This window comes from Escherichia sp. S10b, from assembly GCF_028421345.1.
In the GTDB taxonomy this organism is placed as follows: Bacteria; Pseudomonadota; Gammaproteobacteria; order Enterobacterales; family Enterobacteriaceae; genus ECMA0423.
This window is the reverse complement of the sequence record NZ_JAHZSO010000166.1, coordinates 1-115,343: the sequence shown is the minus strand read 5'-3', so window position 1 is coordinate 115,343 and position 115,343 is coordinate 1. Positions and strand designations below refer to the sequence as shown.

Genomic DNA, 115,343 nt, shown 5'->3' with positions numbered 1-115,343 from the left:
CGCATAACGCCCCGTCAGTGGGAACACCTGACGCGCGCTCTCAACCTTGCATAAGCCCAGGCGATTATCAAAAGCGATATTTAACGCGCGATTAAATTCATCTTCACTTGCCTGCTGCATCCGCTGCGCTTCCTCTGGCGACAGTGACCAGACAATTGAGCAAAGATGCGGATCGCTAAGCGGTAAAAAGGCCAGAATGCCTTCGCCATGGAAAACCTGCCGCGCCACCGCATCATGCGGTTCTTCCGTGCGAATGGTCGCTACCAGCGCGTGATGCTGATAATCCCAGAAAGTCAGCGGAATATCTGCTTTGTTGCGCAACCAGGAATTAGCACCGTCCGCGCCAATCACCAGACGCGCCGTTAACATGCTGCCATCTTTCAGCGTCAGGAAAGTTTCATTTTCTCCCCAGGCGACCTGCTGTAATTCTGCGGGGGCCAACAGAGTGATATCTGACGACTGCTGCGCTTTGTTCCACAGCGCGTAGTGAATCACTGAGTTTTCAACGATATGCCCAAGATGGCTATAGCCCATGCTTTGATCGTCAAACGAAATGTGACCAAAACTGTCTTTGTCCCACACTTCCATACCGTGATAACAACTGGCCCTACGAGAGAGAATGTCCTGCCAGACGCCAAGACGGGTGAGTAATTTTTCGCTGGCGGCATTGATAGCCGAAACGCGCAGTTGTGGTGGTGCATCCGCCGCCAGAGGTTCCGGTACGCGCTGCTCCAGTACGGCAACGCGTAAGCCGCTCCCCTGTAAGCCGCAGGCAACCGCCAGCCCCACCATGCCGCCACCAACAATGGCTACATCAACACTTTGCATTGTTTATTCCTTAAAACCGCCTTCAACGCGCCACCCAACCGAGGGTGCGCTGCGCCAGCACATCGCGTGCCGGGGTGAATAATTCCATCGTCATCAGTCCGATGTTGCGCCCGACAACCAGCGGTGCCCAACGGTTGGCAAAAAGATGTACCAGGCTGTCCGTGACGCCGATGGTTGCTTCGCGATCGCTCTGTCGACGCTGTTGATAGCGGCACAATATGCCGTAATCACCGATGTCTTCTCCGCGCTCATGCGCCTGAGTTAGGGTTTCCGCAAGGCTCATGACATCTCGCATACCGAGGTTAAACCCTTGCCCGGCAATCGGGTGCAGAGTTTGCGCCGCATTGCCCACCAGCACGGTACGATGGGTAATAGCTCTGGCGGCGCGGGTTAACGCCAACGGATAAGCACTGCGTTTACCGGCGTGGGTAATTTTTCCAAGTCGCCAGCCAAAGGCCGACTGGAGTTCACGGCAAAACTTCTCGTCGCTCCACGACAGCACCTCTTCGCGCCGTTCCAGTGGATGACACCAGACCAGCGAACAGCGTCCGTCAGACATCGGCAACATCGCCAGCGGGCCATGTTGCGTGAAGCGTTCAAAAGCGCGGCCTTCGTGCGCAACGGAAGTCGCAACGTTGGCAATCACGGCCAGTTGTTCGTAAGGCTCCTGCTGCCAATCAACGCCGCACGCGGTGGCTAACGCTGAATGGGTGCCATCAGCGGCTATCAGCACGCGGCCCGTCAGCATCTCGCCGCTCTCCAGCGTCACTTCAACGTGACTCTGAGTACGGGCAACGTTAGCTACGCGATCGGGGCAATGCAGCATTACGCCAGGTGCTTTTCGCAGCAATGCAAACAGCCGTTGCCCGACATTATGCAATTCGACAACCTGCCCCAGCGCCGCCAGTTGGTAATCTTCTGCGGCGAGGGTGACGAATCCAGCATGACCACGATCGCTGACATGCACGGTAGTGATGGCGGTTGCGCAATCAGCCAGAGATTGCCAGACGCCGATGCGCGCCAGTTGCTGACAGGTCCCCGCCGCTAGCGCAATAGCTCGTCCATCAAAGCCCGGATGAGCATGTGACTCTGGCGCGGTCGCTTCAATCAAATGTACCGGCAGCGCCCCGTGACTTAACCGGGAAATAGCCAGCGCCAGCGTCGCGCCCGCCATGCCGCCACCGACGATGATTACGCTCATTGCTTTCTCGCAGCTGCCATCAACGCTTCGATTTCTTCCGGCTTTTTCACCACGCTGGCGGTGAGGTTTTCGTTACCGGTTTCGGTAATCACAATGTCGTCTTCAATACGAATGCCGATACCGCGATATTGTTCTGGCACTTCTGCATCCGGCGCAATATACAGCCCTGGCTCTACGGTCAGTACCATGCCCGGTTCCAGAATGCGCGAGCGATCCTGACCATAAACGCCAACGTCATGGACATCTAGCCCTAACCAGTGGCTAAGGCCATGCATAAAGAAAGGACGATGGGCGTTCTGAGCGATCAGTTCATCAACATCACCTTTCAGAATGCCGAGTTTTACCAGGCCGCTAACCATGATGCGCACCACTTCACCGGTGACTTCCTGCATGGAAGTTCCCGGACGATACAGGCGCAAGCTGGTTTCGAGAGACTCCAGCACAATGTCGTAGATTTCACGCTGGGCCTGAGTGAATTTGCCGTTGACCGGGAAGGTGCGGGTAATATCGCCAGCGTAACCTTTGTATTCACAACCCGCGTCAATCAACACCAGGTCACCGTCACGCAGTTCACACTCGTTTTCGGTGTAGTGCAAAATGCAGCCGTTTTCACCGCTGCCGACAATGGTGTTATAGGAAGGATAGCGCGCGCCGTGGCGGTTAAATTCGTGGTGAATTTCGCCTTCCAGGTGGTACTCGAACATTCCCGGACGGCATTTTTCCATCGCCCGGGTATGCGCCAGGGCGGTGATTTCACCCGCGCGGCGAAGTACGGCAATCTCTTCTGGCGATTTGAACAGGCGCATTTCATGAACAATGGGACGCCAGTCGATCATCGTTGCCGGCGCGGTGAGATTTTGTCGCGAACCTTTACGCAGCTTTTCCAGCGCGCTGTTCACGATTTCATCAGCATAGGTATATTCGCCCTGGGCGTGGTAAACCACATCCAGACCATTAAGTAATTGATAAAGTTGCTGATTAATTTCGCTGAATGCCAGTGCGCGGTCAACGCCCAGTTTCTCTGGCGCGGCATCCTGACCTAAACGACGGCCAAACCAGATCTCCGCCGTCAGGTCGCGAACGCGGTTAAACAGAACGCTGTGGTTATGAGTGTCATCGCTTTTAATCAGCACCAGCACCGCTTCCGGTTCGTTAAAGCCGGTGAAGTACCAGAAGTCACTGTTCTGACGATAGGGGTATTCGCTGTCGGCGCTACGTGTTACTTCTGGTGCAGCAAAAATCAGCGCGGCGCTGCCGGGTTGCATTTGCTCCACCAGGGCCTGACGGCGACGCTGAAACTCTTGCCGGGATATCTCACTCATAACACTCTCCTTACGTTTTTTGTTTTTAGTGTAGAGTCGGTTTTTGTACTTCTGGCGCGGTCGGTTGCGGATGAGTAAAGGTGTCGTGGCATAACAGCGCGGCAACACGAACGTATTCGATGATCTCTTCAAGCGACATTTCAAGCTCTTCCTGATCTTCGTCTTCGTCGTAACCCAGTTGCGCAATGTTACGCAGATCGTCGATAGCTTCACCGGTTTCGCCGGTCACTTTATCCAGCTTCGGTTGCGTAACGCCAAGACCAAGCAGGAAGTGATTGACCCAACCTGCCAATGCATCAGCCCGATCGAAAACGCTGACATCATCGCCATCAGGCAGATAAAGCTGAAAAAGGAAGCCGTCATCCTGCAGGGCATCGCTGGTGGCAGAGTGCATTTTACGCAGTGCCTGTGCCAGCTCATGACCGAAAGCCATGCCTTCGTTCGTCAGGTCGTGAAGTAGCGGTAGCCATGAGCTGTCATCGTTACCGCCACATATCATCCCACTGATTAAACCATGCATCTCAGCAGGGGTCAGACCCGTCCCTTGTTGGTTCAGATACTGGTTCATTTCGTTGTAACCAGGCATTTCGTTCTGTATAGACATAAGCATTCGTCGTCAAAGGGAGGAATATTCATGATATGCTACCACTTTGGGCCCTGGTGGACCAGAAAAGGGCTTGTCTCTTCTCATCAGGGTAGCTATAGTGTCGCCCCTTCGCAGACCATGGGTCTAAAGACGAAGGCAGCGCAGTCAATCAGCAGGAAGGTGGCATGTCTGCACAACCCGTCGATATCCAAATTTTTGGCCGTTCACTGCGTGTGAACTGCCCGCCTGACCAAAGGGATGCGTTGAATCAGGCAGCGGACGATCTGAACCAACGGTTGCAAGATCTGAAAGAACGCACTAGAGTCACAAATACTGAACAGTTGGTCTTCATTGCCGCATTGAATATCAGCTATGAGTTAGCGCAAGAAAAAGCGAAGACTCGTGACTACGCGGCAAGTATGGAACAGCGTATTCGGATGCTGCAGCAGACCATAGAACAAGCGTTACTTGAACAAGGTCGCATCACCGAAAAAACTAACCAAAACTTTGAATGACACTTTTCGGTTTACTGTGGTAGAGTAACCGTGAAGACAAAATTTCTCTGAGATGTTCGCAAGCGGGCCAGTCCCCTGAGCCGATATTTCATACCACAAGAATGTGGCGCTCCGCGGTTGGTGAGCATGCTCGGTCCGTCCGAGAAGCCTTAAAACTGCGACGACACATTCACCTTGAACCAAGGGTTCAAGGGTTACAGCCTGCGGCGGCATCTCGGAGATTCCCTTCTTATCTGGCACCAGCCATGACGCAACTACCAGAACTCCCACTGACATTATCCCGACAAGAAATCCGCAAAATGATTCGGCAACGTCGTCGTGCGTTAACGCCGGAACAACAGCAGGAAATGGGTCAACAAGCCGCTACCCGGATGATGACTTATCCCCCGGTGGTGATGGCGCATACGGTCGCTGTATTCCTCTCTTTTGATGGTGAACTCGACACCCAGCCGCTAATAGAACAACTCTGGCGCGCCGGTAAGCGCGTATATCTTCCAGTTTTGCATCCCTTTAGTGCCGGTAATTTGCTGTTCCTGAATTACCATCCGCAAAGCGAACTGGTGATGAACAGGTTGAAGATCCATGAGCCAAAACTGGATGTGCGTGACGTGCTACCCCTTTCCCGATTAGACGTGCTGATCACACCGCTGGTCGCCTTTGATGAGTACGGTCAGCGCCTGGGAATGGGCGGTGGTTTTTATGATCGGACCTTACAAAACTGGCAGCACTATAAAACGCAACCGGTGGGTTATGCGCATGATTGTCAGTTGGTGGAAAAACTCCCCGTTGAAGAGTGGGATATCCCTCTTCCTGCGGTGGTTACACCGTCGAAAGTCTGGGAGTGGTAAGGGCGATACACCTGCATCGCCCTGATTGACATCGTTGATTCTTTAACCTAATTTAGTGAGTAAGGGTAAGGGAGGATTGCTCCTCCCCTGTGACTGACTGTTAATAAGCTGGGAAACTTATGAGTAACAGTACAATCAGTATGATGGCAAGTCGCATCATAACCCTTCTCCTTCAAGCCCTCGCTTCGGTGAGGGCTTTACCGTTACAGCCCCATGCTGCCCAGCTATCGTAAGCTCTCTTTAAATAACCACAACGCATTGATCTACCTTTAAATCTTTTCTTCGAGCGTGCTCGAAAAACCCCATGCAAAACAGAGATAATTTTTGGGAAAAAGGATCTATTACGGCAGTAAACGTGGGCGATGAAGTGGCTATCAAAAAGTTCGGTTCAGGGCGATGCACCCCGCATCGCCCTGATTGACATCGTTGATTCTTTGACCTAATTTAGTGAGTAAGGGTAAGGGAGGATGACTCCTCCCCTGAGACTGACTGTTAATAAGCTCCGAAACTTATCAGTAACAGTACAATCAGTATGATGACAAGTCGCATCATAACCCTTCTCCTTTAAGCCCTCGCTTCGGTGAGGGCTTTACCGTTACAGCCCCATGCTGTCCCGCCATCGTAAATCCCCATTAAATAAACACAACGCATTGATCTGACTTTGATTTATTTTCTGGAGCAGACTCGCAAAGTAGAATGCGCAACGCGGCAACGGTGTGGAGAAGGGATAAAAAAACGGGCAAGTCAGTGACCTGCCCGTTAATTTTCAGAGAAGGGGAATTAGTACAGCAGACGGGCGCGAATGGTACCCGGAATAGCTTTCATTGCCTGCAGCGCTTTTTCGGCAACGTCTTCGTCAGCTTCAATATCAATAACCACATAACCCATCTGGGCGGAAGTTTGTAGATATTGCGCGGCGATGTTGACGCCCTGCTCGGCGAAGATTTTGTTCAGCGCAGTTAGCACGCCCGGACGGTTTTCGTGGATGTGCATCAGACGACGCCCACCGTGCAGTGGCAGCGAGACTTCCGGGAAGTTCACCGCAGAGAGCGTTGAGCCATTGTCAGAATACTTGATCAATTTACCCGCAACTTCCAGGCCAATATTCTCCTGCGCTTCCTGAGTCGAACCGCCAATGTGTGGCGTCAGAAGGACGTTGTCGAATTCACACAGCGGAGAGGTAAATGGATCGCTATTGGTCGCCGGTTCCGTCGGGAATACGTCGATTGCCGCCCCCGCCAGATGTTTGCTCGCCAGCGCATCACACAGCGCCGGAATATCCACCACAGTACCGCGCGAAGCATTAATCAGCAGCGAGCCGGGCTTCATTAGTGAAATTTCTTTCGCGCCCATCATATTTTTGGTGGACGGATTCTCTGGTACATGCAGACTCACCACATCGCTCATATTCAGCAGGTCAGAAAGATGCTGTACCTGAGTGGCGTTGCCCAGCGGCAGTTTGTTTTCAATATCATAAAAGTAAACATACATTCCCAGCGATTCAGCCAGAATGCCCAATTGCGTACCAATATGACCGTAGCCGATGATACCCAGCTTTTTGCCGCGCGCTTCAAAAGAACCCGCCGCCAGTTTGTTCCACACGCCACGGTGCGCTTTAGCATTGGCTTCCGGCACGCCGCGCAATAGCAGCAGCAGTTCGCCAATCACCAGCTCCGCAACAGAGCGCGTATTTGAGAACGGTGCGTTAAATACCGGGATCCCGCGCTTTGCCGCCGCATCCAGATCAACCTGGTTTGTTCCTATACAGAAACAGCCAATAGCGACCAGCTTTTCTGCGGCGTTGATCACGTCTTCAGTCAGATGGGTACGGGATCGCAGGCCGATGAAGTGGGCATCGCGGATGGATTCTTTTAATTGTTCATCATCCAGCGCGCCTTTGTGAAATTCGATGTTGGTGTAACCAGCTGCACGAAGGCTTTCCAGCGCCTTTTGGTGCACGCCTTCTACCAGCAGAAACTTAATCTTGTCTTTCTCCAGCGATACCTTTGCCATTTACCCAATCCTGTCTTTGAAATGTTGTGTGCGGATTTGCATCCGCCTTTCAACATATCAAAAAATAATATTGCGGCAATATGAACGTTTGCGTCGCGATGTTGAGGAAATATCACGCAAAGGTATTTCTTGGTTGAATATGCTGGTTTAGAGGATTTATTTAGAGCAATCGACAATAGCCAGGTAAAAACGTGACACATGTCACCAAATTTAATGAAGAGAATTTTTTTAACGGGGGAGGTTCCCCCGTCAGATCATTTCACAATGGTTTTGACACCGTCAGGTGTGCCAATCAGCGCAACGTCCGCGCCACGGTTAGCAAACAAGCCAACAGTCACCACGCCAGGAATCGCATTTATGGCGTTTTCCATCGCTATCGGGTCAAGGATTTCCATGCCGTGGACGTCGAGGATCACGTTGCCGTTATCGGTCACTACGCCCTGACGGTATTCCGGACGACCGCCCAGTTTCACCAGCTGGCGCGCCACTGCACTACGTGCCATCGGGATAACTTCTACTGGCAGCGGGAATTTACCCAGAATATCAACCTGCTTGGAAGCGTCTGCAATACAGATAAATTTTTCTGCAACCGAAGCAATGATTTTTTCACGGGTCAGCGCCGCGCCGCCGCCTTTGATCATTTGCATGTGGCCGTTGATTTCATCTGCGCCATCAACGTAGATGCCAAGGCTGTCGACTTCGTTGAGATCAAAAACGTGAATGCCGAGGCTTTTCAGTTTTTCAGTGGAAGCATCTGAACTGGAAACGGCCCCTTCAATCTGGCCTTTCATTGTACCGAGCGCGTCAATAAAGTGTGCGGCGGTGGAACCTGTACCTACACCAACAATGGTGCCGGGCTGAACATACTGAAGTGCCGCCCATCCTACTGCTTTTTTCAATTCATCCTGCGTCATGATCGTTTCGCCTGTGGTATGAAATTTCACACGCATTATATACAAAAAAAGCGATTCAGACCCCGTTGGCAAGCCGCGTGGTTAACTCATCCATAAAATATCGCGCAATGGCAGGCATCCCCTTTCGCCCCGCAAATAAGGCATGCAACAATCTGGGTATGCCGCTCCACGGTGCAAACAGGCGCACCAGTTCACCGGTCGCAAGCCCCTGTTTACAGGCAAATTGAAGCAATAACGCCACCCCATTCAACACAACCAGGGCGCGAACTCGCTGAGCGAAATGCATTAGCGCAAATCCCTGATCTTTTAAGCTGCGCGTTTAACCACGAATACAAATGTTACCCGCCGACGGCTTCGGTATATGCAACCTGACACAAAATTGTGTCATAGTGCAGGAAAAAGCATTTACCAGGAGCAGACAACAGCAATGAAACGCCCGGACTACAGAACATTACAGGCACTGGATGCGGTGATACGTGAACGAGGATTTGAGCGCGCGGCACAAAAGCTGTGCATTACACAATCAGCCGTCTCACAGCGCATTAAGCAACTGGAAAATATGTTCGGGCAGCCGCTGTTGGTGCGTACCGTACCGCCGCGCCCGACGGAACAAGGGCAAAAACTGCTGGCACTGCTGCGCCAGGTGGAGTTGCTGGAAGAAGAGTGGCTGGGCGATGAACAAACCGGTTCGACTCCGCTGCTGCTTTCACTGGCGGTCAACGCCGACAGTCTGGCGACGTGGTTGCTTCCTGCACTGGCTCCTGTGTTGGCTGATTCGCCTATCCGCCTCAACTTGCAGGTAGAAGATGAAACCCGCACTCAGGAACGTCTGCGCCGCGGCGAAGTGGTCGGCGCGGTGAGTATTCAACATCAGGCGCTGCCGAGCTGTCTTGTCGATAAACTTGGTGCGCTCGACTATCTGTTCGTCAGCTCAAAACCCTTTGCCGAAAAATATTTCCCTAACGGCGTAACGCGTTCGGCATTACTGAAAGCGCCAGTGGTCGCGTTTGACCATCTTGACGATATGCACCAGGCCTTTTTGCAGCAAAACTTCGATCTGCCTCCAGGCAGCGTGCCCTGCCATATCGTTAATTCTTCAGAAGCGTTCGTACAACTTGCTCGCCAGGGCACCACCTGCTGTATGATCCCGCACCTGCAAATCGAGAAAGAACTGGCCAGCGGTGAACTGATTGACTTAACGCCGGGGCTATTTCAACGCCGGATGCTCTACTGGCACCGCTTTGCTCCTGAAAGCCGCATGATGCGTAAAGTCACTGATGCGTTGCTCGATTATGGTCACAAAGTCCTTCGTCAGGATTAATCCATCAAATAATGCCTGATAGCACATATCAGGCGTTATCCTCACTTCTTTTTGTATTCCTTGAATCACATCACAAAATAGACAAATCTCAGGCGGCAAAAAACGACGTCTGAATGCATTTTTTTTGCTGGCGACAAACCCACGTAAAAAGCTCACCGTAAGCGCAAATACCCTCATTTTGATTGCGTTTTACGGAGCAAATAATGTCTAACGAGCAGGAGTGGCAACAGCTTGCCAACAAGGAATTGAGCCGTCGGGAGAAAACTGTCGACTCGCTGGTTCAGCAAACCGCGGAAGGGATCGCCATCAAGCCGCTGTATACCGAAGCCGATCTCGATAATCTGGAGGTGACAGGTACCCTTCCTGGTTTGCCGCCCTACGTTCGTGGCCCGCGTGCCACTATGTATACCGCCCAACCGTGGACCATCCGTCAGTATGCTGGTTTTTCAACAGCAAAAGAGTCCAACGCTTTTTATCGCCGTAACCTGGCCGCCGGGCAAAAAGGTCTTTCCGTTGCGTTTGACCTTGCCACCCACCGTGGCTACGACTCCGATAACCCACGCGTGGCGGGTGACGTCGGCAAAGCGGGCGTCGCTATCGACACCGTGGAAGATATGAAAGTCCTGTTCGACCAGATCCCGCTGGATAAAATGTCGGTTTCGATGACCATGAATGGCGCAGTGCTACCAGTACTGGCGTTTTATATCGTCGCCGCGGAAGAGCAAGGTGTTACACCTGATAAACTGACCGGCACCATTCAGAACGATATCCTCAAAGAGTACCTCTGCCGCAACACCTATATTTACCCGCCAAAACCGTCAATGCGCATTATCGCCGACATCATCGCCTGGTGTTCCGGCAACATGCCGCGATTTAATACCATCAGTATCAGCGGTTACCACATGGGTGAAGCGGGTGCCAACTGCGTGCAGCAGGTAGCATTTACGCTCGCTGATGGGATTGAGTACATCAAAGCAGCAATCTCTGCCGGACTGAAAATTGATGACTTCGCTCCTCGCCTGTCGTTCTTCTTCGGCATCGGCATGGATCTGTTTATGAACGTCGCCATGTTGCGTGCGGCACGTTATTTATGGAGCGAAGCGGTCAGTGGATTTGGCGCACAGGACCCGAAATCACTGGCGCTGCGTACCCACTGCCAGACCTCAGGCTGGAGCCTGACTGAACAGGATCCGTATAACAACGTTATCCGCACCACCATTGAAGCACTGGCTGCGACGCTGGGCGGTACTCAGTCACTGCATACCAACGCCTTTGACGAAGCGCTTGGTTTGCCTACCGATTTCTCAGCACGCATTGCCCGCAACACCCAGATCATCATCCAGGAAGAATCAGAACTCTGCCGCACCGTCGATCCACTGGCCGGATCCTATTACATTGAGTCGCTGACCGATCAAATCGTCAAACAAGCCAGAGCCATTATCCAACAGATCGACGAAGCCGGTGGCATGGCGAAAGCGATCGAAGCAGGTCTGCCAAAACGAATGATCGAAGAGGCCTCAGCGCGCGAACAGTCGCTGATCGACCAGGGCAAGCGTGTCATCGTTGGTGTCAACAAGTACAAACTGGATCACGAAGACGAAACCGATGTACTTGAGATCGACAACGTGATGGTGCGTAACGAGCAAATTGCTTCGCTGGAACGCATTCGCGCCACCCGTGATGATGCCGCCGTAACCGCCGCGTTGAACGCCCTGACTCACGCCGCACAGCATAACGAAAACCTGCTGGCTGCCGCTGTTAATGCCGCTCGCGTTCGCGCCACCCTGGGTGAAATTTCCGATGCGCTGGAAGCCGCTTTCGACCGTTATCTGGTGCCAAGCCAGTGTGTTACCGGCGTGATTGCGCAAAGCTATCATCAATCTGAGAAATCAGCCTCCGAGTTCGATGCCATTGTTGCGCAAACGGAGCAGTTCCTTGCCGACAATGGTCGTCGCCCGCGCATTCTGATCGCCAAAATGGGCCAGGATGGACACGATCGCGGCGCGAAAGTGATCGCCAGCGCCTATTCCGATCTCGGTTTCGACGTAGATTTAAGCCCGATGTTCTCTACACCTGAAGAGATCGCCCGCCTGGCCGTAGAAAACGACGTTCACGTAGTGGGCGCATCCTCACTGGCTGCCGGTCATAAAACGCTGATCCCGGAACTGGTCGAAGCGCTGAAAAAATGGGGACGCGAAGATATCTGCGTGGTCGCGGGTGGCGTCATTCCGCCGCAGGATTACGCCTTCCTGCAAGAGCGCGGCGTGGCGGCGATTTATGGTCCAGGTACACCTATGCTCGACAGTGTGCGCGACGTACTGAATCTGATAAGCCAGCATCATGATTAATGAAGCCACGCTGGCAGAAAGTATTCGCCGCTTACGTCAGGGTGAGCGTGCCACACTCGCCCAGGCCATGACGCTGGTGGAAAGCCGTCACCCGCGTCATCAGGCACTAAGTACGCAGCTGCTTGATGCCATTATGCCGTACTGCGGTAACACCCTGCGACTGGGCGTTACCGGCACCCCCGGCGCGGGGAAAAGTACCTTTCTTGAGGCCTTTGGCATGTTGTTGATTCGAGAGGGATTAAAGGTCGCGGTTATTGCGGTCGATCCCAGCAGCCCGGTCACTGGCGGTAGCATTCTCGGGGATAAAACCCGCATGAATGACCTGGCGCGTGCCGAAGCGGCGTTTATTCGCCCGGTACCATCCTCCGGTCATCTGGGCGGTGCCAGTCAGCGAGCGCGGGAATTAATGCTGTTATGCGAAGCGGCGGGTTATGACGTAGTGATTGTCGAAACGGTTGGCGTCGGGCAGTCGGAAACGGAAGTCGCCCGCATGGTGGACTGTTTTATCTCGTTGCAAATTGCCGGTGGCGGCGATGATCTGCAGGGCATTAAAAAAGGGCTGATGGAAGTGGCTGATCTGCTCGTTATCAACAAAGACGATGGCGATAACCATACCAATGTCGCCATTGCCCGGCATATGTACGAGAGTGCCCTGCATATTCTGCGACGTAAATACGACGAATGGCAGCCACGGGTTCTGACTTGTAGCGCACTGGAAAAACGTGGAATCGATGAGATCTGGCACGCCATCATCGACTTCAAAACCGCGCTAACTGCCAGTGGTCGTTTACAACAAGTGCGGCAACAACAATCGGTGGAATGGCTGCGTAAGCAGACCGAAGAAGAAGTACTGAATCACCTGTTCGCGAATGAAGATTTCGATCGCTATTACCGCCAGACGCTTTTAGCGGTCAAAAACAATACGCTCTCACCGCGCACCGGCCTGCGGCAGCTCAGTGAATTTATCCAGACGCAATATTTTGATTAAAGGAATTTTTATGTCTTATCAGTATGTTAACGTTGTCACTATCAACAAAGTGGCGGTCATTGAGTTTAACTATGGCCGCAAACTTAATGCCTTAAGTAAAGTCTTTATTGATGATCTTATGCAGGCATTAAGCGATCTCAACCGGCCGGAAATTCGCTGTATCATTTTGCGCGCGCCGAGTGGATCCAAAGTCTTCTCCGCAGGCCACGATATTCACGAACTGCCGTCTGGCGGTCGCGATCCGCTCTCCTATGATGATCCATTGCGTCAAATCACCCGCATGATCCAAAAATTCCCGAAACCGATCATTTCGATGGTGGAAGGTAGTGTTTGGGGTGGCGCATTTGAAATGATCATGAGTTCCGATCTGATTATCGCCGCCAGTACCTCAACCTTCTCAATGACGCCTGTAAACCTCGGCGTCCCGTATAACCTGGTCGGCATTCACAACCTGACCCGCGACGCGGGCTTCCACATTGTCAAAGAACTGATTTTTACCGCTTCGCCAATCACCGCCCAGCGCGCGTTGGCTGTCGGCATCCTCAACCATGTTGTGGAAGTGGAAGAACTGGAAGATTTCACCTTACAAATGGCGCACCACATCTCTGAGAAAGCGCCGTTAGCCATTGCTGTTATCAAAGAAGAGCTGCGTGTACTGGGCGAAGCGCACACCATGAACTCCGATGAATTTGAACGTATTCAGGGGATGCGCCGCGCGGTTTATGACAGCGAAGATTACCAGGAAGGGATGAACGCTTTCCTCGAAAAACGTAAACCTAATTTCGTTGGTCATTAATCCCTGCGAACGAAGGAGTAAAAATGGAAACTCAGTGGACAAGGATGACCGCCGATGAAGCGGCAGAAATTATCCAGCATAACGACATGGTGGCATTTAGCGGCTTTACCCCAGCGGGTTCGCCGAAAGCCTTACCGACCGCGATTGCCCGCAGAGCTAACGAACAGCATGAGGCCAAAAAACCGTATCAAATTCGCCTGCTGACGGGGGCGTCAATCAGCGCCGCCGCTGACGATGTACTTTCTGACGCCGATGCTGTTTCCTGGCGTGCGCCATATCAAACATCGTCCGGTTTACGTAAAAAGATCAATCAGGGCGCGGTGAGTTTCGTTGACCTGCATTTGAGCGAAGTGGCGCAAATGGTCAATTACGGTTTCTTCGGCGACATTGATGTTGCCGTCATCGAAGCATCGGCACTGGCACCGGATGGTCGAGTCTGGTTAACCAGCGGGATCGGTAATGCGCCGACATGGCTGCTGCGGGCGAAGAAAGTGATCATTGAACTTAATCACTATCACGATCCGCGCGTTGCAGAACTGGCGGATATTGTGATTCCTGGCGCGCCACCGCGGCGCAATAGCGTGTCGATCTTCCATGCAATGGATCGCGTCGGTACCCGCTATGTGCAAATCGATCCGAAAAAGATTGTCGCCGTCGTGGAAACCAACTTGCCCGACGCCGGTAATATGCTGGATAAGCAAAATCCCATGTGCCAGCAGATTGCCGATAACGTGGTCACGTTCTTATTGCAGGAAATGGCGCATGGGCGTATTCCGCCGGAATTTCTGCCGCTGCAAAGTGGCGTGGGCAATATCAATAATGCGGTAATGGCGCGTCTGGGGGAAAACCCGGAAATTCCTCCGTTTATGATGTATTCGGAAGTGCTACAGGAATCGGTGGTGCATTTACTGGAAACCGGCAAAATCAGCGGGGCCAGCGCCTCCAGCCTGACAATCTCGGCCGATTCCCTGCGCAAGATTTACGACAATATGGATTACTTTGCCAGCCGCATTGTGTTGCGTCCGCAGGAGATTTCCAATAACCCGGAAATCATCCGTCGTCTGGGCGTCATCGCTCTGAACGTCGGCCTGGAGTTTGATATTTACGGGCATGCCAACTCAACGCACGTAGCCGGGGTCGATCTGATGAACGGCATCGGCGGCAGCGGTGATTTTGAACGCAACGCGTATCTGTCGATCTTTATGGCTCCGTCGATTGCTAAAGAAGGCAAGATCTCAACCGTCGTGCCAATGTGCAGCCATGTTGATCACAGCGAACACAGCGTCAAAGTGATCATCACCGAACAAGGGATCGCCGATCTGCGCGGTCTTTCCCCGCTTCAACGCGCCCGCACTATCATTGATAATTGTGCACATCCTATGTATCGGGATTATCTGCATCGCTATCTGGAAAATGCGCCTGGCGGACATATTCACCACGATCTTAGCCACGTCTTCGACTTACACCGTAATTTAATTGCAACCGGCTCGATGCTGGGTTAATGACTCGTCCCGTCACGATCTTCAGCAATATGCTGAAGCATCGTGGCGGTATAACGATGATTTCTGATTGAATAAAGATATTCCTGCATATACATCGGCCTGTGCGGCGCATCAAAATATTTCAGCGTTGCCGGATTCACCAGTCGCCAGGCAAAATGCGGGATCACCGTCAGAAAATGTCCGCGCTCCACGGCGCTGATTTTGGCCATAAAACTGTAGGGACGATAAATAATGGTTGGATTGATCCCACAAGGTCGCATATTCGCATCAATCATTGCTTCGAAGTTGGCCCGGTTCTGAAAGCGCATTTGTAGCCAGGGCAGCTCCTGAAGCAGCTCTTGCTCTTGACGCTCTTCATAACGGCGAGAAACGAGAAAGCCTAATCGCAGCGGTGGTAGTTCACTGATAGTCAGGTTTTCCAGTTCCTGAACTCGTGCAGATACATGCTGTGGGGAGATAATAAAATCTAACTGGCGGTCAAAAAGATTATCGATAACGCCGTTTTCGCTGAACTCAACTGGCTGGGCGGTCACGCCTTCATACTTATCTCCGAGACTAATCAACTGATCGAAAATAATTGTCGGATAAGTATTATCTATGCCAATCACAATTTCTCGTGAACGACGTCCTGAGTTATGGATTTCATTATCAATCGCAGAAAGCCGTTGATAAACCGGGAACAGTTTTTGATACAGTTCCTGTCCGGCTTTATTGAGGCTGATATTATTATCTTTGCGGGTAAATAGCGTATAGCCAATTTGTTCTTCCAGCGCGGCAATGCTTTTACCAAATGGCGAAGCCGTCATATGGATTTTTTCTGCCGCCCGGGCAATATTATTGGTTTGCGCTAATAAAATGAAATTGCGCATCTTTTTCGAAATAAAAATGTCCATCCCCCTCCCCCGCATCCTTGTCCGCTTAACCGTTTCAGTCAGCCTATCCTTGATGAAACCGCGAGCAAAGATAGGTGATTACGTCATGGTTTTACAGAAAATTACAGAAAAAGGAGGCAATATCGGGTAAAGGCATTAGCCCGACGAATACGTCGGGCTACAAGTATTATTGTGCTGCAGGTGTTTTAGCGGGTTGTTGATCCACAGGTTCTAACTGGAAGACCACATCGACCTGATCATCAAACTGAATAGCGGCCTGCTCGTAAGTTTCCTGGGCGGACACCGGCGCGGCATCGGCTTTCATCATCCGCACCATTGGGCTGGGCTGATAGTTGGAAACATGGTAGCGCACGCTATATACCGGCCCCAGTTTACGATGAAAGCCGTTCGCCAGTTCCTGCGCCTGATGAATCGCGTTATCAATCGCTGCCTTACGCGCTTTGTCTTTATAGGCATCCGGCTGCGCCACGCCCAGCGACACAGAACGAATTTCGTTAAGACCCGCCTTCAGCGCGCCATCCAGCAAGGAATTCAGTTTGTCTAACTGACGGAGCGTGACTTCCACCGTTCTCACAGCGCGGTAGCCTTTCAGGATACTTTTACCATCCTGATAATCATAATCTGGCTGGGTGCGTAAGTTCGCTGAGCTGATATCTTTTTTCGCGATCTGATTGAGTTCAAGGAAGGAAATGTATTGTGCGACGCGCTCATCTGCCTGTTTCTTGGCAGTAGCGGCATCCTTCGCGGCCACGTTAACTTCAATCGCAAGAGTGGCAATGTCTGGCACCGCATCCACGCTTGCCGTACCGGAGGTGACAATATGCGGTCCATCCGGCAATTCGTTAGCCTGCGCTGCCATCCCGCTAATACCCATTAATGCCGCCAGGGCGATAACTTTGAACTTCACGTTAGTCTCTCCGTGTTAATTGACTTGCCCAAAATTCAGGACCTCTGGAGGCAAGCTTAGCGCCTCTGTTTTATTTTTCCATCAGATAGCGCCTAACTGAACAAGGCTTGTGCATGAGCAATACCGTCTCTCGCCAGCTGCAAGGCTATAAACCACATGACACATCCCACTACCAGATTGATAATGCGCTGTGATTTTGCCGTGCGCAGGCGCGGTGCCAGCCAGGCTGCGAGAATAGCCAGACCAAAGAACCACAGGAAAGAGGCGCTAATTGTCCCGAGCGCAAACCAACGTTTTGGTTCGACGTCAAGCTGCCCGCCAAGGCTGCCCAGTACAACAAAAGTATCCAGGTAAACATGCGGATTCAGCCAGGTCACTGCCAACATGGTGGCGATAATTTTCCATCTGCCTTGCTTCAGGACTTCGGCACTGGCTAACTCAATATTACTGCTCATTGCGGTTTTAAAAGCGCCAAAACCATACCACAGCAAGAAGGCTACGCCGCCCCAGGTGACCAGCGCCAGCAACCACGGCGACTGCATCAATAACGCGCTGCCACCAAAAATCCCGGCGCAAATCAGGACCAAATCGCTGATAGCACAAAGTAAGGCAATCATAATGTGGTACTGACGACGAATGCCCTGATTCATCACAAAAGCATTTTGTGGACCGAGCGGTAGGATCATAGCTGCGCCAAGCGCAAGACCTTGAAAGTAATAAGAAAACACGTTGGATATTCCGAATTAAGTATCTGATGCAGAGACTATATCGCGGGATTGTTATTAGCGGAAATTGATAATATTAATTGGCAATCAGAAAAACTAATAAGAGAGAGGCCAGAGAGTATTATCTGGCCTCAGCGTTGATTACGCAGCTTTGTCTTCTTTCACCCGCTTAAAGTTCACATCCATTTGCGGGTACGGGAAGCTGATACCGGCGGCATCAAATTCACGTTTAATACGCTCCAGCACATCCCAGTACACGTTTTGCAGATCGCCGCTGTTGCTCCAGACGCGGACCACGAAATTAATCGACGATGCACCAAGTTCGTTCAGGCGCACAGTCATTTCGCGATCTTTCAAAATGCGATCTTCAGACTGGATAATATTGGTCAGGATCTGCTTAACCTGATCGATATCGGAATCATACGCCACGCCAATAATAAATTCGTTACGGCGAACTGGCTCGCGGGAGAAGTTAATAATATTTCCGGCAATAATTTTACCGTTCGGAATAACGATAATTTTACCGTCTGCAGTACGCATGGTGGTGGAGAAAATCTGCACACTCAGCACAGTACCGGCTACGCCGCCGAGGTCAACATATTCTCCGGCACGGAACGGGCGGAACATGACAAGTAACACGCCAGCGGCCAGGTTAGACAGTGACCCCTGCAAAGCCAGACCAACAGCTAAGCCTGCGGCACCGAGTACAGCAATGACGGACGCGGTTTGTACACCCACGCGTCCCAGTGCAGCGATTAGAGTAAAGGCGATAATACCGTAACGGACTAATGCAGAAAGAAAATCAGCAACAGTGGCATCGATTTTACGGGAGATCATCAGGCGATTCACCGCGTTGGAAATCATCCGCGCGATAATCAAACCAACGATGATGATCGCGAGTGCCGCCACGATGTTTACTGCATAACTTAGCAGCAGCGCCTGGTTAGCTACCAGCCAGCTTCCCGCGCCGTTTATGCTATCGACAACATTCAAATCTTCCATTCAATATTCCTTTTCAACTGACTCAAAATGGAGAAATACACTCCGCCGCCTTATGACGGGCAGTCTGACAAGGGTAAACAATAAAGCATAATTTTGCCAAATAGATCACAGATTTCTCATCTGAATCACCTTGCTTTTGGCGAAAAAATCCCCGCAGAGCGGGGCTCAGACAGATATCAATGTGCGCTTTGTCATGCCGGATGCGGCGTGAACGCCTTATCCGGCCTACAAAAACCTGCAAATTCAATATATTGCAGGATACGTGTAGGCCTGATAAGCGTAGCGCATCAGGCAATTTTGCTTTTGGCGAAAAAAAGACCCGCAGAGCGGGCCTTGAGATAAGCAGAAAGGAATATCTTACAGAACGTCGATCGCGTTCAGTTCCTGGAATGCTTTTTCCAGACGAGCAATCATCGAAGTCTGACCGGCACGCAGCCATACGCGCGGATCGTAGTATTTCTTGTTCGGCTGATCTTCGCCTTTCGGGTTACCCAGCTGACCCTGCAGATAAGCTTCGTTCGCTTTGTAGTAGTTCAGAACGCCTTCCCAGGTTGCCCATTGGGTATCGGTATCGATGTTCATTTTTACTACGCCGTAGCTTACGGAGTCTTTGATTTCCTGAGCAGTAGAACCGGAACCACCGTGGAATACGAAGTTCAGGCTGTTGTGCGGCAGGTTGTGTTTCTTGGAAACATATTCCTGAGAATCACGCAGGATGGTCGGAGTCAGAACCACGTTACCCGGCTTGTAAACACCGTGTACGTTACCGAAGGACGCTGCGATGGTGAAACGCGGGCTGATTTTGCTCAGTTCGGTGTATGCGTAATCAACGTCTTCCGGCTGGGTGTACAGTGCAGAAGCGTCCATGTGGCTGTTGTCCACGCCGTCTTCTTCACCACCGGTGCAACCCAGTTCGATTTCCAGAGTCATGCCGATTTTGGACATACGCTCCAGGTATTTAGAGCAGATTTCGATGTTCTCTTGCAGAGATTCTTCAGACAGGTCGATCATGTGAGAAGAGAACAGCGGCTTGCCGGTAGCTGCGAAGTGTTTTTCACCCGCGTCCAGCAGACCGTCGATCCACGGCAGCAGTTTCTTCGCGCAGTGGTCAGTGTGCAGGATAACCGGAACACCATAATGTTCAGCCATCTGGTGAACGTGATGCGCACCAGAGATCGCGCCCAGGATAGCAGCACCCTGCGGAACGTCAGATTTCACGCCTTTACCAGCGATAAAGGAAGCACCACCGTTGGAGAACTGAACGATAACCGGCGCTTTAACTTTAGCAGCAGTTTCCAGTACGGCGTTGATGGAGTCAGTACCGACGCAGTTTACTGCTGGCAGTGCGAAGTTGTTTTCTTTTGCTACCTGGAAAACTTTCTGTACGTCATCACCAGTGATTACGCCAGGTTTTACGAAATCAAAAATCTTAGACATGTCTCTTGTCCTGTATCGTCGGGCCTTATACTCATCATACTTCAAGTTGCATGTGCTGCGTCTGCGTTCGCTCACCCCAGTCACTTACTTATGTAAGCTCCTGGGGATTCACTCTCTTGTCGCCTTCCTGCAACTCGAATTATTTAGAGTATGAAAAAATGCGTGCTCTAAAAGCGCGCTGAAACAAGGGCAGGTTTCCCTGCCCTGTGATTTTTTACTTCTTAGCGCGCTCTTCGAGCATCGCTACTGCAGGCAGTACTTTACCTTCCACGAATTCGAGGAATGCGCCGCCGCCAGTGGAGATGTAGGAGATTTTGTCAGCAATGCCGAACAGGTCAATTGCTGCCAGAGTGTCGCCGCCGCCAGCGATGGAGAACGCTTCGCTGTCTGCGATAGCGTTAGCCACGATTTCAGTACCTTTGCGGAAGTTCGGGAATTCGAACACGCCAACCGGACCGTTCCACAGAATGGTTTTCGCATTCTTCAGGATTTCAGCCAGTTCCTGAGCGGAAGCATCACCGATATCCAGGATCTGCTCGTCAGCTTTCACATCGTTAACAGATTTCAGGGTAGCCGGTGCAGTTTCAGAGAACTCGGTTGCTACGCGAACATCAGACGGAACCGGGATGTTGCAGGTGGTCAGCAGACGTTTAGCTTCGTCAACCAGGTCAGCTTCGTACAGGGATTTACCCACATCGTGGCCTTGTGCCGCGATAAAGGTGTTAGCGATACCACCACCAACAATCAGCTGGTCAGCGATTTTAGACAGGGAGTCCAGAACGGTCAGTTTGGTAGATACTTTAGAACCACCAACGATAGCCACCATCGGGCGAGCAGGTTCTTTCAGTGCTTTACCCAGCGCGTCCAGTTCAGCTGCCAGCAGCGGGCCTGCGCACGCAACGTCAGCGAATTTACCGATACCGTGAGTAGAAGCCTGCGCGCGGTGAGCAGTACCGAATGCGTCCATTACGAACACGTCACACAGTGCAGCGTATTTTTTGGACAGGGTTTCGTCGTCTTTCTTCTCGCCTTTGTTGAAGCGAACGTTTTCCAGAACAACCAGTTCACCTTCAGCAACGTCAACGCCGTCGAGGTAATCTTTAACCAGACGAACCGGGTTAGACAGTTTGTCTTTCAGGTAGTTAACAACCGGCAGCAGAGAGAATTCTTCGTTGTACTCGCCTTCGGTAGGACGACCCAGGTGGGAAGTTACCATCACTTTTGCGCCTTGTTTCAGGGCCAGTTCGATGGTCGGCAGAGAAGCACGGATACGCGCGTCGCTGGTTACTTTCCCGTCTTTTACTGGTACGTTCAGATCCGCACGGATAAATACACGTTTCCCAGCAAGATCCAGATCGGTCATCTTAATTACAGACATGGTGAATCCTCTCGTTGATTCTAAAAGTTTTGCAGACGCTGCTTGCGTCTTACCTGAAAGCAACAGTAGCCATAGCTAACGTCGTGTCGAGCATTCGGTTAGCAAAGCCCCATTCGTTATCGCACCAGACCAACGTTTTGATCAGGTGTGCGCCACTGACCCGGGTTTGGGTGCCATCGACAATGGCACTGTGCGGATCGTGGTTAAAATCTACAGAGACCAACGGCAATTCCGTATAGTCAACTATACCATGAAATGCACCTTGTGCTGCTTTTTGCAGCAACAGGTTGACTTCATTGGCTTTTACAGGTTTCTTCACCGTCACGCTTAAATCGATTGCCGTCACATTTATGGTTGGCACACGTACCGCAATCGCTTCAAAGCGATCGTTAAATTGCGGAAAAAATCGTGTGATACCGGCGGCCAGTTTAGTATCGACCGGAATGATCGACTGGCTGGCTGCCCGGGTGCGACGCAGGTCAGGATGGTATGCATCAATAACCTGTTGATCGTGCATGGCGGAGTGAATTGTGGTCACAGTGCCGGACTCAATACCGTACGCATCATCTAACAATTTGATGACGGGAATTATGCAATTCGTGGTACAGGAAGCGTTAGAAACGATGCGGTGTTCCGCACGAAGTTGATCCTGATTGACGCCGTAAACAACGGTCGCGTCGAGATCGTTACTGCCAGGATGTGAAAAGAGCACTTTTTTGGCCCCGGCGGCAATATGCGCTTCGCCATGCTCGCGGGAGCCATATACGCCGGTGCAGTCGAGGACTACATCAACGCCAAGTTCACGCCAGGGGAGCGATTGCAGTGAACGTTCATGCAATACGCGGATGGCGTCATCACCAACAAAAAGTTGATCGCGTTCCTGTCGTACTTCCCATGCAAAACGGCCATGGCTGGTGTCATATTTCAACAAATGCGCCATGCCCGCAGCATCCGCCAGTTCGTTGATTGCCACCACGGTAATTTCCGCCCGGCGTCCGGATTCATACAAAGCACGAACCACATTACGCCCGATGCGACCGAAGCCATTTATCGCTACGCGTACGGTCATAGATCTCCTGCAAGGTTTTCCCTGAGCAAATTTGCCAGACAGAGTAATCCAGCAAATCGTCCGGGGAAACCTTACCTGTCGCAAACTGCGACTGATTGGTTAATTGTCGAACATTTAATCGACTGAAACGCTTCAGCTAGGATAAGCGAAACGTGGAATAAAAGGAATGATTGTCCAGTCAAAGAAAGCAATTATCTGACTTACGTCACGTTTTCAGCCCCGCCCCTGTGGAATTTATTCCACTTTGCAGAATCACGAATAAGCGTAGCAAAATCTTTTCGTTGTGCCGTCACAAACCCTGACTTATATCAGAATATGACTGATGCAGCGTCGATATTATCCGCAATACGTCCGAGTTTCGGAGTACTCCAATGATGACATTGCCCTACCCATATTCTTCCTCCGCACGCTTTTACGCACTGCGCCTCCTCCCCGGGCAGGAAGTTTTTTCCCAGCTACACGCTTTTGCACAGCAGCATCAACTTCATGCCGCCTGGATTGCAGGCTGTACCGGTAGCCTGACTGACGTCGCCTTGCGCTATGCCGGGCAAGAAGGCACCACGCTCCTGAACGGTACATTCGAAGTGATCTCACTAAACGGCACGCTGGAACAGAGTGGTGAGCATCTTCATCTCTGCGTTTCCGATCCACACGGCACGATGCTTGGCGGTCATATGATGCCCGGCTGTACCGTGCGGACCACGCTTGAACTGGTGATCGGTAGCCTTGAGGAACTGGCGTTTAGCCGCCAACCTTGCGCGCTTTCTGGTTACGACGAGTTGCATATTTCCCCCGTTAAATAACTACTTTCAAAGAGGTTTTCTTATGGCGCGTAGCCACTTTTCCAGTCAGGCACTGGTGTTGATCGTTATATCTATCGCCATCAATATGATCGGCGGGCAACTGGCCAGCATGGTCAAATTACCTATATTTCTCGACTCCATCGGCACACTTATTAGCGCGGTACTGCTTGGTCCGGTGATCGGAATGCTGACCGGCTTACTGACCAATTTACTCTGGGGATTGCTGACCAACCCGATCGCCGCCGCATTTGCACCCGTCGCGATGGTCATCGGCCTGGTCGCCGGTTGCCTGGCGCGAGCGGGTTGGTTTCGCACCCTGCCAAAAGTCGTTGTCAGCGGCGTGATTATTACGCTTGCGGTAACGGTCGTCGCTGTACCGCTGCGTACTGCGCTGTTCGGCGGTGTCACCGGTAGCGGAGCCGATTTGTTCGTTGCCTGGATGCACTCGATGGGGCAAAACCTGGTGGAGTCGGTGGCGATTACGGTGATAGGCGCGAACCTGGTCGATAAAATTCTTACAGCGGTGATTGTCTGGCTTTTACTGCGCCAGCTGCCGATTCGCACCACGCGCCATTTTCCGGCAATGGCTGCCGTGCGCTAAATGCATCCATTTACCTCATTAACACTGTGGGCATTGGCGGCCTGCACCACGCTTATCCTGCCCGCGCAGACCATTTTGCCAATCTATAGCGCGGCGACCTTTTTCTGCCTTATTGCGCTAAAGGCCACGCGGCGGCGGGCAAAATATGTCGTCTGGCTGATGTTCTCGCTGGGAGCCGGGCTGTGGCTGGTACACGGTGGCTGGCTACCAGAATGGCTAAGCGGCACGCCACGCTCGCCAGAACGGTGGTCGCATGCTATTACGCTCTGGTTGCGGATTCTGGCGATTGTTTCAACCTCACAGTTGTGGATGCAGTACGTCCCCGTGCAATGTTTTATTCGCGCTCTGTTTGCTTCTCGCCTGCCGCCAGGCGTCGCTTATCTGTTTGCCGGGCCGTTATTGGTCGTTGAGCAGTTAAAACGGCAATTAGCGATTATTCATGAAGCGCAGCGTGCCCGCGGCGTGCCGCTGGATGAGGGCTGGTATCAGCGTTTACGTGCGATGCCCGCGTTAATTATTCCGCTAACACACAATGCGCTTAACGATCTGGCTGTCCGTGGTGCGGCGCTGGATATGCGGGCATTTCGGATCCACAACCGACGAACAACGTTGTGGGCACCAGCCGATAGCACCCTACAACGCGTAGCGCGTTACACCATGATCTTGCTGATGCTGACAGAATTCGGAGCGTGGATATGGTTACGTTAGAACAGTTCCGTTATTGCCCGACACACTCAACGCATCCTCCGTTCTGTTATGACTTTCACTATGTCAAACCGGGGATGGTCGCCATCTTTGGTGACAACGGCAGTGGCAAAAGTACGCTGGCACAGCTGATGGCGGGCTGGTATCCGGACTTTCTGCCAGGAGAGATAACAGGCACGGGGACGCTCCTCGGTACGCCCATTGGGCATCTCCCGCTTAATGAACAATCCGCCACCATCCAGCTCGTCCAGCAATCGCCCTATTTGCAGCTCTCCGGCTGTACCTTTAGCGTGGAAGAAGAAGTTGCCTTTGGGCCAGAAAATCTGTGTCTTGCTGAAGCAGAGATTATGGCGCGGATTGATGCCGCCCTGACTCTGACCGAGTGCCAGCCGTTGCGCCATCGTCACCCGGCAACACTCTCCGGTGGAGAGACACAGCGCGTGGTCATCGCCTGCGCCATCGCGATGCAGCCAAAGCTCTTAATTCTTGATGAAGCCTTTAGCCGCCTGACTCCGCAGGCCAGCGAAATGCTGTTGCAGCGCTTACAACACTGGGCGTTTGAACGTGGTTCGCTGATTATTCTTTTTGAACGTCATCGCACACCTTTCCTGAACTACTGCCAGCAAGCGTGGCAATTGCAAAACGGAGCGCTCCAGCCACTATGTTAACGTTAAATAAGATATCTTATCGCTGGCCTGGCGCGGCAACGGATTGTCTTTGCGACATTTCTCTGCAACTCAAACAAGGTGAATGGTTGGCGCTGACCGGCGACAATGGCGCAGGGAAATCGACGCTGTTACGAGTAATGGCAGGTCTTCTTACGCCCACAGCCGGTACGGTTATGCTGCAACAACAGGCGATGAAAAACCTGAAAAACCGCCAGCGCGCGGCAAAGATTGGCGTACTGTTTCAGGAAGCGGAAAACCAACTTTTTCACAGCACCGTCGCTGACGAGATCGCATTTGGTTTGAAACTGCAAAAATGCCCGGCGGATGAAATCACTCAACGTACCCATGCTGCCCTGCAATGTTGTCAGTTAGCAGACACTGCCAACGCGCACCCGTTGGATCTGCATAGTGCGCAGCGACGGATGGTCGCCGTCGCCTGCCTGGAAGCACTCTCTCCGCCACTATTGCTGCTGGACGAGCCGAGTCGGGATTTTGACGAAAATTGGTTGAGCGTGTTTGAAAGCTGGCTGGAGAAGTGCCGCCAGCGAGGCACGAGCGTCGTAGCAATCAGTCATGACGCCGCATTTACCCGGCGTCATTTCTCTCGTGTGGTGCGACTGGAAGATGGTCTAATCAGGAACGTTAATCCACCAGACGATATTCACCCGTAGCGGTCATCATTAAGGTCAAATTTGCAGGCAGACTCTCTTCCAGCACCCGGCGAACATTCGGCCCGTCGGTACGGTCATAAAAAGCTTCTGCGTCTGCCAGCGATACCCCTCCCGCCAGCTTGCGCCCTACCAGTCGTTCCCGCAACGCAGTAGCTGGCGCGTTGATAAAGATCGAGAAATCACAAAATTGCGCAAGCTGGCACCACTTCTCGTCGTCCAGCAACAACCAGTTTCCTTCGACGATGACGAGTGGTGCGGTAACGTGCAACGCATCTTCAACAGGATCATGCTTTTGTCGATCGTACTGCGGCCACGTACAATCTCCTTCCACGACCTGGCGCAGATTTTCCGCCAGTTTCACAACGTCAAATGTCTCTGGTGCGCCTTTGAAGGGGCGCAATTGATGCGCGTCCAGCCAGCTATTGTAATGGTGAAAACCATCCATCGGGAGCGTCTGAATAGCGGGCAGTTCCGGGTCTTGTTGCGCGAGATATTCCCAGAAGGTAGTTAAGGTAGATTTACCCGTCCCCGGCGGAGCGCAAAGAAAAACCACCGTACGTCGCTGCGAACTTACCGCCTGTAAGGCCGCCAGCATACGCAGTAGCGGTTTATGAACATTCTCAATTTCATCATCAGAGTACTGAGCCTGTACCTTTAGTCCATTCACCGTCAGTTCGATATTCACGGCGTTAATTCCTTTAAAGTTGTCGTTACTGCCAGCGTCAGCGCCGTTTTGACCATTCCGCTAAAACGCGCCTCTGACCAGACGGCGAAATCGGCGAACTTCATCGCTTTCAACGCGTCATAGAGCGTCGCATTGCAGGTTATGCTATTGACGTTGCTGATAAAATCCCAGGTCATGTCATCGGCAAATCCGGGCGTTTCATCCTGTTCGTTCAGGTAATGCCAGAACTGGGAAAAATGCGTGATATCGGCGTACAGCCATTTATCCATTTTCCCCAGCGCATAAATCAAACGCAGTGCAACATCAATATCGTCAAGCGGGCCGCTTTGGGCGAGTAACGGCTTCACTGCATATTCGACGATCTCTTCATCGTTATCGACAAACAGCGACGGCAGAAACTGGCGTATCCCCTGGAGCAAAATAGAATGCGCAGTTTTCATAAATGAAAATAAATTGTCCTGTGCATCCAGTTGCTCAAGCACATCATCTTCTGTCAGCGTCGCCATTGGTCTTCCGATAGATCACCATCAATGCAGGGAGTCTATTATATTACACGTTTGGTCCGCGCCGCCGATCAGTAATGTCTGCGTCCGCACCCCATTCGCCGTCTGTTGGATACCGTTCACCAACTCGCCGCCCGTCACGCCCGTAGCGCTAAAGAGGATATCGTTCCCCCTCACCAGTTCATCGAGCGAGTACACACGGTTAACGTCAACGCCCATTGCCTTACAACGCTTGCGCTCCTGCTCTGCAATCTGCCGATTTTCCGTGTAATCCCCTTTAGCCTGACAAAAGTCAATCAGCTCGGCCTGCATATCCCCACCTAATGCTTTAACGGCACAGGCAGAAATCACGCCTTCTGGCGCACCGCCGATGGTGTACATCACGTCGTAAGGATTATCCTGCCAGCAGGTCAGCACGCTGGCGGCGACATCGCCATCCGGCAGAGCGAAAACCTTCACGCCCAGCTGTGTTGCTTCTTCAATCGCGGCACTCAGGCGCGGTTTATCCAGCGTAACCATGCGCAGCTTGTCCAGCGGTTTGCCTAACGCCCGCGCCACGTTGCGCAAGTTGTCCGCCAGAGGCAAAGACAGATCAATCGCCCCGGCAGCCAGTCGATTAACAACCAGCTTTTTCATATACATATCGGGCGCATGTAACAGGCTATCTCGAGGGGCGAAAGCCATGACCGCCAGCACATTGCTCTGCCCCATCGCTACCATCCGCGTGCCTTCAATCGGGTCAACCGCGATATCGACTTCTGGCCCATCGCCTTTGCCCACCTCTTCGCCAATCCACAGCATCGGCGCATGGTCAATTTCTCCTTCGCCGATAACCACTCGTCCACGAAAAGCGACGTCGTTTAATGCCTGGCGCATCGCGGTGACCGCCAGGCCATCAATTTTATTTTTGTCGCCACATCCGGTTTGCGGCCAGGCAGCCAACGCTGCCTGTTCCGTAACGCGAAATAATGGCCACGCCAGGGACATCATTGCGCGGCCTCCCCAATATCAACGCCAAATTGCGCCAGCAGATATTTCTCGGCCTGCTCATTCCAGATGCCGTGCGTTTCCTCAACCAGCCGCGCCAGCTCTTTAAACAGCGGATCGGTTTTGCCTTTTTCGGCAAAATCGGCAATGGCAGTGAGCGGCATGGTCACGCCGTTATAAATGAGTTTTTTACCGCCAGGGATATCCGGCAGATTGAGCACGGTATCTGGCACCGCATCCAGCCCACCGATATGCGTGACCATAAAGGACGGCTGCAACTGCCCCGTGGCGCTTAACGCAATCGCCTCTTTCATGTCGTCCGTTGAACCGCCGGATGTACCGACGACGTGCGTGCTGTTGTAATGGACGTTGTAGAAATTAAACGGCACTTTGAAGTTTTTATCCGTCGGCCCGGCAAAGAAGTTCAGACAGCCATCTTCCGCCAGTAATTCGTCAGCCATCTCAACGACAGCAGGCACCGCCGCATAAACAAAAATGTCATCGAACCCGACATCTCCTGTCAGCGCCCGCAGCGTCTGGACCGGATCGCTCATCCCTTTGGTATTCACATACACCAGCTCAATGCCTTTACTGGCCGCCAGATCCACCGGCAGCAGCTTCTGCACCTGCGCCAGGCGTTTGTCGTCGATATCGACCACCACCACCCGTGACGGTTGTATGCCACCGTTAATGGCGTAATCGATAGCGCCAATGCCCATCGGACCCGCACACGCCAGCAGTGCAATATTGCCGCCAGGTTTGACGCCCATGCGATGCTCATAAACATATTGCGTGGTGTGATAATTGGCATGATAAGCACCAATAATGCAGCACATAGGCTCTGCCAGCGACGCCGCAGCAAAATAAGAGCCGTGATACGGTAATACGCAGCCCAAATTAATGGCGATTTCGGGAATAATCATATAGGTGGCGTTACCGCCAAAATATTCGTAGCTGTAGCCTGCTGAATATCCGCTTGGTAACCCCATCGCCGGTTGCAATACAAAACGCTGGCCTTTTTTATATTTGCCAGTGAGATTTTTACCCACTTCGACAATAACCCCGGCACATTCATGCCCGGTAATGACCGGATGATTTTCTAAATCGTCGGGTACGCGTTTATGTTCACTACCGAGTAACGCCGCTTTCCAGGTCGATAAACAGACGCTGTCAGAAATTACACTCTCTAACAGTTCATTATCGGTAATTTCTGGCAGTTCAAATTCGCGCAGACGGACATCCCGCTTGCCATAAATAGCAGCAACTTTGGTTTTCATTTTTACCTCTGTAATCAGTGTTTATGTTCGGCGGTTAATTGATTAAATAAAGTGTCGAGTTTTGGATCGCCAATATAGTTATTAATCAATATCAGCGGTTTATCCGTAACACGTTTCACGCGCCCTTCCAGACTGGCATGAGTAACGACGATATCGGCATCCGCAGGCACGTTTTCTATCGCGTAATGTTTTACTTCTATTGCCAGCCCCGCTTTTTCCAGGCGTTTACGGAAGGTGGTCGCGCCCATCGCACTGGAGCCCATCCCCGCATCGCAAACAAAGGCGATACGCTTAACCCTGCTTAACGAGAATGCACCCTCTTGTTTCATCGCCTTAACCGCATTGGCTGACTGAGCAAACTCATCTTCGCTCTCCGTTTCCACCGTTTTTTCCATCTTCAGTATCAGCGAAGTAATAGCAAAGGACACCAGGGTACCTACCGTAACACCGGCAATTGTCGCCAGGAACGAGCCTTTCGGCGTCAGTGCCAGGTAAGCAAAGATAGACCCCGGACTTGGGCCAGCCACCAGACCACCGTCCAGTAAGTTAAACATCCAGGTACCAGACATACCGCCCGCAATCATGGCAATAATAGTCAGCGGCTTCATCAGCACATATGGGAAATACAGTTCGTGGATCCCACCGAGGAAGTGAATAATCATCGCCCCGGGCGCAGAACGTTTACTCATCCCTTTACCAAACAAGGTAAACGCCAGCAGCAGCCCCAGGCCCGGACCTGGGTTAGAGGCCACCATAAAGAAGATGGATTTACCGTTAACCGAAGCCTGTTGCATTCCCAGCGGATAATAGACGCCCTGATCGATCGCATTATTAAGGAAAAGCACTTTCGCCGGTTCATTGATGACTGACAGCAGAGGCAGATAACCCGCATGTACCAGCGCCTCGATACACTCTTTGACGAAAGTATTGGCAATTAACACCGCCGGGCCGATCACTTCAAAACCCAGCAGACAAAGGAGCATCCCCGCGATACCTAATGAGAAGTTATTGATAACCATCTCAAAACCGGCAGGTATGCGTTTTTCCAGTGCCTTATCGACATATTTTATGACCAACCCACCGAGCGGCCCCATGATCATTGAGCCAAGGAACATCGGGATCTCTGCGCCAACGATCACACCAATAGTACCTATTCCGCCCATGACCGCCCCGCGTTTACCGCCGACCAGATGACCACCTGTAGAACCAATCATCACGGGCAATAAATAGGTAATCATCGGGCCGACAATTTTGGCGAAATGTTCGTTAGGCAGCCAACCGGTGGGAATAAATAACGCAGTAATAAAACCCCAGGCAATAAAAGCACCAATATTGGGGATGACCATTGCAGTCAAAAAGCCCCCAAAAGCCTGGACCTTTGCACGAGCAGACTTGTTTTCCATAATATTATCCTGTAGAGGAGAGAGTAATTATCCGCGGCTGATAATGTCCGCTAATTGTTTTTCTGATGATGCTGTTAAGAGTTGTTCGAGTATTTCTTCTTCGCACAGTAATTCACTTAACGCCTGAATAGCGCCAATGTGCGAATCGGCATCGGCAGCAGAGAGTCCGATGAGTAATTTAATTGGTTCGTCATTCCCCGGAAAATAAACACCTTGTTCAAGTAATGTCAAAGACATCCCGGTTTTAAGCGCCCCACATTCCGGTCGCGCATGAGGCATTGCCACGCCTGGTGCGAGAATATAATAAGGGCCATTGTTAATGGTGGAATCTTTAATTGCCTGAATGTAATTCTCGCTGATATAGTTTTTATCCAGCAATGATACCATCGAGAAATCGATAGCTTCCTGCCAATCTTTTGCTGAATGTATAACTGAGATTGATGATTCTGGAAAAATAATCACTAAGCCGCATAAATTATCCTTATTTTATTTTTAGGGTACCGTCCGGCGGTAAAAATAAAATACTCGTGCGGTTTAATGAAAGCAATTGAGCAGGGAAACCGATGTTTTGAAAACAGTGAATTATTAATTTCTTATATAACATTGAGTTATAGATATAACAACAAATGTCAATACGCATATCGTGATGCATATTACATAATTGATATTTATTGCATATAAATATTTGTGATCTACAACACGCTTTATCTATTGCTTGTCCGCAAACGGACATATCAAGGTAATAAAAAAGGTCGCCGAAGCGACCTTTTTACCCGAAATGCTAATTACAGCAGTTCTTTTGCTTTCGCAACAACGTTATCAACAGTGAAGCCGAACTCTTCAAACAGCAGCTCTGCCGGAGCAGATTCACCGAAGGTGGTCATACCGACGATAGCACCGTTCAGGCCAACATACTTGTACCAGTAGTCAGCAATACCCGCTTCTACAGCAACGCGTGCAGTAACCGCTTTCGGCAGTACGGATTCACGGTAAGCAGCATCCTGCTTGTCAAATGCGTCGGTAGACGGCATGGACACCACGCGCGCTTTCACGCCTTCGGCAGTCAGTTTTTCGTAGGCAGCAACAGCCAGTTCAACTTCTGAACCGGTAGCGATGAAAATCAGTTCCGGCTGACCGGCGCAGTCTTTCAGCACATAACCACCGCGCGCGATGTTTGCCAGTTGCTCTTCAGTTCGTTCCTGCTGCGCCAGGTTCTGACGGGAGAGGATCAGTGCGGTCGGGCCGTCCTGACGCTCAACACCGTATTTCCACGCGACCGCGGATTCAACCTGGTCACACGGACGCCATGTAGACATGTTCGGGGTTACGCGCAGAGAAGCGACCTGCTCTACCGGCTGGTGAGTCGGGCCATCTTCGCCCAGACCGATGGAGTCGTGGGTGTAAACCATCACCTGACGCTGTTTCATCAGCGCAGCCATACGTACGGCGTTACGTGCGTATTCCACGAACATCAGGAAGGTGGAGGTGTACGGCAGGAAACCACCGTGCAGGGAGATACCGTTAGCAATCGCGGTCATACCGAACTCGCGAACACCGTAGTGGATGTAGTTACCCGCAGCATCTTCGTTGATTGCTTTAGAACCAGACCACAGGGTCAGGTTAGACGGTGCCAGGTCAGCAGAACCGCCGAGGAATTCCGGCAACAGCGGACCGAAAGCTTCGATAGCATTCTGAGACGCTTTACGGCTGGCGATTTTCGCCGGGTTAGCCTGCAGTTTAGCAATGAACTCTTTTGCTTTCGCGTCGAAGTCAGACGGCATTTCGCCTTTCATACGGCGGGTAAATTCAGCGGCTTCCTGCGGATAAGCTTTCGCGTAAGCAGCGAATTTCTCGTTCCATGCGGATTCTTTCGCCTGGCCTGCTTCTTTCGCATCCCACTGAGCATAGATTTCAGACGGGATTTCGAACGGTGCATATTTCCAGCCCAGCTGTTCGCGGGTCAGGGCAATTTCAGCGTCGCCCAGCGGCGCACCGTGGGAGTCGTGAGTACCGGCTTTGTTCGGGGAACCGAAACCGATGATGGTTTTGCACATCAGCAGGGACGGTTTGTCAGTCACTGCGCGCGCTTCTTCTACTGCGCGTTTGATGGATGCCGCGTCATGACCGTCGATGTCGCGAATAACGTGCCAGCCGTAAGCTTCGAAACGCATTGCGGTGTCGTCGGTGAACCAGCCTTCAACGTGACCATCAATAGAGATACCGTTGTCATCGTAGAACGCAATCAGTTTACCCAGCTTCAGCGTACCCGCCAGAGAGCAAACTTCGTGGGAGATGCCTTCCATCATGCAGCCGTCGCCCATGAAGGCATAGGTGTAGTGGTCGACAATGTCGTGGCCCGGACGGTTAAACTGCGCCGCCAGCGTTTTTTCTGCAATCGCCATACCGACTGCGTTGGCAATACCCTGACCCAGCGGACCGGTGGTGGTTTCCACACCAGCGGTGTAACCCACTTCCGGGTGACCCGGAGTTTTAGAGTGCAGCTGACGGAAGTTTTTCAGTTCTTCCATCGGCAGATCGTAACCGGTGAGGTGCAGCAGGCTGTAGATCAGCATGGAGCCGTGGCCGTTGGACAGCACGAAGCGGTCACGGTCAGCCCAGGACGGATTCTGCGGGTTGTGTTTCAGGAAATCACGCCACAGGACTTCGGCAATGTCAGCCATACCCATAGGGGCACCCGGGTGACCGGATTTGGCTTTCTGTACTGCGTCCATGCTCAGCGCACGAATAGCATTGGCAAGCTCTTTACGTGAGGACATTTTGACTCCAGATCGGATGATGAAGGGCACGCCCTTAACGACTTGACGACAGCGCGTTTTGGGCTACGCCGGAAAATTTGCCAACAATTTACCGCAAGCCGCGCGTCATGTACATGGAACATCCTTTTGCCGCTTCAGAAATCTCTGGATCATGCTCGCATGTTGCGCAATCTACTCGCCCGTCCGCTGCGCTTTTCCTTATACTGAGACTGAGCGTCGATTCACCTGCAAACGGCGCATTTTTAGAATAATCCTGACCTTGTGCGGAAGAGAAAACATGAAAATTCGCGCCTTATTGGTAGCAATGAGCGTGGCAACGGTACTGACTGGTTGCCAGAATATGGACTCCAACGGACTGCTCTCATCAGGAGCGGAAGCTTTTCAGGCTTACAGTTTGAGTGATGCGCAGGTGAAAACCCTGAGCGATCAGGCATGTCAGGAGATGGACAGCAAGGCGACGATTGCGCCAGCCAATAGCGAATACGCTAAACGTCTGACAACTATTGCCAATGCGCTAGGCAACAATATCAACGGTCAGCCGGTGAATTACAAAGTGTATATGGCGAAGGATGTGAACGCCTTTGCAATGGCTAACGGCTGTATCCGCGTCTATAGCGGGCTGATGGATATGATGACGGATAACGAAGTCGAAGCGGTGATCGGTCACGAGATGGGGCACGTGGCGTTAGGCCATGTGAAGAAAGGGATGCAGGTGGCGCTTGGTACAAATGCCGTGCGAGTAGCTGCGGCCTCTGCGGGCGGGATTGTCGGCAGTTTATCTCAATCACAACTTGGTGATCTGGGCGAGAAATTAGTCAATTCGCAATTCTCCCAGCGCCAGGAAGCAGAAGCCGATGATTATTCTTACGATCTTCTGCGCCAACGCGGCATCAGCCCGGCAGGTCTTGCCACCAGCTTTGAAAAACTGGCAAAACTGGAAGAAGGTCGCCAAAGCTCAATGTTTGACGACCATCCTGCATCCGCCGAACGCGCCCAGCATATTCGCGATCGTATGAGCGCGGATGGGGTTAAGTAAGTCAGACATACCGATCTACAACATAATTGTAGGTCGGTAACGCCTGAATCCCCGATCAGAGTAGTGATTTCACTTTATTTAGCAAAACGGCTACATCATCCGGTCGGGTATATCCCGTATCAGGGTCTATAATCGAGCTGTAAACATGTGGCATAATGCGCGGCACCCCCGCCTCCAGACAAGTTTTCAGAATCACACTGAAGTTATCCAAATCAATCCCGCCAGTCGGCTCAATCAGCGTCATACCATTGCGCGCCGCCGTGGTCGCCAGCGCGTATAGCTCCGGAAGCGACCTCTCGCCGCCCATCGGAAAGAACTTCGCCGCGTGTGCGCCCATATCTAGCATCATTCGCACCGCCGTATCGCAGGAGACGCGGGCAGGCGTACCCTGGCTGCTGCTAACGCCGGTGGAAATCAGCACTTCGCCCGGCGTCCCCGTCGGGCTAACCAGCGCGTTGACATGGGTCTGCTCACCGCCCGTAGCCGCAAGCGCGCCTGCCGCGAAACCACAACCGGTAAAGGTCTGGTTAACGTGTGCTGGATGAATCTGCGCCGCAATCATCGCAGCTTTGTAATACTGCGCCGGGTCACCCGCCCCCAGACCTACTGAAATGGACGGTATTTCCGCCATCCAACGTTTAACTTCCTGGATCCCCTCATCCACCGAGGAGAACTGCGCGGAAAGCACGCCAATCACTGCGTGGCCTTCGGCGGCGTCAAAGATTTCACGGGCATTGGCGATATCTTTCGCCAGCACATTAATTGCCACGCGATTACGATAGAAATTAATCTTTTGCATGATCTGCAATCTCCTTCAGTCGCGCCACGATAAGTGCCATTTCCCCTTCCGCCACCGTACGCGGATCAAGGCTAAAAACGCCCTGGTGGAGGTTATACCGCCGTGCATAAATCGCGATATCGCCACCACGCAGTTGCGCTTCGACGACGCGAGCGTCAACTCCCAATTCCTGCGCATTTACTCGAATACGAATACGCCAGATTGCACGCCCGGCTTCATCCTGCTCAATATCAGCCGTTAACCCGTGAATCGCAGAAATCGCTTCAACCACTGGCTGGAGCTGTTCCGCGGTGATGACTGCCTGCCCCTGGTGATAATTCTCCAGCGCGTAAACCAGCCCAACCATGTTCTCCTTGCCGATTTTCATCGCCCTGGCAATGCCGTGATGCTGCGCTTTGCAGGCTGCAATCCAGATTTTTTTACCAGTGATAAACCCGGAGGTCGGCGCGTTAAAGGCTTTTGCGCCGCTGTAGACCACCATATCCGCTCCGCTCACCACCCAGGCACGTAAATCCTCTTCGGCGGCGGCATCGACAATCAGCGGCAGGTTGTACATCTGCGCGACATGTGCGAAGTCCTCGATGTTCAACATTCCCTTCTGCACGCAGTGATGCGACTTCACATACAGCAGCGCGACGGTCGCGTCGGTAATGGCACTCTCCAGCTGCCAGAGAGCCGCCAGGTTACTTGAACCCACCTCCACAACGCGCCCGCCACCTAAGCGGATCGCGCTGAGGATCGATGCACCGTAATCGACGTTATGGCCGCGCAGCATCACCACTTCATTGGCCATGCCGGAGCTATCCGGCATGAGCGCCACCCGGGCCTTGTCGCCGCGTGTAATGGCGGCGGCGACAGCGATGGCGATCCCTGCTGAGGCACAGGAGGTAACGTAGCTATCCTCCGCCCCGGTAAAGCGAGAGACCAGCTCGCCGGTTTTGTCCACCAGCTGGTCAATCTCCACGAAAGAGGATGCCGCGCGCGCGGTGGCCTGCATCACCTCCGGCGCGACGCTGGAGACGCCGAGAATCGTCATCTTGCCGCAGGCGTTAATCACCTGTTTCAGTCCCAGTTGTTGATAGATATTCTGCGTCATGGCTTACAGCACTCCCAGCAGCGAGCAGACCACGCTCAACGCCACAATCGACAGCAGAATCGTGGTGTAACGCGGACCCTTTTTCACCAAATAGAAGTAGATGGCGAACACTGCCGCCAGCGGCAGCAGGCCGGGCGCGATGGAGTCCAGAATCTGCTGTACCACCACTTCAGAGCCTTTCAGTGCGCTAATTTTTAAAGGTGAGGTTATCTTGACAAAGCTCGCGGATAGCGCGCCCATCATGATAAGCCCCAGTACGTTAGCGCCGTAGATAAGCTCCTTGATGCGCCCTCCCTGCAGCAGACTGATAATCGAATCGCGCCCCAGCGTATAGCCCTTGTGCACCATGCCGTAGCTGATTGCCAGCGTAATCGCCGGGTAGAGAATCAGCGGCAAAATACCGCCCATCGCGCTGCCATTGGCGGCGAACGGGATAAAAATAGCAATCAACAGCGGCATCACCGCCGCCCAGATGATGGAGTCGCCCATCCCGGCCAGCGGCCCCATCAGGCCGGTTTTAATCCCGGTGATAGAGGCATCGTTAATCGCCTCGCCGCGGGTCTTTTGCTCTTCCATGGCGATGGAGATCCCCTGGATCACCGCGCCAAACGTCTGCTCTGAGTTGAAGAAGTTCAGATGGCGTTTTAACGCCTCCACCTGCTCCTCCTTTTGCGGATAGAGCTTTTTGATAATCGGCGTCATCGAGGCGCAGAAAATCAGGCTCTGTAAACGCTCATAGGAGCTGGAAACTTCCGCGCCCAGCCAGTAGATAAACCACGCTTTGGTGATATCCGCTTTGGTCAGCGTCCCGGACTCCCGCGCGCGCTCAACCAGTTCATGCTGCATTACGTCGTCGCTCATTATGCCGCTCCTTCATTTTTCGCCAGGCCTTTAATCAGGAAGGCCACGCAGGTGCCGAAAATCGCCATCGCCATGATGTCCACCTTGAGGTACAGCACCGCGAAGAATCCGCCGATAAACCACGGCAGCAGGCTCTTTTTACCAATCACCATAATGGTGATGGCGAAGCCCAGCGCCGGGAGAATCCCGCCCATGATTTCAAACGAGTGGGTCAGCCAGTGCGGCATCAGCTTGAGGAAACTTTCCACTACGTTCTGGCCGAAGTAGTTGGCGGCGAACACCACTGGGAAACGTAGTACCAGCCCCAGCAGCGCCGGGTAGAGAAAGGCGCAGCGCATAATGGCTGACATATTGGCCGTTTCCGCGTGTTTATCGGCCATATGCACCCAGGCCGCATTTAGCGTGCGACGCAACTGGTCGAGGAATACGCCGATAACGCCAAATGGAATCGCCAGTGCAATCGCCAGGTTCGGGTCCATATTGGCCTTAACGGCGATAGGAATGGCGATACAGGCCGCCAGCGCCGGGTCTGACGGCACATTGCCGCCTGGCGTTGAGGTCACACCCAGATAGACCAACTGCATCCCCGCGCCGATAATCATCGCCGCAGGCATATTGCCGAGCAGCAGGCCGACAAAGACCGCCACCACCACTGGCTGTAACAGCATGGCGGAGAAGGTATAGCCAAGGCGCAACCGGGCAAACCAGTAATACAGCCCCATCAGGCTTGCAAAAAGTAAGGTATCCATAATTTGTTATCCCATGTTCAGAGGGTCAGAATTTTTTCAGGATATCGTCCAGCGACTGCGGTTTATCTTCCGGGATGGTCTGGAAAACAGCCTTAATGCCGCGACTTTTCAAATCGTTAAGAATGCCAACGTCTTTTTCATCCAGCGTTATGTTCTGGAACACCGCTTTACGGTTTGGCCCGCCGCCTAAACCGCCAACCTGAATATCAGCCACGTCAAAGCCCTGCTGCACCGCTTCCTGAATCGCCGCCAGCGACGGGAACAGCACCAGCACGTTGCCGTCGCCCAGCTGGTTCTCTTTCCACGCGGCCGCGAAGCTCTGGTTGCTAAAGCAGTCCACTTTGATATTCGGCGGCGCGGCCATCAGGTAGATATTTTTCATAAACGGATCGGCGTCCAGCTCGTCGCTGACCACCGCAATACGGTTGGCCTGAGACTGCCCTACCCACTTCGTCACCACCTGTCCGTGGATAAGACGGCTGTCAATGCGACATAACACGATGTTTGCCATACGATTTTCCTTACTGTTGTAATTGACGAATATGGGAGACGACGTCCAGGCAACTGTTGCGCCCAGCTTCCACCAGATCGGCCACGCAGGCGGTCAGTGGGCCATGTTCGCGCTTGTCCAGCGCCTCCAGCAGCAGCGAGGCATTAAGCCCGGAGATCACCGCCACCGGATAATCGGCGCTCAGCCGCGCCGCCACGTTAGAGGTGGTGCCGCCGATAAAATCGGTCACGATAAGCGAACCTTCCGGCATGGTTTTCACCACGGCTTCGACGCGCTGGTAAAACTCGCCCAGCGTATCGACGGGCATCAGCGCGATTTCCGTCACGCCTTCGATTTCGCCCATCACCATGCGCAGACTGTTGCAGAGCTGCAGCCCCCAGCCGCCGTGAGTTAGCAGCAGAATTTCAGGTAACGGATGAATAGGTACAGTTGTGGTCAAAATAGCCTCCTTTGCTCCAGTGTTTACATTTCATCAGGAGCAAAGGACGTGCCAGAATTTGTGTCACGCACAGAGGAAATGAGATTGGATGGGGCGTTAAGCCCCGTAAACCAGGGGATCAGCTGTAGAGCAGTTCGTAGATATAAAAATATTCTGCGTCCGATAAACGGATAGCGTAAGCCTCTTCAATCGGCAAAAAGGAGGATTTGATGACGCTAAAGGCACGAGCGTCCAGATCAAGCCGGTTTTCTAGCGCCATCTGTAACGGTTTGCGGTTAATCACGATACGCTCGACCATGCAGCAGCAGTGGATCAGAAAACGTAGTGTCACCTGGCGGCTCGGTTTCAGGGAGAGCGTGTTGGTTAAGTAGTTCAGAACATCCTCGATCTCTTTCAGAATTCGCTGCGGGTTGAGCACCGAAATATGGTTGATGATGCTCTCCATGGTCAGCGCGCTGATAAAGCGCATGGCGCTGCGCTCCATCTCCAGTCGGCGCTCGCTGCTTGAGAGATCCGGCGTCAGCAGGCTGAGCACCAGCTCCGGCCCTTGCTCGGAAAACAGTTCCTCCAGCGAGATAAACGGTATATCCGGCAGTCCCGGCTGGAAGGTGCCGACGATCCCTGCCAGCCGTTCACTGGCATTAAGCGCCTGCTGAATACGCTCCAGGCTGCGCACCTCGTTATAGTCGAGAATCACCATACGCGTGTCCTGCGACATCAGCTCGCCAAAGCTCTCCTCCAGCACCTTTTTGATCTTTTCCGCCGTCCCCATTCCGGTTATACATGAGATAACCAGCACTTTGCCACCGCTCTCTTGCTGCGGCGTGCAGAGCCGACAAGGGATATTTTTACTCTGCATAAGCACAGCCAATTGCGATAGATCGCCAGTTTCGTAGCTTAAATCCAGCCCAACCTCCAGCAGGCTGGTCAGAGTGATATTTGGCAACAACAGAACGTCAATCTGGAACAGCTTGCTGATGGTGCTGCCAAAATGGACCAGCGATCCGATATCCACCATCAGTATCAGCCGCTGCCAGCACCGGTCCTGAATCATCCGGGTCAGGGTTTCCAGGGTGTCATGCACCGACTGCTCAAATGGCATATCAATTGCGTAGAACAGATCGCGCTCCAGCACCCGGTTCACATATTGCGCCTGGCTCGTTGCGGTGGTCGCACCGTGAGCGATTAGAATCACGCCGCAATCCGGGCTGGTGTCGATGCGCTGGCGGTAGTGGCGACACTCTTTCAGGAACAGGCACAGCCAGACCACCTCCGTCGCCGGGCACTGAATATGCAACAACTCATTGATTTTGCGGCACAGAAGCGTGGCATTGTCATACTCATCTTTACAGCGATCCAGAATCAGGCTGGATGAATAGAGTTGAGGTATAAGCCCTCGCCGCACATAGCCAATCAGCGCAAGAAAGTGTTTACGTAACGGGTTCGCCAGGTTTTCTGGCAATGTAAATCCTAATACCTGCTCCACGTAACCGATCAGCAGCGTCACACGCTCCTCAATTTGATCGCCATAGCGCGGTGGATGCGCCGCACTATGGCGGCTATAAAGACCATATTCAAAAATCGAACTGAGTTTGTTTTTCAGGATAGCCAGCGTTTCTGCGGGCGGCACGTTACTGTTGCGCAGATTGACATATTCACGAGTCAGGAAACTGTAAAACAGGTCGCTCTCTTCTATTTCCGCGCTGGTCGCCAACGAATTTTTTAACGCGGGCAACGTACGCGCATCCACGTTCAGACGATCTTTACCGCCAAACAACGCATCGACCAGCAGACGCTGCTCTGGCGTGGTATTAAACGACATCTCCGCCAGTCGTTTATCTAACTCTAGCGTATCATTACGCTCGGTCATTCCCGACGCCCACGCCTGCGCGCACAAGAACTGAATATCACTTTTAAGCTGGCCGATATTGCCTTCCAGGGGGTTACTTAACAACCAATGCAAGAGCGTTTTATCAAGGCTTATGGTACGTTCAATTTTACGACTTTCACGCTGAAAGAAGCTTACAATCAATTCGAGCTGCTCCTCGACCGAACGCTGGCGAATACCCGGTAAGTCAATACATACCTGGATACGCCGCTGGAAGGTACGCAATAGTGCCGAGTTGACCGACTCTGTAGTGGCGCAAATAAGGCGCACCGAAATTGAATATGTTGGCCCACTTGAACCAAGTGGGCGGTATTCACCTTTATCGAGAATAGAAAAGAGCTTCTCTTGTCCTTCGTACGGGAGGCGATGCACTTCATCCAGAAGTAAATAACCTCCGTCAGCTTGCTCCACCAATCCCGTTTTATTCTCACTTGCCCCGGTAAATGCCCCCTTATGGTGACCAAACAGATGTGAGGAAAGCAACTCCGGATTATGAGCATATTCGGCACAGTTAAAGTAAACCAACGGAGGTGGCGAACCTATGGTGTGCTTGCAAGCGAAGCAATGCATTAACTCAGCAAAGAATGTTTTGCCAACACCAGATGCACCGGTTAACAGCACATGTAGTCCGTGGGGATAAAGCACCGCTGCGCGGCCTTTTTCTACCGCATCACGGAGACTACGGTCGTATCCGATAAGTCCGGAAAACGGATCATCATCTGTATATTTTTCTTTCTTTGGCAATAAACTAGCCACTGAATGAACTATGCATTCGCAATCATCCAGTTTTCGATTAATGAGCAATTCTAGTGCGTGACGATGTAGAAAAAAAACAGGACGTCCCTGACTTTTTACCACCAGGCCTTCATTCCATAATTGATTAAGATCTTTACTAACCGAGTTGCGTGCCAGCCCAAGGTTAAAACCAATCGCCTCAGCAGTAAATGCTTTCTCCTTCGCTAAATCAGACAGTTCCAGCCCATACGTCAGCCGCTCCAGCTCCTTGTGAATAACATCAATCCGTCTCATTTCTTTACCGCTTAAAAAACAATAGTTGTTCAGAACATACACTATTTGTAAACGTAAGAATGAGAACTATCGGGAAGAATTAATGTTCCTTGTGGCAATCTGGTTTCTGAATATTCGTGTTTTAAATATTACTTATGGTCTGAAACAACCAGGCAGGTGAACAGAGCTAAGAAAAAGTAGCGTAGAAATATAAAAACATATATCGCACTGATGAATGTTTCCCGGCATGACTATGCACACCGGGAAATATTTAGTAAATTACTCGCCCTTTTTCGCCGCCTGAATATACAGCATCTCCAGCGCCAGCGTCGCCGCAGCCAGAGCAGTGATTTCCGACTGATCGTATGCCGGAGCCACTTCCACTACGTCCATCCCAACGATGTTGAGATCTTTCAGGCCGCGTACCAGTTTAATGGCGCGATCGGAGGTCAGACCGCCAATTACCGGCGTACCGGTTCCCGGCGCAAATGCAGGATCCAGGCAGTCGATATCAAAGGTCAGGTAAACCGGCATATCACCCACAATTTGTTTCACCTGGGCGATAACGTCATCCACGCTGCGATCGTTCACCTGGCAGGCGTCCAGCACGGTAAAGCCGTTGTCTTTATCAAATTCGGTACGAATACCAATCTGCACGGAATGATTCGGATCGATCAGACCTTCTTTCGGCGCGGTATAGAACATGGTGCCGTGGTCAAATTCACAACCGTTCGCGTAGGTATCGGTGTGGGCGTCAAAGTGTACCAGCGCCATTTTACCGAAATGCTTCGCATGAGCACGCAGCAGCGGCAGCGTAACAAAGTGGTCACCACCGAAGGAGAGCATACGCTTACCGGCAGCCAGCAGCTTCTCGGCGTGCGCCTGCAGCTTCTCGCTCATCTCACGGGCATCGCCGAAAGCATATACCAGATCACCGCAGTCCACGACGTTCAGACGCTCACGCATGTCGAAATTCCACGGGAAGCGATTGTGTTCCCAGGCCAGATTCGTCGAAACCTGACGGATCGCTGCCGGACCGTGGCGACCACCGGCACGGCCAGAGGTGGCCATGTCGAACGGCACACCAGTAATCACCCAGTCAGCATCGCTGTCATACGGCTGGAAGTTCATCGGCAGGCGTAAAAAACCAAAGGCGTTGGAAACCAGTGAGTTATCGTATTGATGACCTAAGGTGCTCATGGATGGACTCCTATTACAAAGTCGATATAAAAAAACCCTTCCGCGTCGTTAGGCCCGACGAGGAAGGGTTGGATTTGCGAAACACAAGTTTGTGCTAATTATCGCCTTAAATGGGCGAGGCATCAAGCGAGGTTGCTATTTCCGACACGGTGGCGGCGCATAGCCATTGTTATCTGCCGGAAAGGCTTGTCCAGAGCACGGCGGCAGCGCGTTTTGCGCCGGGCCTTGTAATTCAAAGGCGGCAAAGCCGATTACCCCGGTATTACGCACATCGCCTTGCGCCGAATTGGCTGCGTAGGAATCAGCAACGTTGGCGAACTGAAAAGCCGCTTCGGTATGTTTATCTTTGCGGAATCCTTTAATCGCTAACGAATCTCCGGCATTCACAATATAGCCGTTGTTATTCAGCGAACCTTGCTTGCCGTTCAGCACATCCATGCCATCAACCGTAGCAACGATCTCGTAGTTGGTGTTACGACTGTAATTACGGACATATAATTGATAATTCATTCCGACTCTGGCATGGACAATATAGCGTGGTTCATTATTGGATGAATCATAAACACGCGTAATAGGTAGAGAATTAAAATTACCATCGCGAATAGCATATTCCAGTTCGTTAATACGAATGCTATAAACGCGGTCATAGCCGGAAGGAACATTAGTCGAATAACTAATAACGATCATCTCTGCAGGATCGCGCCAGGCTCGTTCAGCAGATACGCCCTGGACCGATGAGTGCACATCCCCACCCCAGGCGGTGCCGACATTGCCCGATGCACTGCTATTATACTGCGCATTACTGGAACAACCGGCCAGCAGCACGATTAATGCCACCAACGCGCTACGTACTTTCCATTTTTTCATAACCGTTCCCTCTGCATTTAATTAATGCAGCGATTGTAGGGAGATTATTTAATAAGAAAAGCAGCCAGATTATTTTTAAGAATATATAAAAAGAAAGCGGGCCGATTTACGTAAATAAATCGACCCGCCAGCGGAATAATCTTAATTATTCATCTTCAAGATAAGTATAACCGTACAAACCTGCCTCGAACTCTTCAAGGAACTGTTGTTGCAGTACAGCATCAAGATCGGTTTTCTTCACTTGATCGCGGAACTGGGTTAACAGCGTTTTCGGATCGAGCTGTACATATTGCAGCATGTCCGCCACGGTATCGCCTTCGTCAGACAGTTCTACTTCTACGCTACCGTCAGGGAACACGAACACGTCAACCGCTTCGGTATCACCGAACAGGTTGTGCATATTGCCAAGGATCTCCTGATATGCGCCGACCATAAAGAAACCGAGCATCGGCGGATTCTCTGGATCGTACTCCGGCATTGGCATTGTCGTGGCAATACCATCACCATCAATATAGTGGTCGATAGCACCGTCAGAGTCACAGGTAATATCCAGCAGCACAGCGCGGCGTTCCGGCACTTGATCCAGCCCTTCCAGCGGCAGAACCGGGAACAACTGGTCGATCCCCCACGCATCCGGCATCGACTGGAACAGCGAGAAGTTGACGTACATTTTGTCTGCCATACGTTCCTGCAGCTCGTCGATAATCGGACGATGAGCACGGTTTTGCGGATCCAGTTGCTTCTGCACTTCATGGCACATGCTCAGATAGAGTTGTTCTGCCCATGCACGTTCTTGCAGGCTAAAGGTGCCGGAAGAGTAGCCGATATGAATGTCGTGCAGATCCATCTGACTGTCGTGTAACCATTCACGCAGAGAACGGCGAGTTCCCGGTTCGTGCATCTCCTGCCAGGTTTCCCACATGCTTTGCAGCGCACGCGGCGCATCTTCTGCAGGCGCGGTCGGCACCGTGTATTCGTTACGTTCCACGCCGATGATATTAGACACCAGCACGGTGTGATGCGCAGTCACTGCACGACCCGATTCAGTGATTACCGTCGGATGTGGCAGACCGTTTTCTTCACATGCATCACCAATCGCCCAGATGATGTTGTTGGCATATTCATTGAGGCCGTAGTTCACCGAACAGTCGGACTGCGAACGAGTACCTTCATAATCCACGCCCAGACCGCCGCCGACGTCGAAGCACTGAATATTGACGCCCAGCTTGTGCAGTTCCACATAGAAACGCGCCGATTCACGAACGCCCGTGGCGATATCGCGAATATTCGCCATCTGCGAACCGAGGTGGAAGTGCAGTAGTTGCAGGCTGTCGAGACGCCCGGCTTCACGCAGGGTTTCAACCAGTTGCAGTACCTGAGTCGCAGCCAGGCCGAACTTCGATTTTTCCCCGCCGGAGGACTGCCATTTACCCGAGCCCTGCGAAGCCAGACGTGCACGCACGCCCAGACGAGGAACGACATTCAGACGTTCTGCTTCATCCAGCACAATGGCGATTTCTGACATCTTCTCAATGACCAGATAGACCTTGTGGCCCATCTTCTCGCCAATTAATGCCAGGCGGATATATTCGCGGTCTTTATAACCGTTGCAGACGATGACGCTACGGGTCATGCCAGCATGCGCCAGCACCGCCATCAACTCTGCTTTCGAGCCTGCTTCCAGCCCCAACGGTTCGCCAGAATGAATCAGGGACTCAATCACGCGGCGGTGCTGGTTAACTTTGATCGGATAAACAAGGAAGTAATCGCCGTTATAGCCGTAGGATTCCCGCGCACGTTTGAACGCGGCGTTAATGGAACGCAAACGGTGCTGCAGGATCTGTGGGAAACAGAACAGTGCAGGCAGACGCTGACCCTGTGCTTCACGAGTTTTCACTAACTGCGCGAGATCGACGCGAGCTTCCGGGACGTCCGGGTCCGGGCACACGCTGATGTGGCCCAGCTCGTTAACGTCATAGTAGTTATTGCCCCACCAGGCAATATTGTAAGTACGCAGCATCTTGCTGGCTTCCTGGGAGCTCATTGCAACCTCCTGCATGGAGCGTAGTACACCGTGTTCGCCCGCTGACGAAGGCAAACCCATAGACATGTCGTCAGACATAGCGAACCTCAAATTATTTTATTAAGTGTAAAACAGTTAACGACTATCGCAGCCTGGAACTGCGATAACAACCCATAAGCACATGGATTTTCCAGCAGTGAATGCTGACGCTCCAACTGCGCAACCGGTTTCTTTTTCATAACATTATTAAGCACATAACCGAACGTAAGTGTGACAGTTCGGCGAAACCACGAGAAAACTCTTGTTTTTACAAGAGCGCCCTTGTTCAGTCCTCAGTAACTGTAACCAGCTCTTGAATCCTGAGAAGCGCCGAGATGGGTATAACATCGGCAGGTATGCAAAGCAGAGATGCAGAGTGCGGGGAACGAATCTTCACCAGAACGGTGAGACAGGTTAAGCAGCAGACAACGGTTCATTATTTCGTATCACCTCCACGGCCGCCTGTTAAGACGAACCCACAAGCCAAAACTCTGATTTCAACCCGGCTGGAAGTGGCAACACGAAAGAAACGTCGTGTGCTTTTTATTTAAGCCGCGCGCCGCGTTTTATACCCCACAATGGCAGAAAATTGCAAAAGATAAATACGCAGAATGCCGGCATTGTCAGGAAAAATTTCCAGCCACGTTTTTAACAGAATGAGACACGATTCAAAAAAAAGTGGAAATCGGGTGAAGAATTGACCTAAAATAGCCATCCAGATGTTAATCCATCCATACCGATTAACACTCAGACTGCCAGTGTTTTTAACCTGCAGAGTCGTGGTAGGATCCGCTACCACAGAAAATCCACACAACAGTTTGAGCTAACCAAATTCTCTTTAGGTGATATTAAATATGGCAAAACACCTTTTTACGTCCGAGTCCGTCTCTGAAGGGCATCCTGACAAAATTGCTGACCAAATCTCTGATGCCGTTTTAGACGCGATCCTCGAACAGGATCCGAAAGCACGCGTTGCTTGCGAAACCTACGTAAAAACCGGCATGGTTTTAGTTGGCGGCGAAATCACCACCAGCGCCTGGGTAGACATCGAAGAGATCACCCGTAACACCGTTCGCGAAATTGGCTATGTGCATTCCGACATGGGCTTTGACGCTAACTCCTGTGCGGTTCTGAGCGCTATCGGCAAACAGTCTCCTGACATCAACCAGGGCGTTGACCGTGCCGATCCGCTGGAACAGGGCGCGGGTGACCAGGGTCTGATGTTTGGCTACGCAACTAATGAAACCGACGTGCTGATGCCAGCACCTATCACCTATGCACACCGTCTGGTACAGCGTCAGGCTGAAGTGCGTAAAAACGGCACTCTGCCGTGGCTGCGCCCGGACGCGAAAAGCCAGGTGACTTTCCAGTATGACGACGGCAAAATCGTTGGTATCGATGCTGTCGTGCTTTCCACTCAGCACTCTGAAGAGATCGACCAGAAATCGCTGCAAGAAGCGGTAATGGAAGAGATCATCAAGCCGATTCTGCCCGCTGAATGGCTGACTTCTGCCACCAAATTCTTCATCAACCCGACCGGTCGTTTTGTTATCGGTGGCCCGATGGGTGACTGCGGTCTGACTGGTCGTAAAATTATCGTTGATACCTACGGCGGCATGGCACGTCACGGTGGCGGAGCATTCTCTGGTAAAGATCCATCAAAAGTGGACCGTTCCGCTGCGTACGCAGCACGTTATGTTGCAAAAAACATCGTTGCTGCTGGCCTGGCCGATCGTTGTGAAATTCAGGTTTCCTACGCAATCGGCGTGGCTGAACCGACCTCCATCATGGTAGAAACTTTCGGTACCGAGAAAGTGCCTTCTGAACAACTGACTCTGCTGGTACGTGAGTTCTTCGACCTGCGCCCATACGGTCTGATTCAGATGCTGGATCTGCTGCACCCGATCTACAAAGAAACCGCAGCATACGGTCACTTTGGTCGTGAACATTTCCCGTGGGAAAAAACCGACAAAGCGCAGCTGCTGCGCGATGCTGCCGGTCTGAAGTAATCTTTCTTCACCTGCTTTCAAAGGCCAGCCTCGCGCTGGCCTTTTTCTTTTACCTCACCGCGGTGGATAGGCATTCACGCCGCATCCGGCAAAAAGCTGCCCGCACAATAACATCATTCTTCCTCAACACGTTTTATCGCAAATTATCATCACTACTGAAACCGATTACACCAATAACACCAGCCAAATATTTGTAATATTTTCATATTATTATTCAGTTTTCACAGTTGTTACATTTCTTTTCAGTAAAGTCTTAATTGCAGATAACAGCGTTTAATCTATGATGATATAACTCAATTATTTTCATGCACTTAAACCATAACTAAGATAAATGTTAGTGTAAGCGATTACACTGATGTGATTTGCTTCACATCTTTTTACGTCGTACTCACCTATCTTAATTCACAATAAAAAATAACCATATTGGAGGGCATCATGCCTGACGCTAAAAAACAGGGGCGGTCAAACAAGGCAATGACTTTTTTCGTCTGCTTCCTTGCCGCTCTGGCGGGATTACTCTTTGGCCTGGATATCGGTGTAATTGCTGGCGCACTGCCGTTTATTGCAGATGAATTCCAGATTACTTCGCACACGCAAGAATGGGTCGTAAGCTCCATGATGTTCGGTGCGGCAGTCGGTGCGGTGGGCAGCGGCTGGCTCTCCTTTAAACTCGGGCGCAAAAAGAGCCTGATGATCGGCGCAATTTTGTTTGTTGCCGGTTCGCTGTTCTCTGCGGCTGCGCCAAACGTTGAAGTACTGATTCTTTCCCGCGTTCTGCTGGGGCTGGCGGTGGGTGTGGCCTCTTATACCGCACCACTGTACCTGTCAGAAATTGCGCCGGAAAAAATTCGCGGCAGTATGATCTCGATGTATCAGTTGATGATCACTATCGGGATCCTCGGTGCTTATCTTTCTGATACCGCCTTCAGCTACACCGGTGCATGGCGCTGGATGCTGGGTGTGATTATCATCCCGGCAATTTTGCTGCTGATTGGTGTCTTCTTCCTGCCAGACAGCCCACGTTGGTTTGCCGCCAAGCGCCGTTTTGTTGATGCCGAACGCGTGCTGCTACGCCTGCGTGACACCAGCGCGGAAGCGAAACGCGAACTGGATGAAATCCGTGAAAGTTTGCAGGTTAAACAGAGTGGCTGGGCGCTGTTTAAAGAGAACAGCAACTTCCGCCGCGCGGTGTTCCTTGGCGTACTGTTGCAGGTAATGCAGCAATTCACCGGGATGAACGTCATCATGTATTACGCGCCGAAAATCTTCGAACTGGCGGGTTATACCAACACTACCGAGCAAATGTGGGGGACCGTGATTGTCGGCCTGACCAACGTACTTGCCACCTTTATCGCAATCGGCCTTGTTGACCGCTGGGGACGTAAACCAACGCTAACGCTGGGCTTCCTGGTGATGGCTGCTGGCATGGGCGTACTCGGTACAATGATGCATATCGGTATTCACTCTCCGTCAGCGCAGTATTTCGCCATCGCCATGCTGCTGATGTTTATTGTCGGTTTTGCCATGAGTGCCGGTCCGCTGATTTGGGTACTGTGCTCCGAAATTCAGCCGCTGAAAGGCCGCGATTTTGGCATCACCTGCTCCACCGCCACCAACTGGATTGCCAACATGATCGTTGGCGCAACGTTCCTGACCATGCTCAACACGCTGGGTAACGCCAACACCTTCTGGGTGTATGCGGCTCTGAACGTACTGTTTATCCTGCTGACATTGTGGCTGGTACCGGAAACCAAACACGTTTCGCTGGAACATATTGAACGTAATCTGATGAAAGGTCGTAAACTGCGCGAAATCGGCGCTCACGATTAATCTCCTCAGGCTTCCTCCCATCGCGGAGGAAGCCACCTCTTGCAGTCATCTTTTCTTCGCTCTATCCTCTGCCGCTATGAAAACATCCCGTCTCCCTATCGCCATCCAGCAGGCCGTTATGCGCCGCCTGCGGGAAAAACTCGCCCAGGCCAACCTGAAGCTAGGGCGTAACTACCCGGAGCCAAAACTCTCTTACACCCAGCGCGGAACCTCCGCCGGAACAGCCTGGCTGGAAAGCTATGAAATCCGCCTCAATCCCGTTTTGCTGTTGGAAAACAGTGAAGCTTTTATTGAAGAAGTGGTACCGCACGAACTGGCACATTTGCTGGTATGGAAACATTTCGGCCGCGTAGCGCCACATGGCAAAGAGTGGAAGTGGATGATGGAAAGCGTGCTGGGCGTTCCCGCCCGTCGTACGCATCAGTTCGAACTGCAATCCGTGCGTCGCAACACCTTCCCCTACCGCTGCAAGTGCCAGGAGCATCAGCTTACCGTACGCCGCCATAATCGCGTAGTTCGTGGCGAGGCCGTCTATCGCTGTGTTCACTGCGGTGAACAGCTGGTTGCGAAATAACCATCTGAACTATCAGGAACTTTCCTGATCTGGCTGATTGCATACCAAAACAACTTTCGCTACGTTGCTGGCTCGTTTTAACACGGAGTAAGTGATGTACCGTTATTTGTCTATTGCTGCGGTGGTACTGAGCGCAGCATTTTCCGGCCCGGCGTTGGCCGAAGGTATCAATAGTTTTTCTCAGGCGAAAGCCGCGGCGGTAAAAGTCCACGCTGACGCGCCCGGTACGTTTTATTGCGGATGTAAAATTAACTGGCAGGGCAAAAAAGGCGTTGTTGATCTGCAATCGTGCGGCTATCAGGTGCGCAAAAATGAAAACCGAGCCAGCCGCGTAGAGTGGGAACACGTCGTTCCCGCCTGGCAGTTCGGTCACCAGCGCCAGTGCTGGCAGGACGGTGGACGTAAAAACTGCGCTAAAGATCCGGTCTATCGCAAGATGGAAAGCGATATGCATAACCTGCAGCCGTCAGTCGGTGAGGTGAATGGCGATCGCGGCAACTTTATGTACAGCCAGTGGAATGGCGGCGAAGGCCAGTACGGTCAATGCGCCATGAAGGTCGATTTCAAAGAAAAAGCTGCCGAACCACCAGCGCGTGCACGCGGTGCCATTGCGCGCACCTACTTCTATATGCGCGACCAATACAACCTGACACTCTCTCGCCAGCAAACGCAGCTGTTCAACGCATGGAACAAGATGTATCCGGTTACCGACTGGGAGTGCGAGCGCGATGAACGCATCGCGAAGGTGCAAGGCAATCATAACCCGTATGTGCAACGCGCTTGCCAGGCGCGAAAGAGCTAACCTACACTAGCGGGATTCTTTTTGTTAACCCCTACCCCACGCGTACAACCGCGTGGGGAGACGACGCGGATTTTTAACTATGCGTATCCCCCGCATTTATCATCCTGAACCACTGACCAGCCATTCTCACATCGCGCTTTGCGAAGATGCCGCCAACCATATCGGGCGCGTACTGCGCATGGGGCCGGGGCAGGCGTTGCAATTGTTTGACGGTAGCAACCAGGTCTTTGACGCCGAAATTACCAGCGCCAGCAAAAAAAGCGTGGAAGTGAAGGTGCTGGAAGGCAAGATCGACGATCGCGAATCTCCGCTGCATATTCACCTCGGTCAGGTGATGTCGCGTGGTGAAAAAATGGAATTTACGATCCAGAAATCGATCGAACTCGGTGTAAGCCTCATTACGCCACTTTTTTCTGAGCGCTGCGGCGTTAAACTGGATAGTGAACGTCTGAACAAGAAGCTCCAGCAGTGGCAGAAGATTGCAATTGCTGCCTGTGAGCAGTGTGGTCGTAACCGGGTGCCGGAAATCCGCCCAGCGATGGATCTGGAAGCCTGGTGTGCAGAGCAGGATGAAGGACTGAAACTGAATCTTCACCCGCGCGCCAGTAACAGCATCAATACGTTGCCGTTACCGGTTGAACGCGTCCGCCTGCTGATTGGCCCGGAAGGCGGTTTATCGGCAGATGAAATTGCCATGACTGCCCGCTATCAATTTACTGATATCCTGTTGGGACCTCGCGTTTTGCGTACAGAGACAACTGCGCTCACCGCCATTACCGCGCTACAAGTACGATTTGGCGATTTGGGCTAACGGAGAAGAATAATGATCAAGCTCGGCATCGTGATGGACCCCATCGCAAACATCAACATCAAGAAAGATTCCAGTTTCGCTATGTTGCTGGAAGCACAGCGTCGTGGTTACGAACTTCACTATATGGAGATGGGCGATCTGTATCTGATCAATGGCGAAGCCCGCGCCCATACCCGCACGCTGAACGTGAAGCAGAACTACGAAGAGTGGTTTTCGTTCGTCGGTGAACAGGATCTGCCGCTGGTCGATCTCGATGTGATCCTGATGCGTAAAGACCCGCCGTTTGATACCGAGTTTATCTACGCGACCTATATTCTGGAACGTGCCGAAGAGAAAGGGACGCTGATCGTTAACAAGCCGCAGAGCCTGCGCGACTGTAACGAGAAACTGTTTACCGCCTGGTTCTCTGACTTAACGCCAGAAACGCTGGTTACGCGCAATAAAGCGCAGCTAAAAGCGTTCTGGGAGAAACACAGCGACATCATTCTTAAGCCGCTGGACGGTATGGGCGGCGCGTCGATTTTCCGCGTGAAAGAAGGCGATCCAAACCTCGGCGTGATTGCCGAAACCCTGACTGAGCATGGCACTCGCTACTGCATGGCGCAAAATTACCTGCCAGCCATTAAAGATGGCGACAAACGCGTGCTGGTGGTGGATGGCGAGCCGGTACCGTACTGCCTGGCGCGTATTCCGCAGGGGGGCGAAACCCGTGGCAATCTGGCTGCCGGTGGTCGCGGTGAACCTCGTCCGCTGACGGAAAGTGACTGGAAAATCGCCCGTCAGATCGGGCCGACGCTGAAAGAAAAAGGGCTGATTTTTGTTGGTCTGGATATCATCGGCGACCGTCTGACTGAAATTAACGTCACCAGCCCAACCTGTATTCGTGAGATTGAAGCAGAGTTTCCGGTGTCGATCACCGGAATGTTAATGGATGCCATCGAAGCACGTTTACAGCAGCAGTAACCCACCTTAGCGAGAAGGATCTCGTTGAGACTCTGAGTGACAGCGCCCTTCTTTCCACGCATACTGGGCGCTGTTGCTTTTTTGAACCAGGAAACAGAACCTCTGACAATGAATTTACAGCATCACTTTCTTATTGCCATGCCTGCTCTCCAGGATCCGATTTTCCGTCGTTCCGTGGTCTACATTTGCGAACATAATACCAATGGTGCAATGGGGATCATCGTCAACAAGCCGCTGGAAAATCTCAAAATTGAAGGGATTCTGGAAAAGCTGAAGATCACGCCGGAGCCGCGTGATGAATCAATCCGTCTGGATAAACCGGTTATGCTCGGCGGTCCGCTGGCTGAAGATCGCGGGTTTATTTTGCATACTCCGCCCTCCAATTTTGCTTCCAGCATTCGCATTTCAGACAACACAGTGATGACCACTTCCCGCGATGTGCTGGAAACGCTCGGCACCGATAAACAACCGTCTGACGTATTGGTGGCTCTGGGTTATGCCTCCTGGGAAAAAGGTCAACTGGAACAAGAAATTCTCGATAACGCGTGGCTAACGGCCCCGGCGGATCTGAATATTCTGTTCAAAACGCCGATTGCCGACCGCTGGCGCGAGGCGGCAAAACTGATTGGTGTGGATATTCTCACCATGCCTGGTGTGGCAGGGCACGCCTGATGAGTGGAACCTTACTCGCCTTCGACTTCGGCACCAAAAGCATTGGCGTAGCGGTCGGCCAACGCATTACCGGCACTGCTCGCCCTTTGCCTGCAATTAAAGCACAGGACGGTACGCCGGACTGGAACCTCATCGAACGTTTACTGAAAGAGTGGCAGCCGGACGAAATCATCGTCGGTTTGCCGCTGAATATGGACGGCACCGAGCAACCATTGACTGCCAGAGCGCGTAAATTTGCCAACCGTATTCATGGTCGTTTCGGTGTTGAAGTAAAGCTCCATGACGAACGTCTTAGCACCGTGGAAGCCCGTTCCGGTCTGTTTGAACAGGGCGGCTATCGGGCGCTCAACAAAGGCAAAGTCGACTCTGCCTCTGCGGTTATTATTCTCGAAAGCTATTTCGAGCAGGGATATTAAGGCGATCTAAAAGCCTGGCGGATAGTCGTTACCGCCATCTTGCCGGATGCGGCGTGAACGCCTTATCCAGCACACATCTGGCAGCGGCTGTAGGTCTGATAAGACGCGTTAGCGTCGCATCAGACATTTATTGCCTTTATAGGCCCTATAAACTTGCGCATCGGGCATGGCAACGTCACAAACGCCCTTCCCCCACCCGCTGCTGATAACTCTGCTGAAACGTTAACATCCCCACCTGCTGCCCGGTTTGAATAACATGCGGTAACTGGTGGGTTTTCCCTTCGCGAATCAAATTCCCCACCGCGGGAGTGTTAATCAATAATTCAAACAGCGCCACGCGTCCTTCCTGTTTATCCACTTCCAGCTTTTGTGACAACACGGCCCGTAAACTACCTGCCAGTTGATTACGTACGGGATCTTTTTCCTGCGCCGGAAATGAATCCACCAGTCGCTCAACTGCCTGCGCGGCACCACGCGTATGTAATGTTGCCAGCACCAAATGCCCGGTTTCTGCCGCCGTCAGTGCCAGACGGATTGTCTCGCTGTCACGCAGCTCTCCGAGCAAAATCACATCAGGATCTTCCCGCAATGCGGCCCGCAATCCCGATGCGAACGTCATACAGTGCAAACCAATTTCCCGCTGCTGGATCAAACATCGCTGGCTGGCATAGATATATTCAACAGGATCTTCCAGCGTCAGAATATGCGCATCGGCATGTTGATTGAGATAGCCAACCATCGCCGCCAGCGTGGTAGATTTGCCGCTCCCCGTCGCCCCCGTCACCAGAATCAGGCCATTCTCGCTCTTGAGTAATTCCGGCAATACCGTTGGTGCGCCAAGCTGTTCGAGCTGTGGACAGTGCGAAGGTAACAACCGTAATGCCAGAGAAATACCTTGCCGTTGCGCGAACGCACTGCCACGCAACCGCTGGTTTTCCGCCAGCGACACGGCAAAATCCAGCTGGCCATTTTCCAGCAATATTGCCCGCTGATCGTCATCCAGCCACTCCCGCAGTAGCTCTTCGACGTCCGGCGCATCAAACGGCGCAGCTTCCATTAGCCCGCGAATGCGCCATCGTGCGGGCCAGGCGCTGCACAGGTGTAGATCCGAGACGTTATGCTTTACACTAAGGGCCACAATTTCTTCCATATTCATACTAAGATCCTCGGAAAATGAACGATATTGCGCATAACCTGGCACAGGTCCGGGACAAAATCTCAGCGGCTGCAACGCGTTGCGGCCGTTCTCCAGAAGAAATTACGCTGCTTGCAGTCAGTAAAACAAAACCTGCGAGCGCCATCGCAGAAGCCATTGATGCCGGGCAGCGTCAATTTGGTGAAAACTACGTTCAGGAAGGGGTAGATAAAATTCGCCACTTTCAGGAACTGGGCGTAACAGGATTAGAATGGCATTTTATTGGCCCGTTGCAGTCTAATAAAAGCCGCCTGGTGGCAGAGCATTTCGACTGGTGTCATACCATCGACCGTTTGCGCATTGCTACCCGCCTCAACGATCAGCGCCCGGCAGAACTTCCCCCTCTTAACGTACTGATTCAAATTAATATTAGTGACGAAAACAGTAAGTCCGGGATTCAACTGGCAGAACTGGACGAGCTGGCAGCGGCGGTCGCTGAACTACCGCGTTTACGTCTGCGCGGGCTGATGGCAATCCCTGCGCCTGAGTCAGAATATGTAAGGCAGTTTGAAGTTGCACGCCAAATGGCTGTAGCATTTGCCGGACTGAAAACGCGCTACCCGCATATCGACACGCTCTCTCTGGGAATGTCGGACGATATGGAAGCCGCCATTGCGGCAGGTAGCACGATGGTTCGTATCGGCACTGCAATTTTTGGTGCGCGTGATTACTCTAAAAAATAAGGAATTAAAGGAACGCCATGAATACGTTGACTTTCCTGCTTTCAACGGTCATTGAGCTGTATACCATGGTGCTGTTATTACGCATCTGGATGCAGTGGGCTCATTGTGATTTTTACAACCCCTTCTCACAGTTTGTAGTGAAGGTAATGCAGCCGATTATCGGGCCACTGCGCCGCGTTATTCCGGCAATGGGTCCCATTGATAGCGCCTCGCTGCTGGTTGCGTACATTCTCAGTTTTATCAAAGCCATCGTGCTGTTTAAAGTGGTGACCTTCCTGCCAATCATCTGGATTGCCGGTTTACTGATTCTGCTGAAAACCATCGGCCTGCTGATTTTCTGGGTCCTGCTGGTGATGGCGATTATGAGCTGGGTAAGCCAGGGTCGTAGCCCGATTGAATACGTGCTGATTCAGCTGGCCGATCCGCTGCTGCGCCCGATTCGCCGCCTGCTACCGGCAATGGGTGGGATTGATTTCTCGCCGATGATCCTCGTTCTGCTGCTGTATGTCATCAATATGGGTGTCGCAGAAGTATTACAGGCAACCGGAAACATGCTGCTGCCGGGGCTGTGGATGGCGTTATGAGTGCCGTAACAGTTAATGATGACGGTCTGGTTTTACGGCTCTATATTCAGCCGAAAGCCAGCCGTGATTCTATTGTCGGTTTACATGGCGACGAAGTTAAAGTCGCCATTACCGCGCCGCCGGTTGACGGCCAGGCCAACAGTCATCTGGTGAAGTTTCTCGGTAAGCAATTCCGGGTTGCCAAAAGCCAGGTGGTGATTGAAAAAGGCGAACTTGGCCGCCACAAACAAATTAAAATCATTAATCCGCAACAAATCCCGCCAGAAATCGCGGCGTTAATTAATTAGGTATCCTATGCAAAAAGTTGTCCTCGCAACCGGCAATGCCGGTAAAGTGCGTGAGCTGGCGTCGCTGCTTAGCGACTTCGGTCTTGATATCGTGGCCCAAACAGACCTCGGCGTAGATTCCGCTGAAGAAACTGGCCTGACCTTTATCGAAAACGCGATTCTGAAAGCGCGCCATGCGGCAAAAGTGACCGGTTTACCGGCAATTGCCGACGACTCTGGTCTGGCGGTAGATGTGCTTGGCGGCGCGCCGGGCATTTACTCCGCGCGTTATTCCGGTGAAGACGCGACCGATCTAAAGAATCTGCAAAAACTACTGGAAACACTGAAAGACGTACCGGACGACCAACGTCAGGCGCGTTTCCACTGCGTGCTGGTATATCTGCGTCACGCGGAAGATCCGACTCCGCTGGTGTGCCACGGTAGCTGGCCGGGCGTGATTACTCGTGAACCAGCGGGCACTGGTGGCTTTGGTTATGATCCAATCTTCTTCGTACCTTCCGAAGGGAAAACCGCTGCCGAACTGACCCGCGAAGAAAAGAGCGCCATTTCCCACCGTGGTCAGGCATTGAAACTGCTGTTGGACGCTTTACGTAATGGTTAAATTACCGCCGCTGAGTCTCTACATTCACATCCCGTGGTGCGTGCAGAAATGCCCGTACTGCGATTTCAACTCTCACGCGTTGAAAGGAGAAGTGCCGCACGACGATTACGTTCAGCATCTGCTTTGCGATCTGGACAACGATGTGGCTTACGCTCAGGGCCGTGAAGTAAAGACTATCTTTATTGGCGGTGGTACGCCGAGCCTGCTTTCCGGCCCGGCGATGCAAACGCTGCTGGACGGCGTGCGTGCGCGTTTGCCGCTGGCAGCGGATGCAGAAATTACTATGGAAGCGAACCCTGGTACGGTAGAAGCCGATCGCTTTGTCGATTATCAGCGTGCTGGTGTGAACCGCATCTCTATTGGTGTGCAGAGTTTTAGCGAAGAAAAGCTGAAACGACTTGGGCGCATTCATGGCCCGCAAGAAGCGAAACGAGCGGCAAAGCTGGCGAGCGGTTTAGGGTTACGTAGCTTTAACCTTGATTTGATGCATGGACTACCGGATCAATCACTGGAAGAGGCGCTTGGCGATCTACGCCAGGCCATTGAACTGAATCCGCCGCATCTTTCCTGGTATCAACTGACCATCGAACCCAATACGCTGTTTGGTTCGCGACCACCGGTGCTGCCGGACGACGATGCGTTGTGGGATATTTTCGAACAGGGGCATCAGTTATTAACCGCAGCGGGTTATCAGCAATATGAAACTTCCGCTTACGCCAAACCCGGTTATCAGTGCCAGCACAATCTCAACTACTGGCGCTTTGGCGACTACATCGGTATTGGCTGTGGCGCGCACGGCAAAGTGACCTTCCCGGATGGGCGCATTCTGCGTACCACCAAAACGCGTCATCCGCGTGGTTTTATGCAGGGAAGGTATCTGGAAAGCCAGCGTGATGTCGAAGCTGCAGATAAGCCGTTTGAGTTCTTTATGAACCGCTTTCGCTTGCTGGAGGCCGCGCCACGCGCAGAGTTTAGTGCGTATACCGGGCTTTGCGAAGATGTGATTCGCCCACAGTTAGACGAGGCAATTGCCCAGGGTTATCTCACCGAATGTGCGGATTACTGGCAGATTACGGAACATGGGAAGCTGTTTTTAAATTCGCTGCTGGAGCTTTTTCTGGCTGAGTAAACTTGTATTGCCGGATGCGGCGTGAACGCCTTATCCAGCCTACATGTGGCAACGGTTGTAGGTCTGATAAGACGCGCAAGCGTCGCATCAGACGTTGATTGCCGGATGCGGCGTGAGCGCCTCAGCTGACATGTGGCAGCGGTTGTAGGTCTGATAAGACGCGCAAGCGTCGCATCAGACGTTGATTGCCGGATGCGGGGTCAACGCCGCATCCTGCTACAAATCGTGCACTATATCAAACTTACTTAATCACCCCATTGCGCCGCAGTTGTTCGGTATCTTTTTTCCAGCGTTCATTAGCTTGGTTGATATCGTCAATTTTCATCAAAATCGCGACTTTTTTACTGTTTATTTCTGAAACTTTCATCGTTAACGGATATTGCCCTTTTTCAAGCGTTACCCAGTCATCCTGCAATTTACGGCTGAGTTTTTGTGATTGCAGAAAAGTCTGTCGCCGTTGTTCGTTGATATCGAAATCTCGTTTCTGCTGAATCGGCACTTCATAACACTCTTCACTCTGTTTATGACATGCCGCAATCGCCGGTTGATAAACCTCTTTGTCATATTTAACCGCGAACGCCTCGCTATCGTTCTGTTTATTAAACTCATCACGCTGTTGGTGAATTTTTTTAAAGGCTTCTTCGCGGGTCATTTGCTTACCGTTTGCATCTTTTCCCCAATATGCATCCGCTGCTTTCTGCGCCGCCACCATTTGCTTATCAAGCGCTTTCACTTCCTTTTCCAGCGCAGGAATCGAGTTCTTCTGGGTATTCAACGCAGATTCAAGCTGACTAAAGCGATAATTGAAATCTTCGCTATTCACGATCAGATATTTATTATTCGTTTTGATATCGTCGACCACCCGCCCACGATCGCTGGCTGCCGCCTGAAAAGAGTAAAAGTTCACCGACCAGCCAGACGCGGGCGTTCCTTTACTGGTTAACATCGCCGAGAATTTTACCGGTTTATCTTTCGTCCAGGTCTGTTCGAGCAGTTCGTAATCTGCCAACTGACCGACCCAGGTATAGAGATCGTCACTGGAAGAGACATCGCCTTCCGCTGACCAGGTGGCCTGATTACCCTTAGCATCAAGATTTTTTAAGGTGATAGCATCAAGCTTGAGAATGCCGTGATACTGCTTTTTGAATTGATCTTTTAAGATATTTTCAGTTGGCGGTTCGCCATCTGCCCAGGCATTACCAGTCATCAACATAAGCAGTGCCGTGCCAACAATCCATTGCTTTTTCACCCGAAAAACCTCACGCGGAATAATTTATTCCGGTGATTATCATTAGGGTAATGAAAATTGGCAATGGACGTGAGTCTGAAGTGAAAAAGCCCCGGCACGATACCGGGGCGAGGCGATTAGTACTGATTGAAGATCTGCTGGATCTGCTGCGGATCTTTGGTTTGCGTCAGAGCCAGTTGCAGCAGAACGCGCGCTTTTTGCGGGTTCAGCGTGCCAGAGGCGACGAAGCCGTATTTCGCATCATCCACTTCGGCATCCTGAGTGGTAGCGCCCGTCGGTACGCGGGAAGAACGCACGACTGCAGTACCGTTTTTCGCGGCGGTCGCCAGCGTGTCGAACACAGATTTATACAGGTTGCCGTTACCCACACCAGCGCTAACGATGCCATCATAGCCCGCATCTACCAGTGCTTTAGCCGGAAGATCGGATGCGTTAGCGTAGTTATAAACAATGCCGACTTTCGGCAGTTCATTCAGCTTAGAGACATCGAATGGCGTGTCGCTGGTATGCTTACGTGCCGGGGTACGCTGGTAGTCAATCTTACCGTTGTGAATGTAACCCAGAGGACCGTAGTTAACAGACTTGAAGGTCGCTACGTCGGTGGTGTTGGTTTTGGTGACGTCACGGCCATCAAGCACGGTGTCATTCATCACTACCAGCACGCCACGGTTGGCGGAGGCTTTATCAGCTGCGGTCACTACCGCGTTATACAGGTTGAATGGACCGTCTGCGCTCATAGACGTGGACGGACGCATTGCGCCGACCATCACCACCGGTTTGTCGCATTTCACCGTCAGGTCGAGGAAGTAAGCAGTTTCTTCCATCGTGTCGGTACCGTGGGTAATGACGAAGCCGTCGGTCTTATCGCAGTCGGTGTTAATTTTTTTCGCCAGTGTCAGCCAGACATTATCGTTCATGTCCTGGGAGCCGATATTCACTACCTGCTCGCCTTTAACGTTCGCAATGTCCTTCAGTTGCGGCACCGCATTAACCAGATTTTCTACGCCAACTTTACCCGCTGTGTAGTTAGATTTGGTTGCGGAGTCACCACCACCGGCAATGGTCCCGCCGGTTGCTAAAATGGTGATATTGGGTAATGCCAATGCTGCACCACTAAAACCCATAACCAGTGCGGCAAGTGCCGTCTTTTTGAAAAACTCCATTTCATTCCTCCAGTTACGTGAACGCTACGCATTATCCCTTAGCTTTGTATGGGAAATTTGACGTTAAACAATTTACAACGTGAATATATTTTGGAGATCTACAAAGTTAGAGGCAGGTAACAAAACGAAGAATTAAACGGCATAAAAAAGTATTATGCCGTCTTAAAATAGAGGATTATTTTAAATTCCCGACCAGGGCTTTGCGGCTATCTTCCAGAGTCACAACACGGCTACAAACATCTTTGCCAAACTGCTGGAAATCTTTTTCCTGCTTTTTCCACTCGGTTTGGATTGAGGATTGCAGCCCCCCCAGGCTTCCCAGCACATTCTGTAATGGGTTACCGCCGCTTTTCAACACCGCTTTCGCGCCCATTTCATTAATGCTGTCCTGTAAAATTCCACCCATTGCCTGATTCACTAATTGCTGGCCTTCGGCGCGAACCTGATCAATGGCTTTATAGTGAAACGTCAGGCCATCGCTGCGCGTTTCGATAATGCGGTTCATCTGCTCTTTCAGCTGCGCATCAAGTTTGGTCAGACGGCTGCGCATTTTGCTGCTTTCGCCCATCTCCTGAACGATAATTTTATCCAGCGCAATACGGGCTTTTTCGACGCGGCTTTTCGCGCCTTCATCAATCCACGGCAGCGTGCTGCGTAGTTCAGCCTGATAATCCTTCGCCTGCTCGCGCTGGGCGGCATTCAGGGAATATTGCTTACCGTTATACATCACGTTGCCGTCTGGCGTGATCACCAGATTGCCGTTTTCGCCCTTCACCTGCACGGTTTGCGGGCTGACAATCACATCGTCACGCGGCGTGACGCTGCACTGGTAGTCGGCGTGAGCGGTCATTGCCGTCACTGAAAGTGCTGCCGCCAGCAGCATTTTGCGCATCATAGTCTTCCCTCAAGAAAAAATCAGGCCAGCATTTGCTGGCCCCAGATTGATAACAAAGTACGCGTTTTCCATGCCGGATGCGGCGTAAACACCTTATCCCGCCTACTCGATCGTGCATCTTTCCAGGCCTGATAAGCGTAGCGCATCAGGCAGTTTTGCATTTGTCATCGCCCGTATGCTTTCTTAGTCCCACCAAACGTCGAAAAGTTCGCTGGTGCGTACCTCATCCAGTTTGCGCTCTTCCAGCCACTTACGCACAATCGCCTGATGTTCTTCGGTGCATTTGCCGATTTCCTGCATGCAGATCAGACCTTCCCAGGCCAGATAACCGCTGCCGTCAAAGGCCAGTTTGTTCGGTTCGATAACCTCGTTAATAAAATCATCAACGGTTTTATCAATCTGTTCTTCCGATGTACCTTCCGGGAATCGCCATGCCACCGAAAATCCTAATTCCTGGAATTCGTCGATGTGCATTTTTTTACGCAGACGACGGCTACGGTTCTTTGCCATTATTTCACCCTCTCGAACATTAAGTCCCATACTCCGTGACCAAGACGATGACCACGTTGTTCAAATTTCGTCACCGGACGTGATGCCGGACGCGGTACGTAATCATTGCTCTCTGACAGGTTTTTATAACCGTCAATAGAAGACATCACTTCAAGCATATGTTCCGCATAAGGTTCCCAGTCGGTCGCCATATGGAATACGCCCCCCAGCTGCAGTTTGCTTTTTACCAGTTCGGCAAACGGCACCTGTACGATACGGCGTTTATTATGGCGCGCTTTGTGCCACGGGTCAGGGAAAAAGAGCTGCACCATGCGCAATGAATTGTCAGGAATCATTTTATGCAGCACTTCAACCGCATCGTGACACATCACGCGCAGGTTGCTTAAACCTTCTTCATGCGCAGAAGCCAGGCACGCACCAACGCCCGGTGAATGCACTTCAATGCCGAGGAAGTCCTGCTCAGGGCGATCTTTAGCCATTGCCACCAGCGACGCCCCCATGCCAAAACCAATCTCAAGCGTCACCGGCGCTTCACGGCCAAAAAGCGCGGGGAAATCCAGCATATCTTCGCTGAACTCAACGCCCATCACCGGCCAGTAGTTTTCCAGCGCATGTTCCTGGCCTTTGGTCAGTCGCCCCTGGCGGCGCACAAAACTACGGATACGGCGCAGTGGGCGGCCGTTTTCATCAAATTCCGGTGAAATGACGTCGTTTTTCATAAAGATTTAGTCGCTTGTGAAAGTGTTCTGAAAACGGGCATTATCCAAAGTTAGTTGCCGGATGCAAGCATGATAAGGCCGTGGCTGCGGAAAGTTCCGGTTTACACCCTGCCGTCGCTGTGCTGCAATCTTGCCCCCAACAACAGTGAATTCGGTGACCATGCAAGCGTCGCAATTTTCAGCCCAGGTTCTGGACTGGTACGATAAATACGGGCGGAAAACGCTGCCCTGGCAAATTGACAAGACGCCCTACAAAGTATGGCTCTCAGAAGTGATGTTGCAACAAACTCAGGTTGCGACCGTTATCCCCTATTTTGAACGCTTTATGGCGCGCTTCCCGACGGTGACCGATCTCGCCAATGCGCCGCTCGACGAAGTTCTCCACTTGTGGACCGGGCTTGGCTATTACGCCCGCGCGCGCAACCTGCATAAAGCGGCACAACAAGTGGCGACCTTACACGGCGGTAAATTCCCGGAAACCTTTGAAGAAGTCGCGGCGTTACCGGGCGTCGGGCGTTCCACCGCAGGCGCGATTCTCTCGCTTTCTCTGGGTAAGCACTTTCCGATTCTCGACGGTAACGTCAAACGCGTGCTGGCGCGCTGCTATGCTGTAAGCGGCTGGCCTGGGAAAAAAGAGGTCGAGAATAAATTATGGAGTTTAAGCGAGCAGGTGACGCCCGCGGTCGGCGTGGAACGGTTTAATCAGGCGATGATGGATTTGGGCGCGATGATTTGTACGCGCTCGAAACCGAAATGTTCGCTCTGTCCGCTACAAAACGGATGTATTGCCGCCGCCAACAATAGCTGGTCGCTTTATCCGGGCAAAAAACCGAAACAGACGCTGCCGGAGCGCACCGGCTACTTTTTGCTATTACAGCACGAAGATGAAGTATTGCTGGCGCAGCGTCCGCCGAGCGGATTGTGGGGCGGTTTATACTGTTTCCCGCAGTTTGCCGACGAAGAAAGTTTGCGGCATTGGCTGGCGCAACGGCAGATTGCTGCCGATAACCTGACGCAGCTGACCGCGTTTCGCCATACTTTCAGCCATTTCCACTTAGATATTGTGCCTATGTGGCTTCCCGTGTCGTCATTCACCGGCTGCATGGATGAAGGCAATGCGCTCTGGTATAACTTAGCGCAACCGCCGTCAGTTGGCCTGGCGGCTCCCGTGGAGCGTTTGTTACAGCAGTTACGCACTGGCGCGCCGGTTTAGCGCGTGAGTCGATAAAGAGGATGATTTATGAGCAGAACGATTTTTTGTACTTTCCTGCAACGTGAAGCAGAAGGTCAGGATTTTCAGCTGTACCCCGGCGAGCTGGGAAAACGCATCTATAACGAGATCTCCAAAGAAGCCTGGGCGCAGTGGCAGCACAAACAAACCATGCTGATTAATGAAAAGAAACTCAACATGATGAATGCCGAGCACCGCAAGCTGCTGGAGCAGGAGATGGTCAACTTCCTGTTCGAGGGTAAAGAGGTGCATATCGAGGGCTATACGCCGGAAGATAAAAAATAAAAACAGTGCCGGAGCACGCCTCCGGCAACTTGCATAAAAACAAACACAACACGCACCCGGAATGATGAAAAAATATCTCGCGCTGGCTTTGATTGCGCCGTTGCTCATCTCCTGTTCGACGACCAAAAAAGGCGATACCTATAACGAAGCCTGGGTCAAAGATACCAACGGTTTTGATATTCTGATGGGGCAATTTGCCCACAATATTGAGAACATCTGGGGATTCAAAGAGGTGGTGATCGCCGGTCCTAAGGACTACGTGAAATACACCGATCAATATCAGACCCGCAGCCACATCAACTTCGATGACGGTACGATTACTATCGAAACTATCGCCGGGACAGAACCTGCCGCGCATTTGCGCCGGGCAATTATCAAAACGTTGCTGATGGGTGACGATCCGAGTTCGGTCGATCTCTATTCCGACGTTGATGATATTACGATTTCGAAAGAACCTTTCCTTTACGGTCAGGTGGTGGACAACACCGGGCAGCCGATTCGCTGGGAAGGTCGCGCGAGCAACTTCGCGGATTATCTGCTGAAAAACCGTCTGAAGAGCCGCAGCAACGGGCTGCGTATCATCTACAGCGTTACCATTAACATGGTGCCGAACCACCTTGATAAACGTGCGCACAAATATCTCGGCATGGTCCGCCAGGCGTCACGGAAATATGGCGTTGATGAGTCGCTGATTCTGGCGATTATGCAGACCGAATCTTCCTTTAACCCATATGCGGTCAGCCGTTCCGATGCGCTGGGATTAATGCAGGTGGTACAACATACTGCCGGGAAAGATGTGTTCCGCTCGCAGGGGAAATCCGGCACGCCGAGCCGCAGTTTCTTGTTTGATCCTGCCAGCAATATTGATACCGGCACCGCGTATCTGGCGATGCTGAACAATGTTTATCTCGGCGGAATTGATAACCCAACATCGCGGCGTTATGCCGTCATCACCGCCTATAACGGCGGCGCAGGCAGCGTGCTGCGAGTCTTTTCGAATGATAAGATTCAGGCTGCCAATATTATTAACACCATGACGCCGGGCGATGTTTATCAGACGCTGACGACCCGCCATCCCTCTGCGGAATCTCGCCGTTATCTTTATAAAGTGAATACCGCGCAAAAATCCTACCGCCGCCGATAATTCCATTAACCGCCCCTGACGATGCTCAGGGGCAAAAATGTTACCCACATCACAATTTCGTTTTGCAAATTGGGAATGTTTGCAATTATTTGCCACAGGTAACAAAAAACCAGTCCGCGAAGTTGATAGAATCCCATCATCTCGCACGGTCAAATGTGCTTTTTCAAACACTCATCCGCATCACGATGTGAGGAAATTAACATGAATCTTAAGCTGCAGCTGAAAATCCTCTCTTTTCTGCAGTTCTGTCTGTGGGGAAGTTGGCTGACGACCCTCGGCTCCTATATGTTTGTTACCCTGAAGTTTGACGGTGCTTCTATTGGCGCAGTTTATAGCTCACTGGGTATCGCCGCGGTCTTTATGCCTGCGCTGCTGGGGATTGTGGCCGACAAATGGTTAAGTGCGAAATGGGTATATGCCATTTGCCACACCATTGGCGCTATCACGCTGTTCATGGCGGCACAGGTCACGACACCGGAGGCGATGTTCCTTGTGATATTGATTAACTCGTTTGCTTATATGCCAACGCTTGGGTTAATCAACACCATCTCTTACTATCGCCTGCAAAATGCCGGGATGGATATCGTTACTGACTTCCCGCCAATCCGTATCTGGGGCACCATCGGCTTTATCATGGCAATGTGGGTGGTGAGCCTGTCTGGCTTCGAATTAAGCCACATGCAGCTGTATATTGGCGCAGCACTTTCCGCCATTCTGGTTCTGTTTACCCTGACTCTGCCGCATATTCCGGTTGCTAAACAGCAAGCGAATCAGAGCTGGACAACCCTGCTGGGCCTCGATGCATTCGCGCTGTTTAAAAACAAGCGTATGGCAATCTTCTTTATCTTCTCAATGCTGCTGGGCGCGGAACTGCAGATTACCAACATGTTCGGTAATACCTTCCTGCACAGCTTCGACAAAGATCCGATGTTTGCCAGCAGCTTTATTGTGCAGCATGCGTCAATCATCATGTCGATTTCGCAGATCTCTGAAACCCTGTTCATTCTGACCATCCCGTTCTTCTTAAGCCGCTACGGTATTAAGAACGTAATGATGATCAGTATTGTGGCGTGGATCCTGCGTTTTGCGCTGTTTGCTTACGGCGACCCGACTCCGTTCGGTACTGTACTGCTGGTACTGTCGATGATCGTTTACGGTTGCGCATTCGACTTCTTCAACATCTCTGGTTCGGTGTTTGTCGAAAAAGAAGTTAGCCCGGCAATTCGCGCCAGTGCACAAGGGATGTTCCTGATGATGACTAACGGCTTCGGCTGTATCCTCGGCGGCATCGTGAGCGGTAAAGTTGTTGAGATGTACACCCAAAACGGCATTACCGACTGGCAGACCGTATGGTTGATTTTCGCTGGTTACTCCGTGGTTCTGGCCTTCGCGTTCATGGCGATGTTCAAATATAAACACGTTCGTGTCCCGACAGGCACACAGACGGTTAGCCACTAATTACGCAAAGAAAAACGGGTCGCCAGAAGGTGACCCGTTTTTTTTATTCTTACTTCAACACATAACCGTACAACCGTTTCATGCCATCCGCATCGGTTTCGCTATAAACACCTTGCAGCTCCGGCGAAAATCCCGGCAACAAATTCACCCCTTCTTCCAGTGCAAGGAAATAACGTTGAACCGCCCCACCCCAGACTTCCCCGGGTACCACGCAAAGCACGCCAGGTGGATAAGGCAACGCCCCTTCTGCCGCAATTCGCCCTTCGGCATCACGAATCCGCACCAACTCCACTTCACCGCGAATATAAGCGCTATGCGCATCCTGGGGGTTCATCACCACTGACGGGAAACTCTGCTGGCGGAACATCGCTTTTTGTAGGTCTTTGACGTCGAAACTGACATACAGATCGTGCATCTCCTGACACAACTGGCGCAGGGTGTAGTCGCGATAGCGCACCGGATATTTGTTATAAACGCTCGGCAACACCTCAGCCAGCGGCGAGTCATCCTCAATATGCTGTTCAAATTGCGCCAGCATCGCCACCAGTTGTGCCAGCTTCTCGTGGCTTTCCGCCGGAGTTAATAAGAACAGAATGGAGTTGAGATCGCACTTCTCCGGCACAATGCCGTTCTCACGCAGATAGTGCGCCAGAATCGTCGCCGGAACGCCAAAGTCGCTATATTCGCCAGTTTCGGCATTGATACCTGGTGTAGTGAGTAACAGCTTGCACGGATCAACAAAATACTGATCCGCGGCATATCCTTCAAAGCCGTGCCACTTCGCCCCCGGCTCAAAACTGAAAAAACGGCGGTCGCTGGCTAACACAGATGTCGGATAATCCTGCCACAATTTGCCATCAACAACGGGCGGGATAAACGGGCGGAACAGCTTACAGCGCGCAAGAATAGCCTTGCGCGACTCAATACCCAACTCAACGCACTCAGCCCACAGCCGACGCCCACTCTCCCCTTCATGAATTTTGGCGTTAACATCCAGTGCAGCAAACAGCGGATAGAAAGGGCTGGTAGAAGCATGGAGCATAAAGGCGTTATTCAACCGCTTATGCGGGCAAAAACGCGCCTGTCCGCGGATATGGTTATCTTTTTTATGGATCTGCGACGTCTGTGAGAATCCAGCCTGCTGTTTGTGCACCGACTGGGTCACAAAAATCCCCGGATCGTTTTCGTTAAGTTCTAACAGCAGCGGCGAGCTATCCGCCATCATCGGGATAAATTGTTCGTAACCGACCCACGCGGAATCAAACAGAATGTAATCACACAGATGCCCAACGGTATCGATCACCTGACGGGCGTTATAGACAGTTCCGTCATAGGTTCCCAGCTGAATAATCGCCAGGCGAAACGGGCGCGGCAGCTCGGCTTTTTCTGGCGCAACGTCGCGAATTTGCTGGCGCAGATACTCTTCATTAAAACAGTGCGCATCAATACCGCCAATGAAACCAAACGGGTTGCGTGAAGCTTCCAGATAGACCGGCGTCGCCCCCGCCTGAATCAGCGCGCCGTGATGATTCGACTTATGGTTGTTACGGTCGAAGAGCACCAGATCGCCACGCGTTAACAGCGCATTCGTCACCACTTTATTCGCTGCCGATGTGCCGTTCAGCACAAAATAGGTTTTATCGGCATGAAAGACTTTGGCTGCGAATTTCTGCGCATCTTTCGCCGATCCTTCATGAATAAGCAGATCGCCCAATTTTACGTCAGCGTTACACATATCGGCGCGAAAGACGTTCTCACCAAAGAAATCGTAAAAATGGCGTCCGGCAGGATGCTTTTTAAAAAACGCACCATGTTGATGTCCAGGGCAAGCAAAGGTGCTGTTGCCCATCTCAACGTACTGCGTCAGCGTGTCATAAAACGGTGGCAGCAAATTCTCTTCATACTGACAGGCTGCGGATTCCAGCTCCAGCCACTGCTGCTCGTTGCCGTTGATTACCGCCGTAACGCCCGCAGGTAATTCAACAGCATGTTCGGAATACAAAAACACCGGTAGATGAAAACCGGTGCGCTTAAGCAACGCAAGAATGCCACTGCGACTATCCGCAGCGGTAATGACGACTGCCGCGACGTCCGTAAAATCAGTATCTCCCAACGCCACCACGCGACGATGAGAAGAAAGTCGGGATACCAGTTCACTACTGGCGGCAATATTCATTGATTTCATAAGCGCAAACCCGTTTCGGGGAAGTAAGAATACCGGACAAGGTGGAAAACCCTGCCCCATGAGATATGGGTCAAACTGGTCACCAGCTCCGACCGCCAGACATCAGTAAAAGCAGAAACGCTCTGATTTTACTGTTGTCCTGCAGTGAGCGTGCGTTAACTTCACCGCATGAGCAGTAACATAGAAAGGGAAACGTTTCGCGCGAAACGGCGATAAGCGAGAGAATGTAAGGAGATGGCGTGCATCGGGCAAACTCCGTACAGAGAGGAGAAAATTCGCGCAATCATGGCACCTTTCGCTAAAGCGTGCAAGCCAGGACTTTGCGACCAGACAAGCCATCAACAAGGCAAAAAGTTCATAATAAGAAAATCAAACAATACAGCTAACAGGAACTCTTGTGGTCATCGGCCCTTTTATCAACGCTAGTGCAGTCTTACTGGGTGGCGTTCTCGGCGCACTGCTCAGCCAACGCTTACCGGAACGTATCCGCGTCTCCATGACATCTATTTTTGGTCTGGCATCGCTGGGGATTGGTATTTTACTGGTTGTGAAATGCGCCAACCTTCCAGCGATGGTTTTAGCTACGCTACTTGGCGCTCTAATTGGCGAAATTTGTTTGCTGGAGAAAGGTGTCAATACAGCAGTCGCCAAAGCACAAAATCTGTTTCGTCACTCACGTAAGAAGCCAGCGCATGAATCTTTTATTCAGAATTATGTCGCGATTATTGTCCTGTTTTGCGCCAGCGGCACCGGGATCTTCGGGGCGATGAACGAAGGGATGACCGGCGATCCGAGTATTTTAATCGCCAAGTCATTTCTTGATTTCTTTACGGCGATGATCTTCGCCTGCTCGCTGGGTATTGCGGTGTCGGTAATTAGTATCCCATTACTGATCATCCAGTTAACGCTGGCGTGGGCTGCCGCGCTGATATTACCGCTGACCACACCGTCGATGATGGCAGACTTCAGCGCCGTAGGCGGTTTATTGCTGCTGGCAACCGGATTACGCATCTGTGGCATTAAAATGTTCCCGGTGGTCAACATGCTTCCAGCACTCCTTCTGGCAATGCCGCTTTCCGCCGCCTGGACCGCCTGGTTTGCCTGACAATGCGTGCAATAGCGGCAAAGTGATGATAGATTGTGCAGTCTGCAGTAAATTGAAGAAATTTGATTGACGAGACGAGGCGAATCAGGTTTAATGCGCCCCGTTGCCCGGATAGCTCAGTCGGTAGAGCAGGGGATTGAAAATCCCCGTGTCCTTGGTTCGATTCCGAGTCCGGGCACCACTAATTCTTAAGAACCCGCCCACAAGGCGGGTTTTTGCTTTTGGATCTGACAATAACCTTCACGAAAAAAGTTTGCTTATAAAGTCTGGGGGAATTACTCTCGCCACGTTAACGAGAGTAATTTTATTGATACTAATCTCCTGATACTTTACCCCCGTCCAAACTCCAGCCGCTGCACATTCACCATCCCAGTCTTCTCAGCAGCACTGGCATCAATTTGTGTCACCCGCAGCGCATACTTTTCATCCAGCGCGTTTAACCAGTTCAGCAGGTCATTAAACACCACCGGATCTATCCAGACCTGAATATTCTCCCCACGCTCGGCTATCCGCTTGATGACTACCGAGTGCGCGGAAGCGCTGTCACTGATAACCCGCGATACCTGCGCAGGCGTTGTTGTGGCGGATTTTCGCGCCGCCATAATATCCGGCGCGGCGCTCCTCAGTCTGGTGTTCATCGCCACCAGTTGCTGCAACATTGTCTCCTGTTGTTCTATCCGTTCGCTCAACGGCTGCCAGATGAGGACGTAATATCCGACGCTAAACAGGAACACCACCGCTGCCAGTAACATGCCCTTTTCACGCGGAGAACGCCCCGCCAGGTGTTGTGCCAGCCAGTGTTCGCCACGGCTTAACTGGCGTTCACGCCATTGCTGAAAATAGTGAATAAATTTATCGCGTAACATGTTATTTCCTCCGCAACGTTACGCCGCCGGAAACCGCATCACCCTCTTTCTGTAACGCGTCCTGTTGCACAACATAATCGGTTGCCAGTGCACTACGCAGTTTGTCGAAACTGGCAAAGTTCGCGGCCCGTAGCTGGAGGTGAAGTATCTGGCGTTTTTGATCAAAGGTAAAACCACGCATTTCGATGTCGGAAAGTGACGCTGATTTCAGGGTGCTGGCTATCGCTGACAACTCGGCGAGCAGCCGGGTATCGTCGGCCTGTGGGCGATATTTTTTCAGCGCCATCGTCACCTGAGAGCGTAAATTCACAATCCGCTTCTGCTCCGGGAACAACGTTAAGAACTGTTCCTCCGCCTGGGTGCGGCTTTGCGCCACCTGTTCGCTGACGCTCCATAACGTCACGCCCCGCTCCACTGCCAGCGCAACCAGAATCAGCAATATCGGCAGAATCATCACCCGCCAGCGCGCCCACTGTTTTCGGTAGCTGACGCGAGGCTGCCACGGCCCTGTCAGCAGGTTCCCTTCCGGTTCGCCATAAGTGGTAATGGCGGGCAGAGCTGTAACGGTCAGGCGTTCAGCGTCTGCGCCAGCCCATGCTGATAGCTTTTCCGGTGCAATGCCGACTACGGTTAGCGAAAGCGGTAAATCCTGCTCATTGAGCTGGGCGCGGAACATGACCGGAGCCAGCGCCAGCCCGGCGCTCCATCCCCGGCATTCATCGATGCGGCAGATAACCCGTTGCGCATCGCAAGCCATAAACCCACAAGGAATGGACATCCAGTCCGGCGCGACGGTAGCGCGGGTGATGCCGTTTTCCTGCAACCACTGCGCAATGTTGCGCATATGCTGTTGGTGAATCACTGCTACGGTTGCCAGTTGCTGGTCGATATTCAACGGGGCGAAATGCAGTTCATCGATATCCTGGTTCAGCTCTTCTTCCAGTAAGGCGGGCAGAATGGTCGGTATCTGCTTACGGGCGACATCAGGCAGTTCAACCTGCCAGACGCTGATCCATTCGCCGGGAATGTAGAGTCGAATCGCATCAGTTTGCAGCCATTGCTGGAGCTGTTCGTTAGCAACGTCAGACCAGATACCGTGCTCCACATCGGGTGTACGGCGCTGCCAATGGATGGGATCAGCGGCGCAAAGCGGGAAAAAAATCTCAAGGATGGAACTCACTCACTTTCTCCTGTCTGATGCCAGAGAACCGAAAAGTGTTGTGGGCCCATGCGGACAATTAACGAGTTCATCGTCAGTTCAATCTCATTCACGGTGATATCTGAACGCAGCCAGAAGTAATTGCTGTCCACGCTCAGGACGGTTTTTAGCTGTTTTTTAGTACGCTCATCGACGTCAGCAAGTAGCGGCTGTGCAAGAAACTGATCGACATCTTCCCAGCCCTTCGCCGGACGTTGTTGTAATAACGCCCGCGCCTGAACAGGGCTTAACCACGGGTCAAACAGCGCCTCAAGAATCACACTTTGCGTGACGTCTAAAGTATTGATGTTGATTTGCTGGCGGGTCATCGGCAGCGCACAGACCAGCGGTTTCAGTTTTTGATAAAGCCCGGCGTCCATTCCCTGCACCACGCGCATCTCGCTGATATCGGCCAGCGGTTGATTGGCGGCGTAGAAAGGCACCGAGCGGGCGAGATATTCGCTGTCTTCACGGCCCAGACGCGTCTGCACGCTGCGGTCTTCATCAATAAACTCCCACAGGCTTTCGGCTATCAGTTCGGCCCGATAAGCAGGCACATCCAGGCGCGTGATCAGGGCAATCAGTTGTTGTACCGCGAGCGGACGCGACGCCGTTGTGGGCTGAGCGAGGGCATTCAGGTTAAAGCAGGCCTGTGCGTCACGCAGAGTGACGGCGATTTGCCCCTGCGGCAGTGGGAAAAAACGAGGGCCGGAAGCCCACGGCTGTTCCAGATGCACGCGCTTTTCATTTTTCAGGCTCAGACTGAGCGCGCTCAGCGCCAGGCTTTCTGCACTGGCGCTGTACCACAGCGCCTGCTGGTACTCCTGCTGGCTGCGCGTTCTTCCCAGTTGCTGCTGCATCCGCCCGGAAAGCGTGATGGTTACCAGCATCATAACTGCCAGCAATACCAGCACCACGACCAGTGCCATTCCGCGTTTTGGTGGTGAGGTGATCATGATTATTGCGGCCCGCGTAACAACCAGATGCGTTCAATCTCGCCCCATTGCGGCGAATGCAGGGTCATGCGTACCGCCACAGGGATCGCCTGTACTGACGACCAGCTCTCCTGCCAGCGCGTGCCGTCGTAGAACTGCAAACGGAGCGAATCGGCCGGAATCAACTTTTGCATTGTCGGCTTCACGCTGCCTGCGGCATCGGTCAGCGGCCAGGCTAACCGTTCGAGATAACCGTCATGAATGCGGTAACCGACGGTGAGCAGATTACTGCGCGGCAGACGCATCAACGGGTTAACCACACCGCCGCGCACAAAACGCATTCCTTCACTCTCAGACGCCAGCACGCCAGCGCCAGCCAGTAACGCTGGTTCACGCTGGCCCTGATCGCCTCTTACCGGACGCGGCATCATTTGGGTCAGATCGTGGGTCAGAAAACTCATCGTTTGCTGCATGAGGTTTAGTTTTTGATCGTGTCCGGCGACGGCGCTATTCACGCGCGTGACGCCGTTAGTCACCTGCTGCGCCATCAGTGCCAGCGAGGCAAAAATGGCAATTGCCACCAACATTTCCAGTAACGTGAAACCAGCGCGAGTCCTTCTCACTGTTGGCCTCCCACGGCGCTAAACCAGGCGCGTCGTGACTGAATCACCGACGAAAAGTCTTCGTGAAGGCTGACTTCAATATCCACCGCCTGGAGCAGCGCGTTGCCTGTACTCAGCGGTGTGGTTCGCCAGTACCAGCGGCTTCCTGCCATATCGCTCTCGCCCTGCTGCCTGACCGCCCGCTGCTCGCGGGTCATCAGGTAGAGCAGCGCGGTCTGGTTTTCAGCCACCCAGCCCGCTACCGTTTTTTCCTCAAGAATTTGCTGATTACTCAGCGCACCGCTGGCAATCTGTAACACCGCCGTGGCAGCCAGCGCAAAAATCGCCAGCGCGAGCATCACTTCCAGCAAGGTAAATCCGCGCTTCATGGCATCCTCTCATCACATTGATTGAGGGATAACGCGCCATCGTGTGCCAGCTTTACCGCCCAACATGCGTTTTGCGCCGCCGAGTAGAAGCGCAGCGTAAACGGCGTGGCGGGTTCAAAAGGCGAAAAACGGATCTGCGGCGTCTTCTTTTTCGCCTCTTTTTGCAGCTCAAGTTCAATATCGTGCAGCGTCAGTCGACGACGTTGCAGCTCCAGCGCATATTCCTTCTGCCAGATATCACTTCCGGGTTGTAACAGCATCTGCACCTGTTTCGGCACCGTAACCTGTGCCGATAACCGGGTCGAGGAAACGGGCGACCACTGCCCCTGACGACGCTGCATAAACTGGTAGCCAGGCGGGTCGATTAGCACACCGAGTGTTTTCCCTTCGATCACTGCCCTGTCCTTAAACTGCGCAAAGCGAGTCAGAAAATCCTGCGCCGCTTTTTTCGCGGGCGATTCAGAATCGGTCGCAAAAGTCTGTACCACGCCCGCACTGGCAAGGCCGATAAGAAAAATCACCAGCATGATTTCCAGAAGTGTGAATCCGCGTTCAGGCACTGCTTACTGAAACTCCTGCAAATTCCAGTTACCGATATCTGCGCCAGCGCCTTCCCCGTTTTCCTGACCATCCGCCCCCAGGGTATAAACATCAAACAGCCCTTTTTCACCCGGACTGAGATACTGATAATCATTGCCCCACGGATCCTTTGGCAGTCGTTTAATGTATCCACCAGTACGGTAGTTGCGGGAGTCCGCCATATTGGCTGGCTGCTGGATCAGCGCCTCAAGCCCCTGTTCTGTGGTCGGATAACGCCCGTTATCCAGTCGGTACATATCCAGTGCGTTTTCCAGCGCCACGATATCGCTGATGGCTTTTTGCCGATCGGCTTTCTCTTTGTTGCCCAACAGGTTAGGCACCACCAGACTTGCCAGGACGCCAAGAATAACAATCACCACCATCACTTCCAGCAGGGTAAAACCTGCCCGTGGTTTTTGTGTGCGGGATAACGAATTCATGTGATAACTCCGTAAATTACATTCCAACCATATTATTCAGTTGCAGCATCGGCTCGAGGATGGCGATGACAATAAACAGCACCACGCCCGCCATCATCACCACCAGCGCCGGTTCAAACAGCCCTAACGCCAGCCCCACCTGGGTATCAAATTCCCGTTCCTGGTTGACTGCGGCCTGCTCAAGCATGGTTTCCAGTTCGCCGCTCTGTTCGCCGGAGGCGATCATGTACAGCATCATCGGCGGGAACAGGCGCAACTCCGCCAGCGCGGCGCGCAGACTGCTTCCTTCGCGGACGCGATCTGCCGCCAGCAGTAGTTGTTGTTCGACATAGCGATTTGCCGACACGGCGGCAGCAGTCTGAATACCTTCCAGTAGCGGAACACTGCTGGCGGTGAGGATGCTTAAGGTGCGGGAAAAACGCGCCGTATTCAGCCCGCGCGCAACACGCCCCGTCACAGGCAGGCGCAGCACGGTTTGATCCCAGCGCAGGCGCATAGCAGGATTTTTAAGTAGCCGTTGCCCCAGCACCAGAAGCCCCAGCAAACCCGCCAGCCAGTAAACGCCGCTGGCCTGTAACGCGTCGCTCATGGCAATAAGCGTGCGGGTTGAGGCGGGTAGCGCGTGTCCGAGATGATCAAACTGTTCGATGATTTTCGGCACCACTGCCGTCAGCAAAATAGTGACTACGCCCGTTGCCACCACCAGCAGAACCAGCGGATAGAGCATGGCCTGCAATAGACGTGATTTCAGGCGCTGTCGCTGTTCGGTGTAATCTGCCAGGCGATTAAGCACCACGTCGAGATGCCCGGATTTTTCTCCGGCAGCAACCATCGAACAAAACAGAGAATCAAAGACGCGGGGATGTTCGCGCAGGCTGTCCGACAGGGTGTAACCTTCCTGAATCCGGCTGCGCAGCGCCATTCCGAGGCTTTTTACATGCAGTTTTTCACTTTGCTCACTGACCGCCTGTAAGCAGGTTTCCAGCGGCATTGCTGCCTGTACCAGCGTTGCCAGTTGGCGCGTGAACAGCGCAAGATCTGCCGCCGCCACGCGACGATGTGCGTGCCGCCGACGCTGCAACATCCCCCCTGACGAAGTATTCATCCGGGCTTCAATATGCACGGGGATAAGCTCTTTACCGCGCAACAACTGGCGGGCATGACGCGCGGAATCCGCCTCAATCATACCTTTGGTTTTGCGACCATTACGCTCCAGCGCCTGATAGTAAAACAGTGCCATTACGCCTCCATGGTTACCCGCAGAACTTCATCGAGAGAGGTTTCTCCGGCGAGCACTTTCTCAATGCCGTTGCTGCGGATACCCGCAGAGTGTTGTCGGACATAACGTTCCAGCTCCAGCTCCCCGGCCTGACGGTGGATCAAATCACGCAATGTGGCATCCACCACGATCAGCTCATGGATGGCAGTCCGTCCGCGAAAACCTTTGTGATTACAGGCGGGACAGCCCTGTGGATGGTACAGAGTGACGGTACGGGCGTCGGTAATTCCCAGCAGGCGTTTTTCTTCGTCAGTGGCTGGTGCGGGCTGGCGGCAGTCGGGACACAGCGTGCGAACCAGTCGCTGCGCCATCACGCCCGTCAGACTGGAAGAGAGCAGGAAAGGCTCCACGCCCATATCCTGCAAACGTGTGATCGCCCCCACCGCTGTGTTGGTATGCAGCGTGGAAAGGACCAGGTGTCCGGTAAGTGAAGCCTGGACGGCGATTTCTGCGGTTTCGGTATCGCGGATTTCACCGACCATCACCACATCCGGGTCCTGACGCAAAATCGCGCGCAGCCCACGGGCAAAGGTCATGCCGACGCGGGTGTTAACCTGCGTCTGACCGATCCCTTCAATCATGTATTCGATGGGATCTTCAACCGTGAGAATGTTGCGCGAATGGTTGTTCAGCTCCTGCAATCCGGCGTACAGCGTGGTGCTTTTGCCGGAACCCGTCGGCCCCGTCACCAGAAAGATGCCGTGCGGTTTGTGTAACAGCTGGCGCAACTGCGCGGTCAGTTGCTGGCTAAGCCCCAGACGCTCCAGCGTCAGGCGGGCCTGGTTTTTGTCCAGCAGTCGCAGCACCACGCGCTCGCCCCAGGCAGAAGGCATGGTGGAGACACGCACGTCAATCGCCCGGCCGCCCAGCAACAGCGCAATACGTCCATCCTGCGGCACGCGCTTTTCGGCAATGTCCAGCCGCGCCATCACCTTGATACGCGACACCAGCAGCGAGGCCAGTTTGCGCCCCGGACGCAGCATTTCATGTAATGTGCCGTCAACACGAAAACGGATCACCAGACTCTTTTCAAACGTCTCAATGTGGATATCCGAAGCGCCTTCTTTGATTGCCTCTGCCAGCATGGCGTTGATCAGTTTGATGATCGGCGCATCGTCGTCGCTTTCCAGCAGATCTTCCGTTTCCGGCAGTTCTTCCGCGAGGGTAAAAAAGTCCTCGGCAGAACCGAGATCTTCCATCAGTTGGCGAGCCTCGGAAGAGTCCCGCTGCCAGACCGCATTCAGCCGCTGTTCAAATTCGGCTTCGTCGATTTGCCGCAGCGTAAAGGGCGCGTTCAGCCCCCGCTGCAGCTCCTGCAAAACAGAGAGCGACAACGGATGAACATGGAGGATCTCCAGCGACGCTTCGCACCATGCCACCAGGCTAAACCGACGGCTGAAACTGTAGGGCAGACGCACGGTGTTAGCGGTGGTTTCCTGTGCTACAGGCACCATTAACGCGTTCTCCCGGCATTAAGGAACGCACGAACTTCCGGCGGTAGAGCCTGATTTTGCGCTGGCAGTACCGGCTGCGCGGTGTGCGGCATCAGGCTTAAACCTTGCTCATCGCGATAGATCTGCTCGGCGCGCATGTAGTTATATTTGCGCTGCGACACGCCGTCTGCCGCCATACCGTCACGCAGAATGGTCGGGCGGATAAACACCATCAGGTTACGTTTTTCTTTTTTATCCGCCGTCGATTTAAACAGGTTACCAATCAATGGGATATCGCCCAGCAGCGGCACTTTCGCCACGCTTTCTCCCGCCTGATCGTCCATCAGACCACCAAGCACAATCAGCTCACCATCGTTAGCCAGCACGGTGGTTTTCAGTTTGCGCTCACCAAACACCACGTCGAGGCTGGTCTGTCCTTCCACCTTCGAGACTTCCTGCTCAATCACCATCTGTACCGCGTTACCTTCGTTAATCTGCGGCGTGACTTTCAGCATGATGCCGACTTTTTTCCTTTCTACTGTATTGAAAGGATTGCTGTTATTGGAGCCAACGGTAGAGCCGGTTAATACCGGAACGTCCTGGCCCACCATGAAGAAGGCTTCCTGGTTGTCCAGCGTGGTGATGCTCGGCGTGGAGAGCACGTTCGAGCTGGAGTCGTTTTTAACCGCCTGCACCAGCGCCATCCAGTCGCCTTTCACCACACCAACCGCCGTACCGCTAAAGCCGGAAAGAAGCTGGGCGAGCGTGGAGAGATCGCCGTTGGTATCCGGATTAATGGTGGTAGCGCCGTTTTCACTGATCACCGTCGAGCCTTTCTGCGGTTTCGCCTGAGAAATGGCTGCCCCCAGCGTACCGATAGGGATCTGCGTACCATTAGCAAACTGCATTAATCCGGCATCTTTCGACGCCCACTGCACGCCGAAGTTGATATTGCTACCTTCGGCAACTTCCACGATCAACGCCTCGACGTGCACCTGAGCACGGCGAATATCCAGTTGTTCAATCACGCTTTGCAGCGACTGCATGATGTCCTGCGGTGCGGTTACAATCAGGGCATTACTGTGTTTGCTGGCGGCGATGGATACAATCTCACGCCCGCTACCGACCGTGCCTTCCGCCTCTTCTTTAGCCGCCGTGAGCGTACCGCTGACCTGCTTCAGCACATCGACCAGATCTTCGGCTTTGCTGTATTTGAGATAGAAAACCTGGCTGTTGCCGCTGCGTTCCATTTCTGAGTCCAGCCGACGGATCAGGCGGCGCATTTTGTCCCGCGTGGCCGGGTCACCACTGACAATCACACTGTTGGTGCGTTCGTCGGCGACAATTTGAGATTTCAGCGTCGCTGGCTGGTTCTCGCCGCTGTTTTTCGTCAGGCTTTCCAGCACGCGGGCGATTTCCGAAGCCGAGGCGTTATCCAGCGGGATCACCTCTTCGGTGCGATTACCCGCGTGATCCACGCGCTGGATCACTTCTGTCAGGCGCTCCACAACGGAGGCGCGTCCGGTGAGCATAATCACGTTGGAGGGATCGTAATTAACAACGTTGCCTGAGCCTGCGCTGTCGATCATCTGGCGCAGAATCGGTGCCAACTCGCGTACCGACACATTACGTACCGGCACTACTTTGGTGACCATTTCATCGCCCGCGTAGTTGTCGCTGCCTTCACCGACCAGCGGCAGCGGCTCGACTTTCGCAGCGCTGGATTTCACCACCTTCAGCACGTCGTTTTCCATCGGTACGACGGCATACCCCTGTGCTTCCAGCAGGTTAAGGAATAGCTGGTAATACTGGCGTTCATTGAGCGGGGTCATGGTGCGAATACTCACTTTCCCCTGTACGCCCGGCCCCATAATGATGGTTTTATTAAGGTTAGCGCCGACGGTTTCGATGAACGATTTCAGGTCGGTATCTTTAAAATTAGCGGTGAAAGTGGCTTCTTCCGCCCAGACCGGTGAACTGCATAATGCCGCTGCCAGCACCAGCGGCAGTAAACGCTTTTTTGTTTTGAGGCCAGTTGTCTTCTTACGCCAGACCGACAACGTAATATCACGCCAAAACACGATGAATGATTCTCCTGGATTAAATGCGGTTAGCGCAGCGCGATGGAAATGTCGTGGCGCGCACCCTTGCGTAAAACCGTAAGTTGAATGGAATCCATTGAAGGTAACTGCCGCATCAGAGCAATCATTGCTCGTGGATCAGTGAAATCCTGCTGATTTAGCGCAATGGCGATATCGCCTTCCTTGAAACCGCTGGCATCGAACAGAGAACGATCTGCCCCCGGCTTCACTGCATAACCGACAATTCCCTCCTTACGCACAGGCGTAAGCTGGATATAGTTAAAAATTTTCTGCGGATCTTTCGCCAGTGCCTGACGCACGGCAGTCGGGATCTCCACTGGCGCACTGACAGCAGGTTCAGCAACAGCTTGCTTTGCTTCGTCACTGACAGCTTTTTTGTTGGTCGCGGCAACGGTGGAACGCTCCTCTTCAGCCAGGCTCAGGCGCTCTATTTTTCCCTGATAGCGCAGCATCACATGGTCGCGATTGATTTCCTCAATCACCGCATTGTGCGAGCCAAGCGTTTCACCCTGCAAATAGACCTGCTGTTTACCGCCTTCTTCAATAACCGCGCCGGGTCTGGCACCAAAGGCAATCCCGCGCAGCACCACATTAAGACGCGTTTCTGCCACAGGCACAGGTTCGGGTTGTTTTACCGGCGTGGCGACGGGCTGATATTTGCCAAACCAGTTTTGCTGGCTGATTAATTGCACGTCATTTTTATCGAACGTTTTTGCATCCGCACGGGGCGGTTTATTCGCCGATGGGGAAACATCCGTATATTCCGCAGAAAAGGAGAAATAGCGCCAGAGTGAATGCGCCACTTTTGCAGAAATAATAAGCAGCATCAGCCAGAACATCCCGCGTACAATTTTTCGCAGATGCTCTTTGTCTGTATTAAAAGATTGTCTCTGGTTAAGAGTGTGACGAATTTTTGTCAGCCATTGAATGAGATAAATTCGTGCGTCACGAAAAACAACCCGCGCCAATTTATATCTACCCGACGTTATGCTTTGACTATTCCACAGGTGGTACGATCCAGTTTCCGCTGATACTGGTTACCTGTACGTGTATCATTAATCGTTATGCTGTAATTAATTCCCTCGGTAATCATTAATTTCACCGTTGGGTCAGCGCACATTTGTCGTTGATAGCTGGTTAAAAAGGCGTCAGGCGTCTGCGTGGTCTGAGTCCCCGCTTCGCTGATAATGGTCATTTTTACCGTCGTGCCGCTACTTTGTGCCAGCACTAAGGTATATCCCGCAGATTTAATCGGCAGGTTTTGGCTGATATTTTGCGCCTGTTTTTTCGCCAGTAAACTGGCATTTTCATTATGGCTGGCACAGCCACTTAATAATCCTGTAACGCTCAACAATAGCGATATTAATACCCTCCCTGGCATTTGTTTTATCGACATGGTAAATAATCTCTAAGGTTATTAATAAGAGTTAAAATGTCACTTTGATAATGACGTTGTTATCATTAAAACAATGCCTGTAGATAAATTGTTGCTATACCGCCCAGACTTAAACACGGTCCAAAAGGCAGTGTGGTTGATCCTCTTTTTGTAATAACGGCATATATCAGGCCGCAGCATGATGCGATTAAAGCAACATTGGGTAGCGACAACGGCCCCACCCAACTACCTAACGCAGCGAACAATAATACATCGCCCATGCCTAATGCTTCTTTACGCAGAACTACTCCGGCTATCCAGCGCAGGGAGTAAAAAGCGATAAACCCCACCAGGACGCCGGTAACTGCATCTTGTAGCGTGAGCGGGCTCTGCTGCGCCCATGCCGCAATCAGTCCCGTCCACAATACGCCCTGAGTAAAAACATCGGGCAGCCATTGGTGATCGAGGTCAATGACGCTCGCGGCAATCAGCCAGGCGGATAATATCATCACCGCCAGCGCCCATCCACTTTCCGGCCAGACCAGACTCGCCAGCAAAAAAGCGAGTGCCGTCAATAACTCCACCAGCGGATAACGCTTGCTGATTTTCGCCTGACAATCACGGCAGCGCCCTTTGAGCATCAGCCAGGAGAGCAGCGGAATATTGTCACGTATCCGGATGGTCTGCTGACAATGTGGGCAGTGGGAACGCGGTAGCGCAAGGCTTATTTTTGACTGCGCACTCGGCATTTCACCATGAAACTCCGCCATTTGTTGGCGCAGCATGATGGGGTAACGCCAAATCACCACATTCAAAAAACTGCCGATGATCAATCCTCCGACGGTTGCCAGTATGGGCATCGCCGCGGGGTATTGCTGAAAAACATCAAAAAGCATGGTTAAAGGTTGTTTGTTGTAACTTGCCGGATGCGGGCCTGCAAGTGTATGCCATACGGCTTTCCTCCAGGCCCGATAAGCTGGCGCAACCCGGTGCGCCTTATTTCATGCCGGATGCGGCGTGAACGCCTTATCCGGCATACAGGATTACTCGACAGACATCTTATGCTCGGTAACCTTGTTAATGGTTTCCGGTCCCTGTTCCGGTTTCGGCAGCTTGAGTGACGCCAGCGTGTTGTACGCCGACTGGCTCACACCGCCCTCGAAGCTCATCTCGCTCGCCCCCGGCAGCTGGTAAGCATTCGCACCCGGATTCCATTTCTTAAAGAACTCCGAAAGATCCGTCTGGGCGACCCAGGAGGCACACAGCATCAGCGTGTCCGCTGCGTTACCGTTGGATTCAGCACAGTAATTCTTGCCGCCAAACTTGTCATTGCTGACCTCATCGCCGCGTGCTTTACGATGCATCAACTGGAACAGGTTCCAGCCTTTCATCCCTTCACGCTCGCTGTAAAACTCTGGCAGAGGAGTGCCATCTGGATACCATTTCTTGATATCAAAGTTTTTCTCTGCCCATTCCTTCAGCTGTGCGTACATCAGCAGACGGTCACCCGCACCGCCGCGCGCCCATGCCTGACCGTTGCTTTCCTCCAGATATTCCGGTGCGACGGTAATATCGTCAGCGACACGGTTCATCTTGCCGAGATAACGATCCTGCATGTACAGCGCCAGCACGTTGTTAGCGACTTCAGTTGCACCCGGTACAGTCAACGGCGTTTCTGCGGCGTTATGACCGACTTCATGCCAGATCAGCCAGTCGTTCAGCGGCGTCGTCGGCAGCGTGGTGCTGTTCGGCGAGAAGCTGCTGTTCATTACCGGATAACCCGAATGCGCATCACCGATGGAGATCTGCACATCGTTGGCGAAACGATGTTTGTGGCCCGGCAAGTTTTTATAGGTAAACATCCGGTGCTTACCGTCTTCGCTATCACGGCCGTAGAAGTCATTCATCGAGCTGGCAAAGGTATCCAGATCGTTAGCGAATTGCTCCAGTCCGCCAGTGTAATTGCTGGCATTCAGGTTCTTCTTCGGTGTGGTATAGACGAAAGCGTCTGATTCCAGCTCACCCAGCGGAGCCGGTGAGTTCAGATCGTTTTTCCATGCGCCGTCTTTATAGAACGGTGCTTTTACCACGCCAGTAAAGGTGAAGCTGGCAGATTCATTGGTAGAGCTATTGCCCTTGATATAAATCAGGCCACCGTAAGGCACCTTGAACTTCACCGTACCGCTAGCGTCCAGAGAGTACGTTTTAGTCACTCTTGGCGGACGGTTCAGCGCAACTTCATGCTTCTCACGTCCGGTCAGGTCGTCAGCCAGCGCCACGGTGACGGTCACAGGAACGTTCGCATTGGACTTAATGGTGACCTCTTTCTGAGCCGGTGCCCACAGGCCAGTTGACTGCATGTTACCTGCAAACCATTTGGTCGGATTCGAGTACAGGCTGATGGTTTCAGTAACGTTCTGTCCCTCTTCCGATACTGCTCCCGGATACTTCTCGACATCAACTTTGATGTTCAGATCCCACCAGGAACGGCCCAGCATCAGGCGTGTCAGCGGTTTTTCCATATAGTTGAGCGGGTAGCTCGGGTTCATCATGCCCGCTTTGCTGCTACCGTCACCGTAGATCATGTTGTTATCGACCAGCGATTTTTTCAGATCTGCAGAACACTTGGTGCCGCCTGCATAGGCATCATTGGCGTAGCAGTTCAGGAACTCGGTGAACGTTTTAAAGCCCAGCTCGTCATTTTTGCCTTCTTCATAACGATAGCTCGTATCGTTCCACAGCCAGACCGACATGTTCTGGTACAGACGTTCCAGATCGACGCAGCTCAGACGCTCACCTTTGCGACCATTGGTCCGGAAGTAGAGCTCATGCTGATACAGACGCTGAATGTTGGTGCCTAAATCCGCAGCCTGCACCATCGCTTTTGCAGTGTCGGCGTTAAGGCTTAGTTGCGTATACTGTGGAACATACATGCCACCAGTAACCGGAACCCCCGTGCCAGGACGATATTCCAGGCAGTTGACCTCATAGTGATATGCCGGATTAGTACACTCTTTCAGCCCCGGGAACGCGGCGAAAATTTTCTCCTTCGCAGCCTTCAGAGAATCCTCTGTTTTATGATCGGCCTCATCAATAAAGGCATAACGCGTTTCCTGTTTGCCATCTACATCTTCCAGCCAGCTGGCAACTTCCAGCTTCGGTTTGTCATCAGGTTTGTTTTCTACCTGATATTTCCACTTAACTTCCCCTGTCTTACTATCGATGGTGTACGGCAGCGCACCATCTACGGCAGGATAACGTTCATAGACCCAAATGCCCGTTGCGCGCTGCTGACGAACGCGGTTCGGATACCCTTGCGGATCGTTATTTACTACCGACTTGTTAAGCGCCATCGACAAACCTGCGGCATCAAGCAGACGTACAAAGCCAGATGCGCTCTCTTCCTTAAGATTGCTCATCACGTTTTCCATGATCAGCACCGATCCACCTTTGTTCAGATAGGCGATCAGATCGGTCACATCCTGCTGAGTCAGCTTCGGTTTGCTGGTATCTGCACGCAGCGGGATTGCATAAGGATCGTTACCCACCTGAGTCACATATTCAAAGCCGTTAAGGATCAGCAGCGGCATTTCCTGCGGATCGAGATCGCCATAGCTACTTAAATGCTCAACAGAGATGCCCGCAAAATCCGGATGGAAGTCGAACGCAGCGCTGTTTCCTGTAACCTGACCATGACGTTTAAAATAGACAGTATCCAGGTTGGTGCCTACGGTCATGCTGGCTTTCGCGTCCGGCGTCCATTTATCGTCGGACAGATAGCGCAGCACGTTCTCCATGAAGTTCTTCATGTCATCCGGGTCGCTGTTGAGCGTACACTGCCCATCTTTATTAACGCCCCCGTTCCAGCTGTAACCGTTCGGGCAACGCAAAATGCTGTTGTAGTGTGGGTTACCGATAACCATCAGTTTGCCCTCACCGACTTGCCCCAGCGAAATAAACGGCAGGTTGAAAGTGGCGGTATCGCGCGTAACGTTTTCCGGCTCAACAAGAGAAGGCGCTTCCGTAATGTACGCCAGCTCGTTTTTATCCCAGGCGCGTTTTTCGCCAAACGCCAGCCAGTAGTTTTTATCATTACGCGCCATCAGAATCGGGAAGGCCGCGTTGGAGATATTCACCACCGCCTGACCGCGCGCATTACCCGTGCTGCCATAGAAGTTAGTAGAGTCATGGAATACATGGAACTTGCTGACAGATTTGTAGTTCGTATCCACGCCCCACAGCTTGTTGATAACGCCCTGAATCTGGCCGTCATTAACATTGCGCGTCGTCAGCGAGAACCAGCGAGCCTCGTTACAACCGTCGGTTTTCGCACAAATCGCGGTATCGATCTCTTTGGCCTGACCCGTCTTAAACTGCTCGATAAATTCGTTTGGCAGATTAACAACTTGCTCACCTTCATCCAGCGTCGCACCGTTGGATAACGAGAGATTGATAATCTCGTTGATCACGTTGGGATATTCGGCAAAGACCTTGCGTACATCATCCGGAACAACACGGGTATTATTTTGCCCGGTCGTCGAATAGCGATGAATAAGCTGATCGATATTCGCCCCGCGAACTTCATCACCCAGTTCAGTCAGCGCAATGGTCGACTTATTGCCGCGCACTGAACCCAGTTCAAAGGTATCGATACCAAAGGAGATGGTTTCGCCCCAGCTAAAAGAAAATTCACCATTTTCCCCTGTCACGCCACGGCCTGAATTGGTGTAGTAGTTGACGCCAGCAACACCATATCCCTGGCTATCCACCAGGCGACCTTCTGAGAGAATGATTTCCGAAGGTTGATACTGATAAAACTGTTCCGCGTTAGCCGACACGAAGGAGGCGTTCAGATCCGGTTTTGTTCCCGGAGTCGTGACGGGGACTACCGGTGAAGTATGAGTGGATGGCGCTTTATCAGTCGCGGCATTGTTTTCCACCTCTTCATTGACCAGCTTTTTGAACTCTTCCGGTGCCAGATCGATTTGCTTATACAGCGAGTCGAAACGTTTACTCTCGATCACCGAGGAGAACTCCAGGCACACCTGTTCTGTATTCGCCGGGCAACTGTTCATGGAGGTGACCAGCGAGAGCGCATTGCTTTTCTTGTTGTCGGAACCCGCCAGTTCTTGCGCGTCCTCAAGACTAAACGACACTTTTTCAACCGCACGCAGGCTACGCGCAGCTTCTGACTGGGTGTCGAAGGTAGCAATTGTCGTGTTGTTCCCTGCCACACAGGTGACTTTGTCGCCTGGTGTAAAGGTAAAGCCATCGCTGGATTCATCATTACAGGTGATATCACCAGTTACCCGCAGGCTTCCGCCCAGGGTCAGATAACCCGTTTTCGTAGGAACAGGTTCTGGCTCCGGTTCTGGTGTTGGCTCAGGATCAGGTGTCGGTTCCGGTGTAGGTTCTGGGTCCGGCGTTGGCTCAGGCGTCGGCTCCGGGTTTGGTGTTGGATCAGGTTTCACTTCCGGCAAAGACCCTGTTCCAGAATCTACAGGCGGCGTATCGGAGGAAGATCCGGAGCCACCGCCATCACAACCGGCTAACAGGGTTGCACTCAAAATAGCCGCTAAAAGCGATTTCTTATATTTAAATTTCTTATTCATTAATAACGCAAGTGACAAAACAATGTTAAAAAATTCGTAACTGGTAGAAATATTTTTATGCTTTATCTTCTTTAATAATTTCCTCCATTCTTAAGAAAACGACATCATTGATAGAAAACAAGTGAAATTTATAAGAATAACCCCTATTTGATGTCTGGCTGGCTATTTTTACGAAATTTCAATAAACAAAAAATTAACAACATTTCACAACGCAACTATATAAATTCGTTGGTAGTTTTAACGATTAAGATTGCAAAAGCAACAGATAGAACGGTGTTTGCTCATCAAGCGAACATAATTAATACAGACTTGTTTTGCGTGATAAAAAAATAGATGCTCTCACGCTCTTAATTATTTAGCAGGTTATCTGAACACAAAACATTATTGCCGCATGGATAATAAAGCGAGAAATAATTTTCAATTAATAAGACAGAATAATGTAAATGAAGCCGGATGATATTAACGATCATCCGGCATTATTGATTTACGAGACCAACATTCCAGTAAACACATACGCCTGCAACAACGTGATAACGCCGATAACGCTGGCAAAAATCAGACTGTGCTTCACGGTGTAGCGGAACAGTTCAGATTCTCGGCCCACCATGCCCGTCGCGGCGCAAGCCACGGCGATAGATTGCGGGGAGATCATCTTGCCAGTTACGCCGCCGCTGGTATTTGCTGCCACCAGCAGAGTGTCAGAGACGTTGATTTGCTGCGCCGTGGTCGATTGCAGTGAACCAAACAGGGCGTTAGAGGAGGTGTCCGAGCCGGTAAGGAATACGCCCAGCCAGCCGAGAAACGGTGAGAAGAACGGGAACATCACGCCTGTACCTGCCAGTACCAGCGCCAGCGTGGTGGACATGCCGGAATAGTTGGTGACGAAGGCGAACGCCAGCACCATGCCAATCGACAATATCGGCCACTTCAGACTAATTAGCGTTTCGGCAAAGACGCCAATACCTTTCTTGATGCCCACGCCGAGGATGAAGATAGAGATAATCGCCGCAATAAAAATAGCGGTGCCGCCAGCCGAGAGAGGGTCGAATTTAAACACCGCATCCATTGGCGTTGGTTGGGCGACAATGGGTGCCGCTTTCAACACTTGTTGATGCAAATGAGGGATCTGGAAATTAATCACCAGTGAATAAAACGCGCCGCCCGGAGCAAATAACGCTTTAAACGGCTTCATGGTCCAGATGGTGACCAGCACCGTTAAGATTAAAAACGGTGACCACGCACGAATGATTTGCCCCAGACTATATTCTGAAGGCACGGGACCGCCAGAAGATGGCTTATTTACCACCATCGCACCTGCGGATTGTCCCATGCTGATTGCCGTTTCGGTATTTTTCGGCCGCCAGACTTTAAGGAATAAAGCGAGTGCGACGATACTCACCAGCGCCGAAGTAATATCCGGCAGTTCCGGACCAATATAGTTAGAGGTAAAGAACTGAGTGACAGCGAAGCTTCCCCCAGCAACCAGCGCCGCTGGCCACGTCTCTTTCACCCCTTTCCAGCCGTCCATCATTGCTACCAGCCAGAACGGCACAAGAACCGACAGGAACGGTAACTGACGTCCCGCCATTGCGCCAATGTGGAACGGATCGATTCCCGTTACCTGACCGGCGACCAGAATCGGCACGCCCAACGCACCAAACGCCACCGGCGCAGTATTGGCAATCAGACACAGCCCCGCCGCGTATAACGGTTTGAAGCCCAGGCCCACCAGCAGCGCACCGGTAATCGCCACCGGCGCACCAAAGCCAGCCGCTCCTTCCAGCAACGCACCAAAGGAGAAACCAATCAGTAACACCTGCAAACGCTGATCGTCGGTGATGGAGATAACCGAGCTGCGGATAATATCGAACTGCCCGCTGGCAACGGTTAATTTATAGAGGAACACCGCCGCGACAATAATCCAAGCAATAGGCCATAATCCATAAATAAAGCCATAGCCCGCAGCAGCAAAAGCCATATCAATCGGCATTTTAAAGGCGAATATTGCAATCAGGATAGATAATATAAGGGTTATTGCTCCAGCGACATGTCCTTTCAGACGTAATACCGCGAGTGCAACGAAGAAGAATATTATCGGGATCAGGGCGACCAGAGCGGATAGCCCCAGTCCTCCCATTGGCATATACATTTGGGTCCAGGTAACCATATTGTTCAGTCTCTTATTATCTTTATATGCTTGATATACTTAAGGTTGTAATAAGCAAGAGAGGACTGAACTGTAAAATATAGACGTTATACTTTACAGCAACAGTACGCCGCTAACGCAATTGCTACCTCTGGCATAACAAGTATATCGGGTAAGGGTTTCTGTTCCGCACACGCAGGCGCAGAGTATCGTTAAGATGTCCATATTGTTGTTTTAGGCCCGCTAGTAATGCGCTACGGGTATTTAATATTGTTAAACCCTGATAATCGCTCCGGTTATTTCCGGGATAAATGTACTACCGCAGTTACTATCATAGCCCCGACAATAAAACTTGCCGGGGCTTTTTTGACGCTATTAATGACTTTCTTTTTCGCGTAAACGCCAGGCGTGTAATAACGGTTCGGTATAACCGTTTGGCTGTTTCACGCCGAGGAAGATCAAATCGCTGGCAGCTTTAAAAGCACACGAGTTAGCGAAATTCCCCGCCATCGGACGATAAGCCGGATCGCCAGCGTTTTGCTGATCAACCACTTTCGCCATATTCTCCAGCGACGCCTGCACCTGTTCTTTGGTCAGAATACCGTGACGTAACCAGTTGGCGATATGCTGGCTGGAGATACGCAGCGTTGCGCGGTCTTCCATCAGCGCCACATTGTGAATATCCGGCACTTTTGAACAACCAATCCCCTGCTCCACCCAGCGCACCACGTACCCCAGAATCCCCTGCACGTTGTTATCCAGCTCTTGTTGGATCTCTTGCGCCGACCAGTTAGCGTTTTCAGCAACCGGAATAGTCAGCAGATCGTCCAGCAGCGGTTCAAATTCAGCATTAAACTCGGTCTGGGCAATGTTGGCTTGCACGCTCTGTACGTTGGTTTGGTGGTAGTGCAGCGCATGGAGCGTAGCAGCGGTTGGTGACGGAACCCAGGCTGTGTTTGCCCCGGCACGCAGTTGGTCGCCCTTCTGGCTGTACATGTCTGCCATCAGGTCCGGCATTGCCCACATGCCTTTACCGATTTGCGCTTTACCGCGCAGCCCACAGAACAGGCCGGAAAGCACGTTATTACGCTCGTAGGCTTTGATCCACGGCGTCGATTTCATCTGATTTTTACGCAGCATCGGGCCAGCTTCCATCACCGAATGCATTTCATCGCCGGTACGGTCGAGGAAACCGGTATTGATGAACGCCACGCGGTTGCGCGCCTGAGCGATACAGCTACGCAAGTTCAGCGAGGTCCGACGTTCTTCATCCATAATGCCCATTTTCAGGGTATTCGGTGCCATACCGAGCATTGTCTCAATGCGGGTAAACAGTTTGTTGGCGAACGCCACTTCCTGCGGACCGTGCATTTTCGGTTTCACAATATAGACGCTGCCAGTGCGCGAGTTTTTCTGCACTTTTAAATCATAGAGGGCAATCGCGCCAGTCATGACGCCATCAAGAATGCCTTCCGGGATTTCATTGCCTTCGCTGTCCCAAATCACAGGAATGGTCATCAAATGACCCACGTTGCGGATAAACAGCAACGAGCGTCCGTGCAGAGAAATTTCAGAGCCATCGGCGGCGGTGTACTGACGATCATCATTCAGTTTACGCACGATTTGACGACCGTTTTTATCCATTTTCTCTTGCAGAGTCCCCTGCATCAGGCCCAGCAGATTGCGGTACAGCAGGATTTTATCTTCCGCATCAACCGCCGCGACCGAATCTTCGCAGTCGAGAATGGTACTGATGGCCGCTTCGACGATAACATCGTTGATGTGCGCCGGATCGTCTTTGCCAATCCGCCCGTTGGCATCAATTTGCAGTTCAATATGCAGGCCGTTATTTTTCAGCAAAATGCAGGTCGGCGCAGCGGCATCGCCACGGTAACCGACAAACTGCGCCGGGGTACGTAACGTGGTTTCTTTACCATTTTTCAACTGGATGCGTAATTGTTTATCGACCACCTTAAACGCCACCACATCCTGATAGCTGCCGTTTTCCAGCGGTAGAGATTCATCGAGGAAACGCCGAACCCAGGCGATAACCTGCTCACCGCGTTGCGGATCGTAGCCGCTGACCATCGCCCCTTCCTGCGGGATGATGTCGCTGCCGTATAACGCATCGTACAGTGAGCCCCAGCGAGCGTTCGCCGCGTTCAGCGCGTAGCGGGCGTTCATTGCCGGAACCACCAGCTGTGGCCCCGCCTGACTGGTGATTTCGCTGTCAATGCCCGTGGTTTCCACCGTCACGCGCTCCAGTTGCGGCACCAGGTAGCCCAGTTCACGCAGGAAAGATTTATAGGCCGCTTTATCTTTTACCGGCCCCGGATTGCTGCGATGCCACTCATCAAGCGCCGCCTGAATGCGATCGCGTTCTGCCAGCAACTGACGATTTTCTGGTGCCAAATCGTGAACGATTTCATCAAAATTGCGCCAGAACGCCGCAGCGTCCAGCCCTGTTCCCGGTAAAACTTCTTCATCCACAAAACGTTTAAAATTGGCGTCAATGCGTAAACGGCCCTGGGTTATGGTTTGACTCATTGTTTATCTCCTCGTTTTCGCTTATTTCGCCAACACCGCTGCTGCCGCTTTCGCGACCTGCGCATCCTGTGCTCCGGTTAAACCAGAAACGCCCACGGCACCAATAATTTGCCCATCAACAACAACCGGTACGCCACCTTCCAGCGACGTCAGTAACGGCGCAGTCACGAACGCGGTACGTCCGTTGTTCACCATCTCTTCATAGCCCTTAGTTTCACGACGCCCCAGCGCGGCGGTACGCGCTTTCTCCTGGGAGATGTAAGCCGCAATCGGCGCGCAATCGTCCATGCGACTTAACGCCAGCAGATGACCGCCGTCATCGGCAACAGCAATGGAAACAGACCAGTTATTTTTCTGCGCCTCTTCCTGACCTGCGGCAATAATTGCACTCGCCATTTGCTGGCTAAGAATGACTTTAGTTTTCATTTTTTTATTCCTTTTCAAGGGCTTGTTCTACAATTTCAATCCAGTGACGCACAGAGGTACGACCGGCGCTCGCCAGATGCGTCTGGCAACCAATGTTGGCGGTGACGATCATTTCCGGTTTGCCGCTTTCCAGCGCATTCATTTTGTTATCCCGCAGCTGGCGTGCCAGATCGGGATGCGTTAACGCATATGTTCCCGCTGAACCGCAGCACAGATGGCTGTCGGGAACGTCCGTTAAGGTAAATCCAAGACGAAGCAACACTTTTTCCACTTCGCCGTTCAGCTTTTGCGCATGTTGTAGGGTACACGGGCAGTGGAAGGCCAGTTTTTTATCGCCGCGAACTGCCAGTTTTTCCAGCGGTTCCTCGCGCAGAAGCTCGACTAAATCGACCGCCAGTTCACTGACTTGACGCGCTTTATCGGCATATAACGCATCGTTTTTCAGCATCTGCCCGTACTCTTTGACAAACGCGCCGCAACCGCTGGCGGTTTGCAAAATTGCCTCGGCACCTGCTTCAATCGCGGGCCACCAGGCATCAATATTATTGCGCGCCCGCGCCAGCCCTTTCTCCTGCGCATTAAGATGATAGTCCACCGCGCCACAACAGCCTGCTTCGTTAGCTGACATGACGCTGATCCCCAGACGATCCAGCACTCGCGCAGTTGCCGCGTTGGTGTTGGGCGAAAGCGTAGGCTGGGCGCAGCCTTCCAGCATTAAAACCCGACGCTTATGGCGCAGCGGCGGACGCGGTTTAGCTTTCACCGTTTCGGCAGGCAGTTTTGCTCTGACCTGTTCCGGTAAAAACGGTCGCAGCACCAGCCCTACCTGCGTCAGCGCACGGAAGACAGCCGGACGCGGCACTACCTGGCGCAATCCTTCGCGCAGTATTCGCTCCGGCAGTGGGCGTTTCACTTTCTGCTCGACAATATCACGCCCGATATCCAGCAAATTGTGATAGCGCACACCAGAAGGACAGGTGGTTTCACAATTGCGGCAAGTGAGGCAGCGATCAAGATGCTCCTGTGTTTTAAGCGTGACTTCGTTGCCTTCCAGCACCTGTTTAATCAGATAGATGCGCCCGCGCGGCCCGTCCAGTTCATCGCCCAGAAGCTGATAGGTTGGGCAGGTTGCGGTACAAAATCCGCAGTGAACACAGGCGCGCAGGATGCTGTCGGCTTCCAGCGCGCGCGCGTTCTGCCGCATCTCTTCAGTTAATTGGGTTTGCATAGCCTGCTCCTCAAAGTTCCGCGTACATGCGACCGGGGTTAAACACGCCGCAAGGGTCGAGCTGCTGTTTAAGCTGCTGGTGATAGCGGAATAAAGGAGCCGATAGCGGGGCAAAGCCACCATCTCCGGCACTAAAGCGGGTCGCATGACCGCCAGCGTTGCGGGCGATGCGATGGATTTGATTGTCCTCGGCTGTCGATTTCAGCCAGCGTAACGCTCCGCCCCAGTCGATCAGTTGCTCGCCGGGTAAATCCATCATCGGCGCATCGCTGGGTAATGAAATGCGCCATAAGGTACCTGGTAACGAGAAGAACGGCAGTTGTTGTTCACGCAATTGCTGCCAGAACTGACCCGCAACCTCTTCGCCCCCCAGCAGTTCACGCGCCGCTTTTACCGATCCTTCGCCGCCCTCAAGGCGGATCCACAACGCATTGTCGAAGTAACATAAGCCACTAATAGGTAGCGGCTGGAGTTGCCACTGGGCGATTTCGTTCATGGCTTCTTGCAGGCTGATTTCCCGACGCAGGCTCAGGGAGGCGCGCGGTCGCGGTAACACTTTCATCGAGATTTCAGTGAGCACGCCAAGACAACCGTAGCTTCCGGCCATTAACCGTGAGAGATCGTATCCGGCAACGTTTTTCATCACTTCGCCACCAAAACGCAGATGTTTTCCAGCGCCGGTAATGATGCGCGTGCCGAGGACAAAATCGCGGACCGAACCGCTCCACGGGCGACGCGGCCCCGCCAGCCCGCAGGCGACCATCCCACCCCAGGTGGCTTCTTCACCATAATGCGGCGGCTCGCAGGGAAGCATTTGCCCGGCGCTCTCCAGCGCCGCTTCAATCGCCACCAGCGGCGTTCCGGCACGCGCGGTTATCACCAGCTCGGTCGGGTCGTAATTAACAATGCCGCGATGACAACGCACATCCAGCGTTTGCCCGGTGACAGGGCGACCTAAAAAGGCTTTGCTATTGCTGCCCTGAATCACCAGCGGCGTTTTATCGCTAATTGCCTGATTCACCTGCTCCAGCAGCGCCTGGCTGTAATCACACTCGCGTAGCATCAGAAACGCTCCAGTTCAGGGAAAGGTAAATGACCGTGATGCACATGCATGGCACCAAATTCAGCACAGCGGTGTAGCGTGGGAATGTTTTTCCCAGGGTTCAGCAAACCATCGGGGTCAAACGCCGCCTTGACCGCATGGAAGGTCGTGATTTCATCGCTGTTGAACTGGGCGCACATTTGATTGATTTTTTCTCGCCCGATGCCATGTTCCCCACTGATGCTGCCGCCAACTTCAACGCAGAGTTCGAGGATCTTCCCACCCAGCTCTTCCGCGCGGGCAAATTCACCGGGTTCGTTGGCATCGAAAAGGATTAACGGGTGCATGTTGCCATCTCCGGCATGAAAGACGTTGGCAACACGTAAATCATATTGCTGCGATAAACGGGCAATGCCTTCCAGTACGCCAGGCAGGGCGCGACGCGGGATGGTGCCATCCATGCAGTAGTAATCCGGGGAGATACGTCCTACCGCCGGGAACGCATTTTTGCGACCGGCCCAGAAACGTACGCGCTCTGCTTCGTCCTGTGCCAGACGGACGTCAGTCGCGCCCGCTTTCAACAAGATGTCGTTAACCCGCTCGCAGTCTTCCTGTACGTCAGACTCCACGCCGTCCAGCTCGCATAACAAAATTGCTTCGGCGTCGACGGGATAACCGGCATGAATAAAATCTTCCGCCGCGCGGATCGACAGGTTATCCATCATCTCCAGCCCGCCGGGGATAATGCCATTGGCGATGATGTCACCAACTGCAAGTCCGGCTTTTTCTACCGAGTCAAAGCTGGCTAACAGAACCCGCGCCACGGGCGGCTTCGGCAGCAGTTTTACCGTCACTTCGGTGGTCACGCCGAGCATACCTTCCGATCCGGTGAACAGAGCCAGCAGGTCAAAACCAGGTGAATCCAGCGCGTCCGATCCCAGCGTCAGCGCCTCGCCGTCCAGCGTTTGCACTTCAATTTTCAGCAGGTTATGTACGGTCAGACCATATTTCAGGCAGTGGACGCCGCCGGCATTTTCTGCCACGTTGCCGCCAATGGAACAGGCGATTTGTGAGGAAGGGTCCGGTGCGTAGTAGAGATTATGCGGTGCAACGGCCTGGGAGATCGCCAGGTTACGCACGCCTGGCTGCACGCGCGCGCGGCGACCAACGGGGTTAATGTCGAGGATCTCTTTAAAGCGCGCCATCACCAACAACACACCTTTTTCCAGCGGCAGCGCGCCACCAGAAAGCCCGGTGCCTGCACCACGGGTCACCACCGGTACACGCAGGCGATGGCAGACAGCAAGAATCGCTGTCACCTGTTCCATTTGCTTAGGCAGAACAACCAGTAATGGACGCGTGCGATACGCGCTCAACCCGTCACACTCGTAAGGAATGATCTCCTCATCGGTATGCAGGATCTCAAGTCCAGGGACATGCTCACGCAGTGCCATCAGTACCGATGTGCGGTCGACATCGGGTAAAGCGCCATCAAGACGCTCTTCGTACAAGATGCTCATGAGTAGGCTTCGCTTTGTTGTGTTGTGTGGCAGCTGATTTTTGCGCGCTGCTTCTGTGAACAGTTATTAAGCGGGCTTTTCGTTTTCGTCTATCTCTTTAGCTACCGGTCAGACCATTTTTTTTCCAGCTCTGTGACCTTGCCTTGGTTAACTCAATGTTAAATTGATGTAACATAATCACTTACGTGATGTGCGTGTTTTGCGAGTTAAGAACAGAAAAATTGGTCCTACCTGTGCACGAGGTCCGGGAATGAAAGATGAACGTCGCCCTATTTGCGAAGTGGTTGCAGAGAGTATCGAACGGTTAATTATCGACGGCGTACTGAAGGTCGGTCAGCCACTTCCCTCGGAACGTCGACTGTGTGAAAAGCTCGGCTTCTCACGCTCCGCACTGCGTGAAGGGCTGACCGTGCTGCGCGGGCGCGGGATTATTGAGACGGCGCAGGGTCGCGATTCTCGTGTCGCACGGCTTAATCGGGTGCAGGACACCAGCCCGCTGATCCATCTGTTCAGTACGCAGCCGCGAACGCTGTACGATCTGCTCGACGTTCGCGCATTACTGGAGGGCGAATCGGCAAGGCTGGCGGCAACGCTGGGAACGCAGGCTGATTTTGTTGTGATAACCCGCTGTTATGAAAAAATGCTCGCCGCCAGTGAGAACAACAAAGAGATTTCGCTGATCGAACATGCGCAGTTGGATCACGCTTTCCATCTCGCCATTTGTCAGGCTTCTCACAATCAGGTGCTGGTGTTTACGCTGCAATCATTGACCGATCTGATGTTTAATTCAGTGTTTGCCAGCGTAAATAATCTCTACCATCGACCACAGCAAAAAAAGCAGATCGATCGCCAGCATGCGAGGATCTACAACGCGGTGTTGCAGCGGCTGCCGCACGTCGCCCAGCGCGCAGCACGCGATCATGTGCGGACCGTGAAAAAGAATCTCCACGATATCGAGCTGGAAGGCCACCATTTGATTCGCTCGGCGGTGCCGCTGGAGATGAACCTGAGTTAGCTGGTATTAAATCTGCTTTTCATACAATCGGTAACGCTTGTACGGCTCCGCCCCAATGCGTTCCAGCATGTTATTCATGCCTGTATTGGTTTCGAGGATCCATGACATCTCCAGCGCATCGATCTTCCGGCGGGCAAACGGATCGCGTAAGGCTTCAATCAATAACAGCGCAATCACCGGGCCGATGCGGCTGAACTGATACTCGTCGCGCACGCCCATCAGCGGTACTCGCGCAGTTCGCACACCGCTGACTTTCAAACGCCACAGCAATTTTGCCCAGCCGAAGGGAAAGAGCGATCCGTTCAGATCGGCAATCGCCTCGTTGATGTTCGGCAAGCCGACAATAAACGCGCAGGGTGCAGAATCAATCTCAGCGATATAGATCATATCGTCCGGCACCAGATATTTAAGTTGATCGCCCATGGTCGCGAATTCATGTTCGGTAAACGGCACAAATCCCCAGTTGTGCTGCCAGCCAGAGTTGAAAATCTCACGCAGGATCTGCATTTCTTCGGCAAACCGCTGACGATTGATGCAGCGAATGGTCACCTTTTTGCGCACCTGATCCATCAGTTTTTTTAGCGCCGGAGAGAAAGTGAGATCGGTTCGCTGCATCCACCACGCCAGTAAATCAATGCCTTTGTGATAACCCAGTTGTTCAATATGCGCGGCATACCACGGTTTGCCGTGTGGCATCATCGCACAGGGTGGTGTGTCAAAACCTTCAATCAGTAATCCGCTTTCCTGATTGATATTCAGGCTGAAAGGACCGCTGATCTTACTTGCACCTTGTGACTTCAACCACGCTTCCGCTGCGCCAAACAACGCGGCAAAAACCTGCGGATCATCAATGGCGTCAATCATGCCGAAATGACCGGTATCTTCACCGTAACGCTCACGGTGCAAGGTATCTATTTGCGCGGTAATACGCCCAACTATCTGCCCCGCTTTTTTTGCCACCCACGCCTGCCAGATGATATGGTCCGTCCCCGGATTTTTCGCAGACAAATGCTCGTTGCGTTCTATGAATAAAGGGGGTATCCAGTTTGGATCGTCGGGATAAAGTGATGACGGAAAAGCGATAAATGCCTTAAGGTCATTTTTATTAATTACTTTTTCAATTTTAATCATCAGCAGATCGCATTCCATATCTCTGTGGATAACAAATAATTAACGGTGAAAAACAGGTTGCAACAGCAACGAACGACACCTTAATAATCAACCCAATGAATACAAACAAAGAATAAATAGTATTTATTAATGATTATGATAAGGTTAGAGACTACACAGAAGCGCCTCAATGCCTTTTGTCGATTTAAGGCGACCGGACAAGGCTTCTTCTTAATATATTCATAAATTAAATATCATTCACAATAAAAACAAAAAACTTAAACTCATTATTTAAATCAATGTTCATTTTCACACCGATGAAAATACTATCTCATTTATCTTTTATGCCTATATAATCCACCGCATTATTGTCATTTTATTTTTGATATCCAATTTTTTCGTGGTGTATATGTCTAATAAAATCTTTACGCATTCCCTACCTATGCGCTATGCCGATTTTCCAACGCTGGTTGATGCTTTGGACTACGCCGCTCTGAGTAGCGCCGGAATGAATTTTTATGACAGACGTTGCCAACTTGAAGATCAACTGGAATATCAGACGTTAAAAACGCGTGCCGAAGCTGGTGCGAAGCGGTTGTTATCGCTGAACCTGAAAAAAGGCGAACGCGTGGCGCTGATTGCCGAAACGAGTAGCGGGTTTGTAGAGGCTTTTTTTGCCTGTCAGTATGCTGGCTTAGTCGCCGTCCCGTTGGCGATTCCAATGGGCGTCGGTCAGCGGGATTCCTGGAGCGCCAAACTCCAGGGTTTACTGGCAAGTTGCCAGCCCGCAGCCATTATCACTGGTGATGAGTGGTTGCCACTGGTCAATGCCGCGACGCATAACAACCCCGAATTACATGTTTTAAGCCACGCCTGGTTTAAGGCATTACCGGAAGCCGATGTTGCGCTCCAGCGTCCAGTTCCGAACGATATCGCCTACCTCCAGTACACCTCCGGCAGCACCCGTTTTCCCCGTGGCGTCATTATCACCCATCGCGAAGTGATGGCTAATCTACGTGCTATAAGCCACGATGGCATTAAATTACGCCCTGGCGACCGCTGCGTCTCCTGGCTGCCTTTCTACCATGATATGGGACTGGTCGGCTTTCTCCTGACCCCCGTCGCCACGCAACTTTCAGTAGATTATTTGCGCACTCAGGATTTTGCCATGCGTCCTTTGCAATGGCTTAAATTGATCAGTAAAAATCGCGGCACCGTTTCCGTTGCGCCGCCGTTTGGCTATGAATTGTGCCAACGCCGCGTGAATGAAAAAGATCTCGCTGAACTGGATCTTTCCTGCTGGCGCGTCGCTGGTATTGGTGCTGAGCCGATCTCCGCAGAACAACTCCATCAATTCGCTGAATGTTTCCGTCAGGTTAACTTTGACGATAAAACGTTCATGCCGTGCTACGGACTGGCAGAAAATGCGCTGGCTGTCAGCTTCTCTGATGAAGGCTCTGGGGTTGTGGTTAACGAAGTGGATCGCGACATCCTCGAATATCAGGGTAAAGCCGTCGCGCCGGGTGCAGAGACACGCGCCGTATCGACTTTCGTCAACTGCGGCAAAGCGTTGCCGGAACATGGTATTGAAATCCGCAATGAAGCAGGTATGCCGGTCGCGGAACGTGTGGTAGGCCATATTTGCATCTCCGGCCCCAGTCTGATGAGCGGTTACTTTGGCGACCAGGCTTCGCAAGACGAGATTGCCGCGACGGGCTGGTTAGACACCGGCGACCTCGGTTATCTGCTGGACGGTTATCTGTATGTCACCGGACGTATTAAAGATCTGATTATTATTCGTGGCCGTAATATCTGGCCGCAGGATATTGAATATATTGCGGAACAAGAACCGGAAATTCATTCTGGCGATGCGATTGCTTTTGTTACCGCCCAGGAAAAAATCATTTTGCAGATCCAGTGTCGGATCAGCGACGAAGAACGTCGCGGGCAGCTTATCCACGCGCTGGCAGCACGGATCCAAAGCGAATTTGGCGTAACAGCGGCTATCGATCTGTTGCCGCCCCACAGTATTCCCCGAACATCCTCCGGCAAGCCTGCCCGTGCGGAAGCGAAAAAACGTTATCAGAAGGCTTATGCTGCAAGCCTTCATGTGCAGGAATCCCTGGCATGAATCAAACTGTCGCGGTGACGGGCGCTACCGGGTTTATCGGTAAATATATTATCGATAACCTGCTCGCCCGCGGCTTTCACGTTCGCGCATTGACGCGTACTGCCCGCGCTCACGTCAATGATAATCTCACCTGGGTGCGCGGTTCGCTGGAAGATACTCATTCACTTAGCAAGCTGGTTGCCGGAGCCAGCGCAGTGGTCCATTGCGCCGGGCAAGTGCGCGGGCACAAAGAAGAGATTTTCACCCGCTGTAACGTTGACGGCAGCCTGCGCCTGATGCAAGCAGCAAAAGAGAGCGGCTTTTGCCAACGTTTTCTGTTTATCTCTTCGCTGGCGGCGCGCCATCCCGAGCTCTCCTGGTACGCAAATTCCAAACACGTCGCCGAACAACGTCTGACTGCAATGGCTGACGAAATTACGCTGGGCGTTTTTCGCCCGACAGCCGTGTATGGTCCCGGCGATAAAGAGTTAAAACCGCTGTTTGACTGGATGCTGCGCGGCCTGCTGCCACGACTTGGTGCGCCAGATACACAGCTCTCTTTCCTGCACGTCACCGATTTCGCGCAAGCAGTGGGTCAGTGGTTAAGCGCCGAAACTGTACAGACGCAAACCTATGAATTATGCGATGGCGTCCCCGGCGGCTATGACTGGCAACACGTACGACAGCTTGCCGCCGACGCCCGTTGTGGTTCCGTGCGAATGGTTGGTATTCCTCTGCCGGTACTCACCTGCCTTGCGGATATCAGTACCGCGTTGAGTCGCCTGGCAGGTAAAGAACCTATGCTGACCCGCTCGAAAATTCGTGAATTAACCCACGCCGACTGGTCGGCAAGTAATAACCGTATTTCTGAAGATATTAATTGGTTTCCCGGGATTAGCCTGGAACAAGCATTACGCAACGGGCTATTTTGATTGTCTTGTTTAAAGGTGTGTTAACGTTTCTATGGTAAATCGTGAAATAGTAATGGATTACATCCTTTCCTGTTTACAGGATTTGGTCGAAAACGGTGTGGAAATTAAGCCCGACAGCGATCTCGTCAACGATCTTGGCCTGGAGTCGATCAAAGTGATGGATCTCTTAATGATGCTGGAAGACAGATTCGATATTTCCATTCCTATTAATATTCTGCTGGATGTCAAAACCCCTGCGCAATTAATGGAAACTCTACTTCCATGGCTGGAGAATAAATAATGGGGCTATACGATAAATATGCGCGCCTTGCTGGCGAGCGTCTGCAATTTAGTGACAACGGGTTAACACCGTTTGGCACCTGTATTGATGAAGTGTATTCCGCCACCGAAGGCCGGATCGGCAATAAAAAAGTGATTCTGGCCGGGACCAATAATTATCTCGGTTTAACCTTTAATCATGATGCCATCAGCGAAGGTCAGGCAGCGTTAGCGGCCCAAGGCACCGGCACCACCGGTTCTCGTATGGCAAACGGCAGTTATGCGCCGCACCTGGCGTTAGAGAAAGAAATTGCCGAGTTTTTCAAGCGCCCTACCGCTATCGTTTTTTCAACCGGTTATACCGCTAATTTAGGCGTCATCAGCGCACTTGCCGACCATAACGCCGTGGTGTTACTGGATGCCGACAGCCACGCCAGTATTTATGACGCCTGTTCTCTCGGTGGCGCGGAAATTATTCGTTTCCGCCATAACGATGCTAAAGATCTGGAACGGCGCATGGTTCGCCTCGGTGAACGGGCGAAAGAGGCGATTATCATCGTTGAGGGCATCTACAGCATGCTCGGTGACGTTGCGCCGCTGGCGGAAATTGTTGATATCAAACGTCGTCTCGGTGGTTATTTGATTGTCGATGAAGCGCATTCGTTTGGCGTGTTAGGCGCAACGGGGCGCGGACTGGCTGAAGCTGTCGGCGTTGAAGATGATGTGGATATTATCGTTGGTACTTTCAGTAAAAGTCTGGCCTCGATTGGCGGTTTTGCTGTCGGTTCGGAAGCGATGGAAGTGCTGCGCTACGGCAGCCGCCCGTATATTTTTACCGCCTCTCCTTCTCCGTCCTGCATTGCGACCGTGCGCTCGTCGTTAAGAACTATTGCCACACAACCAGAGCTGCGGCAAAAGCTGATGGATAACGCCAACCATCTGTATGACGGTCTGCAAAAACTGGGTTATGAGTTAAGTTCACATATTAGCCCGGTAGTGCCGGTAATAATCGGTTCGAAAGAGGAAGGTTTACGCATCTGGCGCGAGCTTATTTCGCTGGGCGTTTATGTGAATCTTATCCTGCCACCTGCCGCGCCTGCAGGCATCACGCTGCTGCGCTGTAGCGTAAACGCTGCCCACAGTCGTGAGCAAATCGATGCCATCATTCAGGCATTTGCTACTCTGAAGCAGTAATGTGAGCCCGCCGTGGTGTTGCGCCACGGCGGGTTTAATGTTGCCTATCAAATAGATACACCAGAATCAACGCCGCCAGCACAAATGCCATAGGTAAACCGAGTGCAGCAACGGGCGCACTCAGCGCAAATAATAATCCCAGATTGACCATTATTTGGTAGCTTATCCAGGTAAGTAAGCCAACGATGACGCCTACAGCAAGACGGCTGCCCATCCCCGGCGAGCGCGGGGCGCTAAAGGTAAAAGGCACTGCCAGCAAAATCATCGCCAGGGTTAAAATGGGATGCCCCAGCTTTTCCCACAATGCCAGGCGATACTCACTGCTCGGTTGTCCGGTTTCCTGCAAGTAATTGATGTAATGGTTGAGCTGACGAACGGAAAAGCTATTGCCCGGCATCGACAGTTCTTCAAGATTCATACTGGTGAATGTCGATTGCCAGGCAAGATTATCTAATATTTCCAGCGTTTCTTTGCCATTCAGCCATTTTTTATGATTCACACCATGCAGAATCCACGTTTTGTCGTCTTTAATGGTGGCACTGCGTGCATAAATGTAGGATTCGAGCGAAAGATCGTCACGATAATGAAAAATCTCCACGCCCACAGGCTGGCCCTGTTCATTCAGCGATTTCACCGTCACAAATTCATTGCCGCGCCTGGCCCACAGCATATTGCCGGTAATGTCATCGTCCTCCCCCAACGCGGTGGCGGTCGATTTGATTTGCAGCGCCTGTTGCTGCAATGGCGACGCCACCCACTCATCTATCGCGCCTAACGAAACAGTCCACAATATCCCTGCAACCAGCGCCACCAGTGCAATACGGAAGATAGAAAACCCCATGCTGCGAATGGCGGTAAGCTCACTGTTTTTCGATAACTGCCCCAGGCCAACAATCCCACCCAATAAGGCGATAAACGGCGAAAGTTCGACCAGTGTGCGCGGTAAGGTCATTAGCACCACCAGCACCGCCTGAGTCCAGCGATAACCGCCCGGACTGACATCATCCAGTTCGTTAATCAGGTTGAAGGTGGTAAAAAGCGGCAGCAATAGCCCTGCGGCGGCGGCAAAACCGAGAAAGAGATGACGGATTAAATAGCGACTGAAAACATTCATCGGGAAAATTTCTGCAGCAAAGAGAAGTCGCGTGCGACCAGCATCAGCAGGCCCATTAGCATGAGTCCGGGCACTAACCACAAACCAGGAATGAGAGGAATCGCGCCGTTAGCCACCAGCGTACGGCAGACGTCGCCGCCATAAAAAATGGCAATAAACAGCAACGTCAGTGGCAATAACGTTGAAAATCGCCCTTGCCGCGGTTTTACCCGACTTAATGAAATGGCCAGCAGCGCCATCAACAATGCGGTCAGGCCACGGCTTTGTCGCCATTGCAGTTCGGCATGATCGGCAGGAAAGGCGGAGCGCGCCAGCTCCGTGACCGATTTTGCTTTGCGTTTGACGTTAGGGCTTTGATCCAGCGGATTCAGATGTAATTGCAGATTACGGTAGATCTGTTCGTTGTCGTCACGCCCCTGATGATCGAGAAGATAGGCAGTGCCGTTGTGCAACATAACGGTCGGTTTCTCGGGTGATGGGTCAACCACATCAACCGAACGGGCGCGGAAAATACGGGTTCGATTGGCAGTAGAAGTATAAATCAGCGCGTCAGTCAGGCGATTATTATCCTGATCAACCGTCTGCGAAAGGATCATTCGTCCGTTATCGTTAGTGTTAAATTTCTTTGCCCGCAACTGGCGAACATCCAGCTCCGACTGCGACTGCTGCTCCAGTTGATAAATCTGCGCATAAGCCCACGGACGACCATACATCGACAGAAGGGTGACAAAAATACTTAGCGGTATCGCCAGATAAAGAACGGCTTTGTACAAGCGTCCCGGACTGCCCCCCGCCGCAGAGATAGCGGTAATTTCCGAGTCGGTATACATCTGCCCTAGCGTCACGCCAACTGACACATACAGACCAACAAGTAACAACATCTCCAGTGCAATCAGCACTTTGTAGAAAACGATATCCAGCACAACATCAAGAGCTAATGTCCCATTTGCCGCTTCGGTCAGATAACGCTGTGCGGAGTAGCTGGCGAAAATAAAGATCAGAAAACCGACGATAATCAGCACCAGACGGCGCGTACCACGCATGATGTAGTGTTCAACCAGCTTCATCTAACTAACGCCCTCAATCCTTTGAGTTTTTTATTCATTGATCAGTTTCTGCGCCAACGCAATGACATGATCTACCTCTTCCGGCGTCAGGCTGCCGTCCTTTGCCCACTGAATTTGCCCGGCTTTATTCAGCACCAGAATGGTTGAACTCTGCTCCGGCAAGCGCCAGGCAACGCGTCCCTGTCCATTGCCGTCAATAATGAATTGCGCCCACGGATAGCGGCGTTTATTTTTTTCGATTTTGCCAACGACAAAATAGCCAGTACCAAAGATGGCATCATCGGTGTTCACAATGGTGGTGGGCTGAAAACGATCCTGCGGAAAGTTTGCCGCTTCAACCGCTTTAATTAACAGTGAGTTCTTTTTCTTCGCCGACTTACGCCCGGCGATATACTGAATAATGCGGACTTTTCCCGCTAATTGTGTGCTTTTCCACTTTTGGTAGTGAATTTCGTCGTCGCTATTCAGAAGCAGCTCGCCGCCTTCCTGGATATAAACAGGGGTAACCGTTTTGCCAGTGACGAAATTGTGTGCCTGCACACCCGGGGCTAAGAGCATGATAATCAACGCAATAATCAAACGAGATGACATCATTGCTCCGGCTATAGCGGAAAACGCGAAATCAGCAGCTCTAAGCGCTGACGAATATCGCTATCCAGCGCCAACGGTGCATCATACGACTGGCGGTTTTCCATATCATCCGCCACCATGTCGTCGTGTTTATCTCCCATCAGGCCATTAATGGCGGCGAGGAAACGGGAAATCTGTAACGCCTCTTTATTTTCAGGATCAAGCGATCTTAAGGTGTCGTAATAAGAAACCTGTTGGCTGATGATTTTTCGCACATCATGAAATTCCCTGCCGGTTAGTCGCGGTTTGGCAATAATCTCTTTCAGGGTATGCATTTGCTTTTGCCGATAGGCAATAAAACCGCTTACGCTTTCTAACTGGCTATGGCGTAATGAATAGTTCACCAACGACCAGACCGGAGAGCTTAAATAAATCCGTAACAGGTTGCCGTAATACGACACAATATTTTTCTTACCGTTACGAAAGCCGTCCTGAAAACGCCCCAGAAAAACGGTCGTTTTGCCGAATAAAAATCCGGCCTGATGCTTCTTTAAATACAGCCGTTGCGCAAAACGCAGGTGCTTGTAGCGCGCTCGCATGTATTTAAATTGTTTGCGCTCATCAGCAGTCAGCTCATCGCCTTTGGCTTGTTTGCGAACTAAACGCAGTAATTCCTGACGATCAACGCCATTGAGCCAGAATTGCAGGCATAACGCGTAATTATCATGAATGATTTCGGTGGTACAACTTAGTGCAATAGTCGGCGGCAAACTAACCTGTGCATCAACGACATCATCTTCTTCAATCGCAACAAATAGACGCTCGCTCGCCTCAAGCGGGAAATATTTTCTCATCATCAGGATTTCTCTCCGGCTGCGTTATAAAGCAAGGAATGGCGCTGAAAAAATGCCTTTAAGGTTGGAATTAACGAGAGCGCCACGTCCAGACATTGCCCACCGAAGCAAGCAAACGCTGCTCCCAGCACACCAAACAGATGACAGAACATGAACAGCAATACGATGTAGCCGATTGAGGCGATGGTTTGCGCCACGAGAAAAGCGCGCTGTTTTCCCGCCATCAATAGCAATGACTCCTGAGGGAAGCCCAGCATCGAAATCACAATTGCGCCCAGCATCACCTGAATCAGGTCATACGCTTCGAGATACTTAACGCCAAACACCAGCGAAATGAGCGGCTTGCCGACGATAAACACCGCGAGCGCCACCAGAATACCGATTCCGCCCGCCAGTAAACCGGACTTCACACCTAACAACCACGGTCTGGTGGTGCGCGGATCTAAACGCATCACCTCTGGGTAAAAACTTTTACCCAGCAAACCCGCTGGCGTTCCGGCGGCGTCGAAGAATGTCATGGCGATTTTAAATAACCCGGCGGCAGCGGGTCCTAACACGATCCCCACCAGCACTGTGCTGCACGAGTTACGCGCCGACCAGATGGAGTGGGCAATGTTGGTTGACCAGACAAAACTCCACGCGCCTTTGATGTGTCGGGCAGACTCAAACAGATTCAATTTGAAGGCATTATGGATATTTCTGCGGCGTAATTCGCGCGCTGCAAACCACCAGTACATGGTGCCGCCAACCAGATTCGACACGTACCAGGCAATAACAAAACCCGCAAAACCAAAGTCAAAATACCAGGCTACGACGCTCCCCGCTGCGCGCAGAAAAGGTTTCGTCGCCTGCTGTACAGCAATTAAATCGAAGCGATCTACCGCACGCAGAATGCCGGTCGGCGTGGAGGAAGCCATTGAAGGAATGAGCGTGCAATACAGCGCCGCCAGCCAAAAGCTTTGGTCATCCAGACCTAATGAATGGGAAAGGAATGGCAGTAAGGCAATGCCGCCGACAATCGCCACCGCGCCGCTGACGATATCCAGCGAGAAGGAAAATGAGACGACATTGCGAAATTGCTGCGGATTATTGTTGGTCAAGGCTGGCGTTCCGTACTGAACCACCAGCTGCCATGTCTGAAACTTAATAAAATCGCTGATCGACTTGGCGTACGATTGCACAATCACCAGTACGCCAAACATGGCGGGCGTCATCCCTTTACCGGCACACGAGAGCGCCAACAGCCCCAGCAAGGCGCTCACGACATTACTGGAGCCTAACCAGGCGCTATTGCGAATAATGGTGCGAAACGCGCCATCTGCAAACCAATGTTTGATGTTAAAACCCGCCAATTCAGCCTGACCTTATCGTTGATAGTAAAAAGTATCCCGCCAGCCTTAAGTTAAACTTCGGCGGTCAGAAACGATGGCAACCAGAGAAACCGCCTTCTGTGCCTGTTCCAGCACTTCGCTGTAGGGCGCTCTGGAATCAATCTCAAGAATTTTTGTGCCGTTATAGCCAATCTTCGACATGACACCGATTTTGTCCTGCAGCTCGGCATAGTCATGGTCAGGCTTGCGGGAGATGGCAGTCTCAATATCAATGCCCAGGCGAATAATTAATTCCGGGCGATATTGCGCCATTTGTTGGTATAAACGCCGTTCGCGCTGCGCCAGAAACATGCTGATTTTCCCGGTCGCACGTTCGACGCCAATCCCCGGTCCATCATAATAAAAGCCCGAAATTTCAGCCTGCGGGAAGCGATCGCTGACCACCAGAACGCCACTTTGCGCCAGTCGCTGAACCTTGCGTAGATTCGCCATTCTTCGCAGCGAGAAGCAGTACATAATCACCGCCGCCCATAGCGCCGGAGATTTGGTTTTCATGCTTTGGGTTTTCGAGGATTTGGCCGCCAGTCGCCGTTCCAGCCAGACGCCAACCAACGGCAATCGTTTGATTTTGTCGCCGTCTTCGCCGGAGAGCAGCCCCAGATAGCGCCGCTCGGTTTGCCAGTGTTGTTGCAGCGATTTCACCAGGTCGGTGGTCAGTGTGGATTTACCGGTGCCATCACACCCGACCACCGCAATCAGCCCCGGAATGTAGTTGGGCTGCGGCGCGGTTGTACTATTAACAGTTTGAGTTTGTAGTGCATCCATTCGTTAAATCATCCCCTATCCATTTTGGTGATCAGGAAAGCGCGGCGTGAATTGCGCGTAGTGACGCTTGCAGAATTTCATCGGCGGGGTGTCGCCCATCCAGTTCAAGGATCTTTGCGCCATTGAATGTCAGTTGCGGCGTAACGGCGATTTTTTCCTGTAACGCTGCCAGTTGGTGGTCAGGTTTACGCGCAAACGCGGTTTGTTCATCAATGCCAAGACGAATCAACAATACGGGCAAATAAGATGCCATCCATTGGTACAGCTTCAGCTCGCGCTGCCTTAACATTTTTATCCAACCGTTACCGCCCGTGGTTTTTGCCAATTGCGGGCCATCAAAGCGAAAACCCGGCACTTCAACCTGCGGGTAGCGGTCGGTGATGAGCAGAAAGCCTTGCTGGCTTTTACACAACATTTTGCGAAACTTGTACGCCCGCCAGCAGGAAAGCAGATAGATAACCAGCGCAGTAATATTGCCAGGCGGTGTTGAGGGTTTTTCGTGCACATGTGCCGCTTTACTTCGCAGATAACGCCCACAAGGTGCGCCAATAACAGGGAGCTGTGAAATCCATTCGCCAATTCGCCCGGACGATTGCCCGAGATAAATGTGTTCTGTTGGCATTCTTGCTGCCAGTTCATTTACCAGGCTTGCCGTGAGGGTCGATTTACCTGAACCATCACATCCTACAATGGCAATAACACGCACTGGCGTGGAATTAATTATTGACATATTACGTTGATTCACGAAAAACCCGGCAGTAAATAATGTATTGAATATTACGTGGTCCGTGCTCAGAATATCCGTTCAACCTTATTGTGACAATGGTTAATTGTGACATTGACCTGAATTACGCTTTCATAAAAACATATTAACCAAATAAATATTTTTAATGGATATTTAAATTAAAGGATATATTCATGCAGTCAATAACACCTCCATTAATTGCCGTTATTGGTAGCGATGGTTCAGGCAAGTCAACGATGTGTGAACATCTTATTACCGTTGTCGAAAAATATGGTGCTGCCGAAAGAGTTCATTTAGGAAAACAGGCCGGAAATGTCGGTCGTGCAGTGACAAAATTACCGTTGATGGGAAAATCCTTACATAAAACAATTGAACGAAATCAGGTGAAAACAGCAAAAAAATTGCCTTGACCAGTTCCGGCGCTGGTAATTACAGCGTTTGTCGCCCGTCGCTTACTGCGCTTTCGTCATATGCTTGCCTGTCGTCGTCGCGGGTTAATTGTTCTAACCGACCGTTATCCTCAGGACCAAATTCCTGGCGCTTACGATGGTACGGTGTTCCCACCTAACATTGAAGGTGGTCGTTTTGTCTCATGGCTGGCAAGCCAGGAACGTAAAGCGTTTCACTGGATGGCGAGCCATAAGCCTGATCTGGTCATCAAACTCAATGTTGACCTTGAAGTTGCCTGTGCACGTAAACCCGACCATAAACGGGAATCGCTGGCGAGGAAGATTGCCATAACGCCACAGTTAACCTTTGGTGGTGCACAACTGGTTGATATCGATGCCAATCGGCCACTGGAACAGGTGTTGGTTGATGCAGAAAAAGCGATTACGGATTTTATGACCGCGCGTGGTTATCACTAGTCAAAAATGGAAATGCCCGATCGCCAGGACCGGGCATTTTCAGGAAGGTTAAATCAACTGCAATGCTATCCAGTACAGCCCACCAGAAAGAAAAATTGCCGCCGGTAAAGTAAACACCCACGCCATCAGGATGCTGGTTACCGTTTTACGCTGTAACCCACCGCCGTCCACCACCATCGTCCCTGCTACCGCAGACGAGAGGACGTGTGTTGTGGAGACAGGCATCCCAATATAACTGGCAAGGCCGATAGACACTGCCGCCGTCATTTGTGCCGCCATGCCTTGCGCATACGTCATGCCGCGCTTACCAATCTTCTCACCGATGGTCATCGCTACACGACGCCAGCCAATCATGGTGCCAATGCCGAGCGCCAGTGCTACCGCCATGATGATCCACACCGGAGCGTACTCAATGGTGCTTAACATATCGCTGCGCAGTTTTTTCAGCAGGTTCTGGTCTTCTTTACTGACGCCTGGCAGTTTCGCCAGCTTCGCGGAGGTATCAGAGATGCACAGCATAATGCGGCGCAGCTGGCTGCGCTGACTCACGCTTAACGGCTCGTAACTTTCCATATTGCCTGGCAGCATCGTTTTAACGCGCGCAATCGCATCAAAGGTATTTGCCGGATGACAGTGAAACTCTGTTACTTGCGTGCCATCAGTCGATGCTGCAGGCAATGGAGGTTCCATCGCAATCAACTTCTGCGGCAGTTCAGGATGCTGTTGCAGGTAGTGTTCGAAGTTGGTGACGGCATCGCGGGTACGGGTAATTTCATAGCCGGACGCGTTCATATTGACGACGAAGCCAGCAGGGGCAATCCCCACCAGTACCAGCATCACCAGGCCGATCCCTTTTTGTCCGTCGTTCGCGCCGTGCGAAAACGCCACGCCCGCAGCGGAAACAATCAGCGCAATACGCGTCCAGAATGGCGGTTTACGTTTGCCTTTTTTCTTTTTGCGATCTTCCGGAATGCGGTGAATACGGTCACGCTTTTTCGTCCCGCTCCAGTAGCGTCGCAGCAGGAATATCAGGCCTCCCGCAATGACCAGGCCGACGATAGGGGAAACAATCAGCGAGGAGAAAATTTTGGTCACTTCACGCAGGTTTAACGCATCCATCACCGATGAGCCGGTTAACAGCGCGTTGGTTAAACCGATGCCGATAATCGCACCAATCAAGGTGTGCGAACTGGAGGCCGGTAAACCGAAGAACCACGTTCCCAGGTTCCAGATAATCGCCGCCAGCAGCATGGAAAAGACCATCGCCAGGCCGTGGGTTGACCCCATATTCAGCAACAAATCGGTTGGCAACATATGGACAATGGCATAGGCAACGCTAAGTCCGCCCAATAACACGCCAAAAAAGTTAAAAAATGCCGCCATCACCACAGCAAGTTGTGGTTGCATGGCACGAGTATAAATAACGGTTGCCACCGCATTCGCCGTGTCATGAAAACCATTGATTGCTTCGTAGAACAACACAAATGCCAGAGCAAGCAATAACAAAAGCCCTGTGTATATATCAAGGCCAACAAATAAATTTAGCATATATTAGATTACGCCATTTTGAATTTACGAACGGACGCATTATCAGTGACTTTAACGGCATGGGCAAAGTGAAATATCATTTTTTAACGATAAAAAGAGTGTTATTTCTTGTGTATCAGACAATAAGCATTCATTCAAAACCTTTAGAAATAATCAAAACACAGGTATTCCACTGGTTAATATATTCACATATGAAATGAATAAATATTGGAATATATAAATATTGAATATTTTGATTAATCCCCGTACTGATTATTCTTCATAATCAGTACGGGGTTGCTACAACATGTATTACTTTTTCACCACAATTAACGGTTCAATATCACTCTCTTTTTTGATGACCAGTGATTCATCACCGCGCAAACACGTCCCACCGTAGTTGCCGCCAACGGTGAAGGTACATACCTGAATGTATTTACCGTCCACTTTCGGCAAACACCACAGTTGCTGATAGATGTTTTTCTGCTCGGCAAATTTACCGCTGGTTTTGTCCAGCACCTCTTCATGATGGCTGACGAGGTCGATATTGCTGCCACAGCGACCGGCGATCGGTTTCACTGCGTAACCTGTTTTCACCAGTTCATCATTAACAGTGAAATCGGTATCCAGCAGGTAACGATGGTGCGGGAACAGCGACCAGAGGATCGGCAGAATCGCTTTGTTGCCGGGGATCACCGTCCACAGCGGCTCAAAGACCAGCACTTCCGGGCGCAGCAATACGTCGATAAGACGCACTTCGTTTTGCGGATGACCGGTACGGATTGGCACCGCAGCAAACTCACGGTCGCTAACTTCACGAATCTGATCAAACGCGGTTTCCCACGCCCAGGTTTTCCACACGCAGTTAACCAGCCGTCCTTCCCCATCAATCAGTTGCCCGGCAGCATCCCAGCCCAGTTCATCCAGCCCGCGCAAGATACGCGTTTCAAAGCCCGCCTGGTGCAGCGCCTGCTCCATAAACTGCGCGTGATAGTTTTCCTCGATATCTTTGTCCTGCATGATATGGACAAACGGACGTGCACGACTGTGTTTCCAGGCACCAGCCAGTTCGTTAATCAGCCCTTCCGCCGGATTGAAGCCGTTGCCTTTATAGCCCTGCTCCGCCCAACGTTCGAGGATCAAGCCCGCTTCGGTATGACATGAGGCAGAGTCGGCGTTGTACTCGTAAACCTTCAGACCACGCTCATCCATGCAGAAATCCATACGACCGGTGATCATATGGTGACGGCGACGCTGCCAGGAGAGACGCAAACGTGGCCAGAGGATTTTCGGGATGTCGAACAGCGCCAGCAGGTTGTCATCTTTCAGCACCTTGTCGGTTGCGTGAAGATACATCAGGTGCAGCTCGTTGGTGGCTTTAATTAGCTCCTGCTCGGCACTCTCGGTAATGGTGTAGTAATGATACGGATCCTGATTGATCACCTGACCGTTGGCCTGCACATAGGCGTTTTGCAGCGGATCTTTTTCATCCAGCCATTTACCGTCAAACTGGCCTTTGTTTTCCAGGCGCGCTCCGCTGATTTTCAGCAGCTCGCCTGCAATTTCCGGCTGCGGTAAGCTGTATTCAGTATCTTCCGTCTGGATCATCCAGCCCAGAATGGTGGTGTCATCAAAAGTGTCTTTCAGGGTATAGCAGCCGTTTTCGACCACCATCTCCAGCTCACGCGTCCACTGTTGCCCTTGCGGCAACGGGGAATGAATCACGTTCTGTTCCGCAATACGGACTTTGTTGCCATGCAATTGGGTAATGATGGCGACATGGCCAGTGTCTTTAAATTCACCGCCTTTATCCCAGATAAGAAGCGCACCCGCGACCGGCGCACGCGGCGAGCCGTTAGGAAATGCCTGCAATGGCAGGATGTTGTCATTAACCACTTCTCGCAGGAAGCGCAGCGAGAAAATCTCCCACGCCATACCCACGTCAGTAAAGACCACACCGTAATTCAGAAAGAGAAAACGGCGAGCAAATTCAACGCATTGCCACTTGTGGCCCATATATTCGTCGTCGATATAGCTACGGAATACGGCGTCATCTTCGTATTCCTGCGGATCGAGAGAACTGTAATCTGAAGAGTAGATTGCTACCCCACCTGGGGCGTAGCCCAATAATGTCCCGAACGGGGCATCCTGGCTGGTCGTTCCTTTGCTCATCACTTTACCTTTAACAATACAACCTAAGCAGTTGGCGTAATTGTTGTGCTCTGATTACCTGCTCAGCGACATTAACCGGACAGAGGTCAGACTAATCATACACCTCATCGCAGCGGCTGGCGCAAAGGGTTAAAAAATTCACATTCTGTACAGCAAGTGACCTGCTACACTGCTTCAACACTACCACTCAGAAGGCAACTCACTATGACAGACAATACTTATCAGCCCGCGAAAGTCTGGACGTGGGATAAATCCGCTGGCGGCGCGTTCGCCAATATCAATCGCCCGGTTTCTGGTCCGACGCATGAAAAAACGCTGCCCGTTGGCAAACACCCATTGCAACTTTATTCGCTGGGAACGCCGAACGGTCAGAAAGTAACGATTATGCTTGAGGAGCTGCTGGCGCTGGGCGTTACTGGTGCAGAGTACGACGCCTGGCTGATTCGTATTGGCGATGGCGATCAATTCTCCAGCGGCTTTGTCGAAGTGAACCCAAACTCGAAGATCCCGGCGCTGCGCGATCATACGCATAATCCGCCGATCCGCGTGTTTGAATCTGGTTCGATCCTGCTTTATCTGGCGGAGAAATTTGGCTACTTCCTGCCGCAGGATTTGGCAAAGCGTACTGAAACGATGAACTGGCTGTTCTGGTTACAGGGCGCGGCACCGTTCCTCGGCGGTGGTTTTGGTCACTTTTACCATTACGCACCGGTAAAGATTGAGTACGCCATCAACCGCTTTACCATGGAAGCCAAACGTCTGCTCGACGTGCTGGATAAGCAACTGGCGCAGCATAAGTTTGTTGCGGGCGATGAGTACACCATTGCGGATATGGCGATTTGGCCGTGGTTTGGCAACGTGGTGTTAGGCGGCGTGTATGATGCCGCAGAGTTTCTTGATGCGGGCAGTTATAAGCATGTACAACGCTGGGCGAAAGAAGTAGGCGAACGTCCGGCGGTGAAACGTGGGCGTATTGTTAACCGCACCAACGGACCGCTGAATGAGCAGTTGCATGAGCGCCATGACGCCAGTGATTTCGAGACGAATACGGAAGATAAGCGTCAGGGGTAAGGGTTGGTGTTCGTCGCAGCAAGCCATCCAGGCCGGATAAGGCGTTCACGCCGCATCCGGCAATCGTGCACAATGCCTGATGCGACGCTGCCGCGTCTTATCAGGCCTTGTATTATCCCTCCAGTGCAGAGAAAATCGGCCAGTTTTCTCTGCCTGCAGTCCGCATGCCGTATC

110 protein-coding genes, 1 tRNA gene, 1 other RNA gene and 2 pseudogenes (1 of these 114 running past the window's edge) are annotated in these 115,343 nt (G+C 52.1%); 40 read left to right on the top strand and 74 right to left on the bottom strand.

The window, feature by feature from the left end:
- The 4 genes in view from ubiI to ygfB are tightly spaced (at most 25 nt apart) and all read right to left on the bottom strand, a layout consistent with a single transcriptional unit that may run on beyond the window.
- Positions 1–828, bottom strand: the 5' portion of a protein-coding gene (gene ubiI / locus FTE26_RS15670) for an FAD-dependent 2-octaprenylphenol hydroxylase (protein ID WP_001192185.1). Its footprint begins 375 nt before the window's first position; only the first 828 of its 1,203 coding nucleotides appear in the window; its start codon is at positions 826–828; its stop codon lies beyond the left edge, outside the window.
- A 22-nt stretch (positions 829–850) separates the two neighbouring features.
- The gene (ubiH, locus tag FTE26_RS15665; RefSeq protein ID WP_000111171.1) at positions 851–2,029 is read right to left on the bottom strand and encodes a 2-octaprenyl-6-methoxyphenyl hydroxylase; all 1,179 of its coding nucleotides are present in this window, start codon (positions 2,027–2,029) and stop codon (positions 851–853) included.
- Positions 2,026–3,351, bottom strand: a complete 1,326-nt coding sequence (gene pepP, locus FTE26_RS15660) for a Xaa-Pro aminopeptidase (protein WP_001290141.1) — start codon at positions 3,349–3,351, stop codon at positions 2,026–2,028. The genes ubiH and pepP overlap by 4 nt, the downstream gene beginning before the upstream one ends.
- A gap of 25 nt (positions 3,352–3,376) precedes the next feature.
- Positions 3,377–3,955 (bottom strand): UPF0149 family protein YgfB, encoded by a 579-nt coding sequence (gene ygfB / locus FTE26_RS15655; protein ID WP_001295378.1) that lies wholly within the window; start codon positions 3,953–3,955, stop codon positions 3,377–3,379.
- Between the two features lie 167 nt (positions 3,956–4,122).
- Here ygfB and zapA point away from each other — a divergent pair, with 167 nt between their 5' ends.
- The 3 genes from zapA (at position 4,123) to FTE26_RS15640 (ending at position 5,300) form a co-directional block, all read left to right on the top strand.
- Positions 4,123–4,452: a cell division protein ZapA gene (zapA, locus tag FTE26_RS15650; RefSeq protein WP_001276008.1), complete on the top strand. Its 330-nt coding sequence runs from the start codon at positions 4,123–4,125 to the stop codon at positions 4,450–4,452.
- Between the two features lie 41 nt (positions 4,453–4,493).
- Positions 4,494–4,677, top strand: a non-coding RNA gene (gene ssrS / locus FTE26_RS15645) — 6S RNA.
- A gap of 20 nt (positions 4,678–4,697) precedes the next feature.
- On the top strand, positions 4,698–5,300 hold the full coding sequence (locus FTE26_RS15640) for a 5-formyltetrahydrofolate cyclo-ligase (protein ID WP_000192748.1): 603 nt from the start codon (positions 4,698–4,700) through the stop codon (positions 5,298–5,300).
- A 100-nt stretch (positions 5,301–5,400) separates the two neighbouring features.
- On the opposite strand, the gene FTE26_RS15635 is transcribed toward FTE26_RS15640, so the two are convergent.
- The 5 genes from FTE26_RS15635 to FTE26_RS15615 all read right to left on the bottom strand — a co-directional run bounded on the left by FTE26_RS15635 (position 5,401) and on the right by FTE26_RS15615 (position 8,513).
- The gene (locus FTE26_RS15635) at positions 5,401–5,460 is read right to left on the bottom strand and encodes a type I toxin-antitoxin system Ibs family toxin (RefSeq protein WP_001387035.1); all 60 of its coding nucleotides are present in this window, start codon (positions 5,458–5,460) and stop codon (positions 5,401–5,403) included.
- 332 nt (positions 5,461–5,792) lie between these two features.
- Positions 5,793–5,852 (bottom strand): type I toxin-antitoxin system toxin IbsC, encoded by a 60-nt coding sequence (ibsC, locus tag FTE26_RS15630; protein ID WP_071524576.1) that lies wholly within the window; start codon positions 5,850–5,852, stop codon positions 5,793–5,795.
- Positions 5,853–6,080: 228 nt separating this feature from the next.
- Positions 6,081–7,313 carry a phosphoglycerate dehydrogenase gene (gene serA / locus FTE26_RS15625; RefSeq protein ID WP_001151604.1) on the bottom strand — a complete coding sequence of 411 codons (1,233 nt, stop codon included), beginning with the start codon at positions 7,311–7,313 and terminating at the stop codon, positions 6,081–6,083.
- A gap of 254 nt (positions 7,314–7,567) precedes the next feature.
- On the bottom strand, positions 7,568–8,227 hold the full coding sequence (gene rpiA / locus FTE26_RS15620) for a ribose-5-phosphate isomerase RpiA (RefSeq protein WP_000189743.1): 660 nt from the start codon (positions 8,225–8,227) through the stop codon (positions 7,568–7,570).
- 55 nt (positions 8,228–8,282) lie between these two features.
- Positions 8,283–8,513 carry a hypothetical protein gene (locus tag FTE26_RS15615; protein WP_001348334.1) on the bottom strand — a complete coding sequence of 77 codons (231 nt, stop codon included), beginning with the start codon at positions 8,511–8,513 and terminating at the stop codon, positions 8,283–8,285.
- 141 nt (positions 8,514–8,654) lie between these two features.
- Between FTE26_RS15615 and argP the strand changes: the two genes are divergently transcribed.
- The 5 genes from argP to scpC all read left to right on the top strand — a co-directional run bounded on the left by argP (position 8,655) and on the right by scpC (position 15,182).
- Positions 8,655–9,548, top strand: coding sequence for a DNA-binding transcriptional regulator ArgP (gene argP / locus FTE26_RS15610; protein WP_000828351.1), 894 nt, complete (start codon positions 8,655–8,657; stop codon positions 9,546–9,548).
- 203 nt (positions 9,549–9,751) lie between these two features.
- Positions 9,752–11,896 (top strand): methylmalonyl-CoA mutase, encoded by a 2,145-nt coding sequence (scpA, locus tag FTE26_RS15605; protein WP_000064234.1) that lies wholly within the window; start codon positions 9,752–9,754, stop codon positions 11,894–11,896.
- A complete protein-coding gene (gene meaB, locus FTE26_RS15600) occupies positions 11,889–12,884 on the top strand; it encodes a methylmalonyl Co-A mutase-associated GTPase MeaB (RefSeq protein ID WP_000606527.1) in 996 nt (331 codons plus the stop codon). Before scpA ends, meaB begins: the two co-directional genes overlap by 8 nt.
- A 10-nt stretch (positions 12,885–12,894) precedes the next feature.
- Positions 12,895–13,680, top strand: a complete 786-nt coding sequence (gene scpB, locus FTE26_RS15595; RefSeq protein WP_000122080.1) for a methylmalonyl-CoA decarboxylase — start codon at positions 12,895–12,897, stop codon at positions 13,678–13,680.
- 23 nt (positions 13,681–13,703) lie between these two features.
- Positions 13,704–15,182, top strand: a complete 1,479-nt coding sequence (gene scpC, locus FTE26_RS15590) for a propionyl-CoA:succinate CoA transferase (protein ID WP_000449941.1) — start codon at positions 13,704–13,706, stop codon at positions 15,180–15,182.
- Here the strand turns inward: scpC and srsR are convergent.
- The 7 genes from srsR to epd form a co-directional block, all read right to left on the bottom strand.
- The gene (gene srsR, locus FTE26_RS15585) at positions 15,179–16,075 is read right to left on the bottom strand and encodes a LysR family transcriptional regulator SrsR (RefSeq protein WP_000350807.1); all 897 of its coding nucleotides are present in this window, start codon (positions 16,073–16,075) and stop codon (positions 15,179–15,181) included. The genes scpC and srsR overlap by 4 nt on opposite strands.
- A gap of 166 nt (positions 16,076–16,241) precedes the next feature.
- A complete protein-coding gene (locus tag FTE26_RS15580; protein ID WP_000669834.1) occupies positions 16,242–16,982 on the bottom strand; it encodes an oxidative stress defense protein in 741 nt (246 codons plus the stop codon).
- A 92-nt stretch (positions 16,983–17,074) separates the two neighbouring features.
- Positions 17,075–17,710 carry an arginine exporter ArgO gene (gene argO, locus FTE26_RS15575; RefSeq protein ID WP_000493346.1) on the bottom strand — a complete coding sequence of 212 codons (636 nt, stop codon included), beginning with the start codon at positions 17,708–17,710 and terminating at the stop codon, positions 17,075–17,077.
- Between the two features lie 138 nt (positions 17,711–17,848).
- Complete coding sequence (mscS, locus tag FTE26_RS15570; protein ID WP_000389818.1) at positions 17,849–18,709, bottom strand: small-conductance mechanosensitive channel MscS; 861 nt, start codon at positions 18,707–18,709, stop codon at positions 17,849–17,851.
- Positions 18,710–19,066: 357 nt separating this feature from the next.
- Positions 19,067–20,146, bottom strand: coding sequence for a class II fructose-bisphosphate aldolase (gene fbaA, locus FTE26_RS15560; protein ID WP_000034372.1), 1,080 nt, complete (start codon positions 20,144–20,146; stop codon positions 19,067–19,069).
- Between the two features lie 214 nt (positions 20,147–20,360).
- The gene (gene pgk / locus FTE26_RS15555) at positions 20,361–21,524 is read right to left on the bottom strand and encodes a phosphoglycerate kinase (RefSeq protein ID WP_000111269.1); all 1,164 of its coding nucleotides are present in this window, start codon (positions 21,522–21,524) and stop codon (positions 20,361–20,363) included.
- A 49-nt stretch (positions 21,525–21,573) separates the two neighbouring features.
- Complete coding sequence (gene epd / locus FTE26_RS15550; RefSeq protein WP_000218480.1) at positions 21,574–22,593, bottom strand: erythrose-4-phosphate dehydrogenase; 1,020 nt, start codon at positions 22,591–22,593, stop codon at positions 21,574–21,576.
- Between the two features lie 371 nt (positions 22,594–22,964).
- Here epd and FTE26_RS15545 point away from each other — a divergent pair, with 371 nt between their 5' ends.
- From FTE26_RS15545 to FTE26_RS15525, 5 genes are read left to right on the top strand one after another with little or no spacing between them, the layout of a single operon-like run.
- Complete coding sequence (locus tag FTE26_RS15545; RefSeq protein WP_000988693.1) at positions 22,965–23,396, top strand: PPC domain-containing DNA-binding protein; 432 nt, start codon at positions 22,965–22,967, stop codon at positions 23,394–23,396.
- A gap of 22 nt (positions 23,397–23,418) precedes the next feature.
- On the top strand, positions 23,419–23,997 hold the full coding sequence (locus FTE26_RS15540; RefSeq protein ID WP_000124317.1) for an ECF transporter S component: 579 nt from the start codon (positions 23,419–23,421) through the stop codon (positions 23,995–23,997).
- The gene (locus FTE26_RS15535) at positions 23,998–24,705 is read left to right on the top strand and encodes an energy-coupling factor transporter transmembrane component T (protein WP_000553217.1); all 708 of its coding nucleotides are present in this window, start codon (positions 23,998–24,000) and stop codon (positions 24,703–24,705) included.
- The gene (locus tag FTE26_RS15530) at positions 24,693–25,370 is read left to right on the top strand and encodes an ABC transporter ATP-binding protein (protein ID WP_000256969.1); all 678 of its coding nucleotides are present in this window, start codon (positions 24,693–24,695) and stop codon (positions 25,368–25,370) included. The genes FTE26_RS15535 and FTE26_RS15530 overlap by 13 nt, the downstream gene beginning before the upstream one ends.
- The gene (locus FTE26_RS15525; protein ID WP_000956865.1) at positions 25,364–26,041 is read left to right on the top strand and encodes an ABC transporter ATP-binding protein; all 678 of its coding nucleotides are present in this window, start codon (positions 25,364–25,366) and stop codon (positions 26,039–26,041) included. The genes FTE26_RS15530 and FTE26_RS15525 overlap by 7 nt, the downstream gene beginning before the upstream one ends.
- On the opposite strand, the gene FTE26_RS15520 is transcribed toward FTE26_RS15525, so the two are convergent.
- From FTE26_RS15520 to tkt, 7 genes and pseudogenes are all read right to left on the bottom strand, one after another.
- On the bottom strand, positions 26,013–26,726 hold the full coding sequence (locus FTE26_RS15520; protein WP_001019581.1) for a nucleoside/nucleotide kinase family protein: 714 nt from the start codon (positions 26,724–26,726) through the stop codon (positions 26,013–26,015). The two genes, FTE26_RS15525 and FTE26_RS15520, sit on opposite strands and share 29 nt — an antisense overlap.
- Entirely contained in the window at positions 26,723–27,232 is a 510-nt protein-coding gene (gene fumE, locus FTE26_RS15515; protein ID WP_000224130.1) for a fumarase E, read from the bottom strand. Before fumE ends, FTE26_RS15520 begins: the two co-directional genes overlap by 4 nt.
- Positions 27,233–27,253: 21 nt before the next feature.
- Positions 27,254–28,219: a class II fructose-bisphosphatase gene (gene glpX / locus FTE26_RS15510; protein ID WP_000987307.1), complete on the bottom strand. Its 966-nt coding sequence runs from the start codon at positions 28,217–28,219 to the stop codon at positions 27,254–27,256.
- A complete protein-coding gene (locus FTE26_RS15505; RefSeq protein WP_000853178.1) occupies positions 28,216–29,493 on the bottom strand; it encodes a zinc-binding dehydrogenase in 1,278 nt (425 codons plus the stop codon). Before FTE26_RS15505 ends, glpX begins: the two co-directional genes overlap by 4 nt.
- A gap of 14 nt (positions 29,494–29,507) precedes the next feature.
- Positions 29,508–30,896 carry a PTS mannitol transporter subunit IICB gene (cmtA, locus tag FTE26_RS15500; protein WP_000428805.1) on the bottom strand — a complete coding sequence of 463 codons (1,389 nt, stop codon included), beginning with the start codon at positions 30,894–30,896 and terminating at the stop codon, positions 29,508–29,510.
- A 27-nt stretch (positions 30,897–30,923) separates the two neighbouring features.
- Positions 30,924–31,368: pseudogene (gene cmtB, locus FTE26_RS15495) on the bottom strand (PTS mannitol transporter subunit IIA).
- Positions 31,369–31,681: 313 nt separating this feature from the next.
- On the bottom strand, positions 31,682–33,673 hold the full coding sequence (tkt, locus tag FTE26_RS15490) for a transketolase (RefSeq protein WP_000098614.1): 1,992 nt from the start codon (positions 33,671–33,673) through the stop codon (positions 31,682–31,684).
- Positions 33,674–33,950: 277 nt separating this feature from the next.
- On the opposite strand from tkt, the gene loiP reads away from it, so the two are divergent.
- A complete protein-coding gene (gene loiP, locus FTE26_RS15485) occupies positions 33,951–34,709 on the top strand; it encodes a metalloprotease LoiP (RefSeq protein WP_001297457.1) in 759 nt (252 codons plus the stop codon).
- Positions 34,710–34,764: 55 nt separating this feature from the next.
- On the opposite strand, the gene dagF is transcribed toward loiP, so the two are convergent.
- The 13 genes from dagF to yqgD form a co-directional block, all read right to left on the bottom strand.
- A complete protein-coding gene (gene dagF / locus FTE26_RS15480) occupies positions 34,765–35,508 on the bottom strand; it encodes a 2-dehydro-3-deoxy-phosphogluconate aldolase (RefSeq protein WP_001169551.1) in 744 nt (247 codons plus the stop codon).
- Positions 35,495–36,604, bottom strand: a complete 1,110-nt coding sequence (gene dgaE / locus FTE26_RS15475; RefSeq protein ID WP_000193116.1) for a D-glucosaminate-6-phosphate ammonia lyase — start codon at positions 36,602–36,604, stop codon at positions 35,495–35,497. The genes dagF and dgaE overlap by 14 nt, the downstream gene beginning before the upstream one ends.
- 3 nt (positions 36,605–36,607) lie before the next feature.
- Entirely contained in the window at positions 36,608–37,468 is an 861-nt protein-coding gene (locus tag FTE26_RS15470; protein ID WP_160370941.1) for a PTS system mannose/fructose/sorbose family transporter subunit IID, read from the bottom strand.
- Positions 37,465–38,214, bottom strand: coding sequence for a PTS mannose/fructose/sorbose/N-acetylgalactosamine transporter subunit IIC (locus FTE26_RS15465; protein ID WP_000380263.1), 750 nt, complete (start codon positions 38,212–38,214; stop codon positions 37,465–37,467). The genes FTE26_RS15470 and FTE26_RS15465 overlap by 4 nt, the downstream gene beginning before the upstream one ends.
- Before the next feature lie 25 nt (positions 38,215–38,239).
- Positions 38,240–38,725 carry a PTS system mannose/fructose/N-acetylgalactosamine-transporter subunit IIB gene (locus FTE26_RS15460; RefSeq protein ID WP_001284302.1) on the bottom strand — a complete coding sequence of 162 codons (486 nt, stop codon included), beginning with the start codon at positions 38,723–38,725 and terminating at the stop codon, positions 38,240–38,242.
- Positions 38,726–38,735: 10 nt separating this feature from the next.
- Positions 38,736–39,164: a PTS sugar transporter subunit IIA gene (locus FTE26_RS15455; protein ID WP_000214203.1), complete on the bottom strand. Its 429-nt coding sequence runs from the start codon at positions 39,162–39,164 to the stop codon at positions 38,736–38,738.
- A gap of 118 nt (positions 39,165–39,282) precedes the next feature.
- Complete coding sequence (gene dagR / locus FTE26_RS15450) at positions 39,283–42,081, bottom strand: transcriptional regulator DagR (protein WP_001252650.1); 2,799 nt, start codon at positions 42,079–42,081, stop codon at positions 39,283–39,285.
- A 258-nt stretch (positions 42,082–42,339) separates the two neighbouring features.
- Positions 42,340–43,260: an agmatinase gene (speB, locus tag FTE26_RS15445; RefSeq protein WP_000105566.1), complete on the bottom strand. Its 921-nt coding sequence runs from the start codon at positions 43,258–43,260 to the stop codon at positions 42,340–42,342.
- A gap of 135 nt (positions 43,261–43,395) precedes the next feature.
- On the bottom strand, positions 43,396–44,127 hold the full coding sequence (locus FTE26_RS15440; protein WP_000758905.1) for a hypothetical protein: 732 nt from the start codon (positions 44,125–44,127) through the stop codon (positions 43,396–43,398).
- 145 nt (positions 44,128–44,272) lie between these two features.
- A complete protein-coding gene (speA, locus tag FTE26_RS15435; protein ID WP_085674464.1) occupies positions 44,273–46,249 on the bottom strand; it encodes a biosynthetic arginine decarboxylase in 1,977 nt (658 codons plus the stop codon).
- Positions 46,250–46,257: 8 nt separating this feature from the next.
- Complete coding sequence (gene yqgB, locus FTE26_RS15430) at positions 46,258–46,389, bottom strand: acid stress response protein YqgB (protein ID WP_001297406.1); 132 nt, start codon at positions 46,387–46,389, stop codon at positions 46,258–46,260.
- Positions 46,390–46,482: 93 nt separating this feature from the next.
- Complete coding sequence (gene yqgG / locus FTE26_RS15425; RefSeq protein WP_001297404.1) at positions 46,483–46,626, bottom strand: protein YqgG; 144 nt, start codon at positions 46,624–46,626, stop codon at positions 46,483–46,485.
- Positions 46,627–46,736: 110 nt separating this feature from the next.
- Positions 46,737–46,988 (bottom strand): protein YqgD, encoded by a 252-nt coding sequence (gene yqgD / locus FTE26_RS15420; RefSeq protein ID WP_001303651.1) that lies wholly within the window; start codon positions 46,986–46,988, stop codon positions 46,737–46,739.
- A gap of 55 nt (positions 46,989–47,043) precedes the next feature.
- On the opposite strand from yqgD, the gene metK reads away from it, so the two are divergent.
- The 8 genes from metK to ruvX all read left to right on the top strand — a co-directional run bounded on the left by metK (position 47,044) and on the right by ruvX (position 54,266).
- A complete protein-coding gene (gene metK / locus FTE26_RS15415; RefSeq protein ID WP_001062128.1) occupies positions 47,044–48,198 on the top strand; it encodes a methionine adenosyltransferase in 1,155 nt (384 codons plus the stop codon).
- A gap of 435 nt (positions 48,199–48,633) precedes the next feature.
- Positions 48,634–50,028, top strand: a complete 1,395-nt coding sequence (gene galP / locus FTE26_RS15410; RefSeq protein ID WP_001112301.1) for a galactose/proton symporter — start codon at positions 48,634–48,636, stop codon at positions 50,026–50,028.
- 76 nt (positions 50,029–50,104) lie between these two features.
- Positions 50,105–50,602 (top strand): SprT family zinc-dependent metalloprotease, encoded by a 498-nt coding sequence (locus FTE26_RS15405; RefSeq protein ID WP_000858396.1) that lies wholly within the window; start codon positions 50,105–50,107, stop codon positions 50,600–50,602.
- 94 nt (positions 50,603–50,696) lie between these two features.
- The gene (endA, locus tag FTE26_RS15400) at positions 50,697–51,404 is read left to right on the top strand and encodes a deoxyribonuclease I (protein WP_000286500.1); all 708 of its coding nucleotides are present in this window, start codon (positions 50,697–50,699) and stop codon (positions 51,402–51,404) included.
- Positions 51,405–51,483: 79 nt separating this feature from the next.
- Positions 51,484–52,215, top strand: coding sequence for a 16S rRNA (uracil(1498)-N(3))-methyltransferase (gene rsmE / locus FTE26_RS15395; protein ID WP_001222508.1), 732 nt, complete (start codon positions 51,484–51,486; stop codon positions 52,213–52,215).
- Positions 52,216–52,227: 12 nt separating this feature from the next.
- Positions 52,228–53,178, top strand: a complete 951-nt coding sequence (gene gshB / locus FTE26_RS15390; RefSeq protein WP_000593284.1) for a glutathione synthase — start codon at positions 52,228–52,230, stop codon at positions 53,176–53,178.
- Positions 53,179–53,286: 108 nt separating this feature from the next.
- Positions 53,287–53,850, top strand: a complete 564-nt coding sequence (locus tag FTE26_RS15385; protein WP_001053178.1) for a YqgE/AlgH family protein — start codon at positions 53,287–53,289, stop codon at positions 53,848–53,850.
- The gene (ruvX, locus tag FTE26_RS15380; RefSeq protein WP_000017111.1) at positions 53,850–54,266 is read left to right on the top strand and encodes a Holliday junction resolvase RuvX; all 417 of its coding nucleotides are present in this window, start codon (positions 53,850–53,852) and stop codon (positions 54,264–54,266) included. Before FTE26_RS15385 ends, ruvX begins: the two co-directional genes overlap by 1 nt.
- Before the next feature lie 175 nt (positions 54,267–54,441).
- Here ruvX and FTE26_RS15375 read toward each other — a convergent pair whose 3' ends face one another.
- Positions 54,442–55,422, bottom strand: a complete 981-nt coding sequence (locus FTE26_RS15375) for a PilT/PilU family type 4a pilus ATPase (protein WP_001055620.1) — start codon at positions 55,420–55,422, stop codon at positions 54,442–54,444.
- Between the two features lie 17 nt (positions 55,423–55,439).
- Here FTE26_RS15375 and yggS point away from each other — a divergent pair, with 17 nt between their 5' ends.
- The 5 genes from yggS to hemW are packed head-to-tail and all read left to right on the top strand — an operon-like array spanning position 55,440 to position 58,745.
- The gene (gene yggS / locus FTE26_RS15370; RefSeq protein WP_000997795.1) at positions 55,440–56,144 is read left to right on the top strand and encodes a pyridoxal phosphate homeostasis protein; all 705 of its coding nucleotides are present in this window, start codon (positions 55,440–55,442) and stop codon (positions 56,142–56,144) included.
- A gap of 17 nt (positions 56,145–56,161) precedes the next feature.
- The gene (gene yggT / locus FTE26_RS15365) at positions 56,162–56,728 is read left to right on the top strand and encodes an osmotic shock tolerance protein YggT (protein ID WP_085674460.1); all 567 of its coding nucleotides are present in this window, start codon (positions 56,162–56,164) and stop codon (positions 56,726–56,728) included.
- On the top strand, positions 56,725–57,015 hold the full coding sequence (yggU, locus tag FTE26_RS15360; RefSeq protein WP_001277222.1) for a DUF167 family protein YggU: 291 nt from the start codon (positions 56,725–56,727) through the stop codon (positions 57,013–57,015). Before yggT ends, yggU begins: the two co-directional genes overlap by 4 nt.
- A gap of 7 nt (positions 57,016–57,022) precedes the next feature.
- The gene (locus FTE26_RS15355) at positions 57,023–57,616 is read left to right on the top strand and encodes an XTP/dITP diphosphatase (RefSeq protein WP_001174743.1); all 594 of its coding nucleotides are present in this window, start codon (positions 57,023–57,025) and stop codon (positions 57,614–57,616) included.
- Positions 57,609–58,745 (top strand): radical SAM family heme chaperone HemW, encoded by a 1,137-nt coding sequence (gene hemW, locus FTE26_RS15350; protein WP_000239922.1) that lies wholly within the window; start codon positions 57,609–57,611, stop codon positions 58,743–58,745. Before FTE26_RS15355 ends, hemW begins: the two co-directional genes overlap by 8 nt.
- Positions 58,746–58,986: 241 nt before the next feature.
- On the opposite strand, the gene FTE26_RS15345 is transcribed toward hemW, so the two are convergent.
- The 5 genes from FTE26_RS15345 to trmB all read right to left on the bottom strand — a co-directional run bounded on the left by FTE26_RS15345 (position 58,987) and on the right by trmB (position 63,281).
- Positions 58,987–59,994 carry a DUF1202 family protein gene (locus FTE26_RS15345; protein WP_000745217.1) on the bottom strand — a complete coding sequence of 336 codons (1,008 nt, stop codon included), beginning with the start codon at positions 59,992–59,994 and terminating at the stop codon, positions 58,987–58,989.
- 116 nt (positions 59,995–60,110) lie between these two features.
- The gene (gene ansB, locus FTE26_RS15340; RefSeq protein ID WP_000394125.1) at positions 60,111–61,157 is read right to left on the bottom strand and encodes an L-asparaginase 2; all 1,047 of its coding nucleotides are present in this window, start codon (positions 61,155–61,157) and stop codon (positions 60,111–60,113) included.
- Between the two features lie 175 nt (positions 61,158–61,332).
- Complete coding sequence (locus FTE26_RS15335; RefSeq protein WP_000984796.1) at positions 61,333–62,052, bottom strand: DUF2884 domain-containing protein; 720 nt, start codon at positions 62,050–62,052, stop codon at positions 61,333–61,335.
- Between the two features lie 183 nt (positions 62,053–62,235).
- A complete protein-coding gene (locus FTE26_RS15330) occupies positions 62,236–62,562 on the bottom strand; it encodes a YggL family protein (protein WP_001107564.1) in 327 nt (108 codons plus the stop codon).
- Positions 62,562–63,281, bottom strand: a complete 720-nt coding sequence (gene trmB / locus FTE26_RS15325) for a tRNA (guanosine(46)-N7)-methyltransferase TrmB (RefSeq protein WP_000786911.1) — start codon at positions 63,279–63,281, stop codon at positions 62,562–62,564. The genes FTE26_RS15330 and trmB overlap by 1 nt, the downstream gene beginning before the upstream one ends.
- Positions 63,282–63,441: 160 nt before the next feature.
- On the opposite strand from trmB, the gene mutY reads away from it, so the two are divergent.
- From mutY to nupG, 4 genes are all read left to right on the top strand, one after another.
- Complete coding sequence (mutY, locus tag FTE26_RS15320) at positions 63,442–64,494, top strand: A/G-specific adenine glycosylase (RefSeq protein ID WP_001297399.1); 1,053 nt, start codon at positions 63,442–63,444, stop codon at positions 64,492–64,494.
- Between the two features lie 27 nt (positions 64,495–64,521).
- On the top strand, positions 64,522–64,797 hold the full coding sequence (locus FTE26_RS15315) for an oxidative damage protection protein (RefSeq protein WP_000091700.1): 276 nt from the start codon (positions 64,522–64,524) through the stop codon (positions 64,795–64,797).
- 64 nt (positions 64,798–64,861) lie between these two features.
- Positions 64,862–65,941, top strand: a complete 1,080-nt coding sequence (mltC, locus tag FTE26_RS15310) for a membrane-bound lytic murein transglycosylase MltC (protein WP_000760323.1) — start codon at positions 64,862–64,864, stop codon at positions 65,939–65,941.
- Between the two features lie 201 nt (positions 65,942–66,142).
- The gene (gene nupG, locus FTE26_RS15305; protein ID WP_001049791.1) at positions 66,143–67,399 is read left to right on the top strand and encodes a nucleoside permease NupG; all 1,257 of its coding nucleotides are present in this window, start codon (positions 66,143–66,145) and stop codon (positions 67,397–67,399) included.
- A gap of 49 nt (positions 67,400–67,448) precedes the next feature.
- Here nupG and speC read toward each other — a convergent pair whose 3' ends face one another.
- A complete protein-coding gene (speC, locus tag FTE26_RS15300) occupies positions 67,449–69,584 on the bottom strand; it encodes an ornithine decarboxylase (RefSeq protein ID WP_000839764.1) in 2,136 nt (711 codons plus the stop codon).
- A gap of 161 nt (positions 69,585–69,745) precedes the next feature.
- Positions 69,746–69,829, bottom strand: coding sequence for a protein YqgH (yqgH, locus tag FTE26_RS15295; RefSeq protein WP_211180506.1), 84 nt, complete (start codon positions 69,827–69,829; stop codon positions 69,746–69,748).
- Between the two features lie 152 nt (positions 69,830–69,981).
- Between yqgH and FTE26_RS15290 the strand changes: the two genes are divergently transcribed.
- Positions 69,982–70,689: a DUF554 domain-containing protein gene (locus FTE26_RS15290; protein WP_000234514.1), complete on the top strand. Its 708-nt coding sequence runs from the start codon at positions 69,982–69,984 to the stop codon at positions 70,687–70,689.
- 105 nt (positions 70,690–70,794) lie between these two features.
- Positions 70,795–70,870: transfer RNA gene (locus FTE26_RS15285), tRNA-Phe, on the top strand.
- 148 nt (positions 70,871–71,018) lie between these two features.
- On the opposite strand, the gene yghD is transcribed toward FTE26_RS15285, so the two are convergent.
- The 20 genes from yghD to glcD all read right to left on the bottom strand — a co-directional run bounded on the left by yghD (position 71,019) and on the right by glcD (position 96,408).
- Complete coding sequence (yghD, locus tag FTE26_RS15280) at positions 71,019–71,555, bottom strand: GspM family type II secretion system protein YghD (RefSeq protein ID WP_000942795.1); 537 nt, start codon at positions 71,553–71,555, stop codon at positions 71,019–71,021.
- A 1-nt stretch (position 71,556) separates the two neighbouring features.
- Positions 71,557–72,735, bottom strand: coding sequence for a type II secretion system protein GspL (gspL, locus tag FTE26_RS15275; RefSeq protein ID WP_000094962.1), 1,179 nt, complete (start codon positions 72,733–72,735; stop codon positions 71,557–71,559).
- Entirely contained in the window at positions 72,732–73,709 is a 978-nt protein-coding gene (gene gspK / locus FTE26_RS15270; protein WP_000633238.1) for a type II secretion system minor pseudopilin GspK, read from the bottom strand. The genes gspL and gspK overlap by 4 nt, the downstream gene beginning before the upstream one ends.
- Before the next feature lie 2 nt (positions 73,710–73,711).
- On the bottom strand, positions 73,712–74,311 hold the full coding sequence (gene gspJ, locus FTE26_RS15265; RefSeq protein ID WP_001255040.1) for a type II secretion system minor pseudopilin GspJ: 600 nt from the start codon (positions 74,309–74,311) through the stop codon (positions 73,712–73,714).
- Positions 74,308–74,679: a type II secretion system minor pseudopilin GspI gene (gene gspI / locus FTE26_RS15260; protein ID WP_000820125.1), complete on the bottom strand. Its 372-nt coding sequence runs from the start codon at positions 74,677–74,679 to the stop codon at positions 74,308–74,310. The genes gspJ and gspI overlap by 4 nt, the downstream gene beginning before the upstream one ends.
- The gene (gene gspH, locus FTE26_RS15255; RefSeq protein WP_001115140.1) at positions 74,676–75,239 is read right to left on the bottom strand and encodes a type II secretion system minor pseudopilin GspH; all 564 of its coding nucleotides are present in this window, start codon (positions 75,237–75,239) and stop codon (positions 74,676–74,678) included. The genes gspI and gspH overlap by 4 nt, the downstream gene beginning before the upstream one ends.
- 3 nt (positions 75,240–75,242) lie before the next feature.
- A complete protein-coding gene (gene gspG, locus FTE26_RS15250) occupies positions 75,243–75,698 on the bottom strand; it encodes a type II secretion system major pseudopilin GspG (RefSeq protein WP_001087296.1) in 456 nt (151 codons plus the stop codon).
- A gap of 16 nt (positions 75,699–75,714) precedes the next feature.
- A complete protein-coding gene (gene gspF, locus FTE26_RS15245) occupies positions 75,715–76,938 on the bottom strand; it encodes a type II secretion system inner membrane protein GspF (RefSeq protein WP_001173453.1) in 1,224 nt (407 codons plus the stop codon).
- Positions 76,938–78,431 carry a type II secretion system ATPase GspE gene (gene gspE / locus FTE26_RS15240; protein WP_000249348.1) on the bottom strand — a complete coding sequence of 498 codons (1,494 nt, stop codon included), beginning with the start codon at positions 78,429–78,431 and terminating at the stop codon, positions 76,938–76,940. Before gspE ends, gspF begins: the two co-directional genes overlap by 1 nt.
- Entirely contained in the window at positions 78,431–80,491 is a 2,061-nt protein-coding gene (gene gspD, locus FTE26_RS15235) for a type II secretion system secretin GspD (RefSeq protein ID WP_000498824.1), read from the bottom strand. The genes gspE and gspD overlap by 1 nt, the downstream gene beginning before the upstream one ends.
- Before the next feature lie 29 nt (positions 80,492–80,520).
- On the bottom strand, positions 80,521–81,480 hold the full coding sequence (gspC, locus tag FTE26_RS15230) for a type II secretion system protein GspC (RefSeq protein ID WP_000135069.1): 960 nt from the start codon (positions 81,478–81,480) through the stop codon (positions 80,521–80,523).
- Positions 81,481–81,497: 17 nt separating this feature from the next.
- Positions 81,498–81,908, bottom strand: a complete 411-nt coding sequence (gene gspS2, locus FTE26_RS15225; protein WP_001324279.1) for a type II secretion system pilot lipoprotein GspS-beta — start codon at positions 81,906–81,908, stop codon at positions 81,498–81,500.
- Positions 81,909–81,973: 65 nt separating this feature from the next.
- Positions 81,974–82,783, bottom strand: a complete 810-nt coding sequence (gene pppA / locus FTE26_RS15220) for a prepilin peptidase PppA (RefSeq protein WP_001297673.1) — start codon at positions 82,781–82,783, stop codon at positions 81,974–81,976.
- 147 nt (positions 82,784–82,930) lie between these two features.
- Positions 82,931–87,499: a lipoprotein metalloprotease SslE gene (gene sslE, locus FTE26_RS15215; RefSeq protein ID WP_001034511.1), complete on the bottom strand. Its 4,569-nt coding sequence runs from the start codon at positions 87,497–87,499 to the stop codon at positions 82,931–82,933.
- A gap of 484 nt (positions 87,500–87,983) precedes the next feature.
- A complete protein-coding gene (gene glcA, locus FTE26_RS15210) occupies positions 87,984–89,666 on the bottom strand; it encodes a glycolate permease GlcA (RefSeq protein WP_000259287.1) in 1,683 nt (560 codons plus the stop codon).
- Between the two features lie 354 nt (positions 89,667–90,020).
- Entirely contained in the window at positions 90,021–92,192 is a 2,172-nt protein-coding gene (gene glcB / locus FTE26_RS15205; RefSeq protein ID WP_000084055.1) for a malate synthase G, read from the bottom strand.
- Positions 92,193–92,213: 21 nt separating this feature from the next.
- Entirely contained in the window at positions 92,214–92,618 is a 405-nt protein-coding gene (locus tag FTE26_RS15200) for a GlcG family protein (protein WP_000853256.1), read from the bottom strand.
- Positions 92,619–92,622: 4 nt separating this feature from the next.
- Positions 92,623–93,846, bottom strand: coding sequence for a glycolate oxidase subunit GlcF (gene glcF, locus FTE26_RS15195; RefSeq protein ID WP_001194666.1), 1,224 nt, complete (start codon positions 93,844–93,846; stop codon positions 92,623–92,625).
- A 10-nt stretch (positions 93,847–93,856) separates the two neighbouring features.
- The gene (gene glcE, locus FTE26_RS15190; protein ID WP_000943059.1) at positions 93,857–94,909 is read right to left on the bottom strand and encodes a glycolate oxidase subunit GlcE; all 1,053 of its coding nucleotides are present in this window, start codon (positions 94,907–94,909) and stop codon (positions 93,857–93,859) included.
- The gene (glcD, locus tag FTE26_RS15185; protein ID WP_000026117.1) at positions 94,909–96,408 is read right to left on the bottom strand and encodes a glycolate oxidase subunit GlcD; all 1,500 of its coding nucleotides are present in this window, start codon (positions 96,406–96,408) and stop codon (positions 94,909–94,911) included. Before glcD ends, glcE begins: the two co-directional genes overlap by 1 nt.
- A gap of 250 nt (positions 96,409–96,658) precedes the next feature.
- Here glcD and glcC point away from each other — a divergent pair, with 250 nt between their 5' ends.
- Positions 96,659–97,423, top strand: coding sequence for a transcriptional regulator GlcC (gene glcC, locus FTE26_RS15180; RefSeq protein ID WP_001297764.1), 765 nt, complete (start codon positions 96,659–96,661; stop codon positions 97,421–97,423).
- Positions 97,424–97,429: 6 nt separating this feature from the next.
- Here the strand turns inward: glcC and yghO are convergent, their stop codons facing one another.
- Positions 97,430–98,572, bottom strand: a complete 1,143-nt coding sequence (yghO, locus tag FTE26_RS15175; RefSeq protein ID WP_000388786.1) for a protein YghO — start codon at positions 98,570–98,572, stop codon at positions 97,430–97,432.
- A 403-nt stretch (positions 98,573–98,975) separates the two neighbouring features.
- Between yghO and FTE26_RS15170 the strand changes: the two genes are divergently transcribed.
- Genes FTE26_RS15170 through spt form a run of 4 tightly spaced genes read left to right on the top strand, consistent with a single transcriptional unit; the run spans position 98,976 to position 103,027 of the window.
- A complete protein-coding gene (locus FTE26_RS15170; protein WP_001345956.1) occupies positions 98,976–100,664 on the top strand; it encodes a fatty acyl-AMP ligase in 1,689 nt (562 codons plus the stop codon).
- On the top strand, positions 100,661–101,575 hold the full coding sequence (locus FTE26_RS15165; RefSeq protein WP_001077186.1) for an NAD-dependent epimerase/dehydratase family protein: 915 nt from the start codon (positions 100,661–100,663) through the stop codon (positions 101,573–101,575). Before FTE26_RS15170 ends, FTE26_RS15165 begins: the two co-directional genes overlap by 4 nt.
- A gap of 31 nt (positions 101,576–101,606) precedes the next feature.
- Positions 101,607–101,855, top strand: coding sequence for an acyl carrier protein (locus FTE26_RS15160; protein ID WP_000248097.1), 249 nt, complete (start codon positions 101,607–101,609; stop codon positions 101,853–101,855).
- Positions 101,855–103,027, top strand: a complete 1,173-nt coding sequence (spt, locus tag FTE26_RS15155; RefSeq protein WP_000524966.1) for a serine palmitoyltransferase — start codon at positions 101,855–101,857, stop codon at positions 103,025–103,027. Before FTE26_RS15160 ends, spt begins: the two co-directional genes overlap by 1 nt.
- A 34-nt stretch (positions 103,028–103,061) precedes the next feature.
- Here the strand turns inward: spt and lptG are convergent, their stop codons facing one another.
- Genes lptG through FTE26_RS15120 form a run of 7 tightly spaced genes read right to left on the bottom strand, consistent with a single transcriptional unit; the run spans position 103,062 to position 109,533 of the window.
- On the bottom strand, positions 103,062–104,141 hold the full coding sequence (lptG, locus tag FTE26_RS15150) for an LPS export ABC transporter permease LptG (RefSeq protein WP_001297763.1): 1,080 nt from the start codon (positions 104,139–104,141) through the stop codon (positions 103,062–103,064).
- Complete coding sequence (lptF, locus tag FTE26_RS15145; RefSeq protein WP_000779620.1) at positions 104,138–105,208, bottom strand: LPS export ABC transporter permease LptF; 1,071 nt, start codon at positions 105,206–105,208, stop codon at positions 104,138–104,140. Before lptF ends, lptG begins: the two co-directional genes overlap by 4 nt.
- A 30-nt stretch (positions 105,209–105,238) precedes the next feature.
- Entirely contained in the window at positions 105,239–105,799 is a 561-nt protein-coding gene (locus FTE26_RS15140) for a YtfJ family protein (protein WP_001297306.1), read from the bottom strand.
- A gap of 11 nt (positions 105,800–105,810) precedes the next feature.
- The gene (locus FTE26_RS15135) at positions 105,811–106,635 is read right to left on the bottom strand and encodes a hypothetical protein (RefSeq protein ID WP_000984975.1); all 825 of its coding nucleotides are present in this window, start codon (positions 106,633–106,635) and stop codon (positions 105,811–105,813) included.
- The gene (locus FTE26_RS15130) at positions 106,635–107,984 is read right to left on the bottom strand and encodes a lipopolysaccharide biosynthesis protein (RefSeq protein WP_000896879.1); all 1,350 of its coding nucleotides are present in this window, start codon (positions 107,982–107,984) and stop codon (positions 106,635–106,637) included. The genes FTE26_RS15135 and FTE26_RS15130 overlap by 1 nt, the downstream gene beginning before the upstream one ends.
- 45 nt (positions 107,985–108,029) lie before the next feature.
- Positions 108,030–108,788, bottom strand: a complete 759-nt coding sequence (locus FTE26_RS15125; protein WP_000339531.1) for an ATP-binding protein — start codon at positions 108,786–108,788, stop codon at positions 108,030–108,032.
- Positions 108,789–108,819: 31 nt separating this feature from the next.
- Positions 108,820–109,533, bottom strand: a complete 714-nt coding sequence (locus tag FTE26_RS15120; protein WP_001076237.1) for a dTMP kinase — start codon at positions 109,531–109,533, stop codon at positions 108,820–108,822.
- A 173-nt stretch (positions 109,534–109,706) separates the two neighbouring features.
- Between FTE26_RS15120 and FTE26_RS15115 the strand changes: the two are divergent.
- A pseudogene (locus tag FTE26_RS15115) lies at positions 109,707–110,399 on the top strand (dTMP kinase).
- Between the two features lie 48 nt (positions 110,400–110,447).
- Here FTE26_RS15115 and pitB read toward each other — a convergent pair.
- On the bottom strand, positions 110,448–111,947 hold the full coding sequence (gene pitB, locus FTE26_RS15110; protein ID WP_000933296.1) for an inorganic phosphate transporter PitB: 1,500 nt from the start codon (positions 111,945–111,947) through the stop codon (positions 110,448–110,450).
- Between the two features lie 291 nt (positions 111,948–112,238).
- A complete protein-coding gene (gene gss, locus FTE26_RS15105; RefSeq protein ID WP_001297309.1) occupies positions 112,239–114,098 on the bottom strand; it encodes a bifunctional glutathionylspermidine amidase/synthase in 1,860 nt (619 codons plus the stop codon).
- 204 nt (positions 114,099–114,302) lie between these two features.
- Here gss and yghU point away from each other — a divergent pair, with 204 nt between their 5' ends.
- Positions 114,303–115,169 carry a glutathione-dependent disulfide-bond oxidoreductase gene (gene yghU / locus FTE26_RS15100; RefSeq protein WP_001295515.1) on the top strand — a complete coding sequence of 289 codons (867 nt, stop codon included), beginning with the start codon at positions 114,303–114,305 and terminating at the stop codon, positions 115,167–115,169.
- The last annotated feature ends 174 nt before the right edge of the window (positions 115,170–115,343 follow it).

Bases quoted from the DNA above. Each gene is read 5' to 3' on its own strand.
- ubiH (WP_000111171.1), bottom strand. From the start codon at position 2,029: ATGAGCGTAATCATCGTCGGTGGCGGCATGGCGGGCGCGACGCTGGCG.
- pepP (WP_001290141.1), bottom strand. From the start codon at position 3,351: ATGAGTGAGATATCCCGGCAAGAGTTTCAGCGTCGCCGTCAGGCCCTG.
- ygfB (WP_001295378.1), bottom strand. From the start codon at position 3,955: ATGTCTATACAGAACGAAATGCCTGGTTACAACGAAATGAACCAGTAT.
- zapA (WP_001276008.1), top strand. From the start codon at position 4,123: ATGTCTGCACAACCCGTCGATATCCAAATTTTTGGCCGTTCACTGCGT.
- FTE26_RS15640 (WP_000192748.1), top strand. From the start codon at position 4,698: ATGACGCAACTACCAGAACTCCCACTGACATTATCCCGACAAGAAATC.
- serA (WP_001151604.1), bottom strand. From the start codon at position 7,313: ATGGCAAAGGTATCGCTGGAGAAAGACAAGATTAAGTTTCTGCTGGTA.
- rpiA (WP_000189743.1), bottom strand. From the start codon at position 8,227: ATGACGCAGGATGAATTGAAAAAAGCAGTAGGATGGGCGGCACTTCAG.
- FTE26_RS15615 (WP_001348334.1), bottom strand. From the start codon at position 8,513: ATGCATTTCGCTCAGCGAGTTCGCGCCCTGGTTGTGTTGAATGGGGTG.
- argP (WP_000828351.1), top strand. From the start codon at position 8,655: ATGAAACGCCCGGACTACAGAACATTACAGGCACTGGATGCGGTGATA.
- scpA (WP_000064234.1), top strand. From the start codon at position 9,752: ATGTCTAACGAGCAGGAGTGGCAACAGCTTGCCAACAAGGAATTGAGC.
- meaB (WP_000606527.1), top strand. From the start codon at position 11,889: ATGATTAATGAAGCCACGCTGGCAGAAAGTATTCGCCGCTTACGTCAG.
- scpB (WP_000122080.1), top strand. From the start codon at position 12,895: ATGTCTTATCAGTATGTTAACGTTGTCACTATCAACAAAGTGGCGGTC.
- scpC (WP_000449941.1), top strand. From the start codon at position 13,704: ATGGAAACTCAGTGGACAAGGATGACCGCCGATGAAGCGGCAGAAATT.
- srsR (WP_000350807.1), bottom strand. From the start codon at position 16,075: ATGGACATTTTTATTTCGAAAAAGATGCGCAATTTCATTTTATTAGCG.
- mscS (WP_000389818.1), bottom strand. From the start codon at position 18,709: ATGGAAGATTTGAATGTTGTCGATAGCATAAACGGCGCGGGAAGCTGG.
- fbaA (WP_000034372.1), bottom strand. From the start codon at position 20,146: ATGTCTAAGATTTTTGATTTCGTAAAACCTGGCGTAATCACTGGTGAT.
- pgk (WP_000111269.1), bottom strand. From the start codon at position 21,524: ATGTCTGTAATTAAGATGACCGATCTGGATCTTGCTGGGAAACGTGTA.
- epd (WP_000218480.1), bottom strand. From the start codon at position 22,593: ATGACCGTACGCGTAGCGATAAATGGCTTCGGTCGCATCGGGCGTAAT.
- FTE26_RS15545 (WP_000988693.1), top strand. From the start codon at position 22,965: ATGATGACATTGCCCTACCCATATTCTTCCTCCGCACGCTTTTACGCA.
- FTE26_RS15540 (WP_000124317.1), top strand. From the start codon at position 23,419: ATGGCGCGTAGCCACTTTTCCAGTCAGGCACTGGTGTTGATCGTTATA.
- FTE26_RS15535 (WP_000553217.1), top strand. From the start codon at position 23,998: ATGCATCCATTTACCTCATTAACACTGTGGGCATTGGCGGCCTGCACC.
- FTE26_RS15530 (WP_000256969.1), top strand. From the start codon at position 24,693: ATGGTTACGTTAGAACAGTTCCGTTATTGCCCGACACACTCAACGCAT.
- FTE26_RS15525 (WP_000956865.1), top strand. From the start codon at position 25,364: ATGTTAACGTTAAATAAGATATCTTATCGCTGGCCTGGCGCGGCAACG.
- fumE (WP_000224130.1), bottom strand. From the start codon at position 27,232: ATGGCGACGCTGACAGAAGATGATGTGCTTGAGCAACTGGATGCACAG.
- glpX (WP_000987307.1), bottom strand. From the start codon at position 28,219: ATGATGTCCCTGGCGTGGCCATTATTTCGCGTTACGGAACAGGCAGCG.
- FTE26_RS15505 (WP_000853178.1), bottom strand. From the start codon at position 29,493: ATGAAAACCAAAGTTGCTGCTATTTATGGCAAGCGGGATGTCCGTCTG.
- cmtA (WP_000428805.1), bottom strand. From the start codon at position 30,896: ATGGAAAACAAGTCTGCTCGTGCAAAGGTCCAGGCTTTTGGGGGCTTT.
- tkt (WP_000098614.1), bottom strand. From the start codon at position 33,673: ATGTCCTCACGTAAAGAGCTTGCCAATGCTATTCGTGCGCTGAGCATG.
- loiP (WP_001297457.1), top strand. From the start codon at position 33,951: ATGAAAATTCGCGCCTTATTGGTAGCAATGAGCGTGGCAACGGTACTG.
- dagF (WP_001169551.1), bottom strand. From the start codon at position 35,508: ATGCAAAAGATTAATTTCTATCGTAATCGCGTGGCAATTAATGTGCTG.
- dgaE (WP_000193116.1), bottom strand. From the start codon at position 36,604: ATGACGCAGAATATCTATCAACAACTGGGACTGAAACAGGTGATTAAC.
- FTE26_RS15465 (WP_000380263.1), bottom strand. From the start codon at position 38,214: ATGGATACCTTACTTTTTGCAAGCCTGATGGGGCTGTATTACTGGTTT.
- FTE26_RS15460 (WP_001284302.1), bottom strand. From the start codon at position 38,725: ATGGCAAACATCGTGTTATGTCGCATTGACAGCCGTCTTATCCACGGA.
- dagR (WP_001252650.1), bottom strand. From the start codon at position 42,081: ATGAGACGGATTGATGTTATTCACAAGGAGCTGGAGCGGCTGACGTAT.
- speB (WP_000105566.1), bottom strand. From the start codon at position 43,260: ATGAGCACCTTAGGTCATCAATACGATAACTCACTGGTTTCCAACGCC.
- FTE26_RS15440 (WP_000758905.1), bottom strand. From the start codon at position 44,127: ATGAAAAAATGGAAAGTACGTAGCGCGTTGGTGGCATTAATCGTGCTG.
- speA (WP_085674464.1), bottom strand. From the start codon at position 46,249: ATGTCTGACGACATGTCTATGGGTTTGCCTTCGTCAGCGGGCGAACAC.
- yqgB (WP_001297406.1), bottom strand. From the start codon at position 46,389: ATGAAAAAGAAACCGGTTGCGCAGTTGGAGCGTCAGCATTCACTGCTG.
- yqgG (WP_001297404.1), bottom strand. From the start codon at position 46,626: ATGAACCGTTGTCTGCTGCTTAACCTGTCTCACCGTTCTGGTGAAGAT.
- metK (WP_001062128.1), top strand. From the start codon at position 47,044: ATGGCAAAACACCTTTTTACGTCCGAGTCCGTCTCTGAAGGGCATCCT.
- galP (WP_001112301.1), top strand. From the start codon at position 48,634: ATGCCTGACGCTAAAAAACAGGGGCGGTCAAACAAGGCAATGACTTTT.
- FTE26_RS15405 (WP_000858396.1), top strand. From the start codon at position 50,105: ATGAAAACATCCCGTCTCCCTATCGCCATCCAGCAGGCCGTTATGCGC.
- endA (WP_000286500.1), top strand. From the start codon at position 50,697: ATGTACCGTTATTTGTCTATTGCTGCGGTGGTACTGAGCGCAGCATTT.
- rsmE (WP_001222508.1), top strand. From the start codon at position 51,484: ATGCGTATCCCCCGCATTTATCATCCTGAACCACTGACCAGCCATTCT.
- gshB (WP_000593284.1), top strand. From the start codon at position 52,228: ATGATCAAGCTCGGCATCGTGATGGACCCCATCGCAAACATCAACATC.
- FTE26_RS15385 (WP_001053178.1), top strand. From the start codon at position 53,287: ATGAATTTACAGCATCACTTTCTTATTGCCATGCCTGCTCTCCAGGAT.
- ruvX (WP_000017111.1), top strand. From the start codon at position 53,850: ATGAGTGGAACCTTACTCGCCTTCGACTTCGGCACCAAAAGCATTGGC.
- FTE26_RS15375 (WP_001055620.1), bottom strand. From the start codon at position 55,422: ATGAATATGGAAGAAATTGTGGCCCTTAGTGTAAAGCATAACGTCTCG.
- yggS (WP_000997795.1), top strand. From the start codon at position 55,440: ATGAACGATATTGCGCATAACCTGGCACAGGTCCGGGACAAAATCTCA.
- yggT (WP_085674460.1), top strand. From the start codon at position 56,162: ATGAATACGTTGACTTTCCTGCTTTCAACGGTCATTGAGCTGTATACC.
- yggU (WP_001277222.1), top strand. From the start codon at position 56,725: ATGAGTGCCGTAACAGTTAATGATGACGGTCTGGTTTTACGGCTCTAT.
- FTE26_RS15355 (WP_001174743.1), top strand. From the start codon at position 57,023: ATGCAAAAAGTTGTCCTCGCAACCGGCAATGCCGGTAAAGTGCGTGAG.
- hemW (WP_000239922.1), top strand. From the start codon at position 57,609: ATGGTTAAATTACCGCCGCTGAGTCTCTACATTCACATCCCGTGGTGC.
- ansB (WP_000394125.1), bottom strand. From the start codon at position 61,157: ATGGAGTTTTTCAAAAAGACGGCACTTGCCGCACTGGTTATGGGTTTT.
- FTE26_RS15335 (WP_000984796.1), bottom strand. From the start codon at position 62,052: ATGATGCGCAAAATGCTGCTGGCGGCAGCACTTTCAGTGACGGCAATG.
- FTE26_RS15330 (WP_001107564.1), bottom strand. From the start codon at position 62,562: ATGGCAAAGAACCGTAGCCGTCGTCTGCGTAAAAAAATGCACATCGAC.
- trmB (WP_000786911.1), bottom strand. From the start codon at position 63,281: ATGAAAAACGACGTCATTTCACCGGAATTTGATGAAAACGGCCGCCCA.
- mutY (WP_001297399.1), top strand. From the start codon at position 63,442: ATGCAAGCGTCGCAATTTTCAGCCCAGGTTCTGGACTGGTACGATAAA.
- FTE26_RS15315 (WP_000091700.1), top strand. From the start codon at position 64,522: ATGAGCAGAACGATTTTTTGTACTTTCCTGCAACGTGAAGCAGAAGGT.
- mltC (WP_000760323.1), top strand. From the start codon at position 64,862: ATGAAAAAATATCTCGCGCTGGCTTTGATTGCGCCGTTGCTCATCTCC.
- nupG (WP_001049791.1), top strand. From the start codon at position 66,143: ATGAATCTTAAGCTGCAGCTGAAAATCCTCTCTTTTCTGCAGTTCTGT.
- speC (WP_000839764.1), bottom strand. From the start codon at position 69,584: ATGAAATCAATGAATATTGCCGCCAGTAGTGAACTGGTATCCCGACTT.
- yqgH (WP_211180506.1), bottom strand. From the start codon at position 69,829: ATGCACGCCATCTCCTTACATTCTCTCGCTTATCGCCGTTTCGCGCGA.
- yghD (WP_000942795.1), bottom strand. From the start codon at position 71,555: ATGTTACGCGATAAATTTATTCACTATTTTCAGCAATGGCGTGAACGC.
- gspK (WP_000633238.1), bottom strand. From the start codon at position 73,709: ATGATCACCTCACCACCAAAACGCGGAATGGCACTGGTCGTGGTGCTG.
- gspI (WP_000820125.1), bottom strand. From the start codon at position 74,679: ATGAAGCGCGGATTTACCTTGCTGGAAGTGATGCTCGCGCTGGCGATT.
- gspG (WP_001087296.1), bottom strand. From the start codon at position 75,698: ATGAATTCGTTATCCCGCACACAAAAACCACGGGCAGGTTTTACCCTG.
- gspF (WP_001173453.1), bottom strand. From the start codon at position 76,938: ATGGCACTGTTTTACTATCAGGCGCTGGAGCGTAATGGTCGCAAAACC.
- gspE (WP_000249348.1), bottom strand. From the start codon at position 78,431: ATGGTGCCTGTAGCACAGGAAACCACCGCTAACACCGTGCGTCTGCCC.
- gspS2 (WP_001324279.1), bottom strand. From the start codon at position 81,908: ATGTCGATAAAACAAATGCCAGGGAGGGTATTAATATCGCTATTGTTG.
- pppA (WP_001297673.1), bottom strand. From the start codon at position 82,783: ATGCTTTTTGATGTTTTTCAGCAATACCCCGCGGCGATGCCCATACTG.
- sslE (WP_001034511.1), bottom strand. From the start codon at position 87,499: ATGAATAAGAAATTTAAATATAAGAAATCGCTTTTAGCGGCTATTTTG.
- glcA (WP_000259287.1), bottom strand. From the start codon at position 89,666: ATGGTTACCTGGACCCAAATGTATATGCCAATGGGAGGACTGGGGCTA.
- glcB (WP_000084055.1), bottom strand. From the start codon at position 92,192: ATGAGTCAAACCATAACCCAGGGCCGTTTACGCATTGACGCCAATTTT.
- FTE26_RS15200 (WP_000853256.1), bottom strand. From the start codon at position 92,618: ATGAAAACTAAAGTCATTCTTAGCCAGCAAATGGCGAGTGCAATTATT.
- glcF (WP_001194666.1), bottom strand. From the start codon at position 93,846: ATGCAAACCCAATTAACTGAAGAGATGCGGCAGAACGCGCGCGCGCTG.
- glcE (WP_000943059.1), bottom strand. From the start codon at position 94,909: ATGCTACGCGAGTGTGATTACAGCCAGGCGCTGCTGGAGCAGGTGAAT.
- glcD (WP_000026117.1), bottom strand. From the start codon at position 96,408: ATGAGCATCTTGTACGAAGAGCGTCTTGATGGCGCTTTACCCGATGTC.
- glcC (WP_001297764.1), top strand. From the start codon at position 96,659: ATGAAAGATGAACGTCGCCCTATTTGCGAAGTGGTTGCAGAGAGTATC.
- yghO (WP_000388786.1), bottom strand. From the start codon at position 98,572: ATGGAATGCGATCTGCTGATGATTAAAATTGAAAAAGTAATTAATAAA.
- FTE26_RS15170 (WP_001345956.1), top strand. From the start codon at position 98,976: ATGCGCTATGCCGATTTTCCAACGCTGGTTGATGCTTTGGACTACGCC.
- FTE26_RS15165 (WP_001077186.1), top strand. From the start codon at position 100,661: ATGAATCAAACTGTCGCGGTGACGGGCGCTACCGGGTTTATCGGTAAA.
- FTE26_RS15160 (WP_000248097.1), top strand. From the start codon at position 101,607: ATGGTAAATCGTGAAATAGTAATGGATTACATCCTTTCCTGTTTACAG.
- spt (WP_000524966.1), top strand. From the start codon at position 101,855: ATGGGGCTATACGATAAATATGCGCGCCTTGCTGGCGAGCGTCTGCAA.
- lptG (WP_001297763.1), bottom strand. From the start codon at position 104,141: ATGAATGTTTTCAGTCGCTATTTAATCCGTCATCTCTTTCTCGGTTTT.
- lptF (WP_000779620.1), bottom strand. From the start codon at position 105,208: ATGAAGCTGGTTGAACACTACATCATGCGTGGTACGCGCCGTCTGGTG.
- FTE26_RS15140 (WP_001297306.1), bottom strand. From the start codon at position 105,799: ATGTCATCTCGTTTGATTATTGCGTTGATTATCATGCTCTTAGCCCCG.
- FTE26_RS15135 (WP_000984975.1), bottom strand. From the start codon at position 106,635: ATGATGAGAAAATATTTCCCGCTTGAGGCGAGCGAGCGTCTATTTGTT.
- FTE26_RS15125 (WP_000339531.1), bottom strand. From the start codon at position 108,788: ATGGATGCACTACAAACTCAAACTGTTAATAGTACAACCGCGCCGCAG.
- pitB (WP_000933296.1), bottom strand. From the start codon at position 111,947: ATGCTAAATTTATTTGTTGGCCTTGATATATACACAGGGCTTTTGTTA.
- gss (WP_001297309.1), bottom strand. From the start codon at position 114,098: ATGAGCAAAGGAACGACCAGCCAGGATGCCCCGTTCGGGACATTATTG.
- yghU (WP_001295515.1), top strand. From the start codon at position 114,303: ATGACAGACAATACTTATCAGCCCGCGAAAGTCTGGACGTGGGATAAA.